Origin of the sequence: Rothia aerolata (assembly GCF_014635585.1) — a bacterium.
In the GTDB taxonomy this organism is placed as follows: Bacteria; Actinomycetota; Actinomycetes; order Actinomycetales; family Micrococcaceae; genus Rothia; species Rothia aerolata.
The window spans coordinates 1-115,343 of the sequence record NZ_BMDC01000004.1; the positions used below are offsets into that span (position 1 = coordinate 1).

Sequence of the window (115,343 nt, forward strand, 5' to 3'; positions counted from 1 at the left end):
TGATTCGCTTAGCTCTTGCAAGCTCGCACGCTCGCTCGCCTTTGCTGATTCGCTTAGCTCTTGCAAGCTCGCACGCTCGCTCGCCTTTGCTGATTCGCTTAGCTCTTGCAAGCTCGCACGCTCGCTTCCGCTAAGCTCATCCCCACGAAATTCCGGCCTCGGGGGCAGACTCAATGCGGGGATCATCCAGCTCAGGAACAATCATTACCGGGGTCTTGGTATGGTGTAGAACTCCCTGAGAGGTAGAACCAAGAATCATGCCGGCCACGCCGCCACGACCGCGGGTGCCCACCACAATCAGGTCAGCCTCCTGACCAGCCTCAAGCAGAACCTGAACCGGGGAGCCGTCAATAAGCTTGAACTCAATCTCAAGCTCGGGGTAGAAACCGCGAATCCAGGTGGCTGCCTTGCGCTGTAGGTCGGCAATTTCTCGGTACATTGCCTCGAAATCAACGGCGGCGGGAACCCAGTTCAGCGCACCGGTGTAGGGAGCCAGCGCATTGACCAGAATCAGCTTTACTCCGCGGCGATCCGCTTCTTCCGCTGCCTTCAGGATTGCGATACGCGCCTGGTCTGAGCCATCAGAACCAACCACCACAGCGCCCTTGCGTTCCAGCAGGGAGGAATCCTTAGCGATTGCCTCACCGTAAGAAGCCGGAACCGCCACGGTCGGCGCGTGGGAGTGGGCGGGTAGGGAGGTGGAAACAGTACCCAGCAAGCGCCCCAGGAAGCTGCCGTGGGAGCGAGAGCCCACCGCCACCAGATCAGCCTTCTTGGAGAGTTCCAGCAGAATACCGGTAGCGTCACCGGTTTCTACGGTGGCGCGAATTTCAACGTCGGTCTCGCCAACTCGAGCATGGGCTTCATCGAGAATCTGAGCAACGCCCTGGCGCAGCGCCTGCTCGTCAACCACCGAGTAGCCGGCGTCAAAACCGGAACCGGAGAAAACGGGCAGAGAGTAGGCGGTGACCACGCGCACGGGAACCTGGCGAATCTTTGCTTCATTGACTGCCCACTGTAGCGCCCCGTAAGACTGCTCTGAGCCGTCAATACCCACAATGATTTCACCGGAGATTTGGGAGAGGTCTACGCCCTCATCACGGCGGTCGATGGCCTGTTCACCGAAAGTCTTCTTTGATTCGGTCATGGTCGTCTCCTTTTCATCAAGGAACCCTAGCCATCTACCCGTCTGACTAGCGGTAAGCCAGGGTTGCTTCTATATTCATTTTAGAGTGTTTTACCTCACCCCAGGCAGGTTTTCTCGGATATGACCGCACATTTCAATTCAGGACGACGCCGCCCCACCGTGTGCGTCTCACGGTGGGGCGGCGTCGTCCTTAGGCTTTCGGCGCTAGGCGGTTAGGTTCAAAAGTAGTTGACCGTAATTTCCCCTGTGTTTTGGTTCTCTACAATCTCACCGCCGGCAAAGCTCTGCACGCAGGTGGGGTCAACCCCGGGAAGAGCGGCGCCATCGCAGACCTCAAAGGTGGTAGGGGCGCCCAGCGGGTGCAGGGTGTGGTCAGCTACCGCCCGCTGGCCCAGTTCAAGGTAGGTCTGGCCAATTGCAGAGTCTTTATCGACGAAATTGGCTCCGGTTTCGGGGGTCCAGTAGAAGTAGCCCTCTTCAAAAGACTGGGAGACCCCTCCGACAATACCGGGAGTAATCTGCTCGTTGGTGTAGGCCGCACCGTAGCGGGCCTCGCCACCGGTGGAGTTGTAGACCTGGCCGATAGCGCCCTTGATCTCGGCATTATCTATTGCTCCCGCCGGTGCCGCCTGGGCAGGAGTTGCCATCCCAGCAAGTGCCAGAGCGGCCGCCACCGCGCCAATATAACGGGTCTTTGAAGTCTTGTTCTGGGTCATCTTGATTTCCTCCATCTAAAACCAAATACTGGGTTTTCGTCAGCGAAGTAATTTCGAGTTTCACCGAATATCTGTTGTCAACAAACACCCTCGAGGTGAGGGGCTACTTCCAGGCAAGCACAGACAAGGGCAATTTTTTAGACCCAGGCCACAATCGTTGCCGAATTGGGGCTGATTCGTTATCAAGTCGTGACCACCCGTTAAGATAAATCAACCATTATTAGACAAATTAGTAAAAAATGTTGCTTATAAAACATCTAGTTGAGCATCAGGTCACGGTCCAATAACGCCGATACATTGGTATATAACAATTGCACAACGTTTTCCCGGCACCCCTAAAATATGCCCGCTTATCCAGCGGACATGGGCTTTCATAGAAGTAAGTTCACGACTATAAGTGGGAGGCATCATGCGCACCAACCGTTTTTCCAAGCTCACCCTGCTGGCAGCAACCGTAGCCACCGCAACCCTCGGCACCGCGCTTCTTCCTGCCCAGGCAGCCGAGCCAACGGCTTCCCTTACCCCCGGAACCGCAATCTCCACCAAGTACGAACAGCACAGGGCATCGGGCGAATCAGGCTTTATTGGTTCCCCCATCAGTGATGAGCTCTGCGGTGTTTCAGGCACTGGCGTAACCGCCACCGGCGCCGTCAATCCCGGTAGCCTCGAATGCTTCCAGACCTTCGAGACCGGCATGATTACCTGGAACGGTCTGACCGAAGCCCACGTGCTCAAGGGCGCTATCTACCAGGCCTGGCTGGCTAACCCCGCCCCGCTAGCAGCCGGCGGCACCGTAAACACCACCCAGCCCATCACCGACGAACAGCCCGTAGCAGGCGGCGTCCAACAGTTCTTCGCCGTGGCCAACGGCGGCAACGGCGTCTACTACTGGAGCGCAAAGACCGGCGCCTTCTTCGTAGACACCGGCACCGCAGCCGGCCAGTACTACGTGAACAATGGCGGCCCGGCGACCTTCGGATTCCCGGTCAGCGATGTTCACACCTACAACAACGGCTCAAGCTACCTGAACACCGAGACCGGCTCCATCACCGCTCATTTCGATGCTCAGGGACAGATTGTTACCGGTAGCTAAATCAAAAATCTAGGGTTTATCCTCAGTAATCACAGGGAAGGCACGCGCTAAAACGCGTGCCTTCCTCGCCTATCTGACCGGGTGACGGTGAGAAAATAAAAACAGATCTCCACCGGGAAAGAAAGTTTTTAAAGAGGTAGCGCAATGTCAGAGAACGTATGGAGTACCTGGGGGCACCGCCACGATGCCGAGCCCAACAGGGTTTTCAAACCGCGCTCAGTTGCCGAAGCTCAAGATCTCATCAAGCAGGTGGCCGCAAGCGGCGGGCAGATTAAGGTGGTGGGCGCGTCCCGTAGCTCCTCGGCCATTGCCCAGCCCACCGACACCATGCTCAGCTTAGATAACCTGGTGGGTCTCACCGGCGTGAGCCCAGACCACAAGCAGGCAACCTTTCTTGCCGGAACCACCGTGCAGCACGCCAACAAGGCCCTAGCCACCTACGGCCTTGCCTTTGAAAACCTGGGGCGGCTGGGCCAGCAGACCCTCGCTGGCGCTGTCTCTACCGGAACCCACGGCACCGGTCTGGGCTTTGGCATTATGCCCACCCAGGTCACCGCGCTGACCCTGCTCACCTCCACCGGCGAACTGGTGGAGTGTTCCGCTGAACGCAACCCCGAAATCTTCCGGGCCGCCCTGGTGGGCCTGGGTGCACTGGGTATTCTCACCTCCATCACCTTTAGGGTGGTGCCCAGCTTCCGCATTCATGCCTCCGAACGCGCCCGTGACTTCAACGAAATTGTGCCCACCTTCATCGACCGTTCCCGCGGCTCCGACCACTACGAGTTCTCCTGGTTCCCCGACGGCACCCAGGTGCGCACGCGGCGTCTTACCCGTCTGCCCCTGCTCACCGAAGGCTTCATGGAGCCCAGCGCCCTGATCTCTCAGGCCCGGCGCCACGGCCGCGACTACGCGCTGAACAACGGCATCTTCGAGGTCATGAACTTCGTAGCTACCCGCGCGCCGTCCTCCCAGAAACTTCTCAACAAAGTCTCCAACCTCACCTCCGGCAACCGCCGCTACGCAGACCTATCCCCCACCGTATTCATCCTCAACCGCACGGTGCGCCAGAACAACATGGAATACGCCTTTGACCTGCAGGTTTTTGAGGAGCTGATGAAAGACCTCAAAAAGCACCTTGAGAAGCAGAAAGTGCACGCGGGCTACCCCATTGTGGTGCGCACCGCCGCCGCCGATGACATTCCGCTCTCGCAGGCTTATGGCCGCGAGACCGTCTTTATCTCGGCGCGCGAATACTGGCGGCAGCCCTTCGAGGAATACTTCACCGGCCTTGAAAGCGTTTTCAAGGACTACGGCGGCCGCCCCCACTGGGGCCAGATGCACTCGCTTGACGCCGCGGACCTCGAAAAGCTCTACCCCGAGTTCTCAGCTTTCACCTCTCTGCGGGAGGAAATGGACCCCGATGGACTCTTCCTCAACCCCTACTTGCGGAAGGTGCTGCTGCCCTAAATCCCGGCGATGTTGCTGTGGGTGAAACAGACTTCCGGCCGCCTGAGGGAACGCGGTAAATTGGTATAAATGAAGTTTCTCAATGACATGAAGCCAACTACCGACCTCACTTACTCTGACGTCTTCATGGTGCCCTCGCGCTCGTCCGTGGGCTCCCGCATGGGCGTAGACCTGCACACCGCAGACGGCACCGGTACCACCATTCCGCTCGTGGTCGCCAATATGACCGCCGTCGCCGGCCGCCGTATGGCAGAGACCATCGCCCGCCGCGGCGGTATCGCGATTATCCCCCAGGATATTCCCGCGGACGTGGTGATTGATACCATCCGCAAGGTCAAAGAATCCCACCTGATTTTCGACACCCCCATCACCGTCAAGCCCCACCACACCGTCGGCTACGCCAAGCACCTGCTGCCCAAGCGCGCCCACGGTGCTGCGATTGTGGTGGAGGACGACGCCCCGATCGGCATCATCACCCGCCGCGATTTGCGCGGGGTAGATAATTTTGACCAGGTAGGCGACGTCATGTCTACCGAACTGGTGACCCTTCCCGATACCGTCGATGCCCGCGAGGCCTTCGACAAGCTCCACGCCACCTCCCGCAAGATTGCCCCCGTAGTTGATTCCGCCGGCAAGCTGGTGGGCGTTCTCACCCGCAAGGGTGCTCTGCGCGCCAGCCTCTATGAGCCCGCCGTCGACGCCCAGGGTCGCCTGCGCATCGGCGCGGCAATCGGCATTAACGGCGACGTCGCCGCGCGAGCTTCCGAGCTCATTGAAGCTGGTGTTGACCTGCTGGTGGTTGATACCGCCCACGGCCACCAGGAAACCATGATTGAGGCGCTGAAGAAGGTGCGTGCGCTGTCGCCCAGCGTGCCGATTGCGGCCGGCAACGTGGTGACCGCCGCCGGTGTGCGTGACCTGGCAGAGGCGGGCGCAGATATCATCAAGGTGGGCGTTGGCCCCGGTGCCATGTGCACCACCCGCATGCAGACCGGCGTGGGTCGCCCGCAGTTCTCCGCTGTGCTCGAGTGCGCCGCTGAGGCGCGCAAGCTGGGCGTGCACGTATGGGCGGACGGTGGCGTCAAAGACCCCCGCGACGTTGCGCTGGCTCTGGCGGCGGGTGCTTCCAACGTGATGATTGGCTCCTGGTTTGCGGGAACCTATGAGTCCCCCGGCGATATTATGGTGGATTCCAGCGGCCGCGAGTACAAGGAATCTTTCGGCATGGCATCGCGCCGGGCTGTTACCAACCGCAACTCCAAGACCGAGGCCTTTGAGAAAGCCCGCCGCGAGATGTTTGAAGAGGGTATTTCTACCGCCCGCATCTACCTGCCCGAGGGCGCCGGTGGCGTAGAAGACCAGGTGGATTCCATTATCTCAGGCGTGCGCTCATCCTTTACCTACGCCGGGGCCTCAAACATCGAGGAGTTCTTCGAACGTGCCACCGTGGGTATTCAGTCCGCAGCGGGCTACGCTGAGGGCCAGCCCAGGGCTACACGATAAAACCCTGTCTGCGGTCTAGGCTCTTTGCCGGGCGACTGCTTGGGTTTATACGAAAATAGGCAAAACCTCCGGCAACAGGCTAGTTTCACCTGCTGTCGGAAGTTTTGCCTTCTTTCGTGGAGCTGCCTTTGTGGGTTCCGGCTGAGACGGCCCGATAGTAGGGTTATACAACACAGCAACACTTCACTGCGGAGCATGAAAGAGGTGAACCATGCTGAAAGTATGCCCTAATGGAGCAAGAGAGTTAGGCGAACACCCTGCTCTGAGTAGCAACCCCGAAACAGCCGCGAAAGACTGCGCAGAGGCGGTGCTAACTGGTGCGCAAGAAATTCATGTTCACCCTAAAAACAGGCAGGGAAAAGACAGCCTAGAAGCTCACGACGTAGATCTGTGGGTGGCAACCTTTCGCCAGCACTGCCCCGGAGTACCCCTGGGTATCACCACGGGAGAATGGGCAGCACCCGACCTCAATCACAGACTAAATCTCATTGATAGCTGGAATGAGCTCCCCGATTTCGCCTCGGTAAACTGGCACGAGAGCGGGGCCGATCGCCTTGCCGCTAGGTTGTTAGAAAGGGGAATCGGTGTTGAGGCAGGAATCTGGCATGAAGAGGGGCTAGCTAGCTGGTCTGCTTCACCGCTTCGGGCCCACTGTTTTCGCGTGCTGGTCGAAGTTCAAGACATGCCACCAAATCTCGCCGAGTCTAGCGGTAGGTACCTGGTAGAAGGCGTGCAGAGCCTTGAGCCCACGGCTACTGTGCTTTTGCACGGTGAAGAAGAGTCGACCTGGAGCATGGTCAGCTTGGCGGGCAGGCTTGGCCTAGATTCGCGAATTGGTTTGGAGGACTGCTTGCATCTTCCTGACGGCCGCACTGCCACCGGCAATGCCGAACTAGTAGAGACTGCCCTGCAGCTGATGCGCGCTTCTTAGAAGCCGACTCTTTGCCGGGCGACCGCTTGGGTTTATACGAAAGAAGGCAAGTGGGACGCCGCCCAGCCAACTGGCACCGGGGCTGGCGTTTAAGGGAGGTTGGCTAGGCGGCGTCCCGCTTTTCGTGGGGTCTACTCTCCGCGGCAAATACGAATCATCTCGTCGCGGTCAGACGAAGCGGAATTTCCGCGAAGTGGTGACCGACCGTTCCTACTCTCCGCGGCAGATACGGATCATCTCGTCGCGGTCGGTCACCTTAACACGCTTACGCGGGTTGCCCTCGGCGTCCTGGGATGCCTCACCCAGGGCCTTTTCGTGGGCGTCGAGGGTGTGCCAGCCTTCCCAGGTGGTGTACTTGACCCCCTTGGATTCGAGGAAGTCGTTGAAGCTCTCGGGCTCCGGTGACTCGGCGGTGTAGAGGTCTTCGCGGTCTTCGAGCAGGTGGGTGACGGTTTCCAGGGCATCTGACTTGGTGGAGCCAATCAGACCCACGGGGCCGCGCTTAATCCAGCCGGTGGCGTAGAGGCCGGGCACGGGAACGTCACTATCGTCGATGACTCGCCCCTCAACATTGGTGATGACGCCGCGTTCGGAGTCGAAGCCAACCTCGGGCAGCTCGGAGCCGAAGTAGCCAATGGCGCGGTAGACAGCCTGCACGGGGTACTCGATGAACTCGCCGGTGCCGGTGACGCCGCCGTTGCCGTTGAGCTCGTTGCGTTCCATCTTGATGCCTGTGACCTTGCCGTGCTGGCCGAGAATCTCAGCAGGCGACTGCATGAAGTGCAGGTGCAGGCGGCGGGAGGCGGTCTGCTCCTTGGTCTTCTGCTCTTCAAGCCAGCCCTTGAGAACCTTGGTCATCACCTTGACCTGGGCGTTTTCTTCCATTGCCTTCTCGGAGGCCTCGTCAAAGACGAAGTCCTCTTCGTAGAGCACAATGTCAACGTCGCGGGAATGTGCCAGCTCCCGCAGTTCCAGCGGGGTGAACTTAACCTGGGCAGGGCCGCGACGGCCGAAGATGTGAACGTCGGTAACAGGTGATGCCTTCAGACCCTCGTAAACATGGTCGGGAATTTCGGTCACCAGCATGTCGTCGGCGTGCTTGGAGAGCACACGAGCGACGTCCAGCGCTACGTTGCCGTTACCCAGAACCGCAATCTCCTTGGCTTCCAGGGGCCAGGTGCGGGGGTAGTCGGGGTGGGCGTCGTACCAGGCAACAAAGTCAGATGCGCCGTAGGAGCCTTCCAGGTCAATGCCGGGAATGTCGAGGTCGGCGTCGTGTACCGCACCGGTGGCGAAAATGATGGCGTCGTAGTACTTGCGCAGCTCTTCGAGGGTTACGTCGGTGCCGTAATCCACGTTGCCGAAGAACCGCAGATCGCCGTTGTCCATGACCTTGTGCAGGGCGGTGATGATGCCCTTAATACGCGGATGGTCAGGGGCAACACCGTAACGAATCAGGCCGAAAGGTGCGGGGTAGCGGTCAAAAATGTCAATGGAGACCGGCACAGAACCGTCTTTCACCTCGGGCTGCTTGCTCAGGATATCCGCGGCGTAAACACCCGCGGGGCCCGAACCGATCACGGCAACGCGCAGAGCACGATTCTCAGACACTCTTCATTTCCTTTCACTGCCCGGGCCTATTTTTAGGACGACGCGCGGGCGGGTTGGTTTCACACTGCCCACAAGTTTACGCTGTGCGCTGGTAGGCATGCACACCGTCGCTCTCTATCGAGAGCAAAAAGACAGGTTTCTGTAACTTAATTTCATCTGGCGCAATCTAGCAACTGGCCGCTTCAAGAAGGTCTTAAAACCTAGGAAAAGTTCACTTTGAGCCCCTCGCGCTCACCGAAACGTTCCAGGTGGTTTCCCAGCGCTCTTTCAACAGCGGTGAGGTTCTGCGCATCCGTTCCATAAGCGAGCAGAAGCAGCCGGGCGGCGTCGTCCTGCGCATCATCGACCAGCAGGTCTGCATAGCCTCGAAAAACGTTATCGCGGTTGAAGGTCAGGCGGTGGCCGCCGGGAATCTGCTCGATGGGAATCTTGCGCCCCATGTGGGAAACCATCTGCTTGACGTAGCGCTGGGGGCGGCTAGTCTCCACCACTGCGCGGGAGGTATGGTGCAGGGTTTCGGGGGCGGGGTAGTCACTCATGCCGATTCCTCTCGAACTAAACTTAACTTAGGCTAACCTAAGAATATACCAGCGGCCCCGCCCGGCGGTACCACCCGAACTAGACCGCATGAGTGGCAGGCTGCGGTCGCAGAAGCAACATGGCAATGCCGATTACCAGCAGAACGCTAGCTTCATGAACCATCATTCCCAGAGCCATCGTGACTCCACCGGCAAACACACCGGCAAAGAGCAGGGCTACAGTAACCAGAGCGATCAGAATGTTAATCCTCATGGTGCGCACCGTCCGCTGAGCCAAACTCAAAGCGTGGGGTAGACGGGGCAGCTGGTCTGCCATCAGCGCTAAATCGGCGGTCTCTAAGGCTGCAGGGGAACCCGCAGCTCCCATGGCAACACCGATATCAGCAGCTGCCAGCGCAGGGGTATCGTTCACGCCATCGCCCACCATAGCCACCGTACGGCCTCCCGCCTGGAGCTGGCGTACCAGGTCTAACTTATCCTCGGGCAAAAGCCCCGCGCGAACGTCGTCCAGTCCCAATTCAGCGCCCACAGCGGCTGCCACGCGGGCGGCGTCACCGGTGGCCATTACCACCTCGATGCCGCGAGCGTGGAGACTCTCAACGGCTTGGCGAGCATCGACCCGAACGGTATCGGCAACGGCAACCACCCCAATGGCTTCTCCCCCATAACCAACAAACATGGCGGTTTTCCCGGCGGCGTTAAGCTCTTCAAGCACAGCCGTATCAGCCGGTTCAGAAAGGAGCTGGGCAGACCCCACCGTAACCTCCACGCCCTCAACCAAAGCACGGATTCCCTGACCCGTTACCGGCTCTGCAGACTCGACCAAGTCGGGGCTCAGGCCGCGAGCGCGGGCCCCCTCTATGACGGCGGAGGCCAGCGGGTGCTCCGAGGCAGTTTCAGCGCGGGCAGCTAAGTAAAGTACCTGCTCCTGGCTAAAGCGGGAATCTAAGGAAATAACGTCGGTGAGGGCAGGGCGGCCCGTGGTGAGCGTACCGGTCTTATCAACCACCAGGGTATTGACGCGGGCAGCGGTTTCCAGATATTCACCGCCCTTAATCAGCACACCGTCTTTAGCAGATCGGCCAATACCGGCCACCACCGAAACCGGAATTGAAATTACCAGGGCGCCGGGGCAGGCAATCACCAGCAGGGTCAGAGCCAGCTCCAGGTTCTTTGTTGCCAGCCCAACCACCAGGGCTACCACCATTACCGCCGGCGTGTACCAGCGGGAGAATCTTTCAAGGAAAGTCTGGGTGCGGGCTCGGTCATCCTGGGCATCTTCCACCCGGTGGATAATTTTTGCCAGGGTGGAGTCAGCACCAATTGCTTCAGCTGTGACCTGCAAGGTTCCCGAACGAAGCCAGGTACCGGCAAACACCCGGCTTCCCGCAGTTTTTTCGACGGGTACCGACTCACCGGTAATTGTTGCTTCATCAACACCACCGTGGCCAACCGCTACTGTACCGTCAACAGGAATCTGCTCGCCGTTACGCACCAGAACGGTATCGCCGGGAACAAGCTCCCACAGCTGTACAGCTCGGGGCTCTCCCTTCTCTAGTTTGGTAGCGGTCTCAGGAGCCGCCTCTATCAAATCGCTCAAAGCCTTGCGGGTTTTAGCGAGGGTGGTCTTTTCCAGCGCCTTACCCAGAGCAAAAAGAAAAGTTACCGCCGCCGATTCCCAATAGTTATTAATAAAAAGCGCTCCGATAGCTGCCACAACAACCAGAAGGTCAATGGAAATAACCTTCACTTTAAGGGCAGCTACCGCAGAAACAGCTACCTGCCAGCCCGCCACCACCGCGGCCGCCACCATGAGCGCCTCAAAACCGGTGAGCAGGGCCAAAATAATTAAAATTCCCGAGGCAAGTACAACGCCCCAGGTGCCAAGAGTTTTCATGATTCTCCTCCTAAGGGTAAGGGGCGTTTTAGAAACGCCCCTTACCGCCCACCTAAATAGTTGCTGGCTTAGCGGTGTAGCCAACCTCTGCTACCGCATTGACCAACTCTTTGACGCTGATTCGATCGGGCTCATAACCCACCAAAATCCGACCGGAGGAGAACTTAACCTCTGCCCGCTCTACCCCGTTCAGGGAGTTCAGCTTGGTCTCAATCTTGGAAACGCAGCTGGGGCAAGAGAATCCTTCAGCGCGGAGGGTGATGTTCTGTACCTGTGCCATGTCAATCATTCCTTTATCTGTTTCGTACCTTGACTGGGTACTTTCAGGTTAGGAAGATCCGCAAAAGGGTTCCTTGACGCAGGTCAATTAAGAAAAAAGTTCCTCTAAATACTTTCTAAGGCTTGCCGATCTAGGATTTTCACCCATTCTCGGCCCGACTCCACTAGTCCCTCATTCTTAAAACGAGCCATAGTTCGCGAGGCTGATTCCACGGTGGTTCCCGCCAAGCCGGCGATGTCGGATCGCCGCAGTTTCACCTGAAGTAGGCGAGCGCCGTCCTGAACATCAACCCCCATCTTGCGGTCGAGCTGCAGGAGCGCGCCCGCCACCCGCTGAGCAACTGTGCGAGTGGTCAAAGCAATTTCGTCGGCGCGGGTGCTTGCCAGGTTCTCCTGTTGCAATCGAACCAGTGCTATCGCCAACCCTGGGTACTCAGCAATCAAACTTTCCAGATGGCTCGCAGGTATAAAGAGAGCGCAGACAGTCTCTAGCGCAGTGGCAGTCTCATTAGTCTCCACCGGGTGGGTATGGAGGCTACCTAGGACGTCGCCGGGACAAGCAATCTGCACGGTAAGTTCCTGCCCCTCAGCGGTATCGTGGGTGAGCCGAACCCTTCCAGCCACTAGGAGGTAGGCACCCGCCGGGATATCTCCTGCGCGGAAAATCAGCTCATCGGCAGCCCAGGAGTAGGAGGTCAGCTTCTTGCTGAGCTGGTCTCTTTGAAGTTCCGGCAAATCGCGGGTGAGCGGAGAAAGCCCCAGCACCTGCTGTCTCACGGCGGGCGAGCAGTGATGGGGTTCGGCGCACGTTGATTGAAGCTGGGGATGAGCCATATTTCTATTCAAGCCCTCCCCCGGTAAAAAGTCGAGACTTCTCCCGCAGCGGGAAGCGCACCCCACCCACCGGCGTCATAACTCACACCCCCTCACTCCTCAAAAGAGGCGGTGGGCACTACGCTGTGGGCGTAGAATAGCCGGTATCAAAGGCGCCGCAGAAAAGCGGGCGCTTCTTTGTTTTCAGCATGATTTCAGGGCACACACCCTTCACGTATAGAGAGTAACTACGGATTCTAGATGACTTCTAAGAACACCGCGGCTCCATCCGCACAGACGCCTGCCCCCAAAAACGGGCTAGATCGCTTCTTCAAAATCACCGAACGCGGCTCCACCCTGGCCACCGAATTCCGCGGCGGCTTGGCAACCTTCTTTGCCATGAGCTACATTGTGGTGCTCAACCCCCTGATTCTGGGCCTGGGCCCCGATGGCGCCGGCGGAATGCTCGGCGTTGAGCGCGTGGCGGCCTCGACCTCCCTGGTGGCAGGTATTCTGACCATCATCATGGGCCTCTGGGCTAACCAGCCCTTTGCCATGGCAGCGGGTCTGGGCGTGAATGCCCTGCTGGCATCGACCATTGCCACCAACCCCGACATCACCTGGCCGCAGATTATGGGCCTGGTGGTCTGGGCAGGTATCGTCATGGCGATTCTGGTGCTCACCGGATTCCGTCGCGCGGTCTTTGATGCCGTGCCCGAGTCTCTGAAAACCGCCATTGTGGTGGGCATCGGCCTCTTTATTGCCCTGATCGGCCTGGTGAATGCGGGCGTGGTTCGCCGCATGCCCGACGCCGCAGGCACCACCGTTCCCGTCTCCTTCGGCGCCGGTGGCCACCTGATGGGCTGGCCTATCTTCGTCTTTCTCTTCGGTCTCTTTGTGATTATTGCGCTCTTTATTCGCAATATCCGCGGTGCAATTCTCATCGGCGTGGTGGCCTCAACCATTCTCTCCATCGTGCTGGAATCGCTGTGGCCCTCTGGCCCCTCAACCGAGTCCATCACCGGCTGGTCTCTGGTGGTTCCTGCCCTACCCGAGAGCTGGCTGGGCGCCCCCAACTTCTCGCTCATTGGCTCCGTTGACATGCTCGGTGTCTTCTCCGGATCTTCCATGGGCGGCCTGGGTGCTACCATGCTCATGTTTGCCATTCTGCTGGCGGTTTTCTTCGACGTCATGGGCACTTCCCAGGGCCTGGCCACCGAAGCCGGCACTATCGACTCCGAGGGCCGCATCGAAAATATCGACCGCGTGCTGCTGATTGACGCCGCCGGCTCCATTGCCGGTGGTGGTTCGGCAAGCTCCGCCCACCAGATCTTTGTAGAGTCCGCCACCGGTATCGGCGAGGGCGCGCGCACCGGTTTCGCCAACGTCGTCACCGGCGTGCTCTTTCTGCTGGCAACCTTTATCTCGCCCCTGGTCAATATCGTGCCCTTCGAGGCGGTTGCCCCCGCGCTGGTAGTGGTGGGCTTCTTGATGGTTCGCCAGGCAATCCACATCGACTGGGCAGACTGGGGCCTAGGTATTCCCGCTTTCATGACCATCATCATGATGCCCTTTACCTACTCAATTGCAGACGGCATCGGAGCCGGCTTCGTTACCTTCTGCTTTATTCGCCTGGTGCAGGGTCGCGGCCGCGAGGTGCACCCCATTATGTACATTGTTTCCCTTGCCTTCTTGGTCTTCTTCGGCATGGGCGTGATTGAGGGCTGGATGGAGTAGAAGCTCCGCTCTTCTCGTTGACCGGCAAGTGGCCCCGGGGCGCGCCTTCTGACGCACCTTGGGGCCACTTGCCGGTCAATCGCTTTTAAAATAGAACCCATGAACACAGACACTCGCTGCCCCTGCGGCACCGGCAACATCTACGGCGACTGCTGCGGTAAATTCCATACCGCCTTTGCCCGCGGGCAGGGTAGCACCGCACCCACCCCCGAGGCCCTGATGCGCTCGCGCTTTACCGCCTTTGCTATCTCAGATGCGGCCTACCTATTAGCCACCTGGCACCCGACCACCCGCCCGGCCTCCCTCGAGCTCGACGAGAGCCTACGCTGGTACCGCCTGGACATTCTGAGCTCCACCGGCGGCCCCTTTGATACCGCGGGAACCGTGGAGTTCGCCGCCTACTACCGCTCGGTTCCGGGTACGCCCGAGGACGAGCGCGTGCGCGGCGTCCAGCACGAAAAATCGCGTTTCGAGCGGGTCGGTGGAGAGTGGCTCTACCTGGACGGGGAAACTAGTTAATATACGGTAAAAATCCGCAAATTGATGGGCTTAAAACATCTCCTAAATTACTATTAATGCATTCATCAATTATTTGATTATGAAAGTAATTCATAGTCATTTTGCACTAGGAAGAACTAACATGAGCGTTTCCCCCACCCCCATCAAGGTCAAAAAGCCCTGGTACAAGCGAGTTTGGGTTTGGATTATTGGCCTAATCTTGATTCTAGCTGGTTGCGGTAGCCTAGTAGGTACCAGCGAGACCGAAAGCACGGCTAATTCTAGTACTAGCGAATCAAGTACCACCGAGCCCAGTGACTCTGAGTCAGCCACTCCAGAAGAAGAACCCGCTTCTGCAGATCCAGAGACAAGCCAGGCAGAAGTAGCCGCTCCCCCAGCCACTGAAGAGCCCGCCTCAGCAAATAACGCCAATGACGGCGTTTCGCGCGAGTACAGGAATGCTCTCAACCAGGCGGAAATGTATCTAGATACTATGCCTTTCTCATACCAGGCACTCTACGATCAGCTCACCAGCGAATACGGCGGCCAGTTCCCCGCTGACGCTGCTCAATACGCCATGGATAATCTAGATGCCGACTGGAATGCAGAAGCACTGGAATCAGCTGAGAACTACCTAGACACCTTGCCATTCTCGCAACAGGGTCTCTACGATCAACTCACCAGCGAATACGGCGGTCAGTTCACTGCCGAGGAAGCTCAGTATGCTATCGATAACGTCAAGGCAGACTGGAATACTGAGGCTTTAGAAGCCGCTAAAAGCTACCAGGAGACCCTCTCCATGTCTGACAGCGCCCTGCTTGATCAACTCACCAGTGAATACGGTGGCAAGTTCACCCAGGAACAGGCTGAGTATGCACTAGCAAACCTCTAAGATCACACCTATACTGGCAGGCACTCTAGGCAGCTGAAAATATAGCCGAGAGTGCCTGTCTTTTATTTACCCCGCAGTTTGCTGTCTAGAAGCTTGAGGTCCACGGTGTCTATCCCGTCGCGGCGGGGCTTGCCGCCGGCCGCGAAAGAGCGGAACCAGGCGTCGTCCTTATAGTAGGCGGGCACAGCTCCACCCAAGAGGCGCTTGGTGACCTGGGCGGTGAGATCCTCACCGTCGACCGGCAGCGGCGCAAAGGAGCCGGCGAGAATGATGTTGCCGCGGCGTCGTCCTTTGAGCATGGCGGAATCGGCGGTGGCGGCGGTGTAGGGAAAGACCTCAGCAATGGCCGCGGCCTCTGCCCGAGCACCCGCCAAGTCGCGGGTGTCTCCACAGTTGATAATGTAAAGCCCCTTCTCAGAGAGGGATTTTGCCGCAATCTGGGTGAACTCCAGGGTGGTGAGCGGCACTGGCGTGACGTAGCCTGCAAAAACGTCGCGAATGATGATGTCTCGGGATTCAGGCAGGAAAGTCTCAGTAACCTCGCGGGCCTCGCCCACACGAATCTTGAGAGTGGGCGCCTTGGGCAGATCGAACCACTCGCGCACGTAGTCGGCGAGTTTAGCATCGAGCTCCACCACGGTGTTGCGGGACTTGGGGTATACATCTGCAAAGTAGCGCGCCAGCGAACAGGCTCCGCCACCCAGATGGGTGATGCGCAGCTTCTCGGGATCGAGAGCGCTAGAAACGTAGGCCTCAGTGACGGCGGCAATCCAGCGCATGTACTCAAAATCTAGCTCGCGCGGACGGCCCAGCACCACGTGCGAAGACTCCATGCCATTAATTTCGAGCACCCAGCCATCGGGGGTGTAGTCGTCTTCGATGAGCTCGGCGATGCCGGTTGAAATCTCGTACTTTCCCTCAACCGGCCCGGCTTGCTCGGCCTGAGAGCGGGTTTTTCTTCTGCGTTTAGCCACGGATTAAGGGTAGCAGGGGCCTCTTCGCGGTGGTGCCCGGGCGCCCAGTCTGCCCCTCCACAGCCGCTGGTGCAGTTAAGCGCGAAAAGGCGCAGAAAAACTGCCCCAAAACAGCTTTTCTGCACCAGCGACCGCCAGCTAGTAAAACCTACTTACCCAGCGCCTTATTCAACCGGTCAACCTTGCCCTGGATTTCGCCGGAGTCGTGGCCGGGGCGAATATCTGCCTTGACCACCAGAGAAACCCGGGGTGCTACCGCCATCACGGCCTCGGTGGCGCGCTTGATAACATCCATGCATTCGTCCCAGTCACCCTCAATGGTGGTGAACATGGAGTTGGTCTCGTGATCAAGACCCGAGGCCTCAACAATGCGCACAGCCTCAGCAACAGCCGAGTGAACAGAACCGTCTTCAAAACCTGCACCGCCGGTGGGTGCCACAGAAAATGCAAACAACATGTTTTCAGCCTAGCCCCAACCCCGGCATGAGAAAAGGTTGTTACAGAGGCCTCTTTGAGGCCCGGCGCCCCTCTATTGAGGGGTAAAACAAACAGCTCCTTAAGGTCTTAAACACCTTCTATGTAAACCAAAAGATTTTGCCATGAGTTAAACCACAACGCCAACCAATGTGCACCTAAACCTCTGCAAAAACACCTAAGATTTCTAGTGAAAGACATGTGCGCCCCGCTGCCCCTGGCAGAGTTACCGCATACCTCACCAAGGAAAGACGAGTAGAACTCTATGACTACCGGTATCTACCTTTCAGCCATGACCCCGCTGTCGGGCAAGTCCCTGGTTGCGCTGGGTCTGGCAGATTCACTGATTAAACGTGCTGACCGCGTGGGCTTCTTCCGCCCCATTTTCCAGGGCGCCGAGGAATCTCAGGATTCCATGATCCAGCTGATGCGCCGCAACTTCAATCTGACCGAACAGCAGGCTCGCGGCGGTCTGAGCCTAGAGCGCTGCCGGGAGCTTCTGGCCGAGGGCAAGCACGATGAGATGTCTTCGCTGGCTGTTTCTATCTACTCCGAGATGGCCGAGCACTGCGACGTCATTATTGTTGACGGCACCGACCTTCTGGCTCACAACGCCGTGACCGTTGAGTTCGACCTCAATGCGCAGTTCGCCCGCGACCTGGGCACCCCGGTGATTGCCGTGATTGGCGCGCAGAACTCCTCTGTTGCAGACGCCGCCAATGCTGTGGACGTCGCCCGCACCGAGTTGCACTCGGCCAAGGTAGACACCCTGGCGATTATGGTCAACCGTTGCAAGCCCGAGTTCCGCGATGAAATTGCTCAGACCGCCAAGCGCGGCCCGCTTAAGCGCCCCGTCTACGTTCTGCCCGAGATTCCCGAGCTGACCCTGCCCAGCGTAGGTGAGGTTGTTGAGGCTCTGGAACTGAGCCCCGAGGGTATCTCTGCCAAGGATCTTGACCGCGAAATCGCCAACGTCAAGGTTGCCGCAATGACCGTCTCTAACTTCCTGAACCAGTTTGCCGACGGCGACTTCGTGATTGTTCCCGGCGACCGCACCGACGTCGTTGTGGCAACCCTTGCCTCCTCGCTGGCACCGAGTTTCCCCGCGCCGTCCGGCCTTCTGCTGACCGGCAACCTCAGCGACTCCACTGACAGCCCCGTGCTACAGTCACTGACCGAGCGCGCCCCCTTCCCCATCTTCCACACCGAGAGGGATACCTTCCAGGCAGGACGCGCGGTCTCCCGCGTCACCGGCGCGCTTTCCAGCGGCCAGCCCCGCAAGGTTGCGGCGGCCCTGGGCGAGTGGGCCCGCAGCGTTGACCCCGACGAGCTGCTGGAACGCCTGGACCTTGAGCGCCCGGCGTCCATGACCCCGCTGCGCTTCCTACACAACCTGATTGAGAAGGCGCGCTCCGACCGCCGCTCCATCGTGCTGCCCGAGGGTTACGACGTGCGTATTCTGCGCGCGGCATCTATCATCGCCCGCCGCGACTTCTGCGACCTGGTGCTGATTGGCAATCCCGAGAAGATTCAGGAAATCTGCCAGGCCGAGGGTATCAAGCTGCCCGTGGGCGAGGGCGTTGAAATTATCGACCTCGAGAACAACGAGCACACCGAAGACTTCGCCGCAACCTACGCAGAGCTGCGCGCCAAGAAGGGCGTGACCATCGAGCAGGCCCGTGAGAAGATGGCAGACCCCTCTTACTTCGGCACCATGATGGTGAAGAAGGGCATTGTAGACGGCATGGTCTCCGGCGCCGTGAACACCACCGCCAACACCATCCGCCCCTCCCTGGAATTCGTGAAGACCCGCGAGGGTGTCTCCATTGTCTCCTCCGTCTTCCTCATGCTCATGGAAGACCGCGTGCTGGTCTTCGGCGACTGCGCGGTGAACCCCAACCCCACCGGCGAGCAGCTGGCAGATATCGCCAAGGCATCTGCCGAGACCGCCCGCCAGTTCGGCGTTGACCCCAAGGTTGCCATGCTCTCCTACTCCACCGGTACCTCCGGTGCGGGTGAGGACGTCGAGCTGGTCAAGACCGGCGTTGAGGCCCTGAAGCAGGCCAACCCCGACTTCCCCTTCGAGGGCCCCATCCAGTTCGACGCCGCCTCCAACATGTCCATCGCCTCCTCCAAGTTGCCCGGCTCAGAGGTTGCGGGCCAGGCGACCGTCTTCATCTTCCCCGACCTCAACACCGGTAACAACACCTACAAGGCTGTGCAGCAGACCTCCGGTGCTGTGGCGGTGGGCCCGGTTCTGCAGGGTCTGAAGAAGCCCGTTAACGACCTCTCCCGCGGCTGCACCGTTGATGACATCATCAACACCGTGGCGATTACCGCGATTCAGGCACAGACCCTCTAAATGCTGTAGGACGACGCCGCCCGGCTGCCCCGCGCGGCGTCTTCCTTCCCCTCTCTTTCCGCGCGCGATGCGCCCAACCGAAAGGTAATAACTTGCTGATTCTAGTTGTGAACTGCGGTTCCTCTTCTATCAAGTACCAGGTACGTGACACCAACTTCGACAACGACGACCAGGCGGTGATCACCAAGGGTCTAATCGAGAACATCGGTGTAGACCTGCCCGACCACGATGCCGCGCTCGAAATCATGGCTGAAAAGCTCGATGAGGCCCTGGGCGACCGCGAGATCGAGGCCGTGGGCCACCGCGTGGTGCACGGCGGCGAGCGCTTCTCCGAGCCCGTGCTGGTCAACAACGAGATTATCCGTGCGATTGAGCGCCTGGCTCCCCTGGCTCCGCTGCACAACCCCGCCCACGCTAAGGGTCTGCGCGCTGTTGCCCGCAAGTGGCCTTCGCTGCCGCAGGTGGTTGTCTTCGATACCGCCTTCCACCGCACCATGCCCGAGCACGTGTGGCGCTACGCTGTTCCCGAAGAGTTCTACACCCTGCACGGTATCCGCCGCTATGGCTTCCACGGCACCTCCCACGACTATGTGACCGGCATTGCCGCTGAGTTGCTGGGCATTGACCGTAGCGAGTTCAACGCTGTGATTGCCCACCTGGGTAACGGTGCTTCCGTCACCGCTATTAAGGAGGGTAAGTCGGTGGATACCTCCATGGGCTACACCCCCCTGGCGGGCCTGGTCATGGGTACCCGTTCCGGCGACATTGACCCCTCGGTGCTCACCTCTTTTATGGAGCGCAACCCCGAGGTCTCTGCCGCAGATATGAACCGTATTCTCAACAACGAGTCGGGTCTGCTGGCAATCGCCGGTTCCAACGACATGCGCAAGGTGGTAGAGGCTAAGGAGTCTGGCGATTCGCGTGCCCAGCTGGCCTTGGATATGACCGCCTACCGCCTGGCCAAGTACATTGGCGGCTACCACGTTGCTGTGGGCGGTATGCAGGCTCTGGTCTTCACCGCCGGTATTGGCGAGAACTCCGCTGAGTTCCGCGCCCTGGCTGTAGAGCAGCTCGGCGCCCTGGGCATCAAGATTGACCCCGAGCTCAACGCAATTCGCTCCGACGAGCCCCGCGTGATTTCCACCGAAGACTCCCTGGTGAAGGTACTGGTGGTGCCCACCAACGAGGAGAAGGCTATTGCGCTGGCCACCAAGGACGTCGTCAACCAGATTTGGCCCGACCGCGGCTAAGCTCCTAGTGAGGCGAGAGAAGGCAAGACTTCCGAGCACAGGTTAAAACCCCCTGTTCTCGGAAGTCTTGCCTGTTTTGACAGGAAAAGTAGAAGACTGCCGATAAAGTGGAGGTAACCCGAGAGACTACGGCGAAGGAGCCACGTGAGCACACCACCCCATGAACCAACCGGCTCAGGATCCAACCGGCCCTACGGCATCAGCCCCAGTGGCGGCGTCCAGCATCACCAGACCAACATCACGCCCCTGCCCAACGACCTCTCTCGGGGCTGGCTGCCCGAAGATACCCGGCAGACTCCCGGCTCTCCGCTCCCGGCGCCCAAGCTCTTTGGCTTTCAATCGCTGCTGCCCTTCAAGTTTCTCAACCGACTGCGGCATCCCGGGGAGATTCCCTGGCTGGTGGCCGCCTACCTGGTGACCCTCACCGTCTACGTGGGTGTGGGAATCTATATGGTGACCTCGGTGGTTGGCTTTTTCACCGGCGACCTCTCGAGTGTGGAACCAGTAGACCCCGCCACCGCCGATTCTCCCGGCGCCCTGGCCCAGCTCGCCTTTCTGGCGGTCTATCTGCCTCTGGGTATCTTCTGGCTCCGCGCCCTTCAGTACGCCCAGATGCGCCTGCGCGGGGTGCGCATTACTCCCACGCAGTTCCCCGAAGCCTACGCCATGGTGGTTGAGGCCGCCCACGCTGCGGGCCTGCGCCGTGTTCCCGACGCCTATGTGGTGCTGGGCAACGGCCAGATTAACGCCTTCGCTTCGGGCCACGGCCACCGGCGTTTTATTGCCGTTTACTCTGACCTCTTCGAGGTGGGCGGGGCTGCCCGTAGCCCCGAGGCCCTGCGCTTCATTATCGGCCATGAGGTAGGCCATATTGCCGCCGGCCATGTGGGCTACTTCCGCCTGATTTTCACCTCTTTCTTCGCTTCCATTCCCTACGCTGGAGCCACCCTCTCCCGCGCCCAGGAATACACCGCAGATAACTTTGGCTACCGCCTGGCTCCTTCCGGGGCGCTAGAGGCCATGAGCGTGCTCGCCGCCGGTAAGTACCTGCACCGCGACGTCAATACAGACGAATTTGCCAACCGCGCCGTTTTTGAGGGCGGCTTCTTCACCTGGCTCGCCAACCTCAACTCCTCGCACCCCTCGCCGACCTGGCGCATGCACTCGCTGAGGGATCGCTCGGAGCCCGGCCGTCTCATCTGGCGCCCCAAGATTAACCCCGCCTACCCGCTGTCAATGGCACCGGCGGCAGAGCCCGCCGAGGTCTGGGCTGACCCGGTTCAGGCAGGCGACTTCATGCAGGCCTACCCCGAGAATCCGACCAACCAGCACTGGGGCGATAACGTCACCGAACCCAAGACCCGCGCTAATTCCCGCGACCGTCGTGTGGGCGACACCCTCTACACCGGCTGGGTGCCGCCGCAGCTGCGCGGCTACGGTAGGACGGCGCCGCAGGCTCCCGGCCCGCAGGCCCCTGCCCCGCAGAACCCGGCGCCTCGGGCTGCCCAGCCCCAGGACGACACCGAGCAGGGGTAGAGTAAACCCATGCCCCTTCTGCCCCAAAAGTTCAAACTTGACCCGCTCATCGTACTGATTCTCTGCGGCGTTCTTCTGGCAATCCTCTTTCCCGCCCGCGGCGCCTTTGCCGAGGGCTTCTCGGTGGCGACCAGTGTTGCGATTGCCCTGCTCTTCTTTCTCTACGGTGCTAGACTCTCCCCGCAGGAGGCCCTAGACGGTCTCAAGCACTGGAAGCTCCACAGCGTGATTCTGGCCTTTACCTTTGTGGTCTTTCCACTGGTTGGTCTGGCGTTGTTCCCGCTCAAGTACGTCTTTGGCCAGGAGATTTACCTAGGCATTCTCTATCTGAGTCTGGTGCCCTCAACGGTGCAGTCGTCGGTGGCTTTTACCTCCATTGCCCGCGGTAACGTGGCGGGTGCGATTGTCTCGGCCTCTGCGTCTAATATCGCCGGAGTGGTTCTCACGCCCCTGTTAGTGATGCTGCTGATGGGTTCGGGGCAGGTGACGATTTCGGGCAATGTCTTTCTCGACATCGCTATTCAGCTCTTTCTCCCCTTCGTAGCCGGCCAGCTACTGCGACCCTGGGTGGGCACGATCGCGCAGAAGAAAATCACCAAGCAGGTGGATCGGCTTTCCATCGGCATGGTGGTTTACTCCGCCTTCTCTGAGGGAATTGTGGACGGCGTGTGGACCCGCATTGCCTGGTGGCAGGTTCTGCTGCTGGTGGTTTTTTCTGTGATTCTGGTGGAGATCATGCTCTGGCTGACCGGCTGGGTGGGGCGAAAGCTGGGCTTCTCCTACGGCGACCGGGTGGCAATCCAGTTCTGCGGTACCAAGAAATCCCTGGCATCGGGGCTCCCCATGGCAGCGGTGATTTTCGGTGGTGGATCCCTGGGCGTGCTGATTCTGCCGCTGATGATTTTCCACCAGGTACAGCTGATGATCTGTGCCGCACGGGCAGCCAAGCTGGCGCGAAGTCAGGGATAGGCCCTAGACATACCTCTTTGCCGCGGCCAGGGTCTCTGAAACATATCCGCCGCCAAAGAGCACCGCGTGCAGCAAAAGCAGGTGGAGCTGGTGCAATTCAGTCCGCTCCTGCCAGCCCGAATCCAGGGGTTTTACCTGCTGGTAGCCCGCAATAATCTCTTTCAAGTAGGGCGCTCCAAAGAGGGCCAGCGCCGCCAGGTCATCTTCGGGGTGGCCGCCGTAGGGAGCCGGGTCAATCAGCACCGCACCTGCGGGGCTAAAGAGCAGGTTGCCACTCCACAAATCTCCGTGAACCCGGGCAGGGGTTGAGCCCGCCCCGTAGGAGCCGTCGAAATCTCCGGCGCGCAACCGCTCCGCCAAGCTCTCAAAAATCTTCCGTTCAGCAGAGCCCCACGCTACCCGAGAGACCAAGGGCAGCAGACGGGCATCTGCCCACATCGACCCCCAATTCTCATAGGAACCCAGCGGTAGCTTCAGCTGGTTACCCGCCGGGCCCTGCAAGCCGGCACCGCTCCAACCCTCGGGGCCTGTCCCAAAGGCCGAGGCCCCCGCCGCGTGGGTCACCGCCAGCGCAGCCCCAAAATCCCCGGCGGCCCGGCGAGAAGCCGGAGCACTTTCAATCCTCTCAATCTCCAGCGTGGAACCCGAAGCCGAAAGCACGCGCGCAACCCGGGCGCCGCCGTCCTGCTCAGCCTCAGCCAACCAGCGCAGACCCGCCGCCTCCCAGGCGACTGCCCGCTCGGTTCCGCTCTTGCAAAAAGTCTCCATAAACCCAGCCTAGCCAAAGCCCTACTGGTAGGTCACCACCCAGGGGCGATCGTCGAGGCCGTAGGTTTGCTCGGGGGTGAGCATGGGAATATCTTCATCGTAGAAGTTCTTCCAGGAAGGCTTGATGTCCTCCGGCAGGTTCTTGAGCAGGGTGCGGTAGGTATCGAGCTTGAGGTCGGGGGTTCCGTGACCGTCGGCATGCAGGGTTAGCGCCAGCTGCTCATGGGAGGTATCCAGCAGCTCGCGGTTGGTAATCATAGAATCGGTGAACTGGTGAATCACCACCATCTTCTGGGGGAGCTCATTCTGCTCGGTCACATCTGCCAGGTAGGCCAGGGCCTCATTAATCTCGCTGGAATCTACGCTACCGATCTGTTGCAGAGGCTGCTGCCCGGGCGCCAGTCGCCACTCGGGGTCAAAACCAACCCCCACGTTCGGGTGCTTGAGAAGCTCCTCATACTGGCGAATCTGTGAGAGAAAGTCACTGCGACCCGGCTGAAAATCCAACACCACATAGACACCGTGCTTCTCCGTCACCTCGATCAGGGGCAGCAGGCTCTCAACGGTGGATTCATCGGAAAAGTCGCCGTCTTCACCGGGAGCGCTCGATGCCACCGTGGCAATCACCTCAAAGGCAGGCTGAACCTTCTCGTCTGTAAAGGCCTGGTATTCATCCACCAGGTTCTGCACCCGCCGCACCGACTGGGCAGGGCTCTGCTCCCCCAGCGCACCCAAACTCGGCCCCGACGTCACCCCGTAGAGCGCCACATAGCGCTTATTCTCAAACACCTTGGTGGAGCCGTCGTAGAGGGTTTTCGCTTCTTGAGTCTTCGACGGCAGCGGAGAGGGAGTCTCACCAGCCGGCGAGGACGACGCTGCCCCGCTCGGCTGCCCCGTAGCGGCGGAGGTGGAGGCAGAAGGCGCCGCGGCGGCGTCCTGCTCCTGATCGCTCTCACCGGAACATCCGCTGAGGGTAGCAACCGCGAGGGCGCAGACCAAAAAGAGAGGGGAGATTTTCATGGGGATTCTTTTCATTGTGACAGGGGGTACTCATACCGTATCGGGCGGGGATTATCATGTAAATCATCGCCTGTCATGTATGCGTAATACAGATAGGTGGGCTGACGGTTGCAGCGGATGAAAGATTAGTCTGCACCGCCCTTGAAATCAGCAAAACTGTGTAAGATGGAGCGGTTGAACGTGGCGCTTCCGCCGGTTCTCAAGCTAGAACGGATACACCGTGAATATTCTGATTATCTGCCTCTATATCGCGGCGCTGATTATTTTTGGCCTGGTGGGGCATCGGCGTTCGGGAACCAACGAGGAGTTCCGGGTGGCCGGCCGCCGCTTAGGCCCCGTGCTCTACACCGGCACCCTGGTGGCCCTAGTGCTGGGTGGCGCCTCAACCATCGGCGGCGTTTCTCTGGGATACACGCAGGGTCTGGCGGGCATGTGGCTGGTGGTCTCCATTGCCCTGGGCGTGATTCTGCTGAGCCTTTTCTTTGCTCCCATCATTACCAAATTCAAGCTCTACACGGTGGCGCAGGTACTTACTGCCCGCTACGGGTCAAAACTGACCTCGCGGGTTTCCTCGGTGGTGATGCTGGCCTACACCATCATGGTTGCCGTAACCTCAACCACCGCCTACGCCTCAATTTTCCGCGTGCTCTTTGGCCTGGACTCCGCCTGGTCAATTATTCTGGGCTCGGCTGTGGTGATCATCTACTCCATGTTGGGCGGCATGTGGGCGATTACCCTCACCGATATGTTCCAGTTCGCCTTCATGACCGTGGGCATGTTCTTTCTGCTGCTGCCCCTCTCCCTCTCGGCGGCAGGTGGCTGGGAGGGGCTGACCACCCGCCTCGACGCCGAATTCTTCAACCCCGGCTCGGTGGGTCTACCCTCCCTGCTGACCATGTTCGTGCTCTACACCCTGGGCCAGCTCTCCGGCCAGGTCATCTGGCAGCGGGTCTTCACCGCCCGCTCTGCGCGAGTGGCCCGCTGGGGCGGCGTCACCGCCGGTCTCTACGTTGCCGCCTACGGTGTAGCTGGCTCCGTGATCGGCATGTCTGCCCGAGTTCTGGAACCGAATCTTGCTAAGCCGGACGACGCTTTTGCGACTCTCGCGCAGAACTACCTCCCCGCGGGCTTGGGAGGCGTGGTGCTTGCCGCCGGCGTGGCAGCCATGATGTCTACGGCTTCTGGCACTTTGATTGCCGCCTCTACCATTATGCGCGTGGACATTGTACCTATGCTGACCGGCCGCCCCGCCCCTGAACCGGGCGTTGGCTCGGTACGCTCTGATCGGGTGTACCTGGTGATTCTCGGTGTGGTGGCAACCGTTTTGGCACTGGTGATGACAGACACCGTGACAGCCATTCGCCTAGGCTACAACATTCTCATTGGTGGACTGCTGGTGGCTATTCTGGGCGGTCTCATATGGAAGCGGGCCACCGGGGTTGGCGCTGCCCTCTCCATCGCGGCAGGCTCCGTGGGCGTGTTTATTGGCATTGCCATCTTCGGGGTTACCGCCAATCAGCCCATCTACATTGGCCTGGGTGCCTCACTAATCTTCTATGTAGCTGGTTCCCTGCTGTCTAAGCCAACCTCGCCGGAGATTATGCAGGCCTGGGAACGGTCGAGGGTTTCTTAGCTTTCTCTTGCCGCCGAGCGGTGGATTTTAGGCTTAAATTTGGGATTTTTTAGCCTAAAATCCACCGCTCGCCTTTACCTGCTTGACCCTCACGCAACGTAAGTTCATAGAGTCCTCAGTGTCAGTTCAAAAGGAGGGCACATGCACGAGAAACTCACGGTAGGTCAGGTTGCCTCTTTAGTTGGGGTTAGCGTTCGCACACTTCATCATTATGAGGAAAGTGGGTTGCTCAACCCGGCACGTACACGTTCTGGTTACCGTGTATATTCTTCTGCGGACATCGATCGGCTACAGCAAATTTTGGTGTATCGAAGCCTCGATTTTTCCCTGCACGAGATTCAGGAGATTCTCGAAACCGGAAACGCAAAGGATTACCTGTCTCAGCAGAAACGCCTTCTGATTGAAAAAATTTACCGGCTGCAGTCTGTTTTGGCTGCGGTTGAAACCATGATGGAGGTCAACACTATGAACCCCACCGCTGCTGAAAAAGCACGCGCAATGCACGCAAAGTACCGTGATGAGGCAGAGTCCCGTTACGGTGCTTCCCCAGATTTTCAGGAGTCGGAGCGTCGCTCCGCCAACTTCTCTGAAGCTGATTGGGCGAGCATGATGGAACGCACCGAGCATTTTGAGGCTGCCTGTGCTCAGGCAATGAATGACGGCGTCTCCCCGGGTAGCGCTGAGGCAGGTGAGTTAGCGGAGCGTCACCGGGAGCTGATGAATCTGAACTTTGATTGTTCGTATGAGAAGCAGGTTCTCATTGCCAAGACCTACGTAACCGATGAGAGGTTCACTCAACACTACAACAAGCGGGCAGAGGGCCTTGCTCAGTGGATTCACGATGCTGTACTCGAAAATGCCAGGGCTCAGGGCGTTGATGTAGACGCAGCAGAGTGGAAGTAACCTTGAAACGCGAGTGGTGGATTTTAGGCTTAAATTTGGGATTTTTAAGCCTAAAATCCACCGTTCGGCACAGAAGAGACTCAAGTTATCCACAGATTTATTAAACAGGCTCTAAAGGGGTGTTTTTTCTGCCATTCTAGTGGCATGAAGAAACCACACTTTCCACCCGTATTTTCAGTTGCAGAAGCTCAGGCCCGCGACCGCACCTAAGAGAGTTGAGCAGGCCGGGGCCTGAAGTGAGGAGGGATCGCTGTGCAATCAGTTGAGAGAATCAGTGAAATAATCACGGAGGTTTTCTCTCCGTTCGTTCTTTCTGGATTGCTCTTGTGTCTGATTGCTGTGGTGACAGACCCCGGGTGGGTTCTGCCGGTGGGCCTGTCGCTGGTGTTTATTGTGGGGCTACCCTTTGCACTGTCAGTGTGGATGCATCGCACCGGGCGCACGAGTGATCGCTATATCCAGGAGCGGCAACAACGCACCCCTTTCTATGTGGGTACGCTGGTCTCTTACGTAGTGGGGGCGGTTTCTCTGAATCTGGTGGGCTCTAGTGCCCAGATGCTACTGGCTCTCAACCTATCAATTGCTGCCATTCTGGTTGTTGCCCTAGTCAATCTGAAGGTCAAAGTGAGTGTACATGCGCTGGTGGCGGCTCTCTTTGCGCTGATTGCCCCGCTGTATATTTCGTGGGGCCCGCTGGCTTGGGTGCTTGGCGGGTTGGTGTGGGCATCTACCGTGTGTGCCCGCTGGTCTTTGCGTAAGCATAGTGCACTGGAGCTTGCCCTGGGCACCGCTTTGGGCGGGCTTCTAGCCTGGGTGTTCGTGTTGCTTCGGTAGGCGTTGATGCGTCAAAACTTTTAACATATGGCCTGGATCTGTCAAAAAATCGTGAAATTTTTGACAGATCAGCGGGTTTCAGGGGTGACATGTCAAAAATTCGCTAGATTTTGTACATGACCTGGTCTGCTGACGAACCCTATAACGACCTTCCACCGCTGCCGCCTGCTGAGTACGTAGAAACTACGCCGGTACTTAAGGCGGTGATTAAGGCGCGGGCAGCAATCGCTGGACTGAATGAAGCTCTCGTATCCCTGCCTAACCCCGGCATCTTCCTGCATTCGCTGGCTCTGCTTGAAGCACAGGCGAGCTCTGAGATTGAGAACATCGTAACGACCACCGATGAACTTTTTAGGGCTGCCACTCTTTCTGCGGATGCCAGTGGTGCGACCAGGGAGGCTCTACGCTACCAGAAGGCTCTCTTTGCAGGGCTTGACGCGATGCGGGAGCGTCACGGGATTATCACTGCAAACACTGCTCGGATATCTGTAGCACTATTCGGGACGTCGAAACCCAGGTGCGTCACGGGGAGGGCGTGTATATCGGCAACCCGGTGACGCGTCGTCGTATTTATACTCCGCCGCAGGGCGCTGCTGTGATTGCTGAGAAGCTGAAGAACTGGGAAGAGTTTGTGAACTCTCCTGATGATTTTGATCCTCTGGTTCGGGTGGCCCTAGCCCACTACCAGTTTGAAGCGATTCATCCCTTTGATGATGGGAACGGGCGGACGGGACGTATTCTCAACGTGCTGATGCTAGTATCTGCTGGGTTGCTGACGGAGCCTGTGCTCTATATTTCGCAGAGCATTATCGCTCAGAAGAATGAATATTATCGTCTGCTGAATGCGGTGACGTCTGAGGGTGCCTGGGAGGCTTGGGTTCTCTATATGGTTGAGGCGATCCGAGCTACGGCTGTGAATACCCTACAGAAGATTAAGCAGATTCAGGCCCTTCAGGAGCAGGTGCGGGAGCTTGCTGGGAATCAGGTGCCGGTGGGTGTGGTGGATGTGCTATTTGAACAGCCCTACTGCCGAATTAGGGACGTGGTGGAGCACTGCTCAGTGACCCGCCAGACCGCTACGAAGTACCTGGGGGAGCTAGTTTCTGCTGGTGTTCTGCGGGAAGAAAAAGTTGGCCGAGAGAAGCTTTTCGTGAATGAGGGGCTGATGGAAGTTCTTAGATAGGATTTTTCATCTGAATCAAGCTTGGGAAAGCCCTGGCAGCGCTATGACCAGCTCATCAGCAGCATGGCGAGCCAGCACGGCAGTTGTTCCCGGTAGTCGGCTAGAGAGTTTTAACCGAGTCTCGTTCAATCAGAGGCATGGGAATCAACACCTCGTTACCCTCAGAGCGCACTCCCGAGATGAGATTAGCAGGATCCTCCTGCATCAAAATCTGAGTCGCTGCCTGCCCCATCTGCGCATAGGGTAGGCGAAGGGTCGTTAAGCCCGGGTGCATATAGCTTGCTAGCTCCTCATCATCGAATGAGATAACCGAAATATCCTCGGGAACCGAGATGCCTCGCTCCTGAAACGCCCGGTAGACGCCAAAGGCGATGCGGTCATTGGCTGCGATGACGGCGCTGATATCGGGTGCCTGCTCAAGCACGGCAAGGGCACCGAGATAGCCAGCTTCACCCTCCCAGAGAACCTCCTGGTATTCCGCGCTGAACCCCAACCCGGCAGTGCGCATAGCGTCATCGATTCCTGCCATGCGGCGGGGAATGTTCATGGTTGCGTGTTCGCTAGAACCTGCTGGGGGTCTACCAATGAGAGCAATTTTTTTGTGCCCGTGAGCTACAAGATACTCTACGGCTTGCTGGCCTGCCCTGTGCTCATCGGGCAGGATGGAGGCAATCCCCTGGGCTTTACCGTTGACGACGACGGCGGGCTGGTTGAGCGGAATGTCCACCTTCTGCAGGTTTCGGGCGCGCATGAGTCCCAAGATAAAGCCATCTACCTGGCGGTTTTTCATGGAGGCAAGAGACTTCTGCCAGCGTTGCGGGCTGTGTTCTGTTTCTGCCATGAGAATCATCTGATCGTGGCTCTCTGCCACCTCGAGAATGCCGTGAATCATGGCAGATGCGAAACGGGTGGTAAGAACTTCGTCTGAGATAAAAGCAAGGGTTTGCGTTTTGCCTGTGCGGAGGGTCTGTGCAGCAGGGTTGGGAGTGTAGCCGAGCTCCTGGGCCGCTACTCTGATTCTTTCGGAGGTTTCTGGAGAGATGCGAGATTCGCGATTGTTGAGCACCAGCGAAACCGTTGCCTTAGAAGCACCTGCTTTGAGGGCAACATCGGCAAGAGTAATACGCCGAGCCATGAGTTCCTCCCTGAAATCTTCTGTAACTTCAATTTACCCTATGCAAAACACTGGTAAATCGTTTTATCTACGTGTTATTCTCAAGGTGGTAAAACGATTTATCAAGTGAAAGTCACACTACACCGCTGACAACGAGGTTGGTTGTACTCATGAAAGCTCTAAAGAACCCCTCCTACCTGCAGAGTTCGGTAACGTTCCTGCTCTTCTTCATGTCATGGGGCATTTGGTGGTCATTCTTTCAGATCTGGCTCACCAATGAAGAAAATGGTCTAGGTTTCTCTGGTGCTCAGGTGGGCACCCTTTATTCCATCAACTCCGTAGGAACGCTGGTCATTATGCTTTTCTACGGTACCTTTCAAGACCGTCTCGGTCTTAAAAGAAACCTTGCTGTTCTTGCCAGCGTGATTATGGCTCTCACGGGCCCGTTCATGGTGTGGATTTACCAGCCCCTGCTCGAGACCAACTTTATACTCGGTGCCCTGCTGGGAGCCGTCGTCCTTTCAGCAGGCTTCCTTTCCGCAGCGGGTCTAATGGAGGCAATCGGCGAGCGCTACAGCCGTGTTTACAACTTTGAATATGGCCAGGCTCGTATGTGGGGCTCCTTCGGCTACGCTATCGTGGCACTCATTGCAGGCTTTCTCTTCACCATGAATCCTCACTATAACTTCTGGTTGGGCTCCCTCTTTGGTCTGCTGTGTCTTCTGGTTCAGCTCTTCTGGAAGAACCCTCCAATTCCCGCTGATACCGTTGCGACCAATATCGCTCAATCCACTCCCGGCATCCGCGAGATGTTCTCTCTGCTGAAAATTAAGTCTCTCTGGGCAATCATTGTTTTCGTCTTTTTCTCCTGGACCTTCTACACCGTCTTTGACCAGCAGATGTTCCCCGAGTTCTACACCAACCTTTTTGCCACCCAAGAGCAGGGTCAGCAGGTTTACGGCGTGCTCAACTCCGTGCAGGTTTTCGTTGAGGCTCTCATGATGGGCGTGGTTCCCATCATCATGCGTAAGGTCGGCGTGAAAACTACCCTGATGATGGGTATCGCGGTGATGTTCATTCGTATTTTGGGGTGTGCTATTTTCACAGATCCGGTGGTCATCTCCTTTGTCAAGATGCTCCACGCGCCCGAGGTAGCGCTGTGTATTCTGCCGGTTTTCCGCTACTTCACCCTGCACTTCAACCCGGCCCTCTCAGCAACCCTCTACATGGTGGGGTTCCAGATTGCCTCTCAAATTGGCAACGTAGTGCTCTCCCCGGTGCTGGGTTCTGTGCGAGATTCCATCGGCTATCAGCCCACTTTCTTCCTAATCGCAGGGGTAGTTTTGGTCTCCTTCATCTACGGCCTGTTCGTTTTGAAGAAAGATGATCAGCAGGTAGATGGTGACCCCTTTATCCGCGAGAACCAAAAAGTTGCAGCTTAAGCTGCGCCAGCGTCGTCCTTACCTTTCAATATCGAGGAAAACATGACTGAACAGATTAACCACGCAAAGCTGACCCAGAAACTCGAAGAAGCCGAACGGGCAAATGCAGAACTAGAAAAGTCGGTGAATGACCGCTGGTACCCCACCTTCCACATCGCGGCTAAGGCTGGATGGATTAACGACCCCAATGGGTTGAGCTTCTATCAGGGTAGGTACCACACCTTCTTTCAGCACCACCCCTACGGCTCTACTTGGGGGCCCATGCACTGGGGTCATGTGAGTTCCGAGGACTTAGTGCATTGGAAGCGGGAGCCCATCGCGTTGGCACCCACCCTTGAGGCCGACCGGGACGGCGTGTTTTCGGGTTCCGCGGTCACCGGCGACGACGGCAGGCTCTATGCCTACTACACCGGCCACCGCTGGACTAATGGCATTAATGAAGATGAGGGTAGCGACCAGGTACAGTGCCTGGCAACCTCAGAAGACGGCGTGCACTTTGAGAAGCAGGGTGTTGTAGTTGAGGGCCCTCAAGAGCTCCCTAACTTCCGCGACCCCAAGGTTTTCCGGGTGAGGGAGACCTGGTATATGGTCTTTGGCGCCACCTCAACAGAGAACCGCGGCCAGGTGTGGATGTATACCTCTACAGATATGTTTGAGTGGACCTTTGACCGTATTCTCTTTGAGGATCCAAACCCTGAGGTCTTTATGCTTGAATGCCCCGACTTCTTTGAGCTCAACGGCAAATGGGTGCTGACTTACTGCCCCATGACGCCTACACCGGCAGGCTACGACCACCGCAACTCTCACAACGCCGGTTACGTAGTGGGAGACTGGGCCCCCGGTAACGACTTTAGGCAGCTGACCGACTACCGGCAGACTGATCGCGGCCACAACTTCTACGCGCCGCAGACCTTTGAGGCTCCGAACGGACGCAGGCTCGGCTATGGGTGGATGGGCTCTTTCAGTATTCCACTAGCTCCTCAGCTCACCGATTCGTGGTCGGGCCAGCTGACCGTTCCGCTGGAATTCTCTCTAACCGAAGATTTGAAGCTGGCGCACCTGCCCATCAAGGAGCTGGAACAGCTACGCGGGTCGGAAAAGGATCTGGGTGCCTTTACCCTGGACATCAATAACGACATGGTGGTGCTCGATGAGTCTGCCGCCTATGACCTGGAACTAACCATTAACCTGGCGGAGTCCACTACAGAGCGAGTTGGATTGCAGGTTGGCTTGACTGAGGACGGTGCCCACACCTACGTCGGTTATGACCGCCTGGCGGGAACCCTCTTCATTGATCGCCGTCTTGCAGGCAACGGCGACCGCGGCTACCGCGCCACCCCCTACGTAGCCGGTGAGAAACTGAAGCTACGGGTACTGGTTGATCGCGGTTCGGTAGAGGTTTTTGCCGATGACGGCGTGGAGTCGCTTTCGTCCTTCACTTTCGCTAATGCGGGCCCCCGTGCGCTGGTGCTTTCAAGCGAGTCGGGTACTCTCACCGTGGATTCTCTTAAAGTATGGGAGATGGGTTCTATCTGGAGCTAGCTTCCTATAGCGCGAGCGGTGGATTTTAGGCTTAAAAATCGCGGAATTAAGCCTAAAATCCACCGCTCGACAGGGAACTAGAAAAGCCGCTCCCCCGTCTTAGAGCCGTACACCTTATCAATAGAGACGATTCTGCGCACCACCCGCTCGGTGGGGTTGCCCTTTCGGTCAGCCTTGGGCTCAAATTCCACGGTGAGATCCACCTGGTTCTCTATATCCAGCGAAATGCGTGCGGCCTCGGCATAAATCACATCGGTTGCTGCAATAGTAGACCAGCTCTGCGGAGCATTCTTGGGCCTGAAATAGATGGTGTTATTGGAATTCTTGTGCCCATCGATGGTGCCGCGCAGAGGTGCCCGGTACTTACCAATCAGGTCAGCTTTCAGGGCATCAATGAGCCGGGCCCCGCCCCGACTAGTCAATGACAGAGCCTCATCTGCCCGGTTGGCCTGAGAAATAGTGCCACTCAGCTGCCAGCCGTTATGGGAGACCACCGCAACCGCCCTACGCACGGCCTCCCGCGCACCCGGAGTTTGCAGGGGCTCAACCAAAGCGTCAGGGTCAACTTCATCCGCAGCCGAGGCAAGGGTAAAAGCCCGGAAAATCGCCCGCAATGCCTCGGCCTCAATGGTGTCTTCAGGAAAATCCTCGAGCGGCAGGTGCTCTTCCATGGCATTACCCAGCTGCCCCGCGCCGTCCAGCTCCGGAGCCCTAAAAATCAGACTCACCCGCCCCTGCGGAGCCGCCAGTTCTTGCAGTTGAACCGCCCGGGTCTTGACCTTCCTCTTGGTGGCGCGGCCGTTAGAATCCCGCGATTCCTCGTAGCGGTCTTCGGCCACCGCGTGGCTGATTGCCCGCGCCGCCTCGGCAATGTGGGTGATAAAACGCCCCAGCGCCTCGGCGTCGGTGTGGTTACCTTCAGCGGTACCGCCGCTGATGTGAAGCTGGACGGCGAGCGCCCCCTTCTCTGCCTCATCTGCAGCCTGGGTGCCGCTGGGGTGGGTCTTTACTACCATGCTCGCCTGCCTCACGTTGTCTGATGTACTTCCATACTAGGCGAGTGGGTAGGCTAAAGGGGCTTTTTAGCCGTTGTCTGCGGCGTCGTCGCCGTCAGAGTCGCCCTCGGAATCAGTATCTGAATCATTGTCTGTTCCGTTGTCATCGCCGTCAGAGTCGCTCTCTTCTGAGGCTTCTGCCGACTCCGTTGCGTCGTCACCGTCATCATCGCCCTCGGTGGTCTCAGCAGACTCTTCTGCGGCGTCGTCGCCGTCGTCATTAGTCTCGGTGTTGGCGGGCTGGGACTGGGTCTGCTCGGGGGCGTTGTCCTCGGTTTCCCCACTATCGGAGGAGCCGCAGGCAACCACGCCGAAAGCAAGGGCCAGGGCGGCGAGGGTGGAGGCAGAGTAGCGGGTGACTGACTTCATGGTGAATACTCCTAAGATTGCTAAGTAAACTTTCTATCAAAGCCTAGTGTTCAGCCTAACACGAGGGGCCATTTTTTGACCGATTTTCTAGAAAAACCGGTCAAAAAATGGCCCCTCGCGGCAGGAAAATCCTAGGCTACATCCTCGCTAATGAGCTCGGCGGCACGCTCGCCGATCATGTAGCAGGTGATGTTGGGATTCACGGCGGTAATCTCGGGCATCACCGAGGCATCGGCAACGCGCAGGCCGGTGACTCCCTTTACCCGCAGGCGGGAATCCAGGGGAGCCATCTCATCGGAGTCGGCCCCCATGCGCACGGTGCCGACCGGGTGGTAGACGGTGTTGTGGCAGTCGCGCACGTAGGCAGCCAGTTCCTCATCGGTCTGCTTATCGATGCCGGGGAACTGCTCTTCGCCCTTCCACTCTGCCAGCGCGGGCTGCTCCGCAATCTCGCGGGCCTTGCGGATTCCCTCCACCATAATCTTCATGTCGTAGCCCTCTTCATCGGTGAAGTAGCGAGGGTCAACCTTGGGCTTGTCGCGGAAGTCCATGGAGCGCAGCCGCACGGTGCCGCGGGAACGGGCGTGGGGCACGTTGGGGGTCAGGCAGAAAACGTTGTTGGTGCCCGGCATGCCCCGGCGCAGGGTGTGCATGTCAAAGTTGACCGAGCCGTAGTGCATCATGAAGTTGGGGCGGCCGGGGAACTGCTCCTCCAGACCGGTTTCCAGGTTGGTGAAGATACCGATTTCCCACCACTGGGTGGAGTCTTCAACCATGGGCTTCTTGGCCTCCCACTGGATAACCGCCTCGGGGTGGTCCTGCAGGTTCTCACCCACACCCGGTGCATCGACCAGGGTCTCAACGCCCACCTCAGCCAGGTGAGCCGCAGGGCCAATGCCCGAGAGCATCAGTAGCTTGGGAGTGTCGATGGCTCCGGCAGAGAGAATAATCTCCTCCCGAGCTTTAATGACACGCGGGGTGCCAAAAGCATTGTCTACCACCTCAATGCCCACCGCCCGCTTGTTCTCGTCCAGCAACACGCGCTTAACCTGGGTGTTGGTCAGCAGGTGGAAGTTCTCGCGGTCACGGATGGGGTGAATGTAGGAGACCGACGACGACGCCCGGGTGCCATCTTCCTTACGGTTGATCTGGAAGAAGTTAGCGCCGTTGGTCACGGTCTTGCCCGAGTTGAACTGGGTGCGGGGAATACCGGCCTGCTCGCAGGCGTCAAGGACGGCGACGCCACAGGGGTCTGCCGGCGGCACGTTCATCAGCCGCACCGGGCCCGAGTCGCCGTGGTGCTCGTTGCCCGCCTTGCCGGCGTCCTCATTATTCTCCAGCTGCTTGTAGAGGCGGAAGGCGTTTTCGGCGTTCCAGCCGGTGGCGCCGTACTTGGTCTCCCACTCGTCCATGTCTTCGGCGGGTGCCCAGAAGGCGATGCAGGAGTTGTGGGAGGAGCAGCCGCCCATCACCTTGGCGCGGGCCATGCGCATGAAGGAGTTGCCGTTTTCCTGCGGTTCAATCTGGTAGTCCCAGTCGTAGCCGGATTCGAGCAGCTCCATCCAGCGGTTGAGCTGTAGGATTTCGTCGATGCCCTCGTCGTCGGGGCCTGCCTCGACCAGGGCCACCTGCTTGGTGGGGTTCTTCTCGCTCAGCCGGGCTGCGGTGGCCGCACCGGAGGAGCCGCCGCCCACAATAATGAAGTCAAATTCCTGGTTTTCTGCCATAATTCTTATTCCTTTCTTGTGTTCAGCGGCTTACTTGGTGTCTTCGAACCAGCCGGTCACCGCCGGGGCGGTGTTGTGGTAGATGTGCTTGGTTTCGGTGTATTCCGCCAGCCCGTGCAGACCCAGTTCGCGGCCGGTGCCGGACTGCTTGTAGCCGCCCCATTCTGCCTGGGGCAGGTAGGGGTGAAAGTCGTTAATCCAGATGGTGCCGTGGCGCAGCTGGGCGGCAATGCGTTCTGCGCGACCGGCGTTGGAGGTCCACACAGCGCCTGCCAGGCCGTAGTGGGTGTCGTTGGCGGTGGCAACGGCCTCTTCTTCGGTGGTGAAAGTTTCAATGGTGACGACGGGGCCGAAAGCTTCGTCGCGCACCAAGGACATGCCGCGCTTGACCCGGTCAATCACGGTGGGCTTATAGAAGAAGCCCTTTTCCAGCTCGCCCTCGGTAGCCCATTCGCCACCGGTGAGCACCCGGGCGCCCTCTGCCCTACCCGCCTCAACGTAGTCGGTGACTTTCTGACGATGTTCGGCGGAGATCAGCGCACCGGTCTCTGCCTGCTCATCGAAGGGCCCACCCAGGCGGATGTTTTCCGCCCGGCGCACCAGCTCGGCGGTGAACTTCTCGGCGATGGATTCTTCCACGATAATGCGGGCACCTGCCGAGCACACCTGGCCCGAGTGCACAAAGGCGCCGTTGAGGGCGTTGTCTACGGCGGCGTCAAAATCAGCGTCAGCAAAGATGACGTTGGGGTTCTTGCCGCCCAGCTCCAGCGCCACCTTCTTGACGGTGGACGCCGCCGACTCAGCGATCTTGCGACCGGTCAGTAGACCGCCGGTAAAGGAGATGAGGTCGACGTCGGGGTGGCTGGAAAGCGGGGCACCCACCTCAGCGCCGGCGCCCAGCACCAGGTTGGCAACACCGGCGGGCAGGCCCAGCCGATCCAGCACGTCCATCATCAAGATGGCGGTGTGGGGGGTCAGCTCGGCGGGCTTGAGCACAAAGGTGTTACCGGCTGCCAGGGCAGGGGCAATCTTCCAGGCTGCCTGAAGAAGCGGGTAGTTCCAGGGGGTAATCATGCCGCACACGCCCACCGGCTCGCGCACAATCTTAGAGACCACAGTGGGGTCGCCGGCATCGACCATACGACCGGCGTCCTGGCCTGCAACCTTGCCGTAGTACTCAAAGCAGTTGGCGATGTCATCCATGTCGATCTCTGACTCCACCAGGCGCTTGCCGGTATCCAGAGATTCTGCGCGGGCAAACTCGTCTTTGCGCTGGCGGAGCTGCTCCGCCACCTTAATCAAGAAGCTACCGCGCTCGGGAGCGGTAATATCCCAGGCATTGTTGTCGAAAGCGGCCCGGGCAGCAGCAATCGCCTTCTCGGTATCGGCGGCGGTTGCCTCGGCTACCACACCCACCTCTTCACCGTTAGCGGGGCAGATAATGGTTCGGGTGCCGCCCTCAATTGCTTCAACCCATTCACCGTTGATGAACAGAGTTTTGCTCATTATTTGTCTCCTTTATCTGAGGAAGTTCCAAGTGCAACAGACCCCGTTGAGGTGTCTTCATCTCTAAAATCTTGCGACCAGTCAATCAGGCCCGTATCGGTGCCGATAATCTGGGTTGCGCCTGTTACCGGAGCAACCCCATTGGCAAGTTCTACCGGGGTAACACCCGAAAGCCTGATAAATTCCAGGTGCCTCTCGTGGTTATCGAGCACATCGTGGATAATCTGCTCCTTGGTATAGCCAAAGATGTCATAGCCGCGCGAGCCGGTCATGGCAAAGGGCTCCAACCTGAAGTAGAGATCCTCATCTTGGTCCGTGGTCAGCAGGTACTTGGGGGTCTGGCTGGCCACCGGGTAGACCTGGTAGATGAAGTCCTGCTCGCCGTCCATGTGCTCGGTCAGCATCAGGTAGGGAAGCTGCGTGACGTCGTCCTGCCCCTTCTTAACCTCGGCATTGACTCCCGCCTCGCAGAGGGCGGTGGAGACCTCCTTGAGGGCCGGCTCCACCGTCGAATCCATGTAGCGCTGAATATCGCGGGCATCGGGGTAGGAGACCGAGCGCGCCAGGCGCTGGCGCCAGTTGCGCTGGTTGGTGGCGGGCTCAATACTCATCGCGCGGTTAGAGGCACGAATACCCGCCAGGGCAGCAGCCCGCGAATCAATCTGGTGCCGCTCTAAGCGCAGAGCTTTCCAGAGGCCGAACATTACCAGGTAGAGCACCAGGGCAAAGGGAAGGCCAAAGACGATGGTTGCCGCCTGCAGGGTGGCAATACCGCCCACCAGCAGCATGGCGATGGTCAGCAGGCCGGTGGCAACCGCCCAGAAAACGCGCATCCACTTGGGGCCGTCTTCGTTGGGGTCGTCAATGCGGCTGGCGAAGTTAGACATCACCAGGGCACCGGAGTCAGCGCTGGTCACGTAGAAGAGCAGGCCGGTGAAGGTGGCAACCGCTGCGGCGGGAACCGCACCGGGGTACTGGGCCAGCAGGGAGTAGAAAGCCTGCTCGGGCTCGTTCATAATGACCTCGCCGAAAGCGGAGTTCCCCTGCTCGTAGATGATCTCTAGGGCAGCGTTACCGAAAACGGAGATCCAGAGCAGAATAAAGATAAAGGGAATGGTCAGGGTGCCAATCACGAACTCGCGAATGGTACGGCCGCGGGAGATGCGGGCCAGGAAGAGCCCCACAAAGGGCGACCAGGCAACCCACCAGGCCCAGAAAAAGAGGGTCCAGCCGTTCATCCACTCAGTGGGGTGGTCGTAGGCCATGGTGTCCATGGTCATGCCGGGAAAGCGGCTCAGGTAGTCGCCCAGGTTCATGATGATTGCGTTCATGATGGTCTCGGTTTTACCCATCACCAGCACGTAAATCATCAGGGCCACCGCCAGGTAAATGTTGAGCTCTGACAGGCGGCGAATACCCTTGTCAACACCAGAAACCGCCGATGCAATCGCCAGGGTCACCGACACCACGATCAGGCCAATCTGCACCGCGGTTCCCTGTTCCCAGCCGAAGAGGAACTGTAGGCCGTAGTTAATCTGGACGACGCCAATGCCCAGGGAGGTCGCGACGCCAAAGACAGTGCCCAGGAGGGCGGCGACGTCCACGGCATCGCCCATTCCACCCTTAATACGCTTTCCAATAATGGGGTAGAGGGCCGAACGAATCGAGAGGGGCAGGTTGTAGCGGAAGGCGAAGAAGCCAAAGGCCATGCCCATCAGCGCGTACATTCCCCAGCCGGTAATGCCGTAGTGGAAGAGGGTCCAGACCACTGCCTGACGCGCCGCCTCGGCGGATTCCCCCTCACCCTGCGGCGGGGCGTAGTACTGGGTTACGGGTTCCAGTACCGAGTAGAACATGAGGTCAACGCCAATGCCCGCTGCAAAGAGCATGGCGGTCCAGGAAAAGAGAGAATACTGGGGGCGGGAGTGGTCTGGCCCCAGGCGGGTGTTGCCCTGCTTGGTGAAGGCAACCACGATGATAAAGACCAGCACCACCGTGGCGGTGAGAACATAGAACCAGCCAAAGCTGGAGGAAACCCAGCCAACCACTGCGCCCAGCGCCGTCTCGGCTGAGGTGGGGGAAATAATGCCCCAGAGCGATACTAGAAGAACTCCCAGGGCAGCACCGGAGAAAACCCTCCAGTTGGTTTTGAGATGTGAGCCTTTAGCTTGAGGCTTCTGTGCTTCTTCACTTGGTGGAGCAGAAATATGACTGCTGACGCTCAAGTTTTGACTCCTTCTGCGCTTCGACCGTGTGTGGTTCTGAACCGAAGTTCTGAATTTGACTCGGGAAAACTTAAGGACTCTACCAAGATGTAAGCTGACTTAGTAGGTTTTTTGCAACCAGGGTTACAAATTTTTTCCTAAAAACCATTGTCTGATTAGGCAAAACTTTGACCTCGAAAAAACCAAGCTGGCTGACTTAACTTTTGGTCATAATGACCAAAAATCGACAGTCTCCCGGGAATGAGGCGCGCAAGTCCGAGCGCTCGGAAGAACCTAAAAGCTACCTCCAGCTCCCCCGCCCGAGAAAGTTGAACCCCCACCAAAGGACGATCCGCTAGCAGAACCAAAGTCGCCACCCGAGGGATTAGTGCCAGCTCCCGAATAGAGGGTAGGTGAGGCGAAGTAGAGGGGTATCCAGGTCTGAAAATTTCCCGCATAGAGGGTGTACTCGGCACCATCTTCTGCGGCTTGCTCCCGTCGTTTTTGGTTGAACTCCTCTTCGCCCTGAGCCGGGGGTTTCTTATGGTGGCGGCGGTAGGAGCGGTAGGCCTTTGTGATTTCATCGGTAATCTCAAGGCTCGGGTCAGCCGCCTGAGCCTCGGCGATTTCCCGATCTGCGATGCGGTTCCATTTGCGACGCTCAAGCCAGGCCCACCCCAGAACCAAAGCCACGAATAACCCAATAAGGCTAAAGACCACTATCAGTACGATATTTTCTGTCTTTCGCTCTTCAGCGATTGCCGCCGGAGTATTACCGGAGGCAAAGGTGTAGAGGTCATCGACTGCCTTTTCTAGGCCCTGATAATAGCGACCGTCTTCAAAGTCGGGGGTCAGAGAACTGTCAACCACCTCTTGCGCCTGGTCATCGGTCACGCTCGATTCATCAGAGATCGAGACATACAGCTCGCGATTCTCCATATCCACCGAAATCAGCAGGCCGTTGTTATCGCCAATCTGCCAGGCATTACCCACCGCAGCCGAGTAGTCTTTGACCTCACCGCGATCTTCACTATAGGTGTGAATAACCAGCCGCGCGGCGTCGTCCTGCGCATTATGCTCGTCAATGCTGGCATTGAGCCGCTGCTCCTCAGAATCGGTGAGAATATCGGCTTCATCGAGAATATTGCCCTGCGCCGGGCGGTCAGGAATCTTACTTTCGCCGGACGACGCACAACCGGCGAGCGCTACAGAGGCCAGGGCCAAAGCGGTGAGTTTGTGGAACGTGCGGGCGGTTGAGATAGTCATGGTTCCTTCCTCGCATAAGTGCCTCTATCCTAGCAAAAGTGATGCAGCACTCAGCGATGAAGGTGCCCCTATAGAATGGTCTGCATGAGCTCCCTGCCCTACTTTGAAGTTGACGTTTTCTCCACCGGCCCCTTTACGGGTAACCCGCTGGGAGTGGTGGCTAGCGCCAATGGGCTCACCACCGAGCAGATGCAGGCGATTGCCTCCTGGACCAACTTTTCAGAGACCACCTTCCTGCTCAAGCCAAGAAACCCCGAGGCAGACTACAGGGTTAGAATCTTCACCCCCGCCAGCGAGCTACCCTTTGCCGGGCACCCCACCCTGGGTAGCGCCCACGTGTGGAGGCAACTGGGCGGAATTCCGCGCAACGAGGGGGTTATTCAGCAGGAGTGTGCCGCCGGACTGGTTGAGATCAGGGCCGAGCAGAGCGGCTACGCTTTCGCCACTCCCCCGCTGATTAAAGAGGGCCCGCTGAACGAAGTAGAGCTAGATCAGGTCACAGAATTTCTTGGAATTACAAAAAATGAGATTCTGGCTCACTCCTGGGGCGACAACGGCCCCGGCTGGGCCATGGTGCAGCTAGAAAGCGCCGAGAAGGTGAGAGCCCTTTGCCCCGTCGGTAGCGCCCCGCTGAAAATCGGGGTGGCTGGCATGTTTGAACAGGGTGAGCACGCCTATGAGGTTCGGGCTTTCACGGGAGTCTCAGAAGACCCCGTCACCGGCTCCCTCAACGGGGCCCTTGCCCAGTGGATGCGCGCCCGCAACCTTGTACCCGCCGTCTACACCGCCAGCCAGGGCACCGCGCGCGGCAGGGCGGGCGTCATCCGCCTTCAGGACGACGCCGGTCAGCTCTGGGTGGGCGGTGACGTGCGGGTTTGTGTTCGGGGAGAACTTGAGGTGTGACTCGCTACTAAATCTTTACCCCCGAAATGCCCGGGATACCTCCAGACTTCAACCTAAAATTTAAGGCATGAAATCTCACGCACCCCTAGAACTTCGCCCTACTTCAGAAGCAGACCGCACCTTTATAGCGCGCCTGAATTTTCTGACTGACACCTTTGGCGATGAAACTGCTCAACTTACCCCCGAGTTTGATCAGGATTTCCGTTTTTACGTTGAAAATTGGGACCCGGTAGACGGCGGTTTCGTCGCCTGGGCGGGTAATGTTCCCGCCGGCGGCGTGTGGCTGCTGTGGGGCTCTGCCGAACTGCACGGCTCAGGCTTTATCGAAGAGGGCACCCCCGAGCTCGCTATCGCTATTGAACCTCGCTTTAGGGGAACCGGACTTGCTTCCCAGCTGCTTGAGGCAGCAATCGATCTTGCCCGAGAAATCGGTGCGCCGGGAATCTCTCTGGCAGTTAGCTCCGGCAACCACCAGGCCCGCGGGGTTTACGAGCACAAGGGCTTTGGTCTGGCCGACGTTGAGTCAGACTCCGATAACTACACCGTGATGGAAATCCGCTTCTAAAACCTAACGAATCCAAACACCCTGCCGCGCGCGCCATCCTAAAGTGATGGCGCGCGCGCCCATATAACCTAAAACATACGAGACTACCAGCCAGACAAAAGCCGCCGTGGCGGCGTCCTCACCCCTAAAAATCAGATGAACAGCCGCTAGCATGGGCAGGTAGGTGGCCAGGTTAACCACCGAGGCAAGGCCCAGATAGCGGGCGTCCTGAGCGCCGATGAGCACGCCGTCCAGCACAAAAACGTAGGCGGCCAGCGGTTGCCCCACCGCCACCACCAGCAGGGCCAGGGCGAAGAGGTGCTGAACCCGGGCGTCGGAGGTAAACATCCAGCCGCCGAAGAAACCCACCAGCGGGGTCAGCGCCCCCGTGACCACGCCGAAGGTCAGGCTCCAGCGCACCAGCGAATCTTTCAGCCGGACGACGGCGGCGCGGCCGGTCTGCGAGGTGAGGTCAGCGGCACCCATTTCTTTTCCGAGCAGAGCCTGGGCGGCAATTGCCAGAGAGTCCAGCGCAAAAGCCAGAAAGCTAAAGTAGACCGACATGAGCTGGTAGGCCGCTAGATTTTCGGGACCCTGCCGGGTTGCCACCACCACGGTCAGCAGCAGGGCAGCGCGCATGGCAAGATTGCGGAGCATGAGCCAGGAGCCCAGGGAAAAGACCGAGACAAGACCTTTTCTCTCGGGCAGCAGACCCACCCCGTGCTTTTTCATGCCCGCCAGCACCATAGCCGACATGGTCAGGCCCATTGCCCACTGCAGGGCGGCGGTGGCTATAGTCGAGCCTGCCAGACCGAGGCCCACCGGGTAGACCAGAAGCCAGCTCAGACCCAGGTTCAGCGCGGCGCCGAGGCTGGCAACGTAGAGGGGGGTCTTGGTGTCTTGCAGCCCGCGTAGCACGCCCACCGCCGCCAGAACCAGCAGCATTCCGGGCAGGCCCGCCAGGCTGGGTAAAAGGTAGGTTCTCGCCTGGGTGAGAATCTCGCCCTCGGCACCAAGTGCCCGGAGAAGGGGCGTGGCGGTGAAGGCACCCACCACCGCCAGCACCGCGCCGGTGAGCAAACCCGCCGCCATGCCGTTGCGCCCGGCAGTAAAGGCTGCTTTCAGGTTCCCCGCGCCGAAGGCCCGCGCCACCGCCGGAGTAGTGGAATAGCTGAGAAAGACCATCAGGCCCACCACGGTCTGCACCACGTTGGAACCCAGGGCCAGCCCCGCCAGCTGGTTGCTGCCCAGATGCCCCACAATCGCCGTATCGCCCAGCACAAAGAGGGGCTCGGCAATCAGCGCGCCAAAAGCCGGCAGCGCCAGGGCTAAAATTTGGCGGTTGAGGCTGGGATTCTTCTTTCCCTGAGAGCTAGGGGGCTGGGCTTGCTGGGAGCGGCTTGTCATGCCTTCCACTCTACTCGGCGTCTCGGTGGTGCAGAAAAGCGGTTTTCGGCGTCAACTTCGCAGCCGAAAACCGTTTTTCTGCACCAGTGACCTAGAGGGTCGCCAAGCGGATATAGTCGTCACCCACCACGGTCTCTGTCAGCGGAAACTCCCGCTCCCCCACAATCTCAAAACCAGCCTTGGTGTAAAAACCGTTGGCGCGGTGGTTAGCTTTCGCAGTACCCAGCCACACAGAGGTAAAGCCCAGTTCACGGGCATCGTCAAAGACCCTGTCCATCATGGCCTTGGCCGCCCCGGTTCCTCGAGATTCCGCGGCCAGGTAGAACTTGCTCAGGTAGGCAGCACCGGCCACCTGCTCCGGATTGTTCTCGGTATTCAGGCCCAGAAGGGTGTAGCCAATGAGTGTGCCCTCAGCCTGCTGAGGGGCCAGCCCCACCGCGCCCAAACCCGCCAGGCGAGTATCGCCGGGGGCGGCGTCGTCCTGCGCCACCGCCACGTTCACCCGCCAGTCTTCCGAAGTCACAAACTCGCGGAAGTTAGACTCACCCAGGTTCTCCCGAATGAAGGAATCAACGGCCGGGCCGGGTAAATCATCTGGCGCGGCATCGGGAAAGGTGGTCTGGGCCAGGGCAACAAGCGCCGGAAGGTCATCGAGGGTAGCGGGGCGCACAAAAACAGTCATGCTGAATAGAGTACGACCTGCCCAGAGAATACGCCAGGTGGGTAGTCAGGCCCGTAAGCCAACTGGCTGGGGCTGGCGTGAATCACGGTGGGAGCGAAGCGACCCTGTGAGAGGGTCAGTTGGCACTAGGGCCTGACCACTCATCTGAACCTAGCTCTGATAAGCAATCTCCGTATAGACCGGTTTGAAGCCAAACCGATCATTGATAGCGTTCATGTGGCTATTCAAGTCTGAGTTACCGGTAAAAATTCTGGCAATCCCGGGCGCCTCTTGCGCCAGTACCCGGTAGTTGGCCAGCTTCACCGCCGTGCCCAGCCGGTGGCCGCGATGGGCGGGCATCACCAGGGTGTTCTCCTGAAAAGCCACGGTGTTTCCCTCTACCCCGCTGTAATTAATTTCGGTCTGGGCGGCGATTGACCCGTCGGGAGCAAAGGCTACGGTAATGATTGCCCGCATGCCCCTTGCCTCTAGCCACTGCTGCATCTCCCGCACCCGCTCTGCGGTGTAGACGGGGGCTTCATTCTGGACGGCGCCGGTCGGCTCATCGAGGTCTAGCTGGCGGAGCACCACCCCGTAGTTTTCTAGCTGGCCCTCGGGGATTCCAGAGGTCCAGGTCTCTAGGCGATAATCCCCGGTGTGCCCGGCAATTTCGCTTTCTATCTCCTCGCTAACGGCAGGGGAAAGCGGCAAATCCAGGCCTTTAAAGGTGGCGGTATTCTTAGCCTCGACTCCCAGGCGGGAGGCAATCTTGTTCCAGGGCAGCTCGGCAGAGGAAATATCGGCCCCCGCCGGCGCCCAACCCCAGGTGCTGATGCGCTCCCGGCCGCTCTCTTCAACCTTCTCGCGAATTTTATCGACCAGGGCAGAACCCACTCCCCTGCCGCGAAAATCCGGGTGAATTGCCAGGGCCACCTGCGCGGTATCTAGGTTTTCCTCCAGCGGCAGGGAGACCAGCCCGATTCCGACCAGTTGCCCAGCGCCGTCCCCACCCTCAGTCTCGGCAACCCAGCGGAAGTCCCGCCGAAAACTCGACTCGGTGAGGCCCGCCCGCCGCTGCTCAACGGTAACGGGCGTGGAGACCCCCATCATGTCGAGATCATCGGCGCGGGCAAGCTCGTTGAGCTGGCGCATCTCTTCGTCGGAATCGAGATTGATAGCGCGGATTGTGAATTGAGTCATAGGCATAACCCTAAGGGGTTGAGAGCGAGAAAACCAGACTCCTGGCAGTTACTAGTAGCCCTTGGTGTAGCCGCGCAGCTCGTCGAGCTCCCGGCGCTCCTTCTTGGAGGGGCGACCGGTTCCGCGGTCTCGGCGGGGTAGCACGCCGCTGCTGAGATAGGCGGGGCGGGGCTCGGAAAGATCGTTGTAGCAGGTCACCGCCACCGGAGCGCCCACCCGCTTGGTCAGGGTCTTTTTCACCTCAAAAACCCGCTTCCAGCCGGGATAGCGCACCCTGATGATGTCTCCCGGTTTTACCTTCTGCGAGGGCTTCACATGCTCATCGTTGACTCGCACATGACCCGCGATGACTTCATCTTTGGCGAGCGAGCGCGTTTTGAAGATACGCACCGCCCAGAGCCACACGTCAATGCGCACGGGGGTCTGCTGTTCAGCGCCTGCCTTGTTGGTACCGGAATCCATCTCTGCCATGCAACCAGGCTAGCAGGGTGCTCCGAAGCTCCCTCGCGCTCCCGCTTGCCAGGGTGCCCTCCCGCAAGAATAAACTGGGGGTTATGGCTCTGACTTTTGACTCCCCCGAATCGCAGGCGGCGCTGGCGAGCGTGCGTTTTCCACCCGTGCCTGCCGAGAATTGCTCAACCTCCGAGACGGGCAGTATCGCGGGTACAGCCACCCACGCGGAAAACTGGTTCGCCCTGGAACAGCCGGGCAGTTGGGGTCGCGATATTCTCGACGGCACCGCCTTCGACCGCGATCTCGCCACCCGCGTGAGCGCTGCGGTCAAAAAGGCGGGAGACTACAAGTTTGTGCTGATTCGAAAGCCGGGTTCACGCGGGTCGGCGAGAATGCAGGACGACGCCGCCCGGCGGGTCTTCATCGCCCGCACCAGCCCGAGGCAACAGGAACTTTTTACCTTTACAGTCTCGGGGCCAGAAGAATTGCTTTCGCTGCCGCTCAAGACCCCGGAGAAAATACCCGGAGTTCAGCGCTGGGATTCCCAGGTGGTGACCCTGATTTGCGCCCATTCTCGGCGCGATCAGTGCTGTGCCCTGCGCGGACGGCCGATTGCCAGCTACCTCGCCTCTCTGAGACCCGATGGCACGGTCTGGGAGTGCTCCCACCTTTCGGGCCACCGTTTTGCACCGACCGGCCTGGTGCTACCCAGCGGCTATACCTACGGCCGCCTGACTCCCGAGACCGCCCTGGCCGCTACCGTTTGCCTGGAAGAAACCGGCGTTCCCTCACTGGCCAACCTGCGCGGGCGAGCCTGCCTAACCCAGGAGCAACAGGTGGCAGAAATTGCGGTTCGGTCGGCACTGTTTGATACCGGCGAAGAACCCGATGCCGACGCTTTTTCTTTTGACTTGTTAGATGATTCTCAAGATTCCGCTATTACGGCGGGAACCACGCCGCAGCAGCGTGCGGGAGCCGGGGCAGCGCCGTCCTTAGAAAAGAAGGCGAAGCTGACGCTGGTGCGGCACCGGGACGGGCGCCGCTGGCAGGTGGCTACTGCCGCAGAGAAGGTGGGACCGGTGCGGGAATCCTGTGGGAAGAAGCCGAAAATGGTTTCTTCCATGCAGGTTCTGAGCGTGAATGAGCTCAAGCACTAGCTTGCACCGGAGATTAAGCGCTCCTGGCGGCTTTGCTCTTTAAAGAACAGACGCCGACCTCTCTTTCGGTCTGTTTTAGATTCCGAAAGAGAGGTCGGCGCCTATTGTGCGAGCCGGAGACTACTTCTGCTGCTTGTCTTCGCCCGCCTTGGAATTGCCCTTGAGGTCAGATGCCTTTTTGCCGGGGTTGTCCTTGGGGTCGAAGCTGTAGTCGTCTTCGCTGTTCTCAAATTCAGCCATGAGGCCTCCTCTATGGTGCTTTTCGAGCAAGATTGCTAAGCACTCTTGCTATTACTAGGGATTCTACACCGCCCCGCGCCCCTGCCAATAGTTCCCTTTGGTTGATTATGTGCAAACTAGTTTGCACATAATCAACCAAAGGGAACTATCGAGCAGGTCTAGATCTGCAAGCTCAACATACGAGCAGCCTCAGCCAACTGGCGTCTGCAGGCCAAAATATCATCTACAGAATACGAATCATCGTGGGTCACCACATTGACGGTGCCGCTAAAAACACCTTTCGAATTCCAGAAGGGTAGGGTGAGGCCAATAGTTCCCAAATCCCTCTCTGAGGAGCTGAGATAGTAGCCCTGCTGCTTGATGGTTTTCAAATCAGACTCAAGCTTTTCACGGGTCTGCCTCACACCGGTGCTCAGATATTCCCCCTCATACCGCTCCAGAAAATCCCCCCGGGCCTTCTCCGGCATGTACGCCAAGATGACCTTTCCTCCGCCAACACTCAGACCCATCCGCTGGCCCACCACCAGCTGATAACGCATGGGGCTAGGTGCCTCAACGCGGGCCGTTAAGACCCGGCTTTCGCCAGACTGCACAAACACACTGGAAGTAAATCCCGTGCTCTGCGTAATTGAAGTCAGAAGAGGAAAAGCTGCCGCCGAAGTGCGGTCTTGGTAGGTAAAAGCCCAGGCCAGCGGCAAAACAGCAGCGCCGAGCGTGTAGCCTGCCTCCGTGAGATTTACATAGCTGCGGTCAATAAGATGGTTCAGCATTCTTTGCGCAGTGGCAACGTGCAAACCGGTCTCTTTGGCAATATGGCTCAATTTAGCCGGTGAATTTAAGGTGCTCAGATGCTCAAGAATGGCCAAAGCCCGGTCTAATGTCCGCCCCTGATTTGACTCTGCCACAGCGTTACTCCTCATGTTTACGGCGATCCACCCCCATTATCCAACGGGACTCCCCAAGATTAAATACTCCGTGAAATAGTCTTGACAGATTTATGACGCCCATCACTATAATCTTTTAACTTATCGCTACACGGTAGTAGCTATCACTGAATGATAAATCAAAGGAGATTTACCCGTGAAAATTGCAGTGCTCGGCCTGGGCGAAGCAGGCCGCCTCTTCTCGGCAGGATTCATTTCAGCAGGCCAAGAAGTTCTCGCCTTTGACCCCGCCCCCGTTGAAACTCCCGCCGGTGTGGAGCGCTTCAACAGCGCCGGTGAGGCGGTAGCCAAGGCAGACATTGTGCTGAGTCTTGTAACCGCTCGATTCGCAGAATCTGTGGCCGCCGAAGTCGCTTCATCCCTCAGGCCCGAAGCTGTTTATGTTGACCTCAACTCGGGCTCGCCCAGCCTCAAGCAGGCGGTCGAAACAGCTCTGGGAGAGAAGGCTAGCCAGTTCTCAGATGGTTCGGTGATGGGCTCCGTACCCGCCAACAAAGAGAAGGCACCCATCGCGCTTTCGGGCGCAGCAGCCGACCGGGCGGCGTCCTTACTCAATGAAGCCGGCGGCAACGCCGAAGCTATCAGCACAGTGGTGGGCGACGCCTCTAGCCGAAAGCTCCTGCGCAGCGTCTTCGCCAAGGGTCTGGGCGCGCTCATTACCGAGGCGCTAGACGCCGCCGAACACTTCGGCGATAGGGAGACCATGCTGAAGGTCATCGCTGAGTACGTGCCCGACGACTCGATTGTGGCCCGTCTTGAATCCGGAACAAAGCTGCACGCTGTGCGCCGTCAGCACGAAGTCGCAGACTCTCTCGCCATGCTCAAGGAAGCCCGCCCCGACTGGCCGGTTACCGCTGGCGCCCTGGCGCTCCACGCAAAAGCGGCTAATGCCACCCGCGAGGCCGACCTCCTCGCCCGACTCAAAGAGCTACCCACCGCCGCAATTGGTGACGGCGGAGACCGGCTCGGGTTCGCGGATTCTTCCGTTAAACCTATTTGGCATGCACCCCGCCTAGTTGGCCGTGCGCTACCCGTACACGTTCACGCCGGCGACAACCTGGGCGTACATGCCGCGCTCAAGGTGGCCCAGCCCGGTGACGTGCTGGTTGTAGCAGGCGATGGCCACTCAGACAGGGCACTCATGGGAGAGCTAATTGCCAACCGGGCAATCAACCGAGGAATCCTTGGATTTATTACGGACGGCGCGGTGCGGGATCGCGACGACCTGGAGGCCATGGGATTCCCCGTCTGGGCCTCAGGCCAGTCACCGGCAGGCCCCTACAAGCACGGCCCCTTCCGAGTAAACACCGATATTTCTATTGGCGGAACCGTCTGCCATCCCGGTGACTATGTTGTGGCAGATACTGACGGCATCTGTTTTATTAGCCCCGCAGACCTTGAAAAGGCAGTCCGCGGCGGTGAGGAAGTACTGGCAGAAGAAGCTCGCAGAATGAAGGGCATCTTGGAAGCACGTAACGAGGGATAATCCATGCCTATAGCACTTATTGCCCTGGCAGTATTTATCGCCATCATCGTTATTTGGAATGTTGTTGCTAAACGCAATATGGGCGAAGCGATGATCCTGGGCTTTCTCGGAACCTTACTTTTCGCCGGCTTCAATGCACCTTCTGTAGCAGTTGAAGCCGTGGTAGAAGCATCGACTTCAGAAGTACTCTACGCGGCAGCCGGTTTTGTCTTCATGACCCACTTTATTGAAAAAACCGGTGCCATTAGCCGTCTGGTGCAGATTCTTTCCTCCTCGATCGGCAAGGTTCGTGGTGGCCCTGCATTGGTAGATGCCGCTACCTCCGGTGCGATGGGAGCATTGGTGGGCGGATCCAATACCGGAAACGCGGCCGCATCGGGATCTATCACCGGCCCCTGGATGGTCAAATCGGGCTGGTCACCGGCTCGAGCTGCAACGGTTATTGCCGGAAATGCGGGGCTGGGAGCCGCACTGCCACCCAGTGCATCTATGATTATCATGATTGGCTTTGCCGGTTCGCTAGTCACTACTAGCCAGGTGTATTTGGCTCTTCTGGTAGCCGGTATCTATCAGGTTATCTGGCGCCTAATACTTACTTTCTGGTTCGTCTATAAAGACGGAATCAAGAATGAATCCGGTGACGACCAAATCCCCTTCGCGCAAGCCCTGAAGAACGGTTGGCCCACCCTCTTTATCGTTTTGGGTGCTCTCATTCCAATTGCGGTTACCGTTGGCCCCCTGGCAAACGCGCTGGTAGCCACCGGAAAATACGGTGAATCACTAGACTCTATCTCGCTCATTAAGTGGATTCCTATTCTTGCAATTCTCATTACCGCAATTGTCTGCTGGAAAGAACTTCCCAAGACAGCGCGCGGATGGTGGGAATTCATGGAGAGCAGCATTCCGCAGTTCTTTACTATTGGCGTTCTGCTTTTCTTCGCTATCGCAGCCAGTGAAGTACTGGATATTCTCGGCCTGTCCCGCGACGTAGAGGGAATTATCGAAAGCGTCAACATTCCGCTGTGGCTGCTGGTTACCCTGGTTGGTCTTCTCGTGGTTTTGGTAGCCGGGCCCCTCTCCTCAACAGCAACTCTTTCAGCAGTTGGTCAGGTCTCTCTTTTCGCCCTCATCGGCGCGGGAGTAAATCCGCTCCTAGCGGTAACCGCCATGCTGGTTTTCGCCTCAACCGAGGGCTCTTCACCTCCGGCATCCGGATCAATCTTCGTTGCCTGCGGCATCACCGGAGCAAAACCAGAAAGCACCTTCATTCCCCTTCTGGTCTACTACGTGCTACCCATCTTCATTTTGGGAGTACTGATTGCAATCGGTATCGCCCCGGTACCTACGTCTGAAATGAGTGCAGCACTATGAAACAGCACATCAGCAAACTTTTTAGAGTCCTCTACACCATTGCGCTAACCCTGTTTTTGGCTGTGGCATTCACCCTGGTGTTTACACAAATTATCGGCCTTATTTTTGCCCAGCCCAGCTGGATTGACTGGGCAGAAGAGACCCTAGAACACCCCAGTATTATTCTGGCTGTTTTTACCGGGATTTTTGCTTTCATCGTGTACAACGCAGAGGGCACTAAAAGAAACCAGTAAAAAAAACTAACTTCTACATTCCTTAGGTGGGCACCTCTGCGGTGCCCACCCCCTCCTAGAAAGTGAGTGACCATGATTGGCGTATGGGCACTTATTATTTACTTAGTCGTTATCATCGGCTGGTGCGCCGTGATAAAGCGCAGCGTAGGTGAGGCAATGATTCTTGGCTTTATCGCTGCTATATTGTTCGCGGGCAAAGACATCCTCACCGTTGGCTGGAGCTCTCTCTACGATGCTCTGACCGACCAAATTGTCTATTCCACCATGATTTTTGTCTTCATGGGCTTTCTTCTTGAAAAAGCCGGGGTCATGGAAAAACTCATCAACCTCTTGAACTCTGTTCTTGGTGGCGTTAAAGGCGGCCCCGCCTACGTCTCAACCCTTGCCTCCGCGAGCCTGGGCAGCGTCGTCCATAATCAAGCCGCAATTTCCGCAACTGTCGGCGCCGTAACCATTCCCTGGATGACCCGCAGCAACATGGATAAAGGCCGCGCCGCCTCCCTCATCGCGGGCAACGGCGGCATGGGAATCACCTTCCCCTTCAGTGCCTCTATGTTTGCGCTGGTTGGCTCAACCACGGTAAGCAGCATCCTCAACGTTAATGACCTTATTGTTCCCCTGATTTTTGGCGGTCTCTGGTGCGTTCTACATCGCCTTATTGTGACCTTCATCTTTGTGCGGCAGTCCCGTATGGAAGCAGAATCTGCGGAGAACCGCATGTCTTTCGGGCCTTCTTTCCGCCAGGGGTGGAGCACCCTTTCCATCTTTGTGGGTGTGGGTATTCCGCTCTTGCTAACGGTTGGCCCGCTCTACCGCGCGCTTTCCTCATGGTCTGGCACCGACCTATCTAAGGAAATCAACATTGTTCTCTGGATTCCCGTGGTACTGGTTCTTCTCGGCCTGCTTCTGGGCAGCAAGAGACTACCCCGCTCCCCCGGCGGCTGGAAAGAACTCATTCTCGAATCTGTTCCCCGTTTTACCACCGTTGGAATCACTGTTCTCTTTGGTTTCGCCGGGGCAAACGCGCTCGCAACAACGGGGTTGTCAGATCAACTCACCGGCCTTCTCTCCGAGATGCACCTACCCCTGTGGCTCCTGGCTATCCTCGTCGGCGTCATTGTTATTGCTGTAGCCGCGCCGCTCTCCTCTACCGCGACGATGGCAGCCGTGGGTACCGTCGGCGTAGTAACCCTGGTGTCTGCCGGAGTTCCGGCACCCACAGCAGCGGTTGCAACCCTCATCTTCTCCTCCTGCGAAGCTGCGGTTCCTCCGGGTGGACCGCCTCTCTATGTTGCTTGCGGCATTGCCAACGTAAATCCCATACAGCAGTTCACCCGCATGATGCTCTACTACGCGCTCCCTCTGCTGGCTATTGGAGTGCTCGTTATTCTCGGCGTCCTCCCTGTCTAGGAGAAAAAATGATCAAGAAAACTTTAGAATTTCTCTTTGTCATCTGCTTTGGGCTATCACTCATAGGTGGAATTGTTATTGTGCTCGGGCAGACCCTGGGCATCGCTATCGCCAACGTGCCGATGCTGACCTATCTCGGTAGTTCCTTCGTGATTCCCGTTTGTATCCTGGCCTCTATCAGCGCTATATGCGCTTTCCTACTGAGCTACACGCGGAAGGACGTAGAGAACAATGCCTAACTACCCCACCTATGCAGATCTTCTTCAGCGAGAGGGAAAACTGTCTGGTACCTCCTGGGGAATTTTTGAAAACCCAGATCGGGGCACACCCAGTTTTATTACCCCTCAGAAAGTTCTAGAGGCTAAAGATTTGGTGCTTGAGGGGAGAATCTTCAACCTTGACTACCCCGTTGATGCTTTTGACCCAGGCATGTCGGTCAAGCGCGAAGCACCTCAGCACGTTATTTACGGAAACCACCCCGCCCATCGCGATGATTATCTGAACGGATACTATCTTCAGGGCTCTTCTCAGGTTGACGGGTTACGCCACCGCCGCGCTGATGGACTGGGGTTCTACAACGGTATTAAGGACGACGTCGTGGCGCCGGGAACTCGCGAAATCGGCGTTCAGCACTGGGCAGAGGAGCCCCTAGTAACCCGGTGCGTTCTAGCTGACCTGGCTCGTTTTCGAGATATTGATTCCCGCCCTATTGACCATGGGGCGGGCGAGGCAATTCCCCTTACCGATATTGTCTCTGCTTTGGATTTCCAGAAAACAGAGTTGAAACCCGGCGATATCCTCATTATCCGAACCGGTTGGGCAGAGTGGTTTCTCTCGATGCCCACCGCTCAGAGACGCTCCCAGGCGCAGACCCGGCGCTCTTCGGGAATTGAGCAGTCGCTTGAATTCCTAGAGTGGTTATGGGACCACCAAGTAGCTTTGGTCGCTACAGATAACTTTGCTTTGGAATGCCTGCCACCCGTTAATTATTCCCCTTTCAAAGAGAGCGCCCCTAATGACAGGGGAATGATGCACCAGGAGCTACTCGCCAAGCTGGGTATGCCCATTGGCGAGTTATGGAAAGTAGACACTCTTTCTTCTTATATGGCTTCCATCAAACGGTGGGAAGCAATGATTACCGTGAAGCCCCTGAACGTTGTAGGCGCCACGGGCTCCCCGGCAAACGCGATGGTGCTGGTGTAGCTTTCTGCTACCTTCCTCGCGCCCAGTTTTGAATACAGCGCTGTCAGCGCCTGCTAAGTTCCCTGTTCCAGAGTGATTTCTGGGTCAGGGGGTACGTTCGCATCCTGCCCGGCTGGATGGCAGGTAATTGACCAGCAAGTGGCCCCGGGAGCAGTTCTTTGGCCGCGCCCGGGGCCACTTGCCGGTCAAACAGAGAGGCAACACCACAGCAACCCCCACCCTCCGTCGTCCTTAAAACAACAAGAACTGGTTGACGTTTCACGTGAAACCACACCCGAGCGCCAAACCAATAGCCCAAACAATTAATCCCACCGCAGCCTCTTCCACCGTTCCCAGGCGGCTATGTGAGAAAATGGCACCATGACTCTCCACGGGGACAAATCATCGAATATCCCTACACTCGCCGCCTTCCTTGAAAAATATTCAGCTCCCGGCGGCGATGGGTCTGCACGCTCGAATGTCGGAGGCCCCGGCTCGGTTGAACCTACTCTCCCCCAGAAAATTGCACAAGACGCCGAAAGCGCGACGTCCTCAACTATGAACAACACCCCCACACTCCGCAGAGCAGACAACAACGGCATGGCGCTACGCACGGCGCTCATTGAGCGCGGTCATCGTCAGGGCTACACCCACGAAGAGGTGCAGGCCGCCGAAGAGCTCCGAGAAACCCTGCCCGAAGTCCGGTTCTTGCGCACCCTGGTGCGTGAGGGCGCGATTGCCGAGGGGCCCTACGGTGAGATTCTTGCCTCCGGCCTGAGCGCCACTTTTGGTGCCGAATTCGCTACCGGTGCACTGCCTGAAGATGGGCAGCTACCCGAAGAACCGGAGCCCTCCGCGGTTAAAACCCAGCTGAGCAACCCCGGTTGGGTTGAAATTGCCCACGACTCCGAAAATCTCTACGCCGTCGATCTTGACCCGGAAGAAGGCGGGGCGGTAGGCCAGATAATTGACCGCCCGGCTCACGTTGCCGCTGCACCTTTCCTCGTTGCCGAGTCTCTGTCAGATTTTGTCGCCGGCGTTTGGACCGAGAATTTTAAGGACGACGCTGCTCGGCTATCTACCGTCGTAGCGGGAGCCCCGGAGACAGTATCTGGGACGGCGCCTGTGACGCCCCCGGAGCCGGAGACGATTCCCGAGGAGCTGGCTACCAGCCAACCTTCCGATCTGGATTTTGACGATCCCGAAGATGAAATCAAAGACCTTCGCCACGAGCTTGAAACCCACAATGCAGACAAGCTGAACGCCACCGAACGTTGTCTGGCAGAAGACTTTGCCACTAGCGCTTTCGGAACCCACTCTGAGGAACGCACCGAGCGAGTTCAGCAACAGCTAGAGACAGATACAGAGCTCTCAGAAGAGCCAACTCCAAAGACCGACAACGTTCCGCAAACCTGCCGCGAGGCGGTGGCCCAGGAGAACGGAAAAAACTTCAAAACGGCTTTGAAGAGGTTTTTCCTGGGCTAAATTGCTAGAGCAGAGCCCGGTTTCCACAATAATGAGGGCGCCAGCGCAGAATAAATGCGCTGGCGCCCTCATGCTGAAAACGGGGCTTAACCGCTATTTCTTAACGGTGTTTGCCACCTTGTCGCCGGCGGTTACCGGACGCTGGGTTTCATCGTCGCGTGCCACGCCAAAAGCCTTGGAATTGGTCACGATTACCATGACTTCCTTGGAGGGAATTTCAGATTCAATTTTGGCCCAGTCCACGGTAATCAGGGGCTCACCGGCGGTGACCTTCTGGCCAATCTCCGCGGTGGAGGTAAAACCGCGGCCGCCGAGCTCCACGGTGTCGATACCCACGTGAACGAGTACCTCGGCGCCGTCCTCAGAACGGATCATAAAAGCGTGCAGGGAGTCCTGCAGCAGCGCAATCTCGCCAGTTACGGGGGCAACCACGGTGCCCTCGGAGGGGTCAACCGCAAAGCCCTCGCCCATCATGCCCTGGGCAAAAACCGGGTCAGCGACGGTGGTCAGAGGCTTGTAGGTGCCGGTTGCCGGGGCAACCAGCTCTTCACCGAGCGGACCTGCCGGCGTTGCCTCTGCGGGTGCGGGTGCTTCTTCAGCCTTCTTTTTCTTGCCGAAGCCGAACATCATTACTCCTTGCGTTGAAGTGTTGTATCTAACTAAGAGACTACCCTCTTTGCGTAACGGGCACAGTTTTTATTCGCTGATTGGGCAATTTTTCCGAGAGTTGGAACCGTCTTCGCGCTTTCTCGAAATATTGGTTGCGGCGGTAACGTTAGATGTGAGTACAGCTTGAACGAAGGAGCGCACATGGCTGAGATTACCGACCCGGCCGAACTCGAGGTTTTCATTCCCGGCCCCGGCGAGAACCCCGATGATCCCAACGACGCCGACCGCACCGAATTTCTTGAAACCGCCCAGGAACTTCTCGATTCCGGGCTAGACATCGCGGTGTACTCCACCGACTCCTACCCCTCTGCCTTTGAGCAGTGCGTGCCGGTGGCTGAGCAGATTGAGGTCTCGGGGCACGAAGTGCTGCCGATTTTGCTGGTGGACGGCGCGGTGAAAGTCTCCTTCAACTATCCAGATCGCGAGCAGCTGGAACGCTTTTCTAAAGCACGCTCGGTTAAGCCCAAGAAGCTTCCGGCAGCGGCTACCGCCTGCGGTACCGGCGGCGCCGACGTCACTACCGCCCCCGCAATGGAGCCAGCCGGCTTTGCCGCAACCCTGGCAGGGGTTACCGAGCGCCCCGCCGGTGGCCCCGATATTGGCAACCGCCGCAACCTGATGGGCGGAGATTTTGGGCAGGGGCTACCGAGTGGCTCGGAATCAGCTTTGAGGGCTGGCGAAGGCTAATTGCTCTCTCGCCGAGTGGTGGATTTTAGGCTTAAAATCCCGTGATTTTAAGCCTAAAATCCACCACTCGGCGAGGACTTATTAAATCGAGCGCCCCGGTGTCAAAATATTGTTGGGATCCAGCGCCGTTTTAATAGCGGCAGAAACGGCTAGCGTCTCGGGGCAGCACCCTACGTTGGCTATCTAAGGGGTGACCCCTGCTCTGCCACCCCAGAAAGTTACAGCTTTGCCCTGTGGCCCCGGGTGCGGTGACCTCAGAGGTGATTCCCGCCTCTGTTTGACCGGCGAGTGGTCCCGGGTGTGGCCAAAGAACCGATCCCGGGGCCACTTGCTGGTCAGACTCAGAAAAGGCACCCCCGGATGGCCCTACACCTAGCCGCCGGTTACACCCAAGAAAATACACGCCATAAGCGCAGGCACCCGCTCTCCTATTCACCAGCAGGGCCGCATCCCCAGGCCTGTCCATCAGCTCTGCAATCCTCCGCTACTCGGCCTGATTCCACCCGCCAGACCTGCAGGCTCTGAGTCGGGCTGGTGACGCTGGCGCTACCGGGAATCACGCGCCAGCCTCTCTCACCAGCAACCCGGTACTCCCCCCGGTAGTCGGTGGTGACCGTGTAGTGGTATGTGCCTGTCTGGGTGTATTGGTGGGAGGTGGGGGTTTTGACGTCCCAGGTGGTGCCGACGCTATGGCCGGGATTGGTGACGGGACCAAGGGTGGTGCCGTCGCCGTAGGTGAAGGTGTAGGAGATGGGGGTGGCTTTGATTTCTACTGTTTGGCCGGCAATGGTTTCGGTGAAAGTGCCGGTGGTGGCCTGGGCGTAGATGTTGGTGTTGTAGTTTTTGAGGGTGTGGGGTGCTTGGTCTTGGTGGAGTTGAGCGGCGGGTAGTGGGAGGTTCTGGAGGTCTTGCTGGGTGAGGGTGATTTCTTGGGGTGGTTGTTGGTTGTTGATTTTTTCGCCGTTATTGGTGGTGGCTTGTTCGCTAGTGGGGGTGTTGTCTGTGATGCAGGCGTAGTTGCCGGCGTCGTCGGTGTTGTAGGAGTCGGTGCCGGTGGTGTCGCCACTGATGGGGAGGGGGATTCTGGTGAGGCGTCCGGCTTTTCCGGTGCCGTTGAGGGTGACGCAGGAGGCTCCGTCAAGGGCGGTGGTGCCTCGGGTGATGTCGGGGGTGCCTTTGTGGCCGTTGGTGGTGGTTCTGGGGGTGAGGGCGGTGGCACCGTTTTGAGGTCGATTGAGGATGAGGGATGGACCTACAGAACTGAAAGATGAACTTTCAAGGTTATTGCTTGAAGGTATCTTTTCGTGTGACGCTTTAAAAGTAGGTGGGGCTTCTCCTGACATTAGGTGTTCTGTTTTGCGTATGAGAACTTCAAATCCTGAATCAGTTGTTGATGATTCACTCTCGATAACTGTTGTAGGTGCATCTGCCGCAAAAGCAGGCATGGTTATTGAATGACAAGTCAGGAATAGAATGGCTAAAGGTACCATGTCTCGAAGTTTTGGTGCCATGGTTACTGACCCACTACTAGTTGATCTATCACATACCAATTGCCATCATCAGCGAATTGGATTTTCAGCTCAAAACCCCGTTTTCCTTCATCGGCCAGATGGTAAGTTGTTACCTTTCCCTCTGAAAAATAGGCAACATCATTCATTAAGTAATTAATGGGAACTGAGTAGTATCCATCTCCATGAGAGATAACTCCATCCATATATGGGCGGGGTTCTATTTCACCTCCAACTGCCCACCCGCCAGATGCGTAAAGAGCCTTCCAGTTTGCGTAGGTATCTGCCTCTTCTTTGTAGTCAGAAGAGACCTGTTTTCCTACAAAAGTTATGTCTCCGGTTTGTACGGCAAAGTTACGAGATGATGCCCAGTAGTAGATGAATTTCTCCATCGCCTCCGTTGACTCCACATGCATTCCCTCCGGCTCTTTCGGCTTGGGCACATTCTGAGCCGGGCCATGCTCATCAGCAGCGCGGTACTCACCGGCAGGGGCCTTGGAGCCACCGGAGTATTTCTGCTCACCGGCGGAAGAATCTGCCGAGGTGGCGCCTGGGGCAGAGGCTGAAGAGTCAGTGATAGCTTCGGCTGAAGCTGAGGTGCTTGCGCTGGCTTCGCTTGGGGTTGTTTGCCCTGCTTCAGAGGAGGCGCAGCCGGCCAGGGTCAGGCTGGCGAGGGCGAGAAAGACCAGGGGCAGGGGCGCTTTGTGTGGTGTGTTCATGGGTGAGGTTCTCCGGGTGGTTACGTGGTGTGTGGGTGCGAGTAATCACCTCATAGAGTAACGTATATCACCTTCTGTGTAGTGGTTGTTTCTGCCAAATGGCTTGTTTGTGGGGTTAATTGGTGATTTCACCCGAATTTCCTAATGCCGGTGTCTGGTACCCCGGCCGCGCTCTAAGGGCCTACCGCAGGATCTCACCCCTACCTAATACAAAATTGCCATTTAGCATGTCACTAGTGCCCCACACCAAACCTGCTGGTCTGCGGATACCAACCATCGGCCTCGGTGTGGGCACCGACCGAACTAATCTCTAGAGCCTCAAATTCCCGGAAGTCACTCATAAAAGATCCCCAGTTCTCCCGGGTAATGTCGCTAGAAATCGACCAACCAATACGCTTAATGCCGCCATAGATTCCTGAAAGCTGATTACCTGTCACTCCCATTGAGGCTCGGGCGGCGGTAGAGAAGTGGTGCAAACGGTTAAGCCAGGGAGCCTCGGAATCGGGGCGAGCCGTAAATTGGAAAGCATCACCCAGGTAGGGATTTTTGCCCATGGGGTGCTTGCGGCTTGGCTCGTGAACATCTTCCCAGAGCAGAATGTCATCGATGAATTCTGCCAGCTCAGTGCGTTGACTTAAATCAACCTTGTAACCGGTTGCTGAAATAACGAAATCAAAATCCTCTACCCGCTCCCCCTCGGGAGTTGATATAACTGCTGTAACCGCTGCGGCGCCGTCCTTAATTTCGTAGCGCGCTACGGTAGCACCACGCACCAGCTCAAAATTCTCGTGGTTAAAGCAGCGCCAAATTGCGTGCTGAGTGGGCGGCTGGGGCAGGCCCCCGTTGAAAGTGGAGAACTCCCACTTCTGCTCGTCGGTGAGGTCGAAGAAGTGCTCCTGCATGCCCGGAAACTCCATCCAGCGAAGCGGGTTGTGAGAGGGGACTTCGGTACGGCGCATGAGTACCTTAACCTGAGCAGCACCATTCTCAAGTGCTGTTCCGGCATTGTCGTAACCCGAGGCCCCAGCACCGACGACCAGCACTTTCTTGCCAGCCAGAGCCTTGAAATCAATGGGATCTTGCGTGTGCGCCCACAGGTTTGAAGGTAGCGTGCTAATCTCCGGTAGTACGTTGATAGCTCCACCGCCGGTGAGGCCCAAGGCAAAAATAACCCGCTGTGCCGTTACACTGATTAGCTTAATGTGACCGTTCAAATCGGTGACCTCAGCATCCACAACAAAAGGAGCCTCAGGTGTAGCGGGCTTATGCACGGCTACCACTCGAGTGCCGTATTGCACAGGGGCCTCCGTCATTTTTTCGTACCAGCGCAGGTAGGCGTTCCAGTCGAGGCGGGGAATCAGCTTAATTCGCTCCCATGCCTCAGCTCCGTAAACCGCTTCAAACCAGCGGCGAATGTGCAGTGAAGGAACGTCAAGCTCAATTCCCTTCATGTGCTTGGGGCTGCGCAGGGTGTGCATGCGGGCGTAGTTAATCCAGCAGCCGTTGTGATCGCGAGTATCCGCTTCAAAGATTTGCACGCGGTCAATGTTTTCGCGTTTGAGCGCAAAAGCCGCGCCTAGACCGGCCTGGCCACCGCCCACAATCAGCACATTGAAGTCAAGGCCAGGTTTGCTGGGCACCCACTGGTGTGCGTGGGCTGTGGTTTCAAGGTCTTCGCGTACCCGCTGTTCAAGCACCGCCAGGTTTTCGAGGGCTTTAGGGGTATAGTAAGACGACGCTTCGCCGGCTACCGCTGATTCTGTTGTATTTTCGGTGTACTGGATTGTCATGGCTATAACTCTTTTCTTATTCTGCGGCGGGGGCTAAGACCGCTGCTTTTGAGGTGGAGAAAGACTTGGGTAGTTCGTTGAAGGCTAGGTTGAGACTAAAAGCGGCAATGGCGGTTGCTGAGATACCCGAGTCGAAGATCAGGGCGAACCAGGTGGGGAACTGATCGTAGAAAGCGGGAACCGCGATGGGAATCAGGCCGAAGGCAATGGAAGTTGCGACGATCAGTGAGTTCTTTCCCTTGGAGTAGTCAACAGTGGCCAGGGACTGAATACCGCTGGCTGCGACAGAGCCAAAGAGTACAATGGCCGCACCACCCAGTACCGGGTAGGGAACCGATGCAATAACCGCGCCAAGAATGGGCAGTAGCCCCAGAACTACCAGGATTCCGCCGCCGGTGGCGACCACAAAGCGGGAGCGTACTCCGGTCATGGCTACCACGCCTACGTTCTGCGCAAAAGCGGAGGCGGGGAAGGAGTTGAAGAGGGGCGAGATTGCGGTGGAGATAGCATCTGCTCGCAGGCCGTCGGCCACTCGCTTCTCGTTGACGTCGGTGCCGATAATCTTGCCCACTGCCAGAATGTCTGCGGTAGTTTCAGTCATGATCACGATCATGACCACGCACATAGAGATAATGGCGCCAATTTCAAAAGTGGGTAGGCCAAAGGCGAAGGGGGCAGGAAAGGCGAAAATTTCCGACTGTGAAACCTTCTCGAATGATGCCTGGCCTGTCAGCACCGCAACGATAGTTCCGCAGAAAATACCCAGCAGCACGGCCAGCTTAGAGAGCTTCTTGAATGCGGAGAAAGCCAAGGTGAAAACGAGAGTTACTGCCGCAAGTGCAATGTTGGACGGCGCCCCGTAGGTGGGTGCGTCTGCTATGCCGCCCATGGCCCATCGAACGGCCACCGGGAGTAGGGAGACACCAATAACGGTGATGATGGTTCCTGTAACAACAGTGGGAAAGAAGCGCACAATCTTTGAGAAAACAGGTGCAATCACAACGCCGAAGATCCCGGCTATCAGCACGGCGCCAAAGACCGACTGCAGGCCGCCGTCACCGCTGGCGATGGTGGTCATGGTAGAAACTGCCGCGAAAGAGACCCCCGGTACCAGAGGTAGTTTGGAACCGAAAAAAGGAATGCCCAAAGACTGCAGAATGGTGGCTGCACCTGAAACAAAGAGTGCTGCAGCAATCAGCACCGCAACCTGGGCTGTCTCGAGACCTGCAGCTGTGCCCACAATCAGCGGAACAGAAATGACTCCGCCGTACATAGTGAGAATGTGCTGAAGGCCAAGAATAATGTTCTGCCCCAGAGGGAGCTTTTCATTCTCTGGCAGAGTGATGGGTGCCGCGCTTTCTGAGCGATTGAGAGTTATCGACATAATCTGAATCCTTTGCCTTTAGCTACCGCGATAACTTGAGATGGAATAGGGGGAGAGAAGAAGGGGAATATGATAATGACCGGTTTCTTGTACGAGAGAGACCGTAAGGCTGACTGAGTTCCAGAAGCTGGTTCGGGGGTAGTAATCGCCTATTTCAAAGACCAGGGTGTAGTCGCCGGTTTCAAGCTGATCAGGACCGAGGTCTGAAATACGTCCGTCAGAATCTGTAGTTCCGCTGGCTATCTTTTGTTCGCCGCTGAACAGATGAACAGTGAGCCCCTCGGCCGGTGATCCGTTGGCCGTATCAAGAATGTGGGTGCTGAGAAAGCTCATGCGTTCACCAACTTCTCAAGGCGGAGCAGGGAAATTTCTCCCAGCTGCTGTTTGCGTTCAAGCTCTTCTTGCTGGGGAGAATTTTTCATGCGACGTTTGAGTTCTGAGAGCATTTCGGCACTATCTCTGCCGTCCGCGCGAATTAGGAATACGTGCCCAAATTGTTTCTCGTAACTGGCATTGGCTGATTCCCAGGTGCTCAGATCAGAGTCTTGAACACCCTGCTGTTCCTGCCTGCTGTTTTCTGCTTCGACCACGCTGAGATTCTCGGGGGCTTTCTTCTCACCAATGCGGGGATGCTGACTGAGGGCTTCGGTTACTTCCTCTGCTGACCAGGTGGCGATATTTGCCTTAGCTGTTTCCAGTAGATCCTGGCGGTTGAGGTAGGGCCGTTGGTTGATGAGTGCGTGACTGAAAGCTGGAATGGAAACGCAGGCTTTCAGGTGCGGTTGCAAATCTGCGCTTGAAGTTTCGTTGAACTCTTTGAGGTTCATGGAAGCTCCCGAAGGTGTGGTGGTCTGTTGTGTTGGCACCAGCTTAGAAAAGTGAGACTTCGGGGCAGTTTCTCTGGCGTAAATGCTAAGTTTCAGTATTTTTAGTTTCTGTAATCTGAATTTCACATACCTGTGGTGTGGTTTTTACACCCCACCTAAATGCCATTTATCCCCCGTTCTGCCTAGTCAAAACGGGGGATAAATGGTCTCTCGGGAATCTCATGAAACAAAAGATTCAGTGCTTTTAGACCTTAGATTCTTTCTTGGAATCGCTCAGAATTTTCTCAAGTTCCTGAGTGATACCTTGATCGTCATCAGACTCTCGGAAAGGGACAGATGTATCTTTGCCAGTTTCTCGTGAACCAAGAACTGCATGTGCCTGATTGAGGTTGAGCTTGCCCTCCCAGCGATCTACTACAAATGTAGCCACGCAATTACCTGTCAGGTTTACAACCACTCGCATGGAATCCATGAGTCTGTCGGCTCCAAGCATCAGCGCTACACCTGATACCGGGAAAAGTCCCAGAGCTGCAGAGGTTGCAGACAGGGCCAAGAAGGCAGAGCCAGGAACGCCGGCCATCCCCTTCGAAGTCAACAGCAACACCGCCAAAGCAGTAATCTGCTGACTCAAGGAGAGATCCACGCCGAATGCCTGAGTCATAAAGACCAGAGAGATTGAGAGGTAGATGGCTGAACCATCCATATTGAATGAGTAACCGGTAGGGAATACCAGGCCGGTAGTAGTGCGAGAGCATCCTGCACGATTGAGCTTATCCATCATGCGAGGCATAACAGCTTCGGTGGAGGCTGTACCCAGAGCTAGAAGGTATTCATCCTTGGTAAAGCGGAAGAACTTCCACAGGCTTACGCCGCCGCCACATCGGGCGATTCCGCCCAGAAGTAGAATGAAGAGAACCGCTGAAACATAGCAAGCGATGATGAGTTTGACGTAGGTGCCGATTGTTTCAATTCCGTACTGGCCAATAATAAATGCAATGGCTCCGAAGGCACCCAATGGTGAGATTCGCATAATCCAGTTCATAATCTTGAAGAAGATTGAAAGAACGGTGTCGAAGAAAGCGATGAGCTGCGCACATTTTTCTTGGCCAACAGCTACTATCCCCAGGCCGAAGAGTACCGAGAATACAAGGATTTGCAGGATTTCATTCTCCGCAAAGGCGCCGATGACGCTAACCGGAAGCATTCCCAGCAAAAATTCTGCGAAACCACCTGGTTTTTCTGCAGAAGTTTTTTCATCAAGAACGCTGGAGTCAAGACTTGATGGATCAATGTTCAAGCCTGAACCGGGATTGAAAATATAGGCCATAGCCATGCCGAAGATTAGGGCAATTGTGGAGACTACCACAAAGTATGCCAGAGCCTTAACGCCTACGCGCCCCACAGCTTTCATATCGCCAGCCTTGGCAATGCCGGTGACAACTACGAGAAAAACAATGGGGGAGATCACCATTTTGATGAGCTGTATAAAGCCATCACCGAGGGGCTTGAGTGTTGCACCTGTGGTAGGCCAAAAGTGACCAATGAGAGTTCCCAGAAGAATAGCTACGCCGAGTTGAAAAAATAGGGATGAGAAGGTTTTTTGCATCTTTTGTTTCATAAAACCCAAGATACAAAATTAGGTTTTCACACTAGTCAACGTATAGTTTCACGTCTAAATCAGTTGAGTAACAACTTTGTTTCATATTTTTTTGCAGGTGGGAGCAGGGTATTTAAACATGGTGCCGAGGCACCTCTCGGCGACCGCACAAAATGAGATTTTAGACCGCGAAATCTTTCAGCAGTCCTGTGTATCGCTTAGCGGGCGGGAAGTCTTGTTCGCCCTTCTTGGCGGGCCTAAGCCCCAGTGAGACCAAAGTCTTGGCGAGCAGCAGCGCCGCGCTCACGCCGTCCACCACCGGAGCACCAATTGCGGCAGAAACTTCATCAACGTATTCAGCCATACCCGCGCATCCCAGAACCACAGCATGGCTTTCGTCGGCTGCAAGAGCCGCACGCGAGGCCTCAATTATGGTCTCCAGAGCGTTAGACTCAGGCTTTTCTAAATCCAGCACCGCTATATCGCAGGCGTGCGCACCGGCACAGCGAGCACCCAGTCCGGTCTCATGTAAAAGGTACTCTGCGCGGCCAATGGTGCGTGCCAGGGTGGTAACAATCGAGAATTTTCCGCCCAGCAGAGAAGCTACGTGAAAAGCGCCCTCGGCAATACCGATTACCGGCACCGGGGAGATCTCGCGGGCAGCCTCAATACCGGGATCACCAAAGCAGGCCACCACAAAGGCGTCTGCACCCCAGTCCAGTCCGGATTTAATCTCGGCGAGTAGACCGGGTACCGAAAGCGCTTCGTCATAGTGAGACTCGATGGATGCCGGCCCCATGCTTGGCGAGACTACCTGCAGGTCGATCTCGACTGCGTAAGTAAAGAGGGAGCGCTCAATCAGCCTGGTCATGGACTGGGTGGTATTGGGGTTAATAACCTTGATTTTCACTCTGAGAACTTTCTATTTGGTAATCAGCTGGTCGGCTTCGGGTGTACTCGCAGCAAGAGCGGGCTTGATTTGGGGGTTCTTCTTTTCACAGGCGACCATGACTGCGTAGCTGATTCCGCAACCAATAAACCAGCTAAAGTCTGCTAACCAGCTCAGACCGGGAACCAGAGGTGATGCCAGAATTGCCGCGATAGCTGGAATCGCTGCGGCAATCAGGGCAAACAGAGCGTTTTTATTGTAGCCACCGGAGAACCAGTAGAGGCCCTGTGGGTTTCGGGTATAAAGATCAGCTACTTTGACTGACTCTCGGGCTGCCTTGTAGTAGCCGGCAATCAGAATGCCGAAAAGGGGGCCAATCAATCCGCCCAGCAGACCCAGGGTGTAGTGGATTGCTTGATCATTGGCATACCAGTTCCAGGGTGTGAGAAAGATGGAGCCGACGGCCGCAATGAAGCCGCCTGCTCGCCAGGAAATTTTGTGGGGAGCAACGTTGGAAAAGTCAAAGGCGGGGGCAATAAAGTTAGCCACAATGTTGATACCCACAGTGGCCAGCATAAAGGTGAAGCCACCCAGAATAATAGCGAAGGGGGTGCCGATTGCGTTGACGGTCTCGATGGGGTCGGTCATCAGCTGGCCAAAGACCGGCATGGTAGCCGATGCGGTGATCACGGTGAGCAGGGAGAAGAAGAGGAAGTTGACCGGAAGACCCCAGAAGTTGCCCTTCTTGACTGCCTCGTAGGAGTTTGCGAAGCGGGAGATATCGCCGAAGTTTAGCATGGGGCCAGAGAAGTATGAAACAACCAGGGCAATAGCGGTGAGCATGACCGGAATGGATTCTGCGAAGCCAAGTACGGGGCCGTTGGAGAGGTTGAGGGAGATGTTGTTTACGCCGGCCTGGGAAACCAGGTAACCGGCCAGGACAATCATGACGACGTAGACTGCCGGGCCTGCCCAGTCGATGAATTTGCGGATTGATTCAATGCCGTTCCAGAAGAGGATCGCCTGTGCCAGCCAGAGAATAAAGTAGCAGAGGTAGCCGACCGGAGAGAGCCCGAGAAAGCTGTGCTGGTCAACATCGTAGTAGGGTGCGAGGGAGGGCCAGAACTTGAGCAGGATGATTGCCAGGGATTCTGATGCGAGGAAGGTTTGCACACCGTACCAGGCAATTGCGATGATGCCTCGAATGATGGCCGGAATGTTCGCGCCCTTAATGCCGAAGATGGCTCGGTTGATCACGGGGTAAGGTACGCCGGTTACCTGCGAGGGCTTAGCCACCAGATTCACAAAAATCTGAACCAGCACAATGCCGATGAAGAGGGAGACGAGAACCTGCCAGCTGGAAAGACCCAGCGCGAAAAGGGAGCCTGCAGTAACGTAACCGCCGACTGAGTGGACGTCGCTCATCCAGAAGGCGAAGATGTTGTAGGATCCCCACCTTTGTTCTTTGAGCGGGACAATATCTTCGTTGTAGAGGGTTGGATCATATTGCGCTCTATCTGCCTTAACAATGGGCTGCGTGGTAGTGCTCAAACGCATGGGGTTTCTCCCTTGGGCTGGTCTTTCGACAGGGCTAGCGGTCTGTGTTTTTTCACCATCCACTCTAAGAAACTAAAATTTCAGAAAGATAACCAGCTGTTGCGCCTGAGAAAAAATTGTGTTTTCAAAATGTAAATTGGTGGGCTACACCTCTAGTCAGCTACGTATTTTCGACCCACCCAAGCATTGATTTGAGCAAGAAGATGAAATAATAATTTCATACTGCTCGGAAACTTCTGTGAAATTAATATTCCATAATCCTTAAATTTGAAACACTACTGTTACTTTTGAGTAATCGACTCGACTTGTGCCGCTTCTACAGTGGAGAGCAGACACCCACCTAGATCAATGACAGGAGATTCCTCAATGCCTCAGCGCATCTCCGCAACTCAAGCTCTTCTTGAGGGCAGGTTTCAGCCCGCAAGCATTACCGTTGAGAACGGAAAGATCTCTGCTATTGATAGCTACGAACCGCGTGAGCAAGACATCTTTGTTGATGAGAATTACCTGCTCTTTCCCGGTGTTGTAGACACTCACGTTCATCTCAACGAACCGGGCCGCACCCACTGGGAGGGCTTTGAATCAGGTACTAGGGCAGCGGCAGCCGGAGGTGCTACCACCGTCATCGATATGCCGTTGAACTCCATTCCCCCCACCACCACCGAAGGCGCTCTCAAGCTCAAAAAACAGGTGGCTGAGAAGCAGATTTACGTTGATACCGGTTTCTGGGGCGGCTTGGTACCCGGCAACCTGGGAGAGCTCAAAGACCTGGTAAAGGCCGGAGTCTTCGGTTTCAAATGCTTCACCCTTGATTCGGGAGTAGAGGAATTTCCTTCGGTTGATGAGCAAACCCTTTATGAGGGAATGCGCGAAATTAAGCGTTTAGACTCGCTACTGGTTATTCACGCCGAACACGCAGAAACCATCGAAGCGCATGCTCTTGAGTCAGCGACGTCCTATACCGCCTTTGCCGATTCGCGCCCGCCGCTAGCTGAAGTGCAGGCTATCGAAATGGTGCTGAGAAACGTTGAAAAGACCGGCTGCCGCACCCATATTCTGCACGTTTCATCAGCGGAAGCACTTGAGGTTATTACTCAAGGCAAGAAGGCAGGTCTGCCGATTACCGCTGAAACCTGCCCCCATTACCTGACCTTTGTGGCAGAAGAAATTCCAGACGGCGCATCGCAGTTTAAGTGTTGTCCACCGATTCGTAGCAAGAGCCAGCAAGATGCACTCTGGCGGGGCTTGCTCGACGGAACCCTAGATTTGATTGTCTCAGACCACTCTCCCGCCGATGCCGAGCAGAAGTTCAACGCCGACGGCGATCTGGTGCGGGCCTGGGGCGGCGTAGCCGGTCTGCAGGTGAGCTTCACAGCGGTAGCGGCAGAGGCAACCAAGCGCGGTATCCCGCTAGAGAAGGTAGCGCAGTGGATGAGTGCTTCACCCGCAAACCTGGTAGGCCTCAGCCAAAAGGGTCGCCTAGAAGTGGGAGCAGATGCAGATTTTCTTATCTATAACCCGCTGGCCGAGCAGACCATCAACGCTCACGACCTGCAGCACAAAAATCCGATTTCGGCCTATGACGGCGCTCGCCTGCAGGGACGCGTTGAGGCAACGATAGTGCGGGGCGAGACCGTTTATGCCCTCGGTCAGTTCGCTCCCCGCCGCGGTACTTTTCTGACCACAACCACAGACTTTTCCCCGGCAGAGGCCAAGTAAGGAAGAAAACCGATGACTGACATGATTAACCCTCCCTACCGTCTTCTGATGGGCCCCGGCCCCATTAACGCTGATCCCCGCGTGCACCGGGCGATTTCGGCTGCGTTGGTTGGTCAGTATGATCCGGTGATGACCGACTACATGAACGAGACCATGCAACTCTTCCGCACTGTTTTTCAGACTGAGAACGAGCAGACTTTTCTGATAGATGGTACCTCGCGTGCCGGTATTGAGGCGGCTCTTGTTTCGCTGATTAAGCCCGGTGACAAGGTATTGGTTCCCTCTTTTGGCCGTTTTGGTTTGCTCTTGCAGGAGATCGCCCAACGTGCCGGTGCCGAGGTTGCTGTGCGTGAGATTGAGTGGGGCACGGTGTTCACCCCCGAGCAGATTGAACAGGCCATTGTTGAGGAGAGGCCCAAGGTACTGGCCCTGGTACAGGGCGATACCTCAACCACCATGAACCAGCCCCTAGAGGGTGTTGGCGAGATCTGCGAGAAGCACGGCGTGCTCTTCTACACCGATGCCACAGCTTCCATTGGTGGTAACGATTTGAAGGTTGATGAGTGGAAGATTGACGCCGCTACCGCCGGTTTGCAGAAATGCCTGGCTGGCCCCTCAGGCTCTTCGCCCATCACCCTCTCGGAGAAAGCTGTTGAGGTGATTAACTCCCGCAAAGTGATCGAAGCGGGTATCGCCTCTAAAGAGCAGGTTTTTGATGAGGTGGATCGAATCCGTTCCAACTATTTCGATTTGGCTCAGGTAATGGACTACTGGGGCCCTTCTCGACTCAACCATCATACCGAGGCAACTTCTATGCTGTATGCGGCGCGTGAGTGCGCTCGTATTCTCAGCGAAGAAGGCATGGAACAGGCAGTGCAGCGCCACTATCACCACGGTCGCGCCATGCTTGAAGGCGTGAAGGCTCTGGGGTTGGAACTCTTTGGCGACCTTGAGCACAAGATGAATAATGTGCTGGGAGTTTATATTCCTGAAGGTGTGAATGGCGAGGACGTTCGAGCCGGTCTGCTCAATAACTTTGGTATCGAAATCGGTACTTCGTTTGGCCCTCTCCACGGCAAGATCTGGCGTATTGGCACCATGGGGTACAACGCGCGTAAAGATACGGTGCTGACCACTTTAGCAGCTTTGGAAGCGCAGCTTAAGCGCTCGGGTGCTTCGGTGGTTGCAGGCGGTGGCACCGGTGCCGCTTTCGATTACTACACCGAGGTGGGTATCTAGTGGAACAGGCACAGATTCGTGAACACAATGCCCTGACCGAGCATAATGCGCAGTGGTGGAATGCCGCGGAGCGTGCGATTGACCGCTGTTTTGAGGTTTCTGCGATTTCTGCCATGGACGGCGGTATTGAACGTATTTATTTGACTCCTGAGCACCGTAAGCATAATGATCTCGCCGCTGAGTGGATGCGCTCAGCTGGACTAGAAACCTTCGTTGATGCCGCTGGTACCCTGCACGGTGTGCTGGCTAGCTCCATGCCCGATGCTCCTACCCTCTACCTGGGTTCTCATCTTGATACTGTGCCCGATGCCGGTAAGTATGACGGTATTTTGGGCGTGACCCTGGCGATTGAGGTGGCAGAATATCTTTGCGGGAAGGACCTGCCCTTCAACCTTGAGGTGCTGGCTTTTGCCGATGAAGAGGGTGTGCGCTTTGGCGCTACCCTGCTGGGGTCTTCGGCTATGGCAGGTCAGTGGAACCCTGACTGGTGGGATATTGAAGACGAAAACGGTATTACCATGCGGCAGGCTTTCGTGGAGTTTGGACTGGATCCCGAGCGGATTGGTGAAGCTGCAATTGATCCGGCCAAGACGGTGGGCTACCTTGAAGCCCACATTGAACAGGGCCCCTACCTTGAGGCCGATGACCAGCCTCTGGCCGTGGTCACCTCTATTGCCGGTGCACAACGCCTGACCTTCACCGTAACCGGCGAGTCCCGCCATGCCGGCGGCACCCCTTACGAGTACCGTCAGGATGCCCTGGTAGGCGCCTCTCAAATGGTGCTCGATATCGAGACAATCGGCCGCGAACACGAAGTTATTGCCACCGTGGGTGAGCTCGAAGTCGTGGACGGTGCGGTGAACGTAGTGCCCGGTCTCGTTGAGTTCTCGCTGGACTTACGTGCGGCTTCAGATGAAGCACGCGACTCTGCTTTTGAAGCGATTACCGAGTCTGTGCGAGCCACTGCCTCAGCGCGAAAACTCACGGTGAGCTGGGAACTTAACCACTCGGCGTCCACGGCCTACTGCGCTCCGCACCTACAGCGGGTTATCGCGCAGGGAGTCGCGGCGGCGCTGCCCACGCAACCGGCGGTTGAGAGTGTGCCTCATATGTACTCCAAAGCCGGCCACGATGCCATGGCCATGGAGAAAGCAGTAGACGTAGGCATGCTCTTTCTGCGTTGTAAGGGCGGTATCAGCCATAACCGCCACGAAGACGTACGCCATGACGATGTTATGGCGGCCCTGGCCGCCTTCTCGCGGGCAGTCGAAGCCCTAGCAAAGTAGCTACAATGGGTGCTGTGACTGAGACCAACCTAATCGAAACCCGCATTCAAGAAAAGTATGAGCAGCTTTCCGCGCAGGAGCGCAAAGCCGCCCAAACTATTCTGGAAAACTTAGAGGACCTAGCGCTGTATAGCTCCGCTGAAATTGCGAATAAAAGCGGGGTCTCTCGCCCTACCGTCTCGCGGCTTTACCGTTCGTTAGGGTTTGAGTCTTTCTCCCAGGTTAAAGAACACGCTCGGTCACAGCGATCTCGGGGTGTTCCGGTTGCCGGCGCCCCTACCGAATACTCTGAGCGAATCAGCGCCGAAATGGAACTTATTCAACGTTCGGCTTCTCTTTATACCGGTGCTGACTACTCGGAGCTGGTTTCTGCGGCTGTCTCTGCCGCCAAGATTGTAATTATTGGCTTCCGCAACAACTTCACCTTGGGCCTGCACCTGCGCAACCAGCTCATTCAAGCCCGTGACCGGGTAGTGATGGTGCCTACCGCTGGTCAGTCTCTGGCAGAAGAACTAGCCCAGCTTGGCCCCGATGACCTGGTGATTCTCTGCGGCGTGCGCCGCCGCACCAATAATTTCCGTGAGCTGGTAAAAGCCTGCGCCAACTTACCCGGCACCTTTGCCCTGCTCACCGACCCGAGTGGTCGCCGCTATTCCGGCAAAGCAGACATCTCCCTCGAAATACCCGTAGAAACCAGCGGAGCTTTCGACAGCTATGCGGCCCACATGAGCTTCGTATCCGTCTTCGCCAACGAGGTACTAGAAAAAGAAGAGGACGGCGCCGCCCACGTTGAGCGAGTCACCGCCCTCTACGAGAGCTTGAGCGAGCTGGAAAACTAGCTAGTCTACAAAAGTTCTCCTGGCCCACTCCACCAGGGCTAGATCAGTATGGGCGGCAGCTACCAGGCAAATGCCCACCGGGGCTTTGCCCACCGATGTCTCCACCTCTAACCGAGGCACTGACAGGCCGGGCAGGCCACCAATTCCGGCAAAAGCAGTCAGGGAAAGAGTGTTGGCACGGACCATATTAATCTCTTCGGCACTCGCACCCAGACGAGGAGCAGCACCTGGAACAGTGGGCAGAGCAAATACTTTCTCGTTGGTGAGCCGGTTAATGAGTTCCTTCTGATGACGAAAATCCCGCTGGGCTACTTCAATCTTTTCGCGGTCTGTATCGCGAGCCGTCAGAAACCTCTGCTCAACAGCTTCGCCCAAAGCACCGGGATGCTCCTTAACCCAGGCTCCCCAAGACTCCCAAGCCTCTCCACACTGTACCAGGCGGAAAATCTCGTACAACTCGGCGGGCTTCTTAACACCGTGGTCTTGAAGAGAAATAGTCTCGTGGCTCAGCCTCCGCGCCGAAAGCTCCGCCCAGAACTTCTCTACCGTCTCTGGCTCACACAGCTCCAAAAACTCACTAGCCACGGTAAGAGTTTGAGGACTCAGCTTCTGCTCAGCCTCAAAGAACACGGAGGTAGTTTGATACATAGTTTCAGCATCACGAGTCAGCCAGCCCACCGTATCGAAACTGGGCGCAAGAGGAAGAAGATTATCGCGGCTGACCGTACCGTGCGTCGTCCTCAAGCCCCAAAGCCCCTGGTAGGAGGCTGGCACACGAACCGAACCCGCGGTATCTGTGCCCAGACCAATATCTGCTAAACCGTTAGCTACCGCGCTGGCCGAACCGCCAGGGATTAACAGTGGGTTAGCGCCGTTGCGGGGAGCGCCATAGTGGTCGTTGAGGCCGGCAATACTGTAGGCAAACTCATCTGTGCGGGCAATGCCACGAACAGATCCGCCTGAATCGAGCAAAGCCTGTAGAGCCGGAGCGGTGGTGGTTTCAGGTTCCTGCTCTGCAAGATACGCAGGATTGCCCGCACCAATGGGCTGGCCAGCAACGGCAAAGAGATCCTTCACCGCAACGGAAAGACCTGTGAGAAGACCCTCCGCTTTGCGGGTCTGAATCAGTGGATCCCCCACCACACGCCACAGGGAAGTGTCAAAAGGCTTTGGCTTACTGCTCACGTGTGCGGCAGCAATCCGCCACTGTGAAACTTTCGTTTCATCTCCTATGGGCTCACTCTTACGCCAAAGCTGGGTCTGTAAACCGTGCCCGCCTCGGGCGAATTTTGAAACTGAAACTACAAGGGCTAGGCTCTCGGTAAGATTCCTAATTTCAATATTTTCGAGGGTACGTTGCTGAATTCCTCCACGGGTAGTGCGAAACTGCTGAATCTGTTCACTGCCCACCAGTAGAGCCTTTTCGTCCCCGCGAATGGTTTCCTCACCGCTCTCGAAAAAGTCAGCCAGCTTCTCTAGGTCATTTTCAGCCAGTGCCTTTTCGTAAGCGTGTACCGACTCAAGCAAGGTGGAATCTGTCATATGGCTGCCCCTTCTCTTCTTATCCTTAGATTAAGACCATTTTGGCCCTTAAGGCAGAAGGCAAGCCGAAGGAAACAGAACGGTTACATGAAATATATATTTCAAAAATGTTGAACTCTGAGGTAGGTAAGTTCTTCAGTCGAACCTTCTGAGTAAATTCCACTCAAGCCAAATTGGTGGGGTCAAGCCGTCAAAAACGGAGGGAAGCACTAGAGCCTGGCCCATGTTGTCCTTACTTACCTACGATGACCTGCTGTATTGGGGGGCTACCGCGCGACCTCCGGTGGTTTTAAGAAATAACCCGTACTTCCCTCATTTCTCATTAGCATGAGGGAAGTACGGATTAAATTCATGTGAGAAAACTAAAGAAGATCCAAATTCTGCCCAGTTTTAACATCAAACATATGGGCGTGTCCCTCAGGCGAAATAAATAACCGATCAAATTGTTTGATATCGGAGCGGCCGGGGACACGCAGGATTACCTGCGCAGGGCGTTCTTCGCTAGTTTGCACCAGTTCGACAGGTACAGAACGAGGAATCGTTGCATACACATAAGCGTCTGCTCCGAGTTCCTCAACCAAATCAACATGCACAGGAAAGCCCTGGTCTTCCGAAACAATCTTGACATCCTCAGGGCGCACACCGACGGAAATAGTATCGCTAGACAGCGCAGCTCGATGCTTTTCACTTAGCGGAATCACAGTATTACCCATACGAGCGCCTTCCGCATCAACGCTGCAACGGAAGATATTCATAGATGGTGAACCAATAAAACCAGCTACAAACTCATTAGCAGGATGATCATAGAGGTTACTCGGCGTATCTACTTGTTGCAGAACGCCATCTTTCAATACCGCTACGCGATCGCCCATAGTCATCGCTTCAGTCTGATCGTGAGTCACATAAACAGTGGTAACGCCTAACTGGCGAGTGAGTTCGGAAATTTGTGTACGGGTCTGTACACGTAGTTTTGCATCTAGATTAGAGAGAGGCTCGTCCATGAGGAAAGCACGAGGTTCACGCACGATGGCTCGTCCCATTGCTACACGCTGGCGTTGTCCACCCGAAAGTGCCTTAGGTTTACGGTCAAGGTACTGAGTCAAGTCCAATAGGCGAGCTGCCTCTTCAACTCGTCGGTTAATCTTATCTTTGGGAAACTTAGCAACCTTCAAGGAGAAAGCGATATTTTCTCGTACGGTCATATGAGGATAAAGCGCATAGTTCTGAAAAACCATTGCAATATCTCGGTCTTTAGGAGCAACGTAAGTTACATCTTCATCACCAATAGTAATTGAACCATCGGTGACGTCTTCTAGGCCCGCCAGCATACGCAAGGTAGTGGACTTACCACATCCAGATGGACCCACCAACACTAGAAATTCACCGTCTGCAATATCGAGATTAAGGTTAGAAACCGAGGGACGCTCGGCCCCAGGGTACTGACAGACTACGTTTTCAAACTTGATTCCGGCCATGACATGGACCTTTCAAAGTAATAGAGCTATTTATTGTCGCTACTGGTTTCGAAAATAACGTTAATGGCGTCGTTGACTTGGGTAAGGCTTGAAGCTGGCTCACGATTTGCGTAGATATCTTCAAAAGCAGGAAGAAGCATTGCTCGAACATCAGGGCCATTGTGAGTGATAGGAAACTGAATGGTTTCACCCTCATTTACAGGGGCTTCAAATGCCTCAACAGGGATACCCATCTCCTCGAAAGCTTGAGAGGCCACAGGCGCAGCGTCCTTGCGCGAGGGAAAAACAATACCGGCTTCTGCGATCTTGGTTTGACATTCATTAGATGCCATGTAAGCAATCCACTCCGCTGCACCTTCTTTATTATCAGAATTAGAAGCAATTGAATCGCCAAGACCGTTCATCATGGATGGTGCAGTACCATCAGGTCCGACGGGGAAACGCGCGGTATCGAGCTCCATATCCCCAGCAGCATAAGTTGCATTCATCCAAGAACCATCAAAAGCAATCGCCACATGGCCATTTAGCAATTGGTTGACCACCCCATCACTATTATTAAACTGACCATAAGCTGGCATATAACCCTTATCAATTAGGCCAAAGTACCAATCTATAGCTTCCTGCAACTTAGGATCATCGAACTGGTAGCGGTCACCCCAAGAAGGCGAATTGACCACTTTGCCACCGTTAGAAGCTACAAACGAGGCCCATTGTCCTTGACCGAAGGTTCCGCCACCGGAATCATTAATTCCGATCCCATAAACCTCCACGTTCTTTTTATCGAAACCAGGTTCGTCTCCTCTTACACCGTTCTTATCAACGGTTAGGTGCGCGATGATATCTTCAAAGGAACCACCATCCTGAGGGTTCCACTCCCATGTATCAAGCTCTGTGGGAGAAATGCCCGCTTTTTCAAGGGTTTCAGGGTTGTAAAAGGCTGCAATAGTATCCCAGTCCTTAGGCATTCCATACAAATTGCCATCCTGACCCGTCCATAAGTCGACCAACTCATCTTGGAACACATTAGGGTCCACATCGGCAGTAGCCTCATATTTCTCTAATGGTTCGATTACATTGAGATCAACAAACTGAGGATATTGTGAAACATGATCAGAAAATGCGTCAGGACCAGTATCAGCAATAAACCCTGCAGTTAGTAATTGCCAGTAGTCGTCCCAGCCATACTGAGTAATCTTGACCTCATAGTTGGGATTCTTTTGGTTGAAGTCAGAGGCACACTGTTCATAAGCCACCTGTTGAACAGGATCCCAAAGCCAGTAATCAATAACATTTGAAGATGCTTTGTCTCCATTAGTATCAGAGGCGGTGCAACCGGTCAGAGCCAAAAGTGCGGTAGCTGAAAGCGAAGTAAAACGACGTAATTTCCTGTTCATAACCGATCCCTTACTTGAGTCCATTAAAACCGATAGAGTTGACAATTCGCTTAGCAAAAAGCGAGAACAAAACCATCATGGGAGCAGCTGCTACCAAGGTGGCAGCCATAAGCCCGGCCCAATCAGTACCCGAAGTTGGAGTCTGTGCCCTGAAGATGCCCAACGCAACAGTCAACACACGGGATTGATCGGTATAGGAAACCATTAGAGGCCAGAAGTAGTCATTCCAAGCGGTCATATAGGTAAGAATCCCCAGAGTAGCAAGAGGAGCCGCTGCCATAGGAATAATTACTTTAAAGAAAATGCCAATGCGAGAGATACCGTCGAGTAAAGCTGCCTCTTCAATCTCCCGAGGGATATTCATAAAAAATTGCCGTAAGAAAAAGATAGCAAAGGGCGTCATGAGCATAGTGGGCAATGCGATACCCAGCACATTATCGACTAATCCGAGTTCTTTAATCAGAACAAAATTAGGCAATAGGGTAAAGATAGAGGGAATCATCAAACCTGCGATAAAAATTCCAAAAACTGTATCTCTGCCTTTGAACTTCAGGCGGGCAAATGCATACGCAGCCATAGAACAAAAAAGTAATTGGCCAGCAGTAACTAAGGTCGCCACAATAGTTGAATTAAGGATATAACGCCAGAAGTTCATATCAGTGACAGTTCCACCCTCAGCTACAGCATCTTCAACTGACTGAGTGCCAAACACCCTCTGAAAACCGCCGGTAGAGAATTCAGGCGGCAGGAAAGAACCCGGCTCAGCATAAAGAGAGGCATTGGTTGAAAGTGCAGTGCGCAACATCCAATAAAAAGGGAAAAGGGTGATCAAAACCACGATTATCATCGCAACCCAGGCCAGAACTTTTCCAGGATTTGTTTTACGCTTACGGCGCTTTGTCAGATTGTTTTTCCTTGATACCTCAGTAGATTTAACACCAATTGATGTCATAGTGCACTCCTAGTCCAAATCTGTCTCGCCCGCACGGGTAAGCTTGAACTGAATAAATGTAATAATGCCCAAGATGATTAATAGTCCAACAGACATTGCTGAGGCATAACCAAACTGGAAACGACCAAATGCCATATCGTAGATGTATACCTGCAAGACATTAGTCGCATTCGCGGGGCCACCACCGGTAGTCACTGCCACGGTGTCAAATACCTGAAACGAGCCAATAATCGTCATAATCAGAACAAGGGCCATAATAGGGCGCAATAGCGGCAAAGTAATAGAAAAGAAAATACGGGTTTCGCCAGCACCATCAGTACGAGCAGCTTCATAAACTGACTCTGGCAAAGTCTGCAAACCAGCAAAGATGAGTAGCGCGGTGTAGCCCATATGCCTCCACACATTAATTAAGGCAATGGTAGGAATCGCCCACGTTTCATCGGTCAAGAAGCCGATACGCTCCAGCCCTATACTTTCAAGTAAGTGATTGAAGATGCCGAGCTGGGTGTCAAGAATCCAGAGCCACACAAGAGCCGCAACCACATTAGAGACAAGATATGGAGAAAGAACGACACCACGTAGGAAAGTTGATCTGGTCAGACGATGCATCATCAGGGCAATCATCAAAGCCATTATGGTCTGGATACCGATGTTAAGTACTACGTACCAGACCGTCACTTTCATAGAATTCCAGAAAACAGGATCTCGAACCAAACGTTCATAATTAGAGAGACCCACAAACTCTGCGGGAGTCAGCAGATTAAAGGAAGTGAAAGAAAGCCAAATTCCCCGGACAAGCGGCCACAGATAAAAGACTGCATAACCAATTGCTGCTGGAGCTAAGAATAGCCACGGCAGCCAAGGCTGTTGAACTCTCTTCCGTCTGGTAGCAGATGTGCGAACTTTTGATTCGCGAACCGATGTACTCATAATGACCCCTGAAAATTCTTGTATTCAGTGCTAGATATTTTTGGTGCGTTTTAGTTGGTCTAAGGTCTGCCTTAGATAGCTTCAAAGTGTAGTAAGCGAGCCGATTCTGGCCAGAGAGCAGGCATATAGAAACCAACGTTTTCAATCATGCGGCCGGTGAGAACTTTAGATTCCTCTCGCGGCCACCAGAGAGGCTCAAAGTAGTGACCAAAAGGTTTCCCCGGCGTGACATCGCGAACTTTATAACGTTTATCGGGGTCTAGTCCTCTGAGGTGGAATTTACCCACTGGGTCTACATCTGAAGAAGCAATAGAGGTCAATGAGAAAAGAGCCTCTGACTGGTCCTGTGCCACCACACCTTGAATCAAAACAGATGGATCGAATTGGTCCATCCGTACTAAATCACCTGAGTGGATAAGTCTGCGATATTCCTTGTGAAACTCAATCCACGTCTTAAGTTCGCTGAGCTCTTCTTGACTTGCCTTAGCTAAGTCCCATTCCACACCTAAGTGACCCCAAATTGCAGTAGCCGCACGAAAATGTAAAGAATGGTAGCGACCAGTTGTATGGGAGCTTCCAGAGGCTATATGAGAGCCCATCATTTCAGCTGGGACTAGTTGCTGAGTCCAAAGATGCATCTGTTGACGTTCCAATGGGTCAATACAATCAGATGTCCATACGCGATCAGTATGCTGAAGCACCTCTAAATCAATGCGAGCGCCTCCAGATGCACACGATTCAATTTCTAGACCGGGGAAAGTAAACTTCAGCTCATCCATCAAGCGATAAGCAGCCAAAGTTTGTTTATGCATAGCAGGCTCACCGGTTACGGCATTGGAAGGTTCCAAAAGGTCGCGGTTGTGGTCCCACTTAATATAAGAGATACCGGGATTTTCTTTCAAAACGGCTACGATCTGATCACGAACATGCGCGTATGCTTCCTCAATACTCAGATTCATCACCTGTTGCGCGCGAGCCAGATGTGGGGCTCGCCCCGGAACTTGCAGAATCCACTCAGGATGTGCGCGTGCAATATCGGAGTCAGGGTTTACCATTTCAGGCTCAAACCAAAGTCCGAACTCCATGCCTAGCTTATTAACATATTCAATCAGTGGAATTAGACCGTTAGGCCAGACATCCTCTGAGACGACCCAGTCTCCCAGCCCTGAAGTATCATCACGGCGAGAACTAAACCAACCATCATCTAGTACATAGCGTTCGATACCTATAGCGGCTGCGCGATCGGCTAGATCCTTTAGGCGGTCAAAATTATGATCAAAGTAGACTGCTTCCCATACATTAATAGTCACAGGACGCACTCGCTGAGGGTGTTGTTCACGTGAGCGCATCCATCGACGAATTCGAGTAGCTTGTTCGTCTTGGCCGTTGCCGAAAGAAGCATAAACCCAAGCACCGGTATAGCTCTCTCCTCGTGCCAAGTTAACTTCTCCCGGAAGCAAAAGCTCAGAGCCTCCTAGAAACTGTTGCCCCAGGAAAGAACGCTCAGCCCAAGTCCTATGTCCACCGGAGAAAGCAGTGTGGATGCCCCAAACTTTGCCTTTCTCAAAACCAAATCCGGCTTCACCGGCAGTAAGTATAAAAGCTGCATCAGCGCCGGTGCGGCCTTTGCGCCCCTCTCGCAAATGGACGCCGATATTAAAATCTGTGCGCTGGGGAGCACGTTCTTTACCCCAATGACCCCGAAAATCCTGCAGTTCGCTTGCAATGTTAGGAACGGGAAGAACGATACCTAGCTCACGCACGTTATATGAATCGGCCACGGTGTTGGTTAGGCGTGCTCGGCACCGAATCAAGCCTGACTCAAATAGTTCAACTTCTATCTCAACCGACAGCCCAGCTTGTTCATCATCCATGATGATTCTAGCCTGAGCTGCTCCTGCTTCAATCAGAGCACTTTCTTTCCGAACCGTACCTCTAGTTTCCAGGAAAAGTTGAGAAGTGATGAATTTAGGTGACCAGCTGACACCTTTCCCTCGAGCTCCCTCTAGAGCAGTGCGCCCGTACCAGCCAGGTTCATGAGTAGCGAGCATATTGACCCGCACCGGTGCATCCTGATTATTCATAGAGAAGGTTTCAAGGTTACCGTCTACCAAGAGTTGAGCCTCTTCGAGAGTAAGTTCGCCCAGGTCATCGCCCCAATGTGTCACCGCAGGAGCAAGGCCTCCCTGGAGGTCAAGCAATAAAGACACACCGGCAGAATGCAGATGAAGAATTGTGTTGTTTTCAGCACCAAGTTCGAAGATGTGTACTTCAGACATAGCTACCTCTCATGCAGGATGAGTGTGTGATACCCAAATAGTGTTAAATATTGTTCGTGTGCACAACAGCTTACATGAATTTAAGGAATATTCTAGATATGGATCACACTATGGAGACTATATTCGCCCGAATCAACCTCATCTCCTAGTTAATATGTTCACTTCTGTTCGTTTCGTGGCATAATTGCCTTAGGCCTCATACTGAACCGCGAAAGGACTCCTCATGCTCCCCGAGATTCGCAAAAAGAAAATCCTGCAAGAAGTACAACAGCACGGCTCGGTAGAGGTATCTGAGCTGGCTGAGGCGCTCGATGTTTCGGCCATGACCGTCCGCCGTGACCTTGCCGAGCTTGACGAGCAGGGCCTGATCAACCGAATTCACGGCGGCGCTGAGCTACCCGCGGTCTCCTTTGAACCCCAGTTTGAAGAAAAAATCTCCCTCAATGCCGGCGAAAAAACCAAGATCGCCGAGAAGGCTTTACAGCTCATTTACCCCGGCCAGGCTGTGGGTATTGCCGGGGGCACCACCTGCCAGCGCATCGCCCAGAAGATTGCCGGTGAAAGCCAGCATGAGAATCTAACGGTGGTCACCAATTCCCTACCTGTTGCCCAGGTGCTTCACCAGACCACCAACCCCGCGCACCCCCGCGTGCTCCTCACAGGAGGCGAGCGCACGCCGTCCGACGCCCTGGTGGGTCCACTAGCCGAAAGCTCCGTGGCCAACCTCTACACCGACCTGCTCTTTATCGGCACCCACGGCGCTACCGAACAGGGTCTGCTGACCCCCAACCTGCTCGAGGCGCAGACCAACCGCGCCCTGATTCACAGCGCCCACAAGGTTGTTGCGGTCTTCGATGGCTCCAAGTGGGGTACCGCCGGGCTGGCCCGCTATGCCGAGTGGGGCGACGTCCACACCGTTATTACCACCGGCGACCTGTCCCCTGAAGCCCTTACATCCCTAACCGATTCTGTCAGCGAGGTTATTGTTGCATGAGTGCTGAAACCATCGAATCCCCCGCCACTGCCCACCCGGTGAAGGTAAGCCGGGGCACGCTCGCCGATGGTCGCGAGATTCTTTTCTTCGACGATTCGCAGCCCTATCTTTCGGGCGAGAAGACGAGAGAGATTAAGGACGAGCGTCCGCTCGGGCCCCGCGAGTTACCTCCTTATGAGGCGGCGGCTGTGCGGGTTGACCCGCTGACCGGTGACTCTGTAGCTTTGGCGGCACACCGCATGAACCGCACTTTTCTACCCCCTGCCGATGAGGATCCTCTGGCACCGGCGGGGGTGGGCACCGTACCCTCGGAAATCCCTGAGGCCGACTACGACGTGGTGGTTTTTGAGAACCGTTTTCCCTCGCTTCAGGGTCCCTTGGAGATTCTCCGCGATGAGCCCCTCTTTAAAGAAACCACTCCCGGCGGCCGCTGTGAGGTAGTGAGCTTTACTCCCAACCGTCAGGGCTCTTTCGCGGAGCTGGGCTTCAAACGCGCCCGCACGGTCATTGAGGCCTGGACCCACCGCACCCGGGAGCTCTCAGCCCGCGAGGGCATTAGGCAGGTCTTTCCCTTTGAGAACCGCGGTGAGGAAATCGGAGTGACCCTGCACCACCCCCACGGTCAGATTTACGCCTACCCCTACCTGCCGCCCTATACCGCGGCAGTGGCGACCCGAGCGAAGGAATGGGCAACCTCGGGGGCAGGTGACGATCTACTCGGCGATGTTCTGGCAGCGGAGTTAGAAGCGGGCGAGCGCATTGTGAGAGAAACTGAGCACTGGGTTGCCTACGTTCCCTTCGCCGCCAAGTGGCCGGTGGAACTGATGGTTATGCCCCGCCGCGCTGCCCGGGATTTCACCGAGCTCACCGATGCTGAAAAAGACGACCTCACCCACCTCTATCTCGATCTTTTGGGCAGGCTCGACCGTTTCTTCGATGAGGTAGACCGTCTGCCCTATATCTCCGCCTGGCACCAGGCGCCGGTCAGCGGTGGAGAGAATATCTCTCGCATGTACCTGCATGTCTTCTCTCTCCTGCGCTCCCCCGGCAAGCTCAAGTATCTTGCCGGTTCAGAATCAGCTATGGCGGCCTGGGTTTCTGATACCACCCCCGAGCGCATCGCTGCCCGTTTCCGCCAGATAGCTCCCACCCCTCGCCCCGAAGGAGGCCTCTCATGAGTGCTCGCTGGAAGCAAACCGCAACCTCCGAGGAGTTGCTGAACCGCGCCGTCCAGAATTTTAAAGCAACTTTCAACGTTGAACCTGCCGGCGTCTACTCGGCGCCGGGGCGGGTAAACCTACTGGGCGAGCACATCGACTACTGTGGCGGCACCGTGCTGCCCTTCGCCCTGCCCCAGCGCACCTTTGCGGCGATGGCCCCTCGTGCGGACGGGCAGGTTCGCGCCGTCACTGCCCAGGGGGACGCCGGGGCGGCGGCTTCCGGCGGAGAGGTTAAGTCGGTAGCGCTGGCGGAGGTGGAGCCGGGCAAGCTGAGCGGCTGGCTCTCCTACGTTGCCGGAGTTCCCTGGGCGATGGAGCAGGAGTCGCTGGGTTCCTTGGGAACTTTGGGCGCCGATATTGCCATTGACTCCTCGGTGCCGCTGGGGGCAGGTCTGTCTTCGTCGGCAGCCCTGGAATGCTCGGTGGCGGTCGGCTTCGACGACCTTCTCTCTGCTACCGATTCAAGCCGCGAGCGCCTGGCCGATACCGATTCTGGCCGGGCCGCGCTGGCCACCGCCTGCATTCGCGCCGAAAACGAGATTGCCGGAGCTTCAACCGGCGGTATGGATCAGTCCATCTCCCTGCGAGCCCAGCAGGGTGCCGTGCTGGCGATTGACTGCCGGGATTTCTCGGTGAAGCCGCTGACCATTGACGTTGATTCTGCCGGACTTGCCATTCTGGTGATCGATACCCGCGCCCACCACAACCTCTCCGACGGGCAGTACGCCGCCCGCCGCGCGTCCACCGAGGTGGCCCGGGAGGCGCTGGGGCTTTCTTCCCTGCGCGATGCCTTCAGCGGCACCCCCACCCTGGCCGCCGCCGAGAATCTGCTGGCCGACTGGGACTCTCGCGTGGAGTCGCTGAACCTGCCCGACTCGGTGGATCGCGGTGTGATTCGCGATGCCCTGCACCACGTGTGGACCGAGATTGCCCGCGTGGAGGAGTGCGTCGCCCTCTTCTCGGGCGGCTCGGTTTCCGCTGAAACTTGGGCCCGCCTGGGCGAGTTGCTCAACGGCTCCCACGACTCTCTGCGCGATCAGTACCGGGTCTCCTGCCCCGAGTTAGACCTTGCGGTGGACGCCGCCCGCGTAGCCGGTGCCCTCGGCGCCCGGATGACCGGCGGCGGCTTCGGGGGTTCGGCAATTGCCCTGGTTCCTTCCAATGAGGTGGAGTATCTGGCGGAGTCGGTAGCCGCTGCCTTTGAGAAGGCCGACTTTACCCAGCCAGAATTCCTGGTGGCTACTCCCTCGGGGGCGGCGGGGAAGGAAGGGTAGAGCTGGCTGGCACTATAGGTAGGCGGTCATCTCTCTAGGGCGCCTTGTTTCTTGCCTTTGGTACACATGGAGCGCGCCAGTACACATCTGTATGTGTACTGGCGCGCTCCATGTGTACCGAACTGTTTTTACAGCTCAAAAATTCGCCAGGAAGCCGTATGGCTGGCACCCGGCTCTAAGGTGATGAGGTCGCGGCCGGTGTTGAAGGCGTTGGCGGGGGAGGTCATGGGCTCCACCGCCAGGCCGCGGCGCTGGGGGCCATCGGAATAGACCTGCAACCACTTAACCTCGGGGCCGAAAGCAAGGCCTACACCGCCGGTCTCAGAGCGCAAATAGGCTGTCGTTTCCCCGCTCTCAGCGTGCCGGATTCCGCCAAAGGCATGGTCAAAATCCCTGCCCACCAAAGGAACCCCGGCGCTAAGATCAAGGTCCTCCGGCAACTCGGACTCCCCCGTGGGAATCAGGTTCTCATTGGTCTCAAGCACGGTGGAAACGGGTGCCTCGAAGGTCCAGGAATCAATTGCGCCGGGAGTCTCGGGCTCGCCTGCCGCCAGCAGGTAGGGGTGGGCACCCAGGGCGTAAGGAGCCGGCTCCTGAGCACGGTTGCTTGCCCTAATCTGGGTCTCCAAGCCGCGAGCGCTGACCGTGTAGGTTGCCTCCAGCCGCAGGGCAAAGGGGTAGCCGGGAGTAGGTACCAGGTCTAGCACGGCGGTAATGCTCTGGGAAGACTCAGCCGCCGCGGCGTCGTCCTGAAAAGTCCACCGCTGCCACAACACTAGGCCGTGGTTGGCGTTGTTGCGCTCGACCTCGTCAATCGGCACCTGATAGGTTTCCCCGCGCCAGGTGTAACGGCCCGCTTCCAGGCGGTTAGGCCAGGGCGCTAGGACGGCGCCGCAGGCGGCCTCGCGCATAGCGGTTGCGGGCGAGGGCAGGACGAGCGCCCGCCCGCTGGGCCCGGTCAGTTCAGCTAGGTTTGCGCCCACCTGCGCGATGGTAGCAGTGTATCCACCGGCTGAAATAGTGGCGGTTGAGCCCTGGGGGTTGGCAGTGGTCATGGCGCGTCCTTGTGTAAAAATGTTCGCTCGAACACCACCAGTTTAGCGCCGGGGAAAGAGGCCCCTCAAGGCTTTGACCGGCAAGTGGCCCTGTGCACGGCCAAAAGCCCATACCCAGGGCTATTTCCCGGTCAGTAGCAGATTAGAAGATCTCCCCGAAGCGCTCCCTAAAGTCCTCGCCGGTGGCATAGGACTTCTGGGTGCCCTGGCGGGTCACCGAGTCGCCGGCGTAGTAGTTGGCCAGGCGCAGGGACTCCGCAATGTCGCCGCTGGAAACCCAGAAGTGGCTAAAGCAGCCGATAAAGGCGTCGCCGGCACCGGTGGTGTCTTTGGCATCTACCGCAATGCCCTCAATCAGCTTCTCGCCCGAGGCAGTCACCCAGAGCACCCCGCGGGCACCCAGGGTGACAATCACGTTCTTAATACCGGCATCTAGCAACACTGCGGCGGCGTTGGAAATATCCTCAAGGGTATCCACCGGCATGCCCGAAATGAGGGAAAGCTCGGTCTCATTAGGCACAATGAAATCTACTGACTTAACCCGCTCCAGAGAGAGCTCGGGAGCGGCAGGGGCAGGGTTGAGCAGCACGGGAATGCCCAGCTCCTTGCCCATCTCGATCGCCGCATAGACGGTCTCAAGGTTGATTTCTAGCTGTAGAACAATGAGCTTGCACTTGGCGATGTCTTCGCGGGCATTCTCTAAATCCTCGGGAGACAGCAAGGCATTAGCGCCCTTGACGATAATGATTGAGTTGCGCGACTGCTGGTCTACAAAGATTGGAGCAACACCACTGGTGGCATCGGTTTTGAGAATGTACTGATCGTCAATCCCGTGCTCTTTGAAGTTAGCGATGGTGTTATCGGCAAAAAGGTCATTGCCCACGCGGGTCACCATCAGCACCTCAGAGCCCAGCTTTGAAGCGGCAACCGCCTGGTTGGCGCCCTTTCCACCGCAGCCCAGCTGAAAATCAGGCGCCTCGATCGTCTCCCCCTCAGAAGGCATGCGGGTGATATAGGAAATCAAATCAACGTTGTTCGAGCCAATGACTGCGATGTCCATGGGAGTTCACTCCTTAACCTGGTTTTTTGCTTCTGCTGCGGAGAGCAGTCCGGTCTCTACTTCAAATGTACGCTCTTCACCCGGCGCCAGGTGAATGAGCGTGCCAGAAGCTTCAGCGGCAAGGTAGCCCTCGGGCCGGGAAGTTCCCGGGAGCACAAAGGCTGAAACCTTCTGGTCGGGGTTGTGCAGAATCCAGCGGGTTGCCACGGGAAACTGCCGGGTGGGGAATCGGGTTATAAAAACCGTGCCATCGGGATGAGTGAGCGAAAATTCCGCTCTGTCTACCTGCTCGTCGATGGCATCGGCAAAGTAGACGATTTCGGGGTCGAACTCCTCGGCGCCGTCCAGGGAGTTTGCATCGTAGTCGCCCGAGAGAATTCTCTCGTTGAGAACCTCCCACCGGGGAGTGGGGGTTACGTGGGCTGGTACGGTGCGGCGCAATTGGAAAGCACCCTGGGAGAGGTTATCGACCATACGCCCCCGGGGAACGAAGGCGTAATTCATGTGGCACATGTACTGCAGCGGCATAGGCGCGTAGGCGGAGAGGTTCTTCACCTTCATTCCGATGCGGAAGATGCCGGACGACGCCGCCAGCGTCACCGTGGGTGCCGCGGCGTAGTGATGGCCAAAGCCCATCACATACTCGTGGTGCGAGCGCACCGTTACCGCGCCGTCGTCCTCAATCAACAGCTCGGCAGAGTCCATAGGCGCGCAGGGGAACTCGCCGTGCAAGGTGTGCGTGTCGTCGGGGGCTGGGCAGCCCGAGGCGAGCAGGCCCGAATGGAAAGAGAAACAACCGTAGGTTGCTTGAATCTCCGAGACGGGCTTGGGCTCGCTGAACATGTTGTCCATGCGCAGGCTGACCCCGTCGAACTCGGCGTTCCAGAGAATCTGGCCCATGAAGGGCAGAACCTCCAGAAAGCCGCGGGAGTTTTGCAGAATCAGCGACTCCACCCCCGAGGGGTAGGTGAAGGCGGAAACGCTGAACTCGCTGTTCTGCAAAACGGTTGTTTTTTCGGGGGTAAAGAGACTGCGGTGCAGCGGAATCAGAGTACTCATGCGCGCACCTTTCGCGAGGAACGGTAGAGGCCCCAGAAGTAGAGAGCCATAACCGCGAAGCAGACGATATTGATAATGAAGCTGAAGGACATCGAACCGGTGAGGTCAGAGATGAGGCCCTGGATTACGGGAATGACGGCGCCGCCGATAATGGCCATGACGATCACCGCGCCGCCGGTTTCGGTGTAGCGCTTGTCTTCAATGGTGTCGAGGGTGCGGGCGTAGATAGTTGCCCATCCAGGGCCCAGCAGACCCGAGGCCAGAACAGCCGCCCAGACGGCGGTGAAGTTGGGAACCGCCACCACATAGGCCAGTGCCACCACGCCAATGAGCGAGTAGATAATGAGCACCAGGTCTTCATTGATCTTGGTGATCAGAAGGTTAGCAACGAACTTGCCTACAAAGAATGCCACGTAGGCCCAGAGCAGGTAGTTAGTAGCGGTGCGCTCGTTGATGGAATCATCGAGGGTCAGTGCCAGGCGGATGGTGAAAGACCACAGGGCGGTTTGCAGGCCCACGTACATGAACTGGGCGAAAATACCCGAGAGGAATTCTTTCTTCTTGAACAGGTAGCCCAGGGTTTCACCCAGCCCGGCAGCCTTCTCATGGTTGGTGGAGTCAAGCGGCTTGCTGGAGGGGTACTGGGTGATGGCGATGAGCAGAACCAGAACAATGAGAACGGTCAAGATCCAGCGGTAGGGTTCCAGGGTGCGCTGTAGCAGCTCTTCGGTGAGGCGTTGGGCAGCCACCGGGTCAAGACCCTCTAGCTGGTCTTCCAGGGAAGCACCCTCGGTGAAAATCAGGTACTTACCCAGCAGGGCGCCGGAGAAGAAACCCAGAGGGGTGAAGGTCTGCGAGATGTTCAGGCGCAGGGTAGCTGTCTTCTTGGGGCCAATCATCGAGGAGTAGGTGTTAGCCGAGGTTTCCAGGAAGGAAAGACCAACCGCCACTGCAAAGAGCGAGGCCAAAAAGACCGAATAGGTTGCAGCCTGCGATGCGGGGAAGAACAGCAGGCAGCCCAGAATGTAGATGGTGAGGCCAATCAGTAGGCCCGCCTTGTAGCTGAAGCGGCGAATCACCCGCGATGCCGGAATAGCAATCACAAAGTAGCCGCCGTAGAAGGCCGACTGCACAAAGGCGGTAGCCACATCTGAAAGCGTGAAGATGTGCTTGAACTGGGCGATCAGCACATCGTTGAGGCTCGCCGCTGCACCCCACATAGGAAAACAGATGGAGAGCAGGATGTACTGGAAAAGAGGGGTCTTGGTCAGGTAACCGTTGCGTAGCTGGCGGGAGGGGTCTTTGATTAACCCCCGGGTGGTATTCGGTACGCCGCGGTCTTCCGGAGTGTGGTTAGCCACCGGCTGTGACTTCATCGTCATAGTGACTCCTTTGTCAGTTCTATGAGAAGAAATATATGCCGGCTTGCTGGGGCGGCCGGCCGAATTTTGGGCACATATGTTCCAATTCTGAATTGTTTTGGGAGGCATGGAACATTTGTAACTATTTTTCCGACTAGAGCTGGAGTAGCCGGTGAGCCGTAGCAATATCAGTTACCAGCCGATTAGCGTAGCCGTAGCGGGCTGCCACATGAATAGCCCTCAGCTTCTCTTCGCCACCAGCCACCAGAATCTTCTGCTCCTTGTGCCGCAAATCCGGCAGGGAGATGCCGAGGGTTCTGTTATTGAGCTCGGGGTTGCAGACCTGCCCCTTCTCATTGAGATAGCGCGAGCAAATATCGCCCACTGCGCTCTTTCTCAGCTGTGCTTTCTCCCGCTCCGTCATGAGCTCGGAGTCGAAAAGCACCGACCCGCTATCGGTGGAGCCCACACTATAGACAGCTATACGGCTAGAGGCCCCCATAGCCAGCACCTCTCCCACCTGCCGCTCATGGGCCTTAGCCCGCTTCTCTTCAAAACTGCAGAAGATAGCGGGGGCGTTGAGCCTGAAAACACTGGCACCGGAAGACTCGGCAAGCTGCCGGTAGGTTTTCTCGATGTGGTGGCTCTTGCTGCTGTGCGGGACGTCGCCGCGCAGCTGCACTACCCTCATACCGGCTATTTTCTGCGGGGTTAGCGCCTGGACGACCTCTGCGATAGTGGCTGACCAGGAAAGCCCGATAACGTCGCCCTCCCGCACCAGCTCCTCGAGAAGCTGGGCGGCGCTTCGTCCTAGCGCGTGGCGCAGGTCCATCGGGCCGCGACCGGCAACGCTCACCAGCCGCACCTCGGCCAGCTTGTACTTTTGCTTGATGCGTTCAGTCAATAGCTGGTCATGCTCGCGCGGGTCAGCCACAGAAACCTGAATGAAGCCGCTTTCTTTAGCGTGGGTGAGCAGTTTCGAGACGGTAGGGCGGGCAATATGCAGAAGGGTGGCGACCTGCTGCTGGGAGAGACCCCGTTCGTGGTAGAGCTTGGCTACTTCAAGTGCCGAGATATCTCTGCGGGTCAGCCCGTACCGATCGCGTTTCATAGCTACCTACTTTACGCGGAGCTTCAGCAAACAGCCTCTCTCCCCGCCACCTACTGAAACCCTCTAAGCGACAAAAACCGCTCAAAACGCCGTGATACTCCCGAAGGATATGGGGCAATTAGGGGGACAATTTAACAGTTTGCCAGTTTTCGCCGGGGGCTAGCGGTAGCACTGAGGTTATCCTTATTATGACCGCCAACACCATCATCAATCATTTTCGGTGCGCGGGGCGATAACAGAATAAATCCCGTGAAGTACCATGCAACCAGTCTGGGAGTCTCGCCTTGTTGACAACTTGCAGACCTCTTATCTGAGCAGGCTGCAAGGCTCTACTGCTGAAGCGCCAATCGGTGGCAAGCCTCGAATCCACAACCTGCCACCGTGCCAGCACCAAGAGCCACCAGGATGTTCTGTTAACCCCCGCCCGCTCCGAAGGAAGGTGTGGGCGGTCGCTTTTCTTTTTAAGTCGCCAGGCCTGAACGCCTAATTAAGCCCTCTTCTTCAACATCTCAAAGACCACTGAATCGTCCTTACGCCCCAGACCTTCGCGACGTCCTCGAAGATAAACTTGTTCAGCCGCAGAAGCCAGTGGCACTGGCTGTTCCACCGCCCGGGCAGCATCGGTAACCAATCCCATATCTTTAACAAAGATATTCAGTGCTGACTTCACCTCGTCAAAATTGCCCTCAACCATGCGAGCACCACGGTCATTGAACATGAACGACTGTGCGGCGCCAGCATTAAGTACCTCATGACACTGGGCTATGTCTAGACCCATAGATTCAGCCAGAGCAAGGGCTTCTCCCGCAGCCGCAATATGTACACCACAAAGTAGTTGGTTAACCACCTTGAAACGCTGTCCGTCGCCTACACGCGAGCCCACTACAGGGTAAGTAGAAGCCATAGCATCGAGCAGAGAGTGCACCCGACTAATATCCTCTGCAGAACCACCCACCATCACCAGAAGGTCACCGGTGCCGGCGCGAGCAACACCGCCGGAAACAGGGGCATCTACAAAGCGAGTAGTATAGCTAGCCAAGCGTGCAGCAGAAGACTCAACAGCGGCAGGACCTACCGTCGACATCACCAGAACTGTAGTTTCTGGTGAAAGAACTTCAGCTATGCCATCTTCCCCGAATAAAACGGCCTCAAGCTGTGCACCGGTTGCCACCATAATAACCACAACGTCAGCACCGGTTGCAGCATCACGAGAGGTTGAAGCCGAAGCAACCAGAGGAGCTACATTTTCAAGCGCCGCGGGGTCCATATCAAATGCAGTTATCTCGTGACCTGCTTGAGCGGTAACCAAAGCCATAGGCGCGCCCATTGCACCAAGGCCAATCCAACCGACCTTCAATGAATCAGACATTTTTCCTCCAAAAAAATTTGTAATTACACGGATTTCAAATCCGATGAACTATTGAACAGCTTCTTTCAGGCGTTCGATCACATCAGCAAGAGCCTCACGACCGCCCACGTTGCCGGGGAACACCACATAAGGTGTATTCAGCACTTCCTCGGGGGCATCTTGAGGAGTAAAAAGCGAAATCTGCCCTGCAAAAAACTGACCTTCAACCTCTGCCAACCGGATACCCAGCCCATGATGCGCAACCTCATGTGAGGTAATTCCGCCCTTCGCAACCACCCAGGCAGGTAGCGCCGTCCTCACTTTCTGCACTACTTCAACGACAGCATCAGAAACCGAGCGAGCAATAGCAAGAGACTCTGCGGGGTCATCAGTAGAAACAAGCTTTCTACTCGTATAAACCACTGAATCCGAATCAGTAAGAGCAGAGCAAATAGCCTGCGCCACCTCTTCAATGTGTGCTTCACGTTCAGCTGAAAGTAATTTTTCAACATTAAGCTCATGCTCTGACAGGCCAGAACGCCTTTGAACCTCTTGAAGTTGCTGCGTAGTAAGACCAACATGGGATCCAACCACCACTAGACCATGACCTAGGCGCTCATGACTGATGTGGATATCGCCGGCCTCTAATACTTTTGCCCTCTGCTGCCCGGCCAGCGGGCGAACGAAAGACGGTCCGCAGCGACTAATAAAAACCTTGCCTTGAGATTCAAGTTGAATCAGCGCGTCAGCAACAATTTCCATATCCGAGTATTCTGTGGCATTCACAACCACCCATTGACGGTTTGAAACCTCGCTAAGCAGTTCTACTACCCGATCAACACCGGCACGAATCTCCTCCAATGAAAGAGATAAAACAGAATCTGCAGGAACTGAACCGGCTGAGACCTCCTCAAGAAATACCTTGAGATTCGAGTGAGAATAGCCGAAAGTAGCATCCTTGGCAAAGTCAGTATCCTCAACCTTGCGGGGCTCTCCGTCTACCATTGCATAGTGGATATCCCCCTCAGTAAAGCGGCCTGCTTCAATCATTGCCGGCGCAAAGATAAAGGCATCTACTGCCATTCCGTAGTCTTCCAGCGCATCTGCTAAAGCGTTGGGTTCTGCAATCACGTGACCGCGCAACGTTGAGTCTGAGCGAGAGACCAGGTGCAAACCAATATCCGCGGACTCTTGGCCATTCTGTTTAAACTTTTCAAGTACGCCGCTGACTATGCGCCTGTTCTTCTTCACAGCATCAGCTTCGTCCAATGCACGGGTATTGGTCAGCACAAAACATGCAGACGATTCTTCGGAAAGTGTTTTCTGAATCAGCTCAGAGTCTTCTTCAAAAGCGACTGCAACCCCGCTCACACACTGGCTACCAGTAGGGTCATCATCAAGTACAAGTAGGCGGCGAGAAGAAGCAAGCATCTGCTTTTCCTTTCATAGAGACGTAATCAAAATGGCACAGCTCAAAGGGCAGGCACTCGAAAATTATTAAGCAATCAACCCAACGAGGGGCCACATGATAAGAGTGACTACAAAGCCCACGATGGAGGTGTAAGTAGTAATAATGGTGTAAGACTTCAGGCCAGTTGAAACATCAATTTTGTTGTAACGCGACCACACCCAGAAAAGGGAATCGTTCACGTGTGAAAGTGCCATAGAACCAACACCAATTGCCACCGTGACCAGCGCAATCTGCAAAGGGGCAAGTTCGAGGTTGGCCGCCAGAGGAGCAATCAGAGGAGCAGTGGTCAAAGTTGCTACGGTGGCTGATCCCTGAGCAGCACGAATTAGTGCTGACATCAGCCAGGCAAGAAAGAGGATGTGTAGACCGGATGCTGCCAACATATCCGCAACCGCATCAGCAACGCCGGTAGTTGAAAGTACATGGCCGAAAGTACCACCCGCGCCAGTAATGAGAATAACTGCCGCCACCGGAGGTAAAGCCGAATTAATAACATCTTCAGTTTGGGCAAGACCCCAGCCTCGGCGATAACCCAAAATGAACATGCACAGTAGAACGCCGATAAGCAGAGCCATAGGAGAGGCTCCAATAAACCCTAGGAAAATACGAGCAATGTTTTCCTCGGGCAAAGTCATAGCAGAAACGGTTGCAGACATAATCAGCAACAGCGGAATCACAATCAAAGTAATAACCGTTCCAGTCTTTGGCGGGTTCTTAATGGCGGGGAAAGACTGGGTCTCAGGGTTATCGCTGTCTTCTTCTACACCGGTTGCTTGCATTTCTGCCTGGGCTACAGGATCAATCATGGGAACCGACGAGAAGACTCGCTTAGTGAAGAAGGGGATAGTGAGCTGAGAAGTCAGCCACATGATAATGGCCGGAATAATAGCAAGCAAAAGAACCATACCCACATTGGCGCCCATCAACTCTGCGCCACCTACAATTCCGGGGTGTGGGGGCATGACAACATGCATGGTAAGGAGTGCCATAACAGTGGGCAAAGCGTAGGTCAGCATATTGCCCTGAAGACGGCGGCCCACAGAAAGAATAATAGGAATCAACACAATCAGTGCAACATCAACGAAAACTGGAATACCAAAGATGAACGCGGCAAGGCCCAGGGCCCAGGGAGCTCGCTTGGGACCGAACTTATCCAGCATGGTCTTAGCTAGCGCATCTGCACCGCCAGATACTTCAATGATGCGACCCATCATCGCGCCCAGAGTCACGATAATTGCCACAGACCCAAGGGTCTTTCCCATACCCTCAGTAAGAGTGGGGACAACCTCTGAAAGGGGAATTCCTGCGATCAGGGCTAGCGCAACCGAAACAACAAGCAATGCCAGGAAAGGATGTGCCTTAACTTTAATAATGAGCGCCAAAATCACTGCAACCGCAGCTATGCCCAAAAGTACCAGCGTTGTGGGGGTCATGAAATCCTCATTGATTCTCACGGTGAGCCCGCAAACTCTGCTATACAGCTCACAAAACTTATCTGATATCTAACAATTTAGGTGCCGGGTAGGTTAAAGTCAATCGTGTAATAACAGGTCACCACAGCAGCAGGAAACCATGAAACTTGCAGAAAAAGTCAGCGATATTATTCTCGACCGCATCGCCAGTGGTTACTACAGCATTGGTCAACTCATGCCAGCAGAAAACGAAATCGCTGAAGAACTAGAAGTTTCACGACTAACCCTTCGGGAATCCATTAAGAATCTTGCAGCTCGGGGGGTTTTAGAAGTCCGCCACGGTAAACGAAACCGGGTTGCCTCTCCGGAGCAGTGGTCAGTAGTCGACCCGCAGCTTGCGCAGATTCGAGGAAAACTCACCGGAGATCCTATCGCTTGGATTACCCAACTGATGGAAGCACGGCACATCATTGAGGTCGGAGCCAGTGAGCTGGCAGCTACCCGCATTACCGATGAGCAGTTGGAAGAGCTAGAGCATTCTCTTCAGTCCATGCGCGAGGCAAATGAAAATCATGACTCCACCGCATCCGTCACCGCCGATATGATTTTTCATCGAACCATTATCAAAGCGGCCAACAATGAATACATCAGCGCAACTTACGCGCCGCTAGAGGAGATACTCGAGACCGTACGGCGTACGACGTCGTCCTCGCCCGAAGTTAGAGCAGACGCAGAGCACTGGCACAGCGAAATATACGCGGCTCTCGTCGCACGCTCGCCCCAAAAGACTAGAGATGCCATGCGCTCTCACATGAGTCAAACACTCAGCGCTGTCTACACAACCCATAAGGAGAATCAATGAAGATTGTCGTAACCGGAGCAGCAGGATTTCTCGGATCCCAGGTAATTACCGAGCTACTCAAGCGTAAGGACGCCGGTGCATCACCAATTCCTTTTGACACAATCTGCGCTGTTGACTTAGTAGAAACCAGCGTCAGAGACCCTCGCGTTACCTCGATGGTTGGGGATTTATCTGATGCGGAATTTACAGCATCGATCATTGATTCCGAAGTGGTGGGAATCTATCACCTAGCAGCGGTTCTCTCCGGTGGATCAGAAGAAAATTTTGATCTTGCTATGGCAGTTAACGTTGATGGAACTCGTAATCTGCTCGAGGCAACTCGCTCTTCAGGCGGTGTTCCGCGTTTTATTTTCACCAGTTCGCTCGCCGTCTTTGGCGGAACGATACCCGATATAGTAAGCCCCTTCTTCGCAACCCAACCTGACTCTACCTATGGTGCTTTTAAAGCAGTGGGAGAGATTTTGGTTAACGAGTACTCCCGCAAAGGCTTCATCGACGGTCGCATCTGCCGCCTACCAACCATTTCAGTTCGGCCGGGAAAGCCGAACTCTGCGGCGTCATCCTTCGCCTCGGGGATTATCCGTGAACCACTAAATGGGCTGGAATCTATTTGCCCTGTTCCCCACGAAACAGCCATGTGGCTTTCATCGCCACGAGTAGTAGTAACAAACCTAATTCATGCTTTATCGCTTCCCGCGGAGTCTTTAGGAACCTGGCGCGGACTTAACCTGCCGGGCATTACAGTGACTGTGGATCAGATGCTCGCTTCCCTAGAAACTGTTGCCGGCACTGAGGCCCGTGCCCTGGTACGCGATGAATTTTCCAAACCCATCATGGACATTGTGTGCTCCTGGCCAGCAGCATTTGATGTGCAATCAACCTTAGACCTCGGTTTTGTAAGAGATACCAGTTTTGATGAGATGGTTCGGCAATATCGGGATGACTACGTTAAGTAGTAATGTTTACAAAGCAATTACGTAGAATCTAAGGGCTAATCGAACTGTAATCGATTAGCCCTCAGTTTTTTACAAATGTCTACTCAGAAACCCTATTTATAACCTTTCCATAGTCGCCATTATAAGCTTTCTGGGTAGGTATACTGTTGGTTTCAATATCTTCAAGGGTTCGCCCCTTTGTTTCAGGCACCCGAGTGCGTACAAAGAAAACACCTAGAATACAGATGATACCGAATATAGCAAAAACCATTTCCTGAGGCATCGAAGCAGTCATAATTGGGAAAAGAAGACCTACGGTAAATGAGCCGATCCAGTTGAATGAGGACGCAACCCCAGAAGCCCTACCACGGATAACCAAGGGGAAAATCTCTCCTACAATTACCCAGGTCAGCGGGGCCCAAGTGAACGAGTAAAATGCAACATAGATACTCAAAAATACAACAATCATCATTGGGTTTGGATTATTTAATAGACTGTTGAGAATCGCAGGAAGCAAGAAAGATAGCCCCATTACTGTGCCTCCCACAGTAAGAAGTGTTCGACGGTTAAACTTATCTGCAATAGCCAAGAAAATCAGTGACCCCAAGACCAAAATAATTCCCTGAACTATTGGCCACATTAGCGCCGAACTTGCTGCTGACCCCGTAGCAGTCTCAACTATCAAAGGAATATAATAAAAGATAGCATTTGCACCCTGGAATTGCTGAAATGCAGCTACTCCTACACCAGCAATTACTAAATAACGATATTTTCCATCAAATAAAGTTGAGAGTGAAGTATCTTTAGAAACTTTCGACTCAAGGCAAGCAGTCTCCCTAATAAGCTCCAGTTCATGCGCTACTTCTTCAGGTTTACGAATATACCCAAGAACCCGAAGCGCCTCAGACTCCTTACCCTGATTTATCAAGAACCGAGGAGACTCTGGAAGCCTAAGAACACCCAAAAATAGAATCACGGCAGGAATCGCTGCCATTGCAAGCATCACTCGCCAAGCCCATGTATCTGGAAGGTCTTTAAGGAGGAAATCAACGACATAGGAAATTAGCATGCCCGAGACAATCATTGTCTGATTGAGACCTGACAAACGCCCCCTAAGGTGTGCAGGAGAAAGCTCCGACATATATGCAGGCACAAGCGCCGATGCCGCTCCCACGGCAAGTCCTAAGAAAATGCGCGAGACAACCAAGAAGACGGTACCACCATCAGGCGCCATACCGCACAGAATCGACCCCACTGCAAAAATAATAGCCGAGATAAGAATCATCTTTCGGCGCCCCAGACGGTCGGAAAGTTGACCAGCCAAAGCGCCGCCAAAAATCGCACCAAACATGACACCGGAAGTAATCCAGCCTATAACCCCAGCACTATCTTGCAGGTTCCAGTCAGTCTGAAGAAAAGGCAGTGCCCCGGTCATAACACCAATGTCATAACCAAAAAGAATGCCTCCGAACGACCCAAAAAAGTAAATAAATTTACTGGAGATTTTCCTCTCATTCTCCATGGGAGCTCCTAAGTTCTATCAACATCGACCAGCATGCCCTCGCCAATCACCAGATGAGTGCACTTACGCTCCTTAGGCAGAGCGTCTTGTGGCCCAAATGTTATCGCTAACATGATTAACTATGAGCCTACTCAGTGATTCCAATTGTGTCAATGAAAAATTACTGCATCACTGCAGTAGAGCTCCTGAGTGAAAGCGTGGGTGCCACCATTACCGAAGACGGCCTCTCACCCCTTATGCACTCCAAGACAGCCTCCATCACCTGCCGCCCCAATAAAGAAAAATCCTGACGTATCGTAGTCAGCGGAGGGTGAAAAAATTCAGACTCTGGAATATCATCAAAGCCCACTACGGAGATGTCTTCAGGCACCCTAACACCGGTACGACTAAAAGCTAGCAGAACCCCTAATGCGGTTGCGTCATTTGGCATAATTAGCGCACTGGGGCGCTTTTCCAAAGGGCGCATTGAAAGAGATACACCCAGCTCGTACCCAGTCTCAGAGTTCCAAGATCCTTCAAAAATTTCCGGTGTAATTCCAGCGCGGGAACATTCTGATGAGGCCCCCTTGAGTCTTTGCAAAGCATCAAGCCAATCTTCAGGTCCAGCCATAATAGCAATCCTCTTATGGCCAAGCCCAATTACATGACGAGCCGCAAGCCTGCCGCCCTCCTCTTGGTCGACTCCCAAAATATTCGGGAACTTAGGATTATTGTCCCCCGACCCAATCACCATCACAGGAACACCCACATCTAACGTTTGCGAATGTCGCACAAGTTCGTCTTTGGTGGCAATTACAACTATTGCCTCAACCGACCGATTAACACATGTATTAATCGCATCATTTAGGTCATCTACTCGGGCTCCTGCAAGGGTAGAAAGTAAAATATCATACCCATGCTTACGCGCAGCTTCCTCCAGCCCCGCAAGAGTAATCCTGGGGCCATATAGATAGGAGCCAACCGCAACAACTCCAATCAACCCAGATTTCCGTGTGACCAACGTACGGGCGGCATTGTTACGCCTGTATCCAAGTTCAGCAATAGCTCTCTCTACCTTTTCACGAGTCTCAGGCCGCACATTGGGTAAACCATTGACTACCCTCGAAACAGTCTGGTGGGAAACGCCGATTGACTTTGCCACCTCTGCCATACTGGGACGACGCTCAGACATAAAGGTCTCCTAGGTTCACCGACTTGAACAACTCATGGGGTATCTTGCATCCCTAATTTACAAGTTTCCTGCACCCAAAATCCTACATTGGAGCTTGCATCATTACTATTCATGAGGCAAGATAAGTGGTAGAAAATGTTAGCGATAACATTGATTTGCGAAACCCTAGATATCCCCTCAACAGCTTCTTGAGGAAGAAGGTTTATGATGTCAGATTCTCTGCCCTCCATAGCTAGAACGATTCAAACTGGCGAAACCTATCTCGGAATAGAGCTTGGCTCTACAAGAATTAAAGCGTCTCTCATAACACCTCAAGGGCATGAGATTGCTACAGGCTCTCACACATGGGAAAACCAAATTATAGAAGGGCACTGGAGCTACTCAGAAGAAGCAATCTGGACGGGGCTTTCAGCCAGCTATGCAGACCTAGCAGGTAACGTCCAGGAAAAATTCGGTGTACCGCTTACCAACATTAAAGGGGCAGGTATCTCAGCGATGATGCATGGCTATATGGCATTCGATGCTGATGGGAACCTACTGGTTCCGTTCCGCACCTGGCGCGACACTTCTACAAGAAAGGCAGCTGATTATCTGACGGAACACTTAGGTGTCAATATCCCTCTTCGATGGTCTATATCTCATCTTTATCAATCTATTCTTAATCATGAAGATCATCTAGATAGAATTAATTTTTTCACTACTCTATCTGGTTACATCCACTGGAAATTAACTGGTGAAAGAGTCCTGGGAATCGGAGATGCATCAGGAATGTTCCCCATTGACTCAAAAATTGCTAACTACAATCAGGAAATTATTCAGAAATTTAATAAAATTGCAGGGAGATATCTACCTCACAACGATATTTTAGAATTGCTCCCTCAAGTCCTTCAAGCAGGACAAAATGCTGGAAATCTTACCATTGAAGGTGCAAATTTATTAGATCCTACAGGCAAGCTTCAGGCAGGAGTCCCCTTTTGCCCTCCTGAAGGTGATGCTGGCACAGGAATGGTTGCTACAAATGCAGTAAGAATTCGCACCGGTAACGTCAGTGTGGGAACCAGCATCTTTGCAATGGTAGTCCTCGAACAACCTCTTAATAAGCTGCACCGCAATCTAGACCTCGTTACCACTCCTTCAGGAGAAGCAGTGGCTATGGTTCATTGCAACAATGGCGCAGACGAGCTCAGCAAATGGATTGGTCTGTTTAGTGAAGTTGCCCTAGCTTTCGGAACTAAAAAAGAGGTTAATATCAACGAGGCGTACGAGGCAATCCTTCAAGAAGCATTTAGTGGTAGCCCTGATGCAGGTGGGATTATCGTATACAACACCATATCCGGTGAACCAGTCGTTGAATTATCCGAAGGGCGTCCTCTTTTCGCCCGAACATCTAATGCGCAACTTACCCTCGGTAATTTTATGCGGGCTCAACTTTATAGCGTTTTTGCAGCATTGGCAATTGGTTTTGAAGATCTTCACGAAGAACAGGTTTCCCTAGATTTTCTTAATGCTCACGGTGGCCTTTTTAAAACTCCAGCTGTAGGTCAAAGGTTCCTCGCAGCTGCTACTCAAACCCCTATCGTAGTAGCTGAAAGCGCTGGCGAAGGAGGGGCTTGGGGTATCGCGCTACTTGCTTCATACCTCGATCATTCCTCGGAGAAATCTTTAGCTGACTACCTCGATCAAGAAATTTTCAAAGATTCTCACTCAACCACATTGGTGCCTAAACCTGCTGATATAGCTGGATTCAAGACATTTTTGAGTCGTTATCGTTCCGGCTTAAAAATCGAGAAGACTGCAGTAGAAACCATCACAAATTTTTAAGGATGGACAATGACAACCACTAATATCTCTGCCCTGACCAATGAAATCCGTCAAAGAATCCAAGAAGCACGCCAAAGAGTATCTGCATTACATGCTGAGCTACCTCGATGGGAACTAGTCGTATGGACAGCAGGTAATGTGTCAGAACGCGTCTATGTGTCAGAAACCAATAAACCTAGCAACGATGATGTATTTGTTATTAAGCCCTCTGGTGTGAACTACGAAAACCTGACCCCGGATTCTATGGTGGTGTGCAATCTCAACGGAGACCTTCTTGAAGGCAACTATTCCCCATCATCAGATACAGCTGCTCATGCTTATGTCTACCGAAATATGCCAGAAGTTGGCGGAGTAGTTCATACACACTCTACTTATGCCACTGCTTGGGCCGCCCGCGGAGAAGAAATCCCCTGTGTGCTCACCATGATGGCAGATGAATTTGGTGGACCCATTCCAGTTGGTCCCTTTGCCATTATTGGAGATAATTCTATTGGCCGAGGCATCGTCGAAACTTTACGTAAAAGCCGCTCACCCGCCGTTCTCATGCAAAATCACGGTCCCTTCACAATCGGCAAAGATGCAAAAGCAGCGGTTAAAGCAGCAGTCATGGTTGAAGAAGTAGCTCGCACAGTTCAAATCGCAAGGCAAGACGGAGAAATAATCCCGATTCCGCAGGAATCCATCGATCGGCTTTACGACCGTTACCAAAACGTTTACGGCCAATAACAACACTCAGAATTATCTAAGGAGTACACGCTCATGATGGAAAACCCATTTGAGAACAAGGAAATTTGGTTTCTTACCGGTAGCCAGGGGCTTTACGGGCAGGAAACTCTTAATCAAGTTGCAGAACAGTCACAGCAGATTGTAGCGGACCTCGATTCAGCTAAAAATATTCCTGTAAAAATTGTTTGGAAACCAGTTCTTACAGATTCAGACAAAATTCTGCGCACTATTCTCGATGCAGGTTCCAACGATAATGTAATTGGCGTTATTGCGTGGATGCATACTTTTTCCCCAGCTAAAATGTGGATTCGCGGTCTCGAGGCTCTACGTAAGCCTCTGTTGCATCTACATACTCAGTCCAACGAAAAACTGCCTTGGTCAACTATTGATATGGATTTCATGAACCTCAACCAAGCAGCTCATGGTGACCGCGAATTCGGTTATATCCTTACACGAATGGGTGTCCCCCGCACCACCGTAGTTGGATTTGCGGCGCATGAGGAAACCACCTCACGTATCGGCGTATGGGCGCGCGCAGCAACCGGATGGAACGAAACTCAGCATATGAAAATGGTTCGTTTCGGCGACAACATGCGTGATGTTGCAGTAACCGAAGGCGACAAGACCGAAGCCGAAATTCGCTTTGGTGCTTCTATTAATACCTGGTCAGTTAATGAGCTGGCAGAAGCTGTAGAAGCAGTATCAGATGAAGTGGTTGACACCCTAATTAGCGAATATTTGGATCTCTACGAGATAGCTCCTGAGCTCTTGCCTGACGGCAACCGCCATGACTCACTGCGTTATGCCGCCCGTCAAGAAGCCGCAATTAGGGGCTTTCTCGAAGAGCAGAACGCAAGTGCATTTACCGATACTTTTCAAGACCTAGGTGCTTTGAAACAGCTTCCAGGGTTTGCTGTACAGCGGCTTATGGCTGACGGATATGGCTTCGGAGCCGAAGGCGACTGGAAGACTGGCATACTGATTCGTATCGCCAAAGTTATGGGATATGGTCTGCCCGGTGGCGCAAGCCTGATGGAAGATTACTGCTACAACCTGGAGCAGGGCGATGAAAAGATTCTGGGCGCTCATATGCTTGAGGTTTGTCCCTCTCTAACCTCTACTAAACCCACCGTAGAGATTCATCCGCTGGGAATTGGCGATCGTGAGGATCCTGTTCGTCTCAAGTTCAGCGCCGACTCAGCCTCGGGCGTTGTAATAGCTTTGTCAGATGTACGCGACCGGTTCCGTTTGACTGCCAATGAGGTTGAAGTTATTCAGCCAGATGAGCCCATGCCTAATCTTCCTGTAGCAAGTGCAGTTTGGAAGCCTGCTCCTGATTTCCAGACCTCAACTAATTGCTGGTTGGCTGCAGGTGCAGCGCACCACACTGTGCTAACTACTCAGGTCGGCCTCGAAGCCTGGCGTGATTTCTCTAAGATTGCTGGGGTTGAATTGGCTGAAATTACCGATGGAACAACAACTCATGGATTTGAAGAAACCCTGCGTTGGAATAATGTCTACTACCGAGTAGCACAGGGGTTCTAATCTAACGGGACAAGCTTTAGCTACACAGCACAAAGGCCAGTTTTATACCGATTCCACAAAAATCGGTATAAAACTGGCCACTCGCTTTAAAAAGCTAACCTACCAAACCGCCACCTTCATGCCGAAAGTACCCGGGGCAGGCGGGTTACTCATAGCGGCCATAGCCTCCGGCAGCTCCTCAAAAGAAATGCGGGAGCCCACGCTGCCGCTGAGGTCCAGCGTGCCCGAGGCAATCTCCTCCAACATCTGAGCGTAGTCAGCGATTGCTAGGCCGTGGCTTCCAAAAAGTTCTAGCTCTAGCCCGATGACCCGCCCTATCGGCAGGGGCGGGTTGGCGTCGTCCCCCAGCAAAAGCCCCACCTGCACGTGCCTGCCCTTGGGCCGCAGAGACTCAAGGGCAAGGGTTGCCGTGACGCGAGCGCCCAGGGCATCCACCGAAACGTGGGCGCCGCCGTCCGTCAGCTCATGGACGCGGGCCACCGCAGCGTCATCGGAGAAAAGGGGCACCGCACCCAGCGACTCAGCCGCCGCAAGCGCTGCCTCGGAGCGGTCCAGCGCCACCACACGTGCACCGGCAGCAATGGCAATCTGCACGCAGGACAGACCAACGCCTCCGCAGCCGACCACTGCAACCCACTCCCCCGGTTGCATCCGCGCCTGCACGCGCATGGCGTGATAGGCGGTGCCAAAACGGCAGCCGAGACCGGCGGCCAGGTCGAAGGGAATTTCGTCGGGGAGTTTGACCAGGTTAGTGCCCGCCTGGGTCACCGCCACCAGCTCCGCCCAGGAGCCTTTCAGGTCGAAACCGGGCTGCTGCTGGTTGGGGCAGACGGGTATTGCCCGCCCGGCAGTATTGGCAGGTTCCGCAGGCAAAAATGAAGGGGGCGGTCACGCGGTCACCCACCTGAAAGCCCTTCACCGCCGGGTCGATTTCCTCAATGACGCCGGCGAACTCGTGGCCGGGAATGTGCGGCAGATTCACGGTGCTATCGTGCCCCTGCCAGGCGTGCCAATCGCTACGGCAGACACCGGTGGCCCTAACCCGAATGACGGCGCCGCCCGGCGGCAGGCGCGGATTATCGACTTCGGCTACAGTCGGCTGCTCGGTGAACCCACTAAAGGTAACGGCTCGCATGGTCTTCCCCTTTGAATCTGCGTGTTTCTCCTAGAGTAGGGCGCCAAGCGCTCAAAGCGGGTTTGTGACGCCATCGAGTCAGGGACCAGAAGAAAGCTACTACCCCGCAAACTTCCTCACCGCGGCAAGGGCCGCCGCGGCGACGTCGTCCTTGGAACCGGCAACATCAACCACAACACCGGCCTCGTCCTCACCCAGAGGCTCCAGGGTTGCGAACTGCGAATCCAGCAGGGAGGAGGGCATGTAGTGGTCCACGCGGGAGTCCATACGCTGCGCCAACACAGCCTTCTCACCCGTCAGGTGCAGGAAAACCACACGCCCGGTAGCCGCCCGCAAAATATCGCGGTACTTCCGCTTCAAAGCAGAGCAGGTCACCAACGTATTGTGACCGGCGGCGGCCTGCTCGGTCATCCAGGTCGCAATAGAAGCCAGCCAGGGAGCGCGATCGTCGTCGTTGAGCGGGGTGCCCGAGCGCATCTTGGCAACGTTGGCCTCAGAGTGGAACTCATCGCCCTCGGCATAGACCCATCCCAGATGCTGCTGTAGGTACTGGGCTGCCGACGTTTTGCCGGTACCGGAAACACCCATGATGACGACGTGGAGGGGGCTGTGAGTGGAAGTCATATAACAATCCTAACCATTAAAAGTGGGTGCTCCCCTCATCAAAGAAGAGCACCCTGAATACCTAGAATTCCAGCAACACCTTGCAAGACTGCGATGAGTCTTTAGCAATTTCAAAGGCCGTGACTGCTTCTTCAAAAGGCATCACATGAGAAACCACGGGGTCAACGAACAGCGAACCATCAGCCAGAGCCGTCAAAACATCGTCGATTTCTCCATTGAAACGAAAACAACCGTGCAATTCTAGTTCGCGAGCAATAGCTAGTGACATATTCACCGGTTGTTCCCCAGGGGGAAGCATGCCCACCATCATCACGCGGCCACCGCGTACAACGCCGTTAAGCGCCGAATCCAAACCAAACTTAGAGCCAGACGATTCAAACACTACATCCGCTTGAACTTTGGCAATCTCTTCATTGGTAGGAGCTTTGAAAACCTGGTTTGCGCCCAGCTCGCGAGCGCGATCCAGAGCAGAATCAAAGAGGTCGGTAGCGGTAATTTTGGTAGCGCCTGCACGCTTTGCAGCGGCGATGACTAGTGCGCCAATAGGTCCTGAACCAATCACCAGAACCTCTTTACCTGCCAGGTCACCGGCTCGCTCAACAGCGTGGAAAGCCACCGCGGCAGGCTCAGCCAGAGCAGCGGCACGCAGGCTCAAGCCGGCAGGCAGTTCACGCAGCATACGGGCTTCAAACACCGCGTGCTGGGAGAAAGCACCCTCGGTGTGGGGATCCTGGGCAGCTGAGCCCAAGTAGGTGGACCCCGGTGCCAGGTTAGGTGAGGACGCCGGGTAGCGTATCCCTTCTACCTCATGAGGAGTTGCCGGATGAACCGCTACCAAAGCTCCCTCCGCAGGGCCAGATCCATCGGCGGCAGCAACCACTACAGTGCCTACCACCTCATGACCCAAAATCATGGGATGCTTCAGAATCGAAACGCCAGCCGCTCCTTTGAGCCAATACCCCAGGTCAGAGCCGCAAATGCCACCGTAAGCAATTCTGACAACCGCCTGGTTAGCTGCGGGAGCAGGAACCTCAAGGTCAACCACAGCAAGGCGACGATTGCCGTCCTCAGGAATAATCTGTACCGCACGAGTATTTGTAGGAACCTTAGATGACACTGGTCATGCCCCCATCAACATAGAGAGTTTGACCGGTAATGAAATCAGATGCCTCAGACGCCAGGAACACCACTGCGCCACCAAGATCTTCGACCTTGCCCCATCGGCCTGCAGGGGTTCGGGAAGCAACCCAAGCTGAGAATTCTTCATCGTTGACCAGAGCCTGAGTTAGCTCGGTTGCGAAATATCCAGGTGCAATTGCATTCACCTGAATACCCAAGGGTGAGAGGTCAGCGCACAGACCCTTCGTTAACATGACGATGCCACCCTTAGTTGCCGAATACGGCGTGATGGAGGGGCGCGCCAGCTGAGACTGCACCGAACCAATGTTGATAATCTTGCCGCTTCCGCGCTCTTCCATGCCGGGAGCTACTGCACGAGACACCAGGAAAGCACTCGTTAGGTTTACCTCCAGGAGTTGCTGCCAGTCTTCCAAGGGAAATTCTGAGAACTTAGCACGCTTCTGCATGCCTGCGTTATTGACCAAAATATCGGGGGTACCCCAGTGGTCTGTGAGCTTCTTGACTCCCTCAGAGACCTCAGACTCAGAGGTGACATCGAAGGTAATAGCAAAGGTTTCTGCACCAGTGGCTTCTGCAATTTCAGTAGCAGTTTTCTCGACAGTTTCAACAGTGCGACCGTGCACCGCCACTTTTGCGCCAGCCTGCGCCAACGCGGTAGCGAGCGCCTTACCTATGCCTCGGGATGACCCTGTGACCAGGGCGGTTTGACCGGTGAGATCAAAGTTAGACATTTTTACTTCTCCTCAGTCTTAATAACGCGACGAGTTTCACCATCAAAAATCACAGCCGTGGAGCCGGTATTGGTGATTTGGAAACCATGAGAGTCAGTAATCACGGGGATTGACTCGGTGCGAGCATCCTCAATCATGAGCAAGTCACGACCAGCAGTTTCGGGTACCAAGAAGGTTGAGATTAGAGTGATCAGGCTCAAGATAAACATATAAATTGCGAGAGGAACCCAAGAACCATCAAAAGCCTTGATGAGCGAAGCACCAATAATACCTGCGATACCACCGGCCAAAACTGCCGAAATTTCACGGGACATAGCCACACCCAAGTATCGAGAACGGTTACCGAAGAGTTCGGGCAACATAGCACACTGGGGGCCGAGCATGGTATTTACGCAAATACCAATACCCACAGCAATGGTCAGAATAGTCAACCACTTATTATCCAGAGACAGCATATACCAGGCAGGGAAAGAGAAGAGAGTAATGAAAATAGCGCCAGTGCGGTACATAGTGCGGCGGCCAAATTTATCGGACAGGCTACCGGTGAAAGGAACGGAAAAGATACCGATGAGTGAGCCTAGTGCAACGGCGAGGGAGCCGGTGGTCTTGTCCTGAGTCAGCGGAGCAGTAGTTACGAAAGCGACAGCCACAGACTGGAAGAGGTAGGAACCACCGTTCTCAGCCATACGCAGACCAATGCCCTTGAATACCAGGGATCCGGAGTTCTTAAACAGTTCGGATAGGGGCTGACGAGCCACTTCTTTCTGGTTAGCTAGTTCCTGGAATGTGGGGGTTTCGTTGAGCTTTACACGAATAAAGACAGCCACCAGAATCAGCAGAATGCTACAGAGGAAGGGAATACGCCAAACCCATCCCAGCAGGATTTCCTCGGGCAGGGTACCCATGTAGGCAAAGACGGCAGATGCCAGCAGGGTGCCGCCTTGAATACCAATAAAGGGCAGAGCAGCAAAGAAACCGCGACGCTTAACCGGAGCAACCTCAGCCATAAGAACGGTAGAGCCGGCTTGCTCAGCACCGGCGCCCAAGCCTTGCAAAAGGCGTAGAATCAACAAAAGGGTAGGAGCCAGAACACCCACCTGCTGGTAGGTGGGGAGCACACCAATCAGGGTAGAAGAACCACCCATCAGCACAATGGTGACTACCAGAACAAACTTACGGCCGATCTTATCGCCTAGTACGCCAAAAATCAGGCCGCCCACGGGGCGAGCCAAGAAACCCACACCGTAGATAGCGAAAGACTTAATCAGACCGGTGGCAGGGTCATCGTTGGGAAAGAAAAGCTTACCGAAAATTAACGCTGAAGCCAGACCATAGAGCGCGAAATCATAGTACTCCAGAGCGGAACCAACACTTGATGCGTAGGTTGCCCGCTTAAGCTGGGCCCCACGTTCTTTCTCTTCAGCAGTGAGTGTGCTGCTCATTGTTTATCTCCTTTGATAAACCCTGTGCCACTTATCACAGGTACCTTCAGCAACAAATCTAACACCTTGGGGAACAGTATTCAACATATTGAACATGTGACCAGTTGTATCACGAGTAAAAAATAAGCCGCTCTGACAGAAAACTGTCACAGCGACTTATTTCCTCTCTATAAAGCTTCAGTATCAAGTCGATTTACCCAACGACACCGCCGTCTGAAAACTCAGCGGATTGGTCAGCTTCTGCGCCAGCCGCTGAAGACTCTGTCCCACCTCTTCAATACGCTCCTGCGTGGCCTCAGGGGCATTAATCGCAGCCCCCAAAGTTAGCTCAGCATCTGCCGAATTCCAGGGATCTAACGGTACAGCGACCCCCACTAAGCCAGGATGCACACCTTCACGATCCACCGAGTAACCTCGAGTGCGGGTTAGCTGCACCTTACTCAATAGCTCCTGAATATCACGCACAGAATATGCGGTGTGCAACTCGAAATGTGGGTACTGCTCATAGAGCCGCATAATTGTGTCGTCCTCCATTTTTGACAGCAACGCGTGCCCTACCGCCGTAGAAGATGCGGGGAAACGTGAGCCAATGCCGGCAGCCATACGGTAGGGCGCCTGCCCTTCATGACGAGCCAAATAGAGAACATCAGCACGGTCGAGCATAGCAATCTGTACCACCAGCCCCGAGAGCACCTCATCCCGCGCACACAGGTCATAGAAAGCCCGCACCTGGTCAAAACCACTCAGATAGGCGCCTGCCAGATTGAGAATCTCGCGCCCCAGCAAGTAGCCGCTACCACGGCGTTCAATCAGTCCAGCTTCCTCAAGCGCCACACAAACGGTTAATGTGGAGGATTTCGCGGCTTCAAGTTCAGAGGCAATATCAGTAAGCGACCACTCCTTGCCCGGCGCTTTTGCCAGCACCTGCAGAAGCTGTGCAGCCCGAGCAACCGCTGGGGCGCCCGCCGATGGCTTAGTAGAAGGCAACAGTATCCACCACATTAATCATGGGCTCGCCGTCAATAAAGGCGGTGAGATTACGGATGAAGATCTCAGTAATACGACGTGATTCTTGGTCAGAAAGCGCCGCAGTATGAGGTGAAATCAGCACCTTGGGATGATTCCACAGGGCAGATTCCTTCGGCAGGGGCTCCACTGAAGTAACGTCCAGACCAGCAAAGGCCACAGTCTCATGATTTAGAGCCTCAATCAATGCCTCTTCGTCAATGACAGAACCACGACCCACGTTGGTCACAATGAGGCCGGACTTAGCAGCCTTGAAGAAGTCAGCATTTACCGCCCCTTCAGTCGAATCAGTACCGGGCAGTGTCACCACGATGGCATCAATTTCAGGGGCAGCCTCGACGATAGAAGCCAAGGTAATCACACGGTCAACATTTTCAACAGGCTTTGCCGAACGAGAAGTGCCCCATACAGTAGCTCCCAGCGCCTTGAATTTCTTGGCAACTTCCTTGCCAATACCACCCAGACCAAGCACGAGTACTGTCATATCGGATATTTGGCGCATCTCCCAGCGGTTGGTAGGCCAGTTATGGTTCTTCTGGTCTTCAGCCAGCTTAGGCAGGTTCTTAGCACCTGCCAGAACAGCAAAGAGGGCAAACTCTGCCAGGGTTGAACCGTGCACACCGGCAGAGGTGGTAAAGGTAATGCGGTCTAATTCTTCGCGAGTAAGATCTGCACCTTTAACTTGCGCACCACCACCGGCAGGCATAGTCTGCACATACTTCAAATTTGGGTTCGCCCGGACTGTTCGAGCAAGAGCAGACGGATCCATATCAGGAACCCCATAAAGGATATCCGCCGAGTCAAGCATTTCCTCAAATTCTTTTTGTTGCTCTTCAGTACGAGTGAACTCAGGGTCTCCAAAATGGTCGGCTGCAAAACGCATTGGGGGATACAAGTCTTGGTTTCGCACCACCTCAACACGGGGCTCGTTCTCCTCAATCAGTTTGCACAGTTCCTCAGAAACAGGCGATCCGATGACTACTCGATATTTACCGTTATAACGAGGCTCCCCCGCCGATACCTGGATGCGATGCTCGGAAGTCATAAAGCCACTCCTTTGTGTTTCGGTCTGCAATAGCTTTTCAGATTTAACTGTTAGCCGTATCATAACTATTGTAAACACTATTCAGCATTATGAACACAAGCCTGCTGGTAGTCCCCTAGATTTTCGTGAAAGAGGCGCATCGTGGCACCTTCTCCCCGCATTGGAATCATCGGAACCGGAGCGATGGGGAAACCTATGGCCCAACATATCGCTACAGCCAACCCTAATCTAGTCTGCTATACCACCCATGACGGTCTTCCGCTAAGCACTCTCAAGGCGGCCTCTCACGTGCCCACGAACTTTGACGTGGGGGCAGGCAGCGACGTCGTCCTCACCGTTCTGCCCGATTTGCCACAGTTACGTGAGGTACTCTACGGAGACTCCACCGGTGAAGACCGCGGACTACTTGCCGGTATTGGCAACCGCGACGTGCTACTAATCATTAGTTCATCATCATCGCCCGACGGCGTGCGGAAGCTGGCCGAGGAACTAACGGCTAGTACCTCAGTACGAGTAGTGGATGCCCCGCTTTCCGGCGGGGTTGAGGGCGCAGCCGCCGGTACCCTCTCGATTATGGTTGGAGGGTCTCAGGCCGACGCTACCCAAGCTATTTCTGTGCTCTCAGCTTGTGGCACCCCTGTGCACCTCGGCCCTTTGGGAGCAGGTCAAGTAGCCAAGGCCTGCAACCAGCTGATTGTTGCTGCCACCGTGATGGCAGTGGGCGAAGCTGCCGTTTTGGCCCAGCGTTCTGATTTAGATCTGCGCCAAATGTTTGAGCTTTTGGGCGGCGGTTACGCAGGATCTAAGGTGCTCACCACCAAGGCGTTCCGTATGGCAGATGAAGACTACGATGGTGGTGGTGCAGCTAAATACATGGTCAAAGATTTGGGCATTGCCCGTAGCATTGCAGAATCCACCGAAACCAACTCAGTGCTGGGCGGCCCCCTCTTCTCTGCCTTTGAAGAGCTCTCAGAATCTGCCGGACTGGGCGATAAAGATATCTGTGTGACCCGTAAGTTCATTGAAGAGCGATGAGGATTTCGCTGTTAGTTATTAACGCCAAAACCGGCTTTAAACGCTCATACTAGCGTTTAAAGCCGGTTTTTCGTTGCTACCGTTGAGTGACCTACCCCAGCGAAGCCAGCGCAAACACGCCCACCGCAATCACGAAGCCGACCAGGGCGATGAGAGTCTCCATGACGGTCCAGGTTTTGAGGGTGGTTTTTTCGTCCATGTTGAAGAAGCGGCTCACCAGCCAGAAGCCCGAATCGTTGAAGTGGGAGAGAATCACCGAACCGGCCGCCACGGCAATCACCAGAGCCGCAAGCTGTATGTTGTTGTAGTCGGCTTGAGAAACCGCCGGGGCAATCAGGCCTGCTGCGGTGGTCAGCGCCACGGTGGCAGAGCCCTGGGCCACGCGCAGAATCGAAGCAATGAGGAAGCCCGAGAAAATAAGCGGCAGGCCAATGTCTGCCAGCACGTCGGTCAGGGCCTCGCCAATGCCGGAGGTACGGAGGACGCCGCCGAACATGCCGCCTGCGCCGGTAATGAGGATGACCGAGCACACCGCAGGCAGGGCCCTCTCCATGGTGTGTTGCAGGCCGAGCAGGTGGTCGTGGCGCTTGATGCCCAGCAGATACATCGCGAAGAAGGTGGTGATGAGCAGGGCAACCGGGGTCTCACCGATGAGGCGCAGCAGCTGGTACCAGAGGGCAGATTCGGTCTCCTCGCTCAAAACGCCACTGGTGAGCAGGGTGTTCAGGCCGGTGTTGAGGAAGATCAGAACCATGGGCAGAATCAGCACAAAGAGAACGGTGCCGAACTTGGGCGGATCGTGCGGCTCTTCAGGAGCTTCTTCCTGGCCCATAATTAGCGGAACGTCCAGGTGGATTTTCTTGCCCACCACCTTAGAGAAGAAGTAAACGGCAAGAAACCAGGTGGGAATAGCCACGATGAGGCCCACCAAGAGGGTGCTGCCGACGTTGGCGTTAAAGAAGGCGGCGGCAGAAACCGGGCCGGGGTGCGGTGGAACAAACACGTGCATCACTGAGAAAGCACCGGCAACCGGAATTCCGTAGAGAAGCATGGAGCCGCCCAGCCAGCGGGCTACCGAGAACATAATCGGTAGCATCACCACCAGACCGGCGTCAAAGAAGATGGGAAAGCCAAAGAGTAGAGAGGCCACGCCCAGCGCCAGAGGTGCACGCTTTTCGCCAAAGACCTCAATCAGCTTCATTGCCAGCACCTGGGCACCGCCGGAATACTGAATCAGGGCACCGAGCATAGCGCCCAAACCAACCAGCAGGGCCACCGAGGCAAGGGTGCCACCGAAACCGCTGGTCATGGCGGGAATAATCTGGTCTACCGGAATACCGGTAGCCAGTGCGGTCACCAGACTCACCAGAATCAGCGCGGGGAAAGCGTGTAGCTTCAGCTTGATAATAAGCAAGAGCAATAGCCCCCGCCGCGATAGCCAAGAGCGGGCCAGCCGTGAGGGTTTGGCTCCAGCCTTCAATCTCCATGAGGATCCTTCTCTAAGAATGAAAATGTGCTCTTATAGTGTGCCCCCTTAAAGTGAAAAAGCGCCTTTCCACAACGGGATATTACAAATTTGGTAAAAGTTCCGGCCGACTAGAGAACGTTCGTTCAATCCTTGCCCGCCACCGGTCAAGAAAGCAGAAACGGCAGTGCTTCAGAAGATAATTAATCCATGGCATATTTCGGTTTTGACGTAGGAACATCCAGCACCAAGGCGGTTCTCATCGGCGAGAATGGCCAGCTACTCGATACCGCCACCGTTGAACACGCGGTCACCCGCGGCGAGCGCGGCCTGGTGGAGATGGGCATGGATATTTGGTGGCAGGAATTCAAAGACCTCTACTCCCGCCTGGTAGGCAAGAACGGGATAAAGGTTAGGGGAATCGGGGTCTCGGGTATGGGCCCCTGTGTGGGCATAACCACCGAAGCAGGCAAGCCTCTAGCCCCGGCTGCCCTCTACGGTATTGACTGGCGGGCACTGACCGAGGTTGAAGAACTCACCGAGAAGTACGGCGAAGAAAACCTGCTTGCCACCTACGATTCGGCCCTGACCTCCCAAGCAGGAGGCCCCAAGGTCGCCTGGTTCCGCAAGCGCCACCCCGAGGCTTTTGCGGCGGGCGTTCGGCTCTTCATGCCTCACTCCTGGGTGATCTGGCAGCTGACCGGCGACTACGTGCTCGACCGCCACTCTGCCTCCCAGCTCACCCCGCTCTATGACCCCGCCAGCGGCGAGTGGGATTTCGCTAAGGTGCGCGAAATTGGTGGCGAGAATTTTCTTACCCCGCGCCTGGGCTACTCGAACGAGATCGCAGCCGAGACCCGCGCGTCCTCAGAACTGCCCGAACTTGAGGCGGGAATCCCGGTGATTTTCGGTTCCATCGACGCCTGGGCGGAGCAGGAGTCGGTGGGCGCGATTGCCCATCGCGAGCTCTTTCTGATGTACGGCACCACCCTCTTCTTGATTGCGAACGCCGAAACCCGCATGCGCCACCTCTCCATGTGGGGCACCACCGGCACGCGCGCTGGTACGCGCAATCTGGCGGGTGGGCTCGCGACCTCCGGTGCGCTCACCAACTGGTTCCGCGATCTCACGGGCGAGCGCGACTACGCCGCTTTAATTAAGGACGCCGCCGCGGTGGCTCCCGGAGCGAACGGGCTGCTCGCGCTGCCCTATTTTGCCGGGGAACGCACGCCGATTCAAGATCCCAATGCCCGAGGGGTGCTGCTGGGCTTGACCCTAGACCACACCCGCGGGCATATTTACCGCGCCCTTCTAGAGAGCACGGCTTTTGCGGTACGGCACAACATTGAGACCATGGAGGTAGCTGGCGCTGAGATTGAGAGGATTACCTGTGCCGGTGGCGGCGTGAAGTCCCCGCTGTGGCCGCAGATTATCTCTGACGTGACCGGCCGTGCTCAGGTGGTTCGCAAGCACACCATCGGCGCTTCTTTTGGCGATGCTTTTATGGTGGCGCAAACCCTGGGTGCGGTGTCTGAGCTGGACGAGTGGAACCCTGTTGATCACCTGGTGCAGCCGCAGGATATTCCCCTCTACGATTCTCTCTACCAGGACTACCGCGCCCTCTACACGGCTACCGCCGACATCCAGCACCGAATGGCGGGGATACAGAATAGTTAAATAAAAGGTCAATGGTGCAGAAAAGCTGTTTTAGGCACAGAATTTCTGCACCATTTCAGCTTAACTACACCATTAGCCGAGCGAGATTACTTAGACGGTAGTAAAACCACCGTCAATCACCATGTTGGTGCCGGTGACCATAGCGGCATCATCTGATGCCAGGTAACCGACCATTGCCGCGATTTCCTCGGGCTGAGCAAAGCGGCCCACAGGAATCTCGGCACGAGCCTTCTCCCCCTTCTCCCCTGCCCAGGCTTTCTTACCCAGCGGGGTTTCCACCACGGTAGGTGACACTGCATTGACGGTAACGCCGCGTGCTGCCCATTCTAAGGACAGAGTATGGGTCATGCCTACAATGCCAGCCTTTGAAGCGCAGTAAGCAACGTGCTGGTCCAGGCCAATTACCGATGCCTGCGAAGCCATATTGATAATGCGACCATAGCCCGCCTTCAGCATGGAACGCCCCACCGCCTGTGCCATAAAGAAAGAGGCAGTCAGGTTCACCGAAATGGTCTTATTCCAGTCTTCAGCGGTGAGCTCTTCAGCAGGTGCTAGGAACACGACTCCCGCCGAGTTCACCAGAATGTGCGGGGTGCCCAGCTTCTCCTCGACCTCATGCACTACGGTCTCAGCGGCGCCGTCCTGCACCAGATTAGCTACAATGCCACGGTGGCCGGAACCGGGCAATTGATTCATGATCTCAGCAATGTTGGGCACTAGATCGACTCCGGCAATGACCGCCCCGCGTTTAGCCAGATAGTGCGCAATCGCCAGGCCAATACCAGAAGCAGCGCCAGTAATAACAGCTATCTTCTTCTCGAATTTAGACACGGTCTTCTCCTAAGCAGCTTCCGGGTAGAGCTT

Annotated in this window: 102 protein-coding genes and 1 pseudogene (1 of these 103 running past the window's edge); 43 read left to right on the forward strand and 60 right to left on the reverse strand. The window is 55.8% G+C overall.

Going from position 1 to position 115,343, the window contains the following annotated elements:
* Window positions 1-136 precede the first annotated feature (136 nt).
* Together IEV00_RS09470 and IEV00_RS09475 are read right to left on the reverse strand one after the other, a co-directional pair.
* On the reverse strand, window positions 137-1,147 hold the full coding sequence (locus IEV00_RS09470; protein ID WP_188360130.1) for a universal stress protein: 1,011 nt from the start codon (window positions 1,145-1,147) through the stop codon (window positions 137-139).
* Between the two features lie 218 nt (window positions 1,148-1,365).
* Window positions 1,366-1,863: an LGFP repeat-containing protein gene (locus tag IEV00_RS09475; RefSeq protein ID WP_188360131.1), complete on the reverse strand. Its 498-nt coding sequence runs from the start codon at window positions 1,861-1,863 to the stop codon at window positions 1,366-1,368.
* Window positions 1,864-2,272: 409 nt separating this feature from the next.
* On the opposite strand from IEV00_RS09475, the gene IEV00_RS09480 reads away from it, so the two are divergent.
* The 4 genes from IEV00_RS09480 (at window position 2,273) to IEV00_RS09495 (ending at window position 6,857) form a co-directional block, all read left to right on the forward strand.
* Entirely contained in the window at window positions 2,273-2,956 is a 684-nt protein-coding gene (locus IEV00_RS09480; protein ID WP_188360132.1) for an LGFP repeat-containing protein, read from the forward strand.
* Between the two features lie 144 nt (window positions 2,957-3,100).
* Window positions 3,101-4,423, forward strand: a complete 1,323-nt coding sequence (locus IEV00_RS09485; protein ID WP_188360133.1) for a D-arabinono-1,4-lactone oxidase — start codon at window positions 3,101-3,103, stop codon at window positions 4,421-4,423.
* A gap of 69 nt (window positions 4,424-4,492) precedes the next feature.
* Window positions 4,493-5,926, forward strand: coding sequence for a GuaB1 family IMP dehydrogenase-related protein (locus IEV00_RS09490; RefSeq protein WP_188360134.1), 1,434 nt, complete (start codon window positions 4,493-4,495; stop codon window positions 5,924-5,926).
* A gap of 211 nt (window positions 5,927-6,137) precedes the next feature.
* Window positions 6,138-6,857, forward strand: a complete 720-nt coding sequence (locus tag IEV00_RS09495; RefSeq protein ID WP_188360135.1) for a 3-keto-5-aminohexanoate cleavage protein — start codon at window positions 6,138-6,140, stop codon at window positions 6,855-6,857.
* A gap of 210 nt (window positions 6,858-7,067) precedes the next feature.
* On the opposite strand, the gene IEV00_RS09500 is transcribed toward IEV00_RS09495, so the two are convergent.
* From IEV00_RS09500 to IEV00_RS09520, 5 genes are all read right to left on the reverse strand, one after another.
* A complete protein-coding gene (locus IEV00_RS09500; protein ID WP_188360136.1) occupies window positions 7,068-8,468 on the reverse strand; it encodes an FAD-dependent oxidoreductase in 1,401 nt (466 codons plus the stop codon).
* 200 nt (window positions 8,469-8,668) lie between these two features.
* Window positions 8,669-9,007: a DUF2218 domain-containing protein gene (locus IEV00_RS09505; RefSeq protein ID WP_188360137.1), complete on the reverse strand. Its 339-nt coding sequence runs from the start codon at window positions 9,005-9,007 to the stop codon at window positions 8,669-8,671.
* 79 nt (window positions 9,008-9,086) lie between these two features.
* Window positions 9,087-10,904: a heavy metal translocating P-type ATPase gene (locus IEV00_RS09510; RefSeq protein WP_188360138.1), complete on the reverse strand. Its 1,818-nt coding sequence runs from the start codon at window positions 10,902-10,904 to the stop codon at window positions 9,087-9,089.
* Window positions 10,905-10,956: 52 nt separating this feature from the next.
* A complete protein-coding gene (locus tag IEV00_RS09515) occupies window positions 10,957-11,184 on the reverse strand; it encodes a heavy-metal-associated domain-containing protein (protein ID WP_188360139.1) in 228 nt (75 codons plus the stop codon).
* 104 nt (window positions 11,185-11,288) lie between these two features.
* Window positions 11,289-12,017 (reverse strand): Crp/Fnr family transcriptional regulator, encoded by a 729-nt coding sequence (locus IEV00_RS09520; RefSeq protein WP_229723175.1) that lies wholly within the window; start codon window positions 12,015-12,017, stop codon window positions 11,289-11,291.
* A gap of 240 nt (window positions 12,018-12,257) precedes the next feature.
* Between IEV00_RS09520 and IEV00_RS09525 the strand changes: the two genes are divergently transcribed.
* The 3 genes from IEV00_RS09525 to IEV00_RS09535 all read left to right on the forward strand — a co-directional run bounded on the left by IEV00_RS09525 (window position 12,258) and on the right by IEV00_RS09535 (window position 15,123).
* The gene (locus IEV00_RS09525) at window positions 12,258-13,733 is read left to right on the forward strand and encodes an NCS2 family permease (RefSeq protein WP_188360140.1); all 1,476 of its coding nucleotides are present in this window, start codon (window positions 12,258-12,260) and stop codon (window positions 13,731-13,733) included.
* A gap of 99 nt (window positions 13,734-13,832) precedes the next feature.
* A complete protein-coding gene (locus IEV00_RS09530) occupies window positions 13,833-14,252 on the forward strand; it encodes a YchJ family protein (protein ID WP_188360141.1) in 420 nt (139 codons plus the stop codon).
* A gap of 121 nt (window positions 14,253-14,373) precedes the next feature.
* The gene (locus IEV00_RS09535; RefSeq protein WP_229723176.1) at window positions 14,374-15,123 is read left to right on the forward strand and encodes an Ltp family lipoprotein; all 750 of its coding nucleotides are present in this window, start codon (window positions 14,374-14,376) and stop codon (window positions 15,121-15,123) included.
* 62 nt (window positions 15,124-15,185) lie between these two features.
* Here the strand turns inward: IEV00_RS09535 and IEV00_RS09540 are convergent, their stop codons facing one another.
* On the reverse strand, window positions 15,186-16,097 hold the full coding sequence (locus IEV00_RS09540) for a spermidine synthase (protein WP_188360143.1): 912 nt from the start codon (window positions 16,095-16,097) through the stop codon (window positions 15,186-15,188).
* Between the two features lie 148 nt (window positions 16,098-16,245).
* On the reverse strand, window positions 16,246-16,554 hold the full coding sequence (locus IEV00_RS09545) for a thiamine-binding protein (RefSeq protein ID WP_188360144.1): 309 nt from the start codon (window positions 16,552-16,554) through the stop codon (window positions 16,246-16,248).
* A gap of 282 nt (window positions 16,555-16,836) precedes the next feature.
* On the opposite strand from IEV00_RS09545, the gene pta reads away from it, so the two are divergent.
* From pta to IEV00_RS09565, 4 genes are all read left to right on the forward strand, one after another.
* Window positions 16,837-18,933, forward strand: a complete 2,097-nt coding sequence (pta, locus tag IEV00_RS09550; protein WP_188360145.1) for a phosphate acetyltransferase — start codon at window positions 16,837-16,839, stop codon at window positions 18,931-18,933.
* Window positions 18,934-19,025: 92 nt separating this feature from the next.
* Window positions 19,026-20,183, forward strand: coding sequence for an acetate/propionate family kinase (locus IEV00_RS09555; RefSeq protein ID WP_188360146.1), 1,158 nt, complete (start codon window positions 19,026-19,028; stop codon window positions 20,181-20,183).
* A gap of 144 nt (window positions 20,184-20,327) precedes the next feature.
* Window positions 20,328-21,719 (forward strand): M48 family metallopeptidase, encoded by a 1,392-nt coding sequence (locus IEV00_RS09560; RefSeq protein ID WP_229723177.1) that lies wholly within the window; start codon window positions 20,328-20,330, stop codon window positions 21,717-21,719.
* A 9-nt stretch (window positions 21,720-21,728) separates the two neighbouring features.
* Entirely contained in the window at window positions 21,729-22,688 is a 960-nt protein-coding gene (locus IEV00_RS09565) for a bile acid:sodium symporter family protein (protein WP_188360147.1), read from the forward strand.
* 3 nt (window positions 22,689-22,691) lie between these two features.
* Here the strand turns inward: IEV00_RS09565 and IEV00_RS09570 are convergent, their stop codons facing one another.
* Together IEV00_RS09570 and IEV00_RS09575 are read right to left on the reverse strand one after the other, a co-directional pair.
* The gene (locus IEV00_RS09570) at window positions 22,692-23,456 is read right to left on the reverse strand and encodes a fructosamine kinase family protein (protein WP_188360148.1); all 765 of its coding nucleotides are present in this window, start codon (window positions 23,454-23,456) and stop codon (window positions 22,692-22,694) included.
* A gap of 21 nt (window positions 23,457-23,477) precedes the next feature.
* Window positions 23,478-24,476: an IolE/MocC family protein gene (locus tag IEV00_RS09575; RefSeq protein ID WP_188360149.1), complete on the reverse strand. Its 999-nt coding sequence runs from the start codon at window positions 24,474-24,476 to the stop codon at window positions 23,478-23,480.
* 220 nt (window positions 24,477-24,696) lie between these two features.
* On the opposite strand from IEV00_RS09575, the gene IEV00_RS09580 reads away from it, so the two are divergent.
* The 5 genes from IEV00_RS09580 to IEV00_RS11170 all read left to right on the forward strand — a co-directional run bounded on the left by IEV00_RS09580 (window position 24,697) and on the right by IEV00_RS11170 (window position 29,029).
* The gene (locus tag IEV00_RS09580; RefSeq protein ID WP_188360150.1) at window positions 24,697-26,109 is read left to right on the forward strand and encodes a sodium:solute symporter family transporter; all 1,413 of its coding nucleotides are present in this window, start codon (window positions 24,697-24,699) and stop codon (window positions 26,107-26,109) included.
* Window positions 26,110-26,250: 141 nt separating this feature from the next.
* Window positions 26,251-27,012, forward strand: a complete 762-nt coding sequence (locus tag IEV00_RS09585) for a MerR family transcriptional regulator (RefSeq protein WP_188360151.1) — start codon at window positions 26,251-26,253, stop codon at window positions 27,010-27,012.
* Between the two features lie 342 nt (window positions 27,013-27,354).
* Window positions 27,355-27,846 (forward strand): hypothetical protein, encoded by a 492-nt coding sequence (locus IEV00_RS09590; RefSeq protein WP_188360152.1) that lies wholly within the window; start codon window positions 27,355-27,357, stop codon window positions 27,844-27,846.
* A gap of 116 nt (window positions 27,847-27,962) precedes the next feature.
* The gene (locus IEV00_RS11165) at window positions 27,963-28,403 is read left to right on the forward strand and encodes a Fic/DOC family N-terminal domain-containing protein (RefSeq protein ID WP_229723179.1); all 441 of its coding nucleotides are present in this window, start codon (window positions 27,963-27,965) and stop codon (window positions 28,401-28,403) included.
* Window positions 28,382-29,029 (forward strand): Fic family protein, encoded by a 648-nt coding sequence (locus tag IEV00_RS11170; RefSeq protein WP_229723180.1) that lies wholly within the window; start codon window positions 28,382-28,384, stop codon window positions 29,027-29,029. The genes IEV00_RS11165 and IEV00_RS11170 overlap by 22 nt, the downstream gene beginning before the upstream one ends.
* Window positions 29,030-29,129: 100 nt before the next feature.
* Here the strand turns inward: IEV00_RS11170 and IEV00_RS09600 are convergent, their stop codons facing one another.
* Window positions 29,130-30,164 carry a LacI family DNA-binding transcriptional regulator gene (locus IEV00_RS09600; protein ID WP_188360153.1) on the reverse strand — a complete coding sequence of 345 codons (1,035 nt, stop codon included), beginning with the start codon at window positions 30,162-30,164 and terminating at the stop codon, window positions 29,130-29,132.
* Window positions 30,165-30,313: 149 nt separating this feature from the next.
* Here IEV00_RS09600 and IEV00_RS09605 point away from each other — a divergent pair, with 149 nt between their 5' ends.
* Together IEV00_RS09605 and IEV00_RS09610 are read left to right on the forward strand one after the other, a co-directional pair.
* Window positions 30,314-31,585, forward strand: coding sequence for an MFS transporter (locus IEV00_RS09605; RefSeq protein ID WP_188360154.1), 1,272 nt, complete (start codon window positions 30,314-30,316; stop codon window positions 31,583-31,585).
* A gap of 42 nt (window positions 31,586-31,627) precedes the next feature.
* Window positions 31,628-33,127: a glycoside hydrolase family 32 protein gene (locus IEV00_RS09610; protein WP_188360155.1), complete on the forward strand. Its 1,500-nt coding sequence runs from the start codon at window positions 31,628-31,630 to the stop codon at window positions 33,125-33,127.
* Between the two features lie 77 nt (window positions 33,128-33,204).
* Here IEV00_RS09610 and IEV00_RS09615 read toward each other — a convergent pair whose 3' ends face one another.
* The 6 genes from IEV00_RS09615 to IEV00_RS09640 all read right to left on the reverse strand — a co-directional run bounded on the left by IEV00_RS09615 (window position 33,205) and on the right by IEV00_RS09640 (window position 41,254).
* On the reverse strand, window positions 33,205-34,143 hold the full coding sequence (locus IEV00_RS09615) for a hypothetical protein (protein ID WP_188360156.1): 939 nt from the start codon (window positions 34,141-34,143) through the stop codon (window positions 33,205-33,207).
* Window positions 34,144-34,209: 66 nt separating this feature from the next.
* Window positions 34,210-34,551, reverse strand: coding sequence for a hypothetical protein (locus IEV00_RS09620; RefSeq protein WP_188360157.1), 342 nt, complete (start codon window positions 34,549-34,551; stop codon window positions 34,210-34,212).
* Between the two features lie 131 nt (window positions 34,552-34,682).
* On the reverse strand, window positions 34,683-36,278 hold the full coding sequence (locus IEV00_RS09625) for a GMC family oxidoreductase (protein ID WP_188360158.1): 1,596 nt from the start codon (window positions 36,276-36,278) through the stop codon (window positions 34,683-34,685).
* Window positions 36,279-36,308: 30 nt separating this feature from the next.
* Complete coding sequence (locus tag IEV00_RS09630) at window positions 36,309-37,784, reverse strand: aldehyde dehydrogenase family protein (protein WP_188360159.1); 1,476 nt, start codon at window positions 37,782-37,784, stop codon at window positions 36,309-36,311.
* Window positions 37,784-40,009, reverse strand: coding sequence for a choline BCCT transporter BetT (betT, locus tag IEV00_RS09635; protein WP_229723181.1), 2,226 nt, complete (start codon window positions 40,007-40,009; stop codon window positions 37,784-37,786). The genes IEV00_RS09630 and betT overlap by 1 nt, the downstream gene beginning before the upstream one ends.
* Window positions 40,010-40,282: 273 nt before the next feature.
* A complete protein-coding gene (locus IEV00_RS09640; RefSeq protein ID WP_188360160.1) occupies window positions 40,283-41,254 on the reverse strand; it encodes a TPM domain-containing protein in 972 nt (323 codons plus the stop codon).
* 75 nt (window positions 41,255-41,329) lie between these two features.
* Here IEV00_RS09640 and IEV00_RS09645 point away from each other — a divergent pair, with 75 nt between their 5' ends.
* Together IEV00_RS09645 and IEV00_RS09650 are read left to right on the forward strand one after the other, a co-directional pair.
* Entirely contained in the window at window positions 41,330-42,157 is an 828-nt protein-coding gene (locus IEV00_RS09645; RefSeq protein WP_229723182.1) for a PhzF family phenazine biosynthesis protein, read from the forward strand.
* 67 nt (window positions 42,158-42,224) lie between these two features.
* On the forward strand, window positions 42,225-42,722 hold the full coding sequence (locus tag IEV00_RS09650; RefSeq protein ID WP_188360161.1) for a GNAT family N-acetyltransferase: 498 nt from the start codon (window positions 42,225-42,227) through the stop codon (window positions 42,720-42,722).
* Between the two features lie 3 nt (window positions 42,723-42,725).
* On the opposite strand, the gene IEV00_RS09655 is transcribed toward IEV00_RS09650, so the two are convergent.
* The 4 genes from IEV00_RS09655 to IEV00_RS09670 all read right to left on the reverse strand — a co-directional run bounded on the left by IEV00_RS09655 (window position 42,726) and on the right by IEV00_RS09670 (window position 46,440).
* On the reverse strand, window positions 42,726-44,108 hold the full coding sequence (locus IEV00_RS09655) for an MATE family efflux transporter (RefSeq protein ID WP_188360162.1): 1,383 nt from the start codon (window positions 44,106-44,108) through the stop codon (window positions 42,726-42,728).
* A gap of 91 nt (window positions 44,109-44,199) precedes the next feature.
* Window positions 44,200-44,790: a GNAT family N-acetyltransferase gene (locus tag IEV00_RS09660; protein WP_188360163.1), complete on the reverse strand. Its 591-nt coding sequence runs from the start codon at window positions 44,788-44,790 to the stop codon at window positions 44,200-44,202.
* Between the two features lie 150 nt (window positions 44,791-44,940).
* Entirely contained in the window at window positions 44,941-45,969 is a 1,029-nt protein-coding gene (locus tag IEV00_RS09665) for a GNAT family N-acetyltransferase (protein ID WP_188360164.1), read from the reverse strand.
* A 51-nt stretch (window positions 45,970-46,020) separates the two neighbouring features.
* Window positions 46,021-46,440, reverse strand: coding sequence for an RNA-binding S4 domain-containing protein (locus IEV00_RS09670; RefSeq protein WP_373868241.1), 420 nt, complete (start codon window positions 46,438-46,440; stop codon window positions 46,021-46,023).
* Between the two features lie 83 nt (window positions 46,441-46,523).
* Between IEV00_RS09670 and IEV00_RS09675 the strand changes: the two genes are divergently transcribed.
* Complete coding sequence (locus tag IEV00_RS09675) at window positions 46,524-47,579, forward strand: ferredoxin family protein (RefSeq protein ID WP_188360165.1); 1,056 nt, start codon at window positions 46,524-46,526, stop codon at window positions 47,577-47,579.
* Window positions 47,580-47,977: 398 nt separating this feature from the next.
* Here the strand turns inward: IEV00_RS09675 and IEV00_RS09680 are convergent, their stop codons facing one another.
* A complete protein-coding gene (locus IEV00_RS09680) occupies window positions 47,978-48,724 on the reverse strand; it encodes an IclR family transcriptional regulator (RefSeq protein ID WP_188360166.1) in 747 nt (248 codons plus the stop codon).
* Window positions 48,725-48,899: 175 nt separating this feature from the next.
* On the opposite strand from IEV00_RS09680, the gene IEV00_RS09685 reads away from it, so the two are divergent.
* From IEV00_RS09685 to IEV00_RS09715, 7 genes are all read left to right on the forward strand, one after another.
* Window positions 48,900-50,249 (forward strand): RraA family protein, encoded by a 1,350-nt coding sequence (locus IEV00_RS09685; protein WP_188360167.1) that lies wholly within the window; start codon window positions 48,900-48,902, stop codon window positions 50,247-50,249.
* 3 nt (window positions 50,250-50,252) lie between these two features.
* Complete coding sequence (locus tag IEV00_RS09690) at window positions 50,253-51,620, forward strand: TRAP transporter large permease subunit (RefSeq protein WP_188360168.1); 1,368 nt, start codon at window positions 50,253-50,255, stop codon at window positions 51,618-51,620.
* The gene (locus IEV00_RS09695; RefSeq protein WP_188360169.1) at window positions 51,617-51,853 is read left to right on the forward strand and encodes a hypothetical protein; all 237 of its coding nucleotides are present in this window, start codon (window positions 51,617-51,619) and stop codon (window positions 51,851-51,853) included. The genes IEV00_RS09690 and IEV00_RS09695 overlap by 4 nt, the downstream gene beginning before the upstream one ends.
* A 72-nt stretch (window positions 51,854-51,925) precedes the next feature.
* Complete coding sequence (locus IEV00_RS09700) at window positions 51,926-53,263, forward strand: TRAP transporter large permease subunit (protein WP_188360170.1); 1,338 nt, start codon at window positions 51,926-51,928, stop codon at window positions 53,261-53,263.
* Between the two features lie 8 nt (window positions 53,264-53,271).
* Window positions 53,272-53,502 (forward strand): hypothetical protein, encoded by a 231-nt coding sequence (locus tag IEV00_RS09705; protein WP_188360171.1) that lies wholly within the window; start codon window positions 53,272-53,274, stop codon window positions 53,500-53,502.
* Window positions 53,495-54,466: a cyclase family protein gene (locus tag IEV00_RS09710; protein ID WP_188360172.1), complete on the forward strand. Its 972-nt coding sequence runs from the start codon at window positions 53,495-53,497 to the stop codon at window positions 54,464-54,466. Before IEV00_RS09705 ends, IEV00_RS09710 begins: the two co-directional genes overlap by 8 nt.
* Before the next feature lie 360 nt (window positions 54,467-54,826).
* Window positions 54,827-55,930, forward strand: a complete 1,104-nt coding sequence (locus tag IEV00_RS09715; protein WP_188360173.1) for an SMI1/KNR4 family protein — start codon at window positions 54,827-54,829, stop codon at window positions 55,928-55,930.
* Window positions 55,931-56,023: 93 nt separating this feature from the next.
* Here IEV00_RS09715 and IEV00_RS09720 read toward each other — a convergent pair whose 3' ends face one another.
* On the reverse strand, window positions 56,024-56,560 hold the full coding sequence (locus IEV00_RS09720; RefSeq protein WP_229723183.1) for a PTS sugar transporter subunit IIA: 537 nt from the start codon (window positions 56,558-56,560) through the stop codon (window positions 56,024-56,026).
* 180 nt (window positions 56,561-56,740) lie between these two features.
* On the opposite strand from IEV00_RS09720, the gene IEV00_RS09725 reads away from it, so the two are divergent.
* A complete protein-coding gene (locus tag IEV00_RS09725; protein ID WP_188360174.1) occupies window positions 56,741-57,286 on the forward strand; it encodes an arsenic metallochaperone ArsD family protein in 546 nt (181 codons plus the stop codon).
* Between the two features lie 428 nt (window positions 57,287-57,714).
* On the opposite strand, the gene IEV00_RS09735 is transcribed toward IEV00_RS09725, so the two are convergent.
* The 9 genes from IEV00_RS09735 to IEV00_RS09775 form a co-directional block, all read right to left on the reverse strand.
* Window positions 57,715-58,629 (reverse strand): hypothetical protein, encoded by a 915-nt coding sequence (locus IEV00_RS09735; RefSeq protein WP_188360175.1) that lies wholly within the window; start codon window positions 58,627-58,629, stop codon window positions 57,715-57,717.
* A gap of 170 nt (window positions 58,630-58,799) precedes the next feature.
* Window positions 58,800-59,513 (reverse strand): DUF6318 family protein, encoded by a 714-nt coding sequence (locus tag IEV00_RS09740; RefSeq protein ID WP_188360176.1) that lies wholly within the window; start codon window positions 59,511-59,513, stop codon window positions 58,800-58,802.
* A 233-nt stretch (window positions 59,514-59,746) separates the two neighbouring features.
* Window positions 59,747-61,303 (reverse strand): NAD(P)-binding domain-containing protein, encoded by a 1,557-nt coding sequence (locus IEV00_RS09745; RefSeq protein WP_188360177.1) that lies wholly within the window; start codon window positions 61,301-61,303, stop codon window positions 59,747-59,749.
* Window positions 61,304-61,319: 16 nt separating this feature from the next.
* Window positions 61,320-62,687, reverse strand: coding sequence for a nucleobase:cation symporter-2 family protein (locus IEV00_RS09750; protein ID WP_188360178.1), 1,368 nt, complete (start codon window positions 62,685-62,687; stop codon window positions 61,320-61,322).
* Window positions 62,688-62,705: 18 nt separating this feature from the next.
* Entirely contained in the window at window positions 62,706-63,020 is a 315-nt protein-coding gene (gene uraH / locus IEV00_RS09755; protein WP_188360179.1) for a hydroxyisourate hydrolase, read from the reverse strand.
* A complete protein-coding gene (gene uraD, locus IEV00_RS09760) occupies window positions 63,017-63,514 on the reverse strand; it encodes a 2-oxo-4-hydroxy-4-carboxy-5-ureidoimidazoline decarboxylase (RefSeq protein ID WP_188360180.1) in 498 nt (165 codons plus the stop codon). The genes uraH and uraD overlap by 4 nt, the downstream gene beginning before the upstream one ends.
* Window positions 63,515-63,758: 244 nt before the next feature.
* Window positions 63,759-65,132 carry a cation:dicarboxylate symporter family transporter gene (locus IEV00_RS09765; protein WP_188360181.1) on the reverse strand — a complete coding sequence of 458 codons (1,374 nt, stop codon included), beginning with the start codon at window positions 65,130-65,132 and terminating at the stop codon, window positions 63,759-63,761.
* A gap of 160 nt (window positions 65,133-65,292) precedes the next feature.
* Window positions 65,293-66,021 (reverse strand): aspartate/glutamate racemase family protein, encoded by a 729-nt coding sequence (locus tag IEV00_RS09770; protein ID WP_188360182.1) that lies wholly within the window; start codon window positions 66,019-66,021, stop codon window positions 65,293-65,295.
* Window positions 66,022-66,033: 12 nt separating this feature from the next.
* Window positions 66,034-67,557 carry an NCS1 family nucleobase:cation symporter-1 gene (locus IEV00_RS09775; protein ID WP_188360183.1) on the reverse strand — a complete coding sequence of 508 codons (1,524 nt, stop codon included), beginning with the start codon at window positions 67,555-67,557 and terminating at the stop codon, window positions 66,034-66,036.
* Window positions 67,558-67,923: 366 nt separating this feature from the next.
* Here IEV00_RS09775 and allB point away from each other — a divergent pair, with 366 nt between their 5' ends.
* From allB to IEV00_RS09795, 4 genes are read left to right on the forward strand one after another with little or no spacing between them, the layout of a single operon-like run.
* Complete coding sequence (allB, locus tag IEV00_RS09780) at window positions 67,924-69,276, forward strand: allantoinase AllB (protein WP_188360184.1); 1,353 nt, start codon at window positions 67,924-67,926, stop codon at window positions 69,274-69,276.
* A gap of 12 nt (window positions 69,277-69,288) precedes the next feature.
* A complete protein-coding gene (gene pucG / locus IEV00_RS09785; protein ID WP_188360185.1) occupies window positions 69,289-70,515 on the forward strand; it encodes a pyridoxal-phosphate-dependent aminotransferase family protein in 1,227 nt (408 codons plus the stop codon).
* Window positions 70,515-71,801 (forward strand): allantoate amidohydrolase, encoded by a 1,287-nt coding sequence (locus tag IEV00_RS09790; protein WP_229723184.1) that lies wholly within the window; start codon window positions 70,515-70,517, stop codon window positions 71,799-71,801. Before pucG ends, IEV00_RS09790 begins: the two co-directional genes overlap by 1 nt.
* 5 nt (window positions 71,802-71,806) lie before the next feature.
* Window positions 71,807-72,640: a MurR/RpiR family transcriptional regulator gene (locus IEV00_RS09795; protein ID WP_188360186.1), complete on the forward strand. Its 834-nt coding sequence runs from the start codon at window positions 71,807-71,809 to the stop codon at window positions 72,638-72,640.
* Here the strand turns inward: IEV00_RS09795 and IEV00_RS09800 are convergent, their stop codons facing one another.
* The 6 genes from IEV00_RS09800 to IEV00_RS09825 all read right to left on the reverse strand — a co-directional run bounded on the left by IEV00_RS09800 (window position 72,641) and on the right by IEV00_RS09825 (window position 81,212).
* Window positions 72,641-74,182, reverse strand: coding sequence for an AtzH-like domain-containing protein (locus IEV00_RS09800; protein WP_188360187.1), 1,542 nt, complete (start codon window positions 74,180-74,182; stop codon window positions 72,641-72,643).
* A 362-nt stretch (window positions 74,183-74,544) separates the two neighbouring features.
* Window positions 74,545-75,657 carry an ABC transporter ATP-binding protein gene (locus IEV00_RS09805; RefSeq protein ID WP_188360188.1) on the reverse strand — a complete coding sequence of 371 codons (1,113 nt, stop codon included), beginning with the start codon at window positions 75,655-75,657 and terminating at the stop codon, window positions 74,545-74,547.
* Window positions 75,658-75,683: 26 nt separating this feature from the next.
* Window positions 75,684-77,051, reverse strand: coding sequence for an ABC transporter substrate-binding protein (locus IEV00_RS09810; protein ID WP_188360189.1), 1,368 nt, complete (start codon window positions 77,049-77,051; stop codon window positions 75,684-75,686).
* 10 nt (window positions 77,052-77,061) lie between these two features.
* Window positions 77,062-78,003, reverse strand: a complete 942-nt coding sequence (locus IEV00_RS09815; protein ID WP_188360190.1) for a carbohydrate ABC transporter permease — start codon at window positions 78,001-78,003, stop codon at window positions 77,062-77,064.
* Between the two features lie 9 nt (window positions 78,004-78,012).
* On the reverse strand, window positions 78,013-78,933 hold the full coding sequence (locus tag IEV00_RS09820; RefSeq protein ID WP_188360191.1) for a carbohydrate ABC transporter permease: 921 nt from the start codon (window positions 78,931-78,933) through the stop codon (window positions 78,013-78,015).
* 71 nt (window positions 78,934-79,004) lie between these two features.
* A complete protein-coding gene (locus IEV00_RS09825; RefSeq protein WP_188360192.1) occupies window positions 79,005-81,212 on the reverse strand; it encodes an alpha-galactosidase in 2,208 nt (735 codons plus the stop codon).
* A 223-nt stretch (window positions 81,213-81,435) separates the two neighbouring features.
* Between IEV00_RS09825 and IEV00_RS09830 the strand changes: the two genes are divergently transcribed.
* From IEV00_RS09830 to galK, 3 genes are read left to right on the forward strand one after another with little or no spacing between them, the layout of a single operon-like run.
* Window positions 81,436-82,206, forward strand: coding sequence for a DeoR/GlpR family DNA-binding transcription regulator (locus tag IEV00_RS09830; RefSeq protein WP_188360193.1), 771 nt, complete (start codon window positions 81,436-81,438; stop codon window positions 82,204-82,206).
* Window positions 82,203-83,384, forward strand: coding sequence for a galactose-1-phosphate uridylyltransferase (galT, locus tag IEV00_RS09835; RefSeq protein ID WP_188360194.1), 1,182 nt, complete (start codon window positions 82,203-82,205; stop codon window positions 83,382-83,384). Before IEV00_RS09830 ends, galT begins: the two co-directional genes overlap by 4 nt.
* Window positions 83,381-84,700: a galactokinase gene (gene galK / locus IEV00_RS09840; RefSeq protein WP_188360195.1), complete on the forward strand. Its 1,320-nt coding sequence runs from the start codon at window positions 83,381-83,383 to the stop codon at window positions 84,698-84,700. The genes galT and galK overlap by 4 nt, the downstream gene beginning before the upstream one ends.
* Before the next feature lie 128 nt (window positions 84,701-84,828).
* On the opposite strand, the gene IEV00_RS09845 is transcribed toward galK, so the two are convergent.
* The 8 genes from IEV00_RS09845 to IEV00_RS09880 all read right to left on the reverse strand — a co-directional run bounded on the left by IEV00_RS09845 (window position 84,829) and on the right by IEV00_RS09880 (window position 94,598).
* Window positions 84,829-85,755 carry an aldose 1-epimerase family protein gene (locus IEV00_RS09845; RefSeq protein ID WP_188360196.1) on the reverse strand — a complete coding sequence of 309 codons (927 nt, stop codon included), beginning with the start codon at window positions 85,753-85,755 and terminating at the stop codon, window positions 84,829-84,831.
* A gap of 142 nt (window positions 85,756-85,897) precedes the next feature.
* Window positions 85,898-86,815, reverse strand: a complete 918-nt coding sequence (gene rbsK / locus IEV00_RS09850) for a ribokinase (RefSeq protein WP_188360197.1) — start codon at window positions 86,813-86,815, stop codon at window positions 85,898-85,900.
* 6 nt (window positions 86,816-86,821) lie between these two features.
* Window positions 86,822-87,874 carry an aldose 1-epimerase family protein gene (locus IEV00_RS09855; protein ID WP_188360198.1) on the reverse strand — a complete coding sequence of 351 codons (1,053 nt, stop codon included), beginning with the start codon at window positions 87,872-87,874 and terminating at the stop codon, window positions 86,822-86,824.
* Entirely contained in the window at window positions 87,871-89,256 is a 1,386-nt protein-coding gene (fucP, locus tag IEV00_RS09860) for an L-fucose:H+ symporter permease (RefSeq protein WP_188360199.1), read from the reverse strand. Before fucP ends, IEV00_RS09855 begins: the two co-directional genes overlap by 4 nt.
* Window positions 89,257-89,389: 133 nt before the next feature.
* Entirely contained in the window at window positions 89,390-90,346 is a 957-nt protein-coding gene (locus IEV00_RS09865; RefSeq protein WP_188360200.1) for a sugar-binding transcriptional regulator, read from the reverse strand.
* A 487-nt stretch (window positions 90,347-90,833) separates the two neighbouring features.
* Window positions 90,834-91,715, reverse strand: a complete 882-nt coding sequence (locus IEV00_RS09870) for an NAD(P)-dependent oxidoreductase (RefSeq protein ID WP_188360201.1) — start codon at window positions 91,713-91,715, stop codon at window positions 90,834-90,836.
* Between the two features lie 48 nt (window positions 91,716-91,763).
* The gene (locus IEV00_RS09875) at window positions 91,764-93,125 is read right to left on the reverse strand and encodes a four-carbon acid sugar kinase family protein (protein ID WP_188360202.1); all 1,362 of its coding nucleotides are present in this window, start codon (window positions 93,123-93,125) and stop codon (window positions 91,764-91,766) included.
* A 66-nt stretch (window positions 93,126-93,191) separates the two neighbouring features.
* On the reverse strand, window positions 93,192-94,598 hold the full coding sequence (locus tag IEV00_RS09880; RefSeq protein ID WP_188360203.1) for a GntT/GntP/DsdX family permease: 1,407 nt from the start codon (window positions 94,596-94,598) through the stop codon (window positions 93,192-93,194).
* Between the two features lie 139 nt (window positions 94,599-94,737).
* Between IEV00_RS09880 and IEV00_RS09885 the strand changes: the two genes are divergently transcribed.
* Entirely contained in the window at window positions 94,738-95,439 is a 702-nt protein-coding gene (locus IEV00_RS09885) for a FadR/GntR family transcriptional regulator (RefSeq protein ID WP_188360204.1), read from the forward strand.
* Window positions 95,436-96,395 (forward strand): D-erythronate dehydrogenase, encoded by a 960-nt coding sequence (gene denD / locus IEV00_RS09890; RefSeq protein ID WP_188360205.1) that lies wholly within the window; start codon window positions 95,436-95,438, stop codon window positions 96,393-96,395. Before IEV00_RS09885 ends, denD begins: the two co-directional genes overlap by 4 nt.
* A 79-nt stretch (window positions 96,396-96,474) precedes the next feature.
* Here the strand turns inward: denD and IEV00_RS09895 are convergent, their stop codons facing one another.
* Together IEV00_RS09895 and IEV00_RS09900 are read right to left on the reverse strand one after the other, a co-directional pair.
* Window positions 96,475-97,896, reverse strand: coding sequence for a sugar porter family MFS transporter (locus IEV00_RS09895; protein ID WP_188360206.1), 1,422 nt, complete (start codon window positions 97,894-97,896; stop codon window positions 96,475-96,477).
* A gap of 160 nt (window positions 97,897-98,056) precedes the next feature.
* The gene (locus IEV00_RS09900; protein WP_188360207.1) at window positions 98,057-99,067 is read right to left on the reverse strand and encodes a LacI family DNA-binding transcriptional regulator; all 1,011 of its coding nucleotides are present in this window, start codon (window positions 99,065-99,067) and stop codon (window positions 98,057-98,059) included.
* Between the two features lie 204 nt (window positions 99,068-99,271).
* Between IEV00_RS09900 and IEV00_RS09905 the strand changes: the two genes are divergently transcribed.
* From IEV00_RS09905 to araA, 3 genes are read left to right on the forward strand one after another with little or no spacing between them, the layout of a single operon-like run.
* The gene (locus tag IEV00_RS09905) at window positions 99,272-100,888 is read left to right on the forward strand and encodes a xylulokinase (protein ID WP_229723185.1); all 1,617 of its coding nucleotides are present in this window, start codon (window positions 99,272-99,274) and stop codon (window positions 100,886-100,888) included.
* A 9-nt stretch (window positions 100,889-100,897) separates the two neighbouring features.
* Window positions 100,898-101,614 carry an L-ribulose-5-phosphate 4-epimerase gene (locus IEV00_RS09910; protein WP_188360208.1) on the forward strand — a complete coding sequence of 239 codons (717 nt, stop codon included), beginning with the start codon at window positions 100,898-100,900 and terminating at the stop codon, window positions 101,612-101,614.
* A gap of 36 nt (window positions 101,615-101,650) precedes the next feature.
* Window positions 101,651-103,159, forward strand: a complete 1,509-nt coding sequence (gene araA, locus IEV00_RS09915; RefSeq protein WP_188360354.1) for an L-arabinose isomerase — start codon at window positions 101,651-101,653, stop codon at window positions 103,157-103,159.
* 99 nt (window positions 103,160-103,258) lie between these two features.
* On the opposite strand, the gene IEV00_RS09920 is transcribed toward araA, so the two are convergent.
* The 8 genes from IEV00_RS09920 to IEV00_RS09950 form a co-directional block, all read right to left on the reverse strand.
* Complete coding sequence (locus IEV00_RS09920) at window positions 103,259-103,933, reverse strand: zinc-binding dehydrogenase (protein ID WP_229723186.1); 675 nt, start codon at window positions 103,931-103,933, stop codon at window positions 103,259-103,261.
* A complete protein-coding gene (locus tag IEV00_RS11175) occupies window positions 103,908-104,294 on the reverse strand; it encodes an alcohol dehydrogenase catalytic domain-containing protein (RefSeq protein ID WP_229723187.1) in 387 nt (128 codons plus the stop codon). The genes IEV00_RS09920 and IEV00_RS11175 overlap by 26 nt, the downstream gene beginning before the upstream one ends.
* Window positions 104,295-104,393: 99 nt before the next feature.
* Window positions 104,394-104,918, reverse strand: a complete 525-nt coding sequence (locus IEV00_RS09925; RefSeq protein ID WP_188360209.1) for a gluconokinase — start codon at window positions 104,916-104,918, stop codon at window positions 104,394-104,396.
* Window positions 104,919-104,979: 61 nt separating this feature from the next.
* Window positions 104,980-106,035 (reverse strand): zinc-binding dehydrogenase, encoded by a 1,056-nt coding sequence (locus IEV00_RS09930; protein WP_188360210.1) that lies wholly within the window; start codon window positions 106,033-106,035, stop codon window positions 104,980-104,982.
* The gene (locus tag IEV00_RS09935; protein WP_188360211.1) at window positions 106,025-106,789 is read right to left on the reverse strand and encodes a glucose 1-dehydrogenase; all 765 of its coding nucleotides are present in this window, start codon (window positions 106,787-106,789) and stop codon (window positions 106,025-106,027) included. Before IEV00_RS09935 ends, IEV00_RS09930 begins: the two co-directional genes overlap by 11 nt.
* Window positions 106,790-106,791: 2 nt before the next feature.
* Entirely contained in the window at window positions 106,792-108,231 is a 1,440-nt protein-coding gene (locus IEV00_RS09940) for an MFS transporter (RefSeq protein ID WP_188360212.1), read from the reverse strand.
* A gap of 183 nt (window positions 108,232-108,414) precedes the next feature.
* On the reverse strand, window positions 108,415-109,218 hold the full coding sequence (locus IEV00_RS09945) for an IclR family transcriptional regulator (RefSeq protein ID WP_188360213.1): 804 nt from the start codon (window positions 109,216-109,218) through the stop codon (window positions 108,415-108,417).
* The gene (locus IEV00_RS09950; RefSeq protein WP_188360214.1) at window positions 109,205-110,302 is read right to left on the reverse strand and encodes a D-2-hydroxyacid dehydrogenase; all 1,098 of its coding nucleotides are present in this window, start codon (window positions 110,300-110,302) and stop codon (window positions 109,205-109,207) included. The genes IEV00_RS09945 and IEV00_RS09950 overlap by 14 nt, the downstream gene beginning before the upstream one ends.
* A 141-nt stretch (window positions 110,303-110,443) precedes the next feature.
* Between IEV00_RS09950 and IEV00_RS09955 the strand changes: the two genes are divergently transcribed.
* On the forward strand, window positions 110,444-111,337 hold the full coding sequence (locus IEV00_RS09955; RefSeq protein ID WP_229723188.1) for an NAD(P)-dependent oxidoreductase: 894 nt from the start codon (window positions 110,444-110,446) through the stop codon (window positions 111,335-111,337).
* 91 nt (window positions 111,338-111,428) lie between these two features.
* On the opposite strand, the pseudogene IEV00_RS09960 reads toward IEV00_RS09955, so the two are convergent.
* Window positions 111,429-112,824 (reverse strand): annotated as a pseudogene (locus IEV00_RS09960) (GntP family permease).
* A 188-nt stretch (window positions 112,825-113,012) separates the two neighbouring features.
* Between IEV00_RS09960 and IEV00_RS09965 the strand changes: the two are divergent.
* Window positions 113,013-114,479 carry an FGGY-family carbohydrate kinase gene (locus tag IEV00_RS09965; protein ID WP_188360215.1) on the forward strand — a complete coding sequence of 489 codons (1,467 nt, stop codon included), beginning with the start codon at window positions 113,013-113,015 and terminating at the stop codon, window positions 114,477-114,479.
* 90 nt (window positions 114,480-114,569) lie between these two features.
* On the opposite strand, the gene IEV00_RS09970 is transcribed toward IEV00_RS09965, so the two are convergent.
* On the reverse strand, window positions 114,570-115,310 hold the full coding sequence (locus IEV00_RS09970; RefSeq protein ID WP_188360216.1) for a GolD/DthD family dehydrogenase: 741 nt from the start codon (window positions 115,308-115,310) through the stop codon (window positions 114,570-114,572).
* A gap of 9 nt (window positions 115,311-115,319) precedes the next feature.
* A protein-coding gene (gene xylB, locus IEV00_RS09975) for a xylulokinase (protein WP_188360217.1) crosses the window boundary here: on the reverse strand, window positions 115,320-115,343 show its 3' portion. Its footprint extends 1,365 nt past the window's final position; 24 of the gene's 1,389 nt are visible here — the last part of the coding sequence; its start codon lies beyond the right edge, outside the window; it ends in the stop codon at window positions 115,320-115,322.

Bases quoted from the DNA above. Each gene is read 5' to 3' on its own strand.
- IEV00_RS09470 (WP_188360130.1), bottom strand. From the start codon at position 1,147: ATGACCGAATCAAAGAAGACTTTCGGTGAACAGGCCATCGACCGCCGT.
- IEV00_RS09475 (WP_188360131.1), bottom strand. From the start codon at position 1,863: ATGACCCAGAACAAGACTTCAAAGACCCGTTATATTGGCGCGGTGGCG.
- IEV00_RS09480 (WP_188360132.1), top strand. From the start codon at position 2,273: ATGCGCACCAACCGTTTTTCCAAGCTCACCCTGCTGGCAGCAACCGTA.
- IEV00_RS09485 (WP_188360133.1), top strand. From the start codon at position 3,101: ATGTCAGAGAACGTATGGAGTACCTGGGGGCACCGCCACGATGCCGAG.
- IEV00_RS09490 (WP_188360134.1), top strand. From the start codon at position 4,493: ATGAAGTTTCTCAATGACATGAAGCCAACTACCGACCTCACTTACTCT.
- IEV00_RS09495 (WP_188360135.1), top strand. From the start codon at position 6,138: ATGCTGAAAGTATGCCCTAATGGAGCAAGAGAGTTAGGCGAACACCCT.
- IEV00_RS09505 (WP_188360137.1), bottom strand. From the start codon at position 9,007: ATGAGTGACTACCCCGCCCCCGAAACCCTGCACCATACCTCCCGCGCA.
- IEV00_RS09510 (WP_188360138.1), bottom strand. From the start codon at position 10,904: ATGAAAACTCTTGGCACCTGGGGCGTTGTACTTGCCTCGGGAATTTTA.
- IEV00_RS09515 (WP_188360139.1), bottom strand. From the start codon at position 11,184: ATGGCACAGGTACAGAACATCACCCTCCGCGCTGAAGGATTCTCTTGC.
- IEV00_RS09520 (WP_229723175.1), bottom strand. From the start codon at position 12,017: ATGGCTCATCCCCAGCTTCAATCAACGTGCGCCGAACCCCATCACTGC.
- IEV00_RS09525 (WP_188360140.1), top strand. From the start codon at position 12,258: ATGACTTCTAAGAACACCGCGGCTCCATCCGCACAGACGCCTGCCCCC.
- IEV00_RS09530 (WP_188360141.1), top strand. From the start codon at position 13,833: ATGAACACAGACACTCGCTGCCCCTGCGGCACCGGCAACATCTACGGC.
- IEV00_RS09535 (WP_229723176.1), top strand. From the start codon at position 14,374: ATGAGCGTTTCCCCCACCCCCATCAAGGTCAAAAAGCCCTGGTACAAG.
- IEV00_RS09545 (WP_188360144.1), bottom strand. From the start codon at position 16,554: ATGTTGTTTGCATTTTCTGTGGCACCCACCGGCGGTGCAGGTTTTGAA.
- pta (WP_188360145.1), top strand. From the start codon at position 16,837: ATGACTACCGGTATCTACCTTTCAGCCATGACCCCGCTGTCGGGCAAG.
- IEV00_RS09565 (WP_188360147.1), top strand. From the start codon at position 21,729: ATGCCCCTTCTGCCCCAAAAGTTCAAACTTGACCCGCTCATCGTACTG.
- IEV00_RS09570 (WP_188360148.1), bottom strand. From the start codon at position 23,456: ATGGAGACTTTTTGCAAGAGCGGAACCGAGCGGGCAGTCGCCTGGGAG.
- IEV00_RS09575 (WP_188360149.1), bottom strand. From the start codon at position 24,476: ATGAAAATCTCCCCTCTCTTTTTGGTCTGCGCCCTCGCGGTTGCTACC.
- IEV00_RS09585 (WP_188360151.1), top strand. From the start codon at position 26,251: ATGCACGAGAAACTCACGGTAGGTCAGGTTGCCTCTTTAGTTGGGGTT.
- IEV00_RS11165 (WP_229723179.1), top strand. From the start codon at position 27,963: ATGACCTGGTCTGCTGACGAACCCTATAACGACCTTCCACCGCTGCCG.
- IEV00_RS09600 (WP_188360153.1), bottom strand. From the start codon at position 30,164: ATGGCTCGGCGTATTACTCTTGCCGATGTTGCCCTCAAAGCAGGTGCT.
- IEV00_RS09605 (WP_188360154.1), top strand. From the start codon at position 30,314: ATGAAAGCTCTAAAGAACCCCTCCTACCTGCAGAGTTCGGTAACGTTC.
- IEV00_RS09610 (WP_188360155.1), top strand. From the start codon at position 31,628: ATGACTGAACAGATTAACCACGCAAAGCTGACCCAGAAACTCGAAGAA.
- IEV00_RS09615 (WP_188360156.1), bottom strand. From the start codon at position 34,143: ATGGTAGTAAAGACCCACCCCAGCGGCACCCAGGCTGCAGATGAGGCA.
- IEV00_RS09620 (WP_188360157.1), bottom strand. From the start codon at position 34,551: ATGAAGTCAGTCACCCGCTACTCTGCCTCCACCCTCGCCGCCCTGGCC.
- IEV00_RS09625 (WP_188360158.1), bottom strand. From the start codon at position 36,278: ATGGCAGAAAACCAGGAATTTGACTTCATTATTGTGGGCGGCGGCTCC.
- IEV00_RS09630 (WP_188360159.1), bottom strand. From the start codon at position 37,784: ATGAGCAAAACTCTGTTCATCAACGGTGAATGGGTTGAAGCAATTGAG.
- IEV00_RS09640 (WP_188360160.1), bottom strand. From the start codon at position 41,254: ATGACTATCTCAACCGCCCGCACGTTCCACAAACTCACCGCTTTGGCC.
- IEV00_RS09645 (WP_229723182.1), top strand. From the start codon at position 41,330: ATGGTCTGCATGAGCTCCCTGCCCTACTTTGAAGTTGACGTTTTCTCC.
- IEV00_RS09650 (WP_188360161.1), top strand. From the start codon at position 42,225: ATGAAATCTCACGCACCCCTAGAACTTCGCCCTACTTCAGAAGCAGAC.
- IEV00_RS09655 (WP_188360162.1), bottom strand. From the start codon at position 44,108: ATGACAAGCCGCTCCCAGCAAGCCCAGCCCCCTAGCTCTCAGGGAAAG.
- IEV00_RS09660 (WP_188360163.1), bottom strand. From the start codon at position 44,790: ATGACTGTTTTTGTGCGCCCCGCTACCCTCGATGACCTTCCGGCGCTT.
- IEV00_RS09665 (WP_188360164.1), bottom strand. From the start codon at position 45,969: ATGACTCAATTCACAATCCGCGCTATCAATCTCGATTCCGACGAAGAG.
- IEV00_RS09670 (WP_373868241.1), bottom strand. From the start codon at position 46,440: ATGGCAGAGATGGATTCCGGTACCAACAAGGCAGGCGCTGAACAGCAG.
- IEV00_RS09675 (WP_188360165.1), top strand. From the start codon at position 46,524: ATGGCTCTGACTTTTGACTCCCCCGAATCGCAGGCGGCGCTGGCGAGC.
- IEV00_RS09690 (WP_188360168.1), top strand. From the start codon at position 50,253: ATGCCTATAGCACTTATTGCCCTGGCAGTATTTATCGCCATCATCGTT.
- IEV00_RS09695 (WP_188360169.1), top strand. From the start codon at position 51,617: ATGAAACAGCACATCAGCAAACTTTTTAGAGTCCTCTACACCATTGCG.
- IEV00_RS09700 (WP_188360170.1), top strand. From the start codon at position 51,926: ATGATTGGCGTATGGGCACTTATTATTTACTTAGTCGTTATCATCGGC.
- IEV00_RS09705 (WP_188360171.1), top strand. From the start codon at position 53,272: ATGATCAAGAAAACTTTAGAATTTCTCTTTGTCATCTGCTTTGGGCTA.
- IEV00_RS09710 (WP_188360172.1), top strand. From the start codon at position 53,495: ATGCCTAACTACCCCACCTATGCAGATCTTCTTCAGCGAGAGGGAAAA.
- IEV00_RS09715 (WP_188360173.1), top strand. From the start codon at position 54,827: ATGACTCTCCACGGGGACAAATCATCGAATATCCCTACACTCGCCGCC.
- IEV00_RS09720 (WP_229723183.1), bottom strand. From the start codon at position 56,560: ATGATGTTCGGCTTCGGCAAGAAAAAGAAGGCTGAAGAAGCACCCGCA.
- IEV00_RS09725 (WP_188360174.1), top strand. From the start codon at position 56,741: ATGGCTGAGATTACCGACCCGGCCGAACTCGAGGTTTTCATTCCCGGC.
- IEV00_RS09735 (WP_188360175.1), bottom strand. From the start codon at position 58,629: ATGTCAGGAGAAGCCCCACCTACTTTTAAAGCGTCACACGAAAAGATA.
- IEV00_RS09740 (WP_188360176.1), bottom strand. From the start codon at position 59,513: ATGAACACACCACACAAAGCGCCCCTGCCCCTGGTCTTTCTCGCCCTC.
- IEV00_RS09745 (WP_188360177.1), bottom strand. From the start codon at position 61,303: ATGACAATCCAGTACACCGAAAATACAACAGAATCAGCGGTAGCCGGC.
- IEV00_RS09750 (WP_188360178.1), bottom strand. From the start codon at position 62,687: ATGTCGATAACTCTCAATCGCTCAGAAAGCGCGGCACCCATCACTCTG.
- uraH (WP_188360179.1), bottom strand. From the start codon at position 63,020: ATGAGCTTTCTCAGCACCCACATTCTTGATACGGCCAACGGATCACCG.
- uraD (WP_188360180.1), bottom strand. From the start codon at position 63,514: ATGAACCTCAAAGAGTTCAACGAAACTTCAAGCGCAGATTTGCAACCG.
- IEV00_RS09765 (WP_188360181.1), bottom strand. From the start codon at position 65,132: ATGAAACAAAAGATGCAAAAAACCTTCTCATCCCTATTTTTTCAACTC.
- IEV00_RS09775 (WP_188360183.1), bottom strand. From the start codon at position 67,557: ATGCGTTTGAGCACTACCACGCAGCCCATTGTTAAGGCAGATAGAGCG.
- allB (WP_188360184.1), top strand. From the start codon at position 67,924: ATGCCTCAGCGCATCTCCGCAACTCAAGCTCTTCTTGAGGGCAGGTTT.
- pucG (WP_188360185.1), top strand. From the start codon at position 69,289: ATGACTGACATGATTAACCCTCCCTACCGTCTTCTGATGGGCCCCGGC.
- IEV00_RS09795 (WP_188360186.1), top strand. From the start codon at position 71,807: ATGGGTGCTGTGACTGAGACCAACCTAATCGAAACCCGCATTCAAGAA.
- IEV00_RS09800 (WP_188360187.1), bottom strand. From the start codon at position 74,182: ATGACAGATTCCACCTTGCTTGAGTCGGTACACGCTTACGAAAAGGCA.
- IEV00_RS09805 (WP_188360188.1), bottom strand. From the start codon at position 75,657: ATGGCCGGAATCAAGTTTGAAAACGTAGTCTGTCAGTACCCTGGGGCC.
- IEV00_RS09810 (WP_188360189.1), bottom strand. From the start codon at position 77,051: ATGAACAGGAAATTACGTCGTTTTACTTCGCTTTCAGCTACCGCACTT.
- IEV00_RS09815 (WP_188360190.1), bottom strand. From the start codon at position 78,003: ATGACATCAATTGGTGTTAAATCTACTGAGGTATCAAGGAAAAACAAT.
- IEV00_RS09820 (WP_188360191.1), bottom strand. From the start codon at position 78,933: ATGAGTACATCGGTTCGCGAATCAAAAGTTCGCACATCTGCTACCAGA.
- IEV00_RS09825 (WP_188360192.1), bottom strand. From the start codon at position 81,212: ATGTCTGAAGTACACATCTTCGAACTTGGTGCTGAAAACAACACAATT.
- IEV00_RS09830 (WP_188360193.1), top strand. From the start codon at position 81,436: ATGCTCCCCGAGATTCGCAAAAAGAAAATCCTGCAAGAAGTACAACAG.
- galT (WP_188360194.1), top strand. From the start codon at position 82,203: ATGAGTGCTGAAACCATCGAATCCCCCGCCACTGCCCACCCGGTGAAG.
- galK (WP_188360195.1), top strand. From the start codon at position 83,381: ATGAGTGCTCGCTGGAAGCAAACCGCAACCTCCGAGGAGTTGCTGAAC.
- IEV00_RS09845 (WP_188360196.1), bottom strand. From the start codon at position 85,755: ATGACCACTGCCAACCCCCAGGGCTCAACCGCCACTATTTCAGCCGGT.
- rbsK (WP_188360197.1), bottom strand. From the start codon at position 86,815: ATGGACATCGCAGTCATTGGCTCGAACAACGTTGATTTGATTTCCTAT.
- IEV00_RS09855 (WP_188360198.1), bottom strand. From the start codon at position 87,874: ATGAGTACTCTGATTCCGCTGCACCGCAGTCTCTTTACCCCCGAAAAA.
- fucP (WP_188360199.1), bottom strand. From the start codon at position 89,256: ATGACGATGAAGTCACAGCCGGTGGCTAACCACACTCCGGAAGACCGC.
- IEV00_RS09865 (WP_188360200.1), bottom strand. From the start codon at position 90,346: ATGAAACGCGATCGGTACGGGCTGACCCGCAGAGATATCTCGGCACTT.
- IEV00_RS09870 (WP_188360201.1), bottom strand. From the start codon at position 91,715: ATGTCTGATTCATTGAAGGTCGGTTGGATTGGCCTTGGTGCAATGGGC.
- IEV00_RS09875 (WP_188360202.1), bottom strand. From the start codon at position 93,125: ATGCTTGCTTCTTCTCGCCGCCTACTTGTACTTGATGATGACCCTACT.
- IEV00_RS09880 (WP_188360203.1), bottom strand. From the start codon at position 94,598: ATGACCCCCACAACGCTGGTACTTTTGGGCATAGCTGCGGTTGCAGTG.
- IEV00_RS09885 (WP_188360204.1), top strand. From the start codon at position 94,738: ATGAAACTTGCAGAAAAAGTCAGCGATATTATTCTCGACCGCATCGCC.
- denD (WP_188360205.1), top strand. From the start codon at position 95,436: ATGAAGATTGTCGTAACCGGAGCAGCAGGATTTCTCGGATCCCAGGTA.
- IEV00_RS09895 (WP_188360206.1), bottom strand. From the start codon at position 97,896: ATGGAGAATGAGAGGAAAATCTCCAGTAAATTTATTTACTTTTTTGGG.
- IEV00_RS09900 (WP_188360207.1), bottom strand. From the start codon at position 99,067: ATGTCTGAGCGTCGTCCCAGTATGGCAGAGGTGGCAAAGTCAATCGGC.
- IEV00_RS09905 (WP_229723185.1), top strand. From the start codon at position 99,272: ATGATGTCAGATTCTCTGCCCTCCATAGCTAGAACGATTCAAACTGGC.
- IEV00_RS09910 (WP_188360208.1), top strand. From the start codon at position 100,898: ATGACAACCACTAATATCTCTGCCCTGACCAATGAAATCCGTCAAAGA.
- araA (WP_188360354.1), top strand. From the start codon at position 101,651: ATGGAAAACCCATTTGAGAACAAGGAAATTTGGTTTCTTACCGGTAGC.
- IEV00_RS11175 (WP_229723187.1), bottom strand. From the start codon at position 104,294: ATGCGAGCCGTTACCTTTAGTGGGTTCACCGAGCAGCCGACTGTAGCC.
- IEV00_RS09925 (WP_188360209.1), bottom strand. From the start codon at position 104,918: ATGACTTCCACTCACAGCCCCCTCCACGTCGTCATCATGGGTGTTTCC.
- IEV00_RS09935 (WP_188360211.1), bottom strand. From the start codon at position 106,789: ATGTCTAACTTTGATCTCACCGGTCAAACCGCCCTGGTCACAGGGTCA.
- IEV00_RS09940 (WP_188360212.1), bottom strand. From the start codon at position 108,231: ATGAGCAGCACACTCACTGCTGAAGAGAAAGAACGTGGGGCCCAGCTT.
- IEV00_RS09950 (WP_188360214.1), bottom strand. From the start codon at position 110,302: ATGACTTCCGAGCATCGCATCCAGGTATCGGCGGGGGAGCCTCGTTAT.
- IEV00_RS09965 (WP_188360215.1), top strand. From the start codon at position 113,013: ATGGCATATTTCGGTTTTGACGTAGGAACATCCAGCACCAAGGCGGTT.